This window comes from Arcicella sp. GW822-FHT02H01 (assembly GCF_058802005.1).
Genome location: NZ_JBXANT010000001.1, coordinates 980,418 through 1,095,760 on the forward strand (window position 1 = coordinate 980,418; position 115,343 = coordinate 1,095,760).

The window sequence follows — 115,343 nt, forward strand, 5'->3', positions numbered from 1 at the left end:
TCTTGCAATGAAATATCCTTAGATAGGTATTCTCCACTAAGCCATTGACCCATGCTATCACCATCAAATGAAATCAGAGCGTATTGACCAGAAGAAAATAAGTTTTTTATATTTTCAAATTCTTTTGTTACAAGTTCAAACTGTTTCTCGTTAGAGAAACGTTCTTTTTTTAAGTTTTCTTCAAAGAAAAATTCATCATCAAATTCTGTGAAATTACTTAGTTCAAATAGCTCAAATTCCTTGAAATGTTCTAAGCAGCACATCCCTAAAGTATCCTTTTGAAAAAGTTTTTTATACTCGAATATTTTATTTTGAACATTTGCTTGCTTACTTTCATGTAAAGTTGCTATACCAACAGTTGATGGAAAACTCTTAATATCATACATTCTTTTGAGAAAGCTAACCGCACTCAGCCCTTCATTTTTAGCTAACTTAGTACCTTCAAGTGTAATTGTAAAAGAATTCCATTTTGAGTTTAGATAATTGGAGTTAGTACCCTTTCCAAAAAACAACGCATTTCGTTCACCATCAAGACTACATTTACGCCCTTTTTCACCTTCTCCTTGATTAAACTGCTCAAATCGACGCAAATTTTTCATGCTGGCTAATTGCTGCTGTATATTTGAATAAGAAGTATTATAATCATCGTTCTTTATTTCTTCAAAAACCCAAAATACCTCTAAATGCTGTTCTATCTGCTGCTTAAAGTGGTTTATAAAAATATCCGTATCTACTAATTCGCTTAAATCACTCCAATCAGAAAATTTATATCCTTTTCCACATTTGTTTAAAATTTCCAAAGAGATTGAATGAAATTTATTCCTAACTTCTTTTTCTACCATCTTTCCATCATCTTTAGGATTTTCTGTTTCAACAACACATAAAAAACGATTTGGTACAGAATCTACCTCTATTTTACTTGGAAAAATAGATTGAATATTCTTTAAAGATTTTAGTCCTGTTAGAGCTAAAGTAGATAATATCCTACTCCCAGCATACAAGTCTTGTGTTTTTCTTGCTTGAGCAATAAATGATTGTACGGGGCCAATGGAGAAAAGGAAGAGGTGTTTGCTCATAATTGTTTAAGGGAATTGACAAAATCACTTTGATTGTTTGGTGTGTTTAGTCTTTTTTCGCTTGCTGTATTTAAAGTTGTTATAATGGGATAATATTTACAATTTTCATCCTTAATCACAGATACATAAATTGGTGAAGCAAATCGTTTTGAACCATCTACAAACCCCAACCAGTCGGATTTATAAGTGTGAGAAGATAGTCCTATTGCTTCCAATACTTCAAAATCAGTATCAAATGCTTTTCCTATCTGAACACTCGCAAAGTAACCAAAACTTGATAGCCCTTGAACTTCTTTTTTGGAGTTTAAAAAGTCTTTAATTTCCTCCAATGATGTAAAGGTTTTATCATCATCTATTTTGCGTATTAAAATACTACCAAAACCTCTTCTAACTCTTTTTCCTACACCACCAAATAGAAAAGTTACTTTTACAATATCTATTAAAGCTTCTTTTGTAATTTTTGTATTATTGTATTTTATTGTAAGTTTAAATATGTAATATTTGGCATCTCGCTGGATACTCTTTGAGCATTTATTTTTGTTAGGAGGTAATTTTGGCTCACAATGTATTCTACAGTAATCTTTTTTATGATGTGGAGTATTAGATATTTTTGTAATGTCCTCTTTTATAATATTAATCGGCAAAAGAATAACACTACTCCTCTTTTCTGTACTTCCAAATATCTCTCCCTCAATCTTTCTCATTTCATCAATGGGTAAATGTCCATTCATCGCTCGCCACCAAAAGCGTAAAGCTCCTTTTATTGAGGCAGGGCGGAGTTCGGGGGTTGTGCCATCTGCACCTGCTAGGAACATTGGCGTAATCACTTCACAAGTAAAGGTTATTGTTTGCATAATTAAATTTCAGATTTCATCCCTAATTTATCTTAAACGAGATGAGCTATTTTGTTAACTTAGATTTAAACAAAAAAAGCACACCTAAAAACTCTATTGCTCTTAGATATGCTTCGTCGAATTAACTATTTTTTATAACTATATTTTATTTCCAAAGTAGTATGGGTGATGACTATTTCTTTTCTCAAATAAAGATAATTAAAAATAAAGTTAAACTCAACTTCAAATACTCTTTCTATTCATGTTTTGGATTCTTTCATGTTTTGTTTGTTCTACCCTATCAACAAACTTTGCTATTGCTGCTTGGCTGAGGTTTGCTGTATCAATATTTATTGTAGCGGTAGGTGACTTAATTAAAATCATGCTTTTTTTGTATAATAAAATGCTCCTACTAATATTGCTATAAGCATAGCCCCAACTTCACCATTTCCTTGTAAAAAAAAGAATATTCCTACACAGATAGCAACTCCAATCATAAACCAGTTGTAATTCGTGTATGTTTGGCAAGAACTAATATGCTCCAACATAATACTTGTTGTTTCTTGTGAGGCTATCCCATTTGATTGCTGATAAATTCTATGACTCGTTAATACAACATTTTTATTGTCGGATTCTAATACAATTTTTTCGTTAGGGAATAGTGTCATTATCTTTATTTTCAACAAAAGTATATTCAAATATTAATATTATTTAGCGTAAAAACACCTGTTTTAAACAGTCCAACAAATTTTAGTTAAGGATTGATAATCAGAATTATACTTAATAAATAAATTTTAAACTTAAGATATGATATTAGAACACCTTCATAAATTGAATATAATGACCCTGACGTTATCCTCAACTTATGTAAGATAGTTGTTTTCAGATTTCTAGAAGGTGGGTAAATGTGTCGAGAAAACAAGTTTGTTAACCTCTCAAATTATCCAAATGCAGTGGTTTTTTTTATTGATGGAGCTAGAGTATATAGCTCAATGATTAATGAAGGGCAACCTAATGAGTATGCTATTTATTATCTGTAATGTTGAATAAATAACAAAGGTTGTATCATTATTAAAATACAACCTTTGCCTCCATTCTATTTTATGAAATATGACGAGTTTTCTGCTTCAGAATTTAGCTATTCGCTATAATGTCGTTTGTGTATGATTTTGTGGTAATCATTGCAAATGGTCGTAAATCATGGTTTTTATCTGAGCTGTTATTTGTTGGCTTTCTCTACATCTTTGTATAGATAGTTTTTCCATTTTTAACTTTTCAGAGTATTACTGCTTCCTCATTTCCTTTATCAGATAATTCCTTGCCTTTTTTCAATAAATCAAAATAGCTAAAGTTTCATTTATATTATTACTTACAATCCTAATTCGATGGATTTAATATTGAACAAGTTAATTTGTCCAATTTTAGCTTCATGTATAACAATTGTTAGTCTAGCAGGATGCTTAAATTTCATCTCACTTAATTTAAATGTCCATAGCATTATCTTTAATAAATCTTCGTCACTTATATTTTTGTGTTCTTTTATTCTTGTGATACCAGAACCAAACACAGGAACTGAAACAGATTTTTGAGCGTAAACCCGATTAACTCTATCCCAAAAATTAATCAAAAATTCTATGTATTCGGGCATTGTCAGAATTGCTTTATTATGCTCATCAAATTTAGAAAATGCAGTAAGAATGAATTCACCATGAACAAAAATTGTACTTAATTTGAATTGTACAGTTTTACCCCCAAATCTTCTATTAGCTTGATTATTAATTACATCTAATTCATCTGAATTTTCTACTATAAAATTATCAAGCTCCTGTATATTTCCTCTGAAAAATTTATTTATAAAAATACCATTAATTGATTTGTTAGAAATTATTTTGTCATCGACAATAGTATCAAAATACTCGTTAAATGAAATCGTTTTAAGACCGTCTTCAGAAAATAAATCTCCACATTTTATATTTACATTGCTCCCATCTATATCAATATCTATTTTCGTAAGCTTATTAGCTCTATCCCAAATAAATAAGTATATAATTATCAAAATAAAAAAAGATAGGTAACCAAAATATGTTAAATATTCTTTATGTTCTTCGGGTACAATATTAAAAAGTAGTATGAATGATAAAATACCAGATATTACTGAAAAATAAAGCCAGAATTTATTTAAGACACCTTTGTCAAAAAAGTTAACTTTCATTCGATTAGTTTTTATAAAAATAATCATCAGGATTAATTGTAGAATCAACTCTAAAATTAGCATTGTTTAGAGAATTGCGTATAACATCTTTGTTCATTGGAATATGTAATACAGGTACTTTTGATTTAGAATCTTTGAAAACTGGTAATTTATTCCATAAATTTTTTACAGTAGAGTTTAAATTATTTTTATTAAATGTAAGTAAGTCTTCCTTAGTATGTAAATCAGCGTAAATTACAATCACTGGTAGCAATAAAGTATTAATTCCATATTCAACTTCTTCTCGTAGCGCTCTTGAGTTCAAAGTATTCTCACTCAAAAATAGGATAATGTTTTTAGAATTTCTAAGTCTTTCTCTAAGTCGTGGTTTAAGGGTGGACTCCCAACCACTATCATCACGAACATTATAAGTTGTATCGTGTGCATTATTAAATGGAAAAGAACTATCTGAACCTTTCCATGCTTTGAGTATACTGTAATAACAAAAATCTTTAGTTGCATAAGCACCAAGAGATGATTCATTGAATGGCTCACTTACATAGAACGCACAATAATTATAAATTTTGCTCATAATTTATTTTGATTAATTGGTTATTAAATTTATGGATTGTTATGATACCATTGCTTTTAACGTTTCACGGCTTCGTGCAAGTTGATGATTTATAGAACAAAATATGCTTTTTAAATCATATAAATTAGCCTAAAAATACCTACAAATGATTAGTGAAAGGAGCCTTTTGACTGACCCAATTCAGCAACTATTGAATACAACATCTGGTAGGAGATCTATTTACTTTTTGTCTATTGAAGTAAATCTGTTAGTAAAATTTACGAAAATTAGTTCGCAAAATCTACCGTAATAGTAGCCTTCAAAATCCTCTAAGTCAATTTCAACTTTTTTAAATTTGAAAACTTGTACTTTTATTTTGTTATTAGTGTTATCCGCTGTCAATTTAATCACTCCTTTGTCACTCCATTGACCAATATGTTTTAAGTATTTTTCATTATCGTCTAAATGAATTATCCAAGTTTTAAGTTCACCATCTTCAATCATTTTTATGATGTCATTTATTAGTGAAGTTGGATTTAAGGAATTAAACTCTAATTTCATTTTGTTTAGGTATAGGATTAATAGTGAAATTATTATTTATAACACAGTTGAATAAAATGCTTGCACTAAATTCTGTTAACTGTAACAACAAAAATATACCTATAAAATCACATAATTTAGCGTAAAAATACCTGTTTTAATACCAAATAATAAGTTAAAATATATTAATTTAAAAAGTAGAGTTATATTCGAAAAATTAATATTAAACTCAAAAAAAACAATTAACACTTTAGTTAAAACCAAAAACAATAAATGCCATGACAAGACATCAAGTTTCATGTATTACAAAAAGAGGTAATCATTATAATGAACACGAAAGGATATCTCATATTGGAGGTGTCAACAATGATAGTACACGATGGAAGATTACTGAAGATGCTGCTATAGGCTATATAGAGAATAATACTTATGAGTTCTATGTAAACGTTAATGGAGTATCTGTGGATGTAATAGTCGCAGAATATCAGGGGAGAAAGTACTTGAAAACCAAAAATGATGGTTATAAGCCCAATAATTTATTGAATCTCCCTGAGTGTCCTTAAGAATAAGTTATACAATAAAAAAGCTCCTTTTAGGGAGTTTTTTTATTGTATAACTCTATAAGACTTACAAATATTTTATGTAAAATCTATTATTAATTTATAGTGTATTACTCAGCCTACTTCATTGGAAAATATTCCTTTTAATGGTTTTATCACAGTAATAATTCTTGTTTTTTTGTATATCATAGTGTAAAAACACCTGTTTTAATACGGAATAATAAGTTTTTACAGCACTTTACATTTTAGAGTATTACTTTTGTTTCTAAACTTTAAAAGACTACATTAAAATGAAAAAATCTACATTACTTTTTGCTCTATTGATTCTATTGCTCAATGCCTGCAAACAAGATGAGCCTGCTCCTAAGCCTGTTGCTAGTTTCAGCGTCACCTACAAGCCTGATGGCGTTGTTTCTTTTGATAATACATCAACAAGCGCTACTTCATATCAATGGACTTTTGGAGATGGTCAAACATCTACATTGCAGCATCCGTCTGTTAAGTATGCTTCCAATAGTACTTATAATGTAACCCTTACGGCTAAAAGCCAACACGGAGAGAATACTACTACTAAAACAGTAGATATAAGAACAATCTATGTGCCAACTACTGGCAATGTTATTTTCTGGTCAAGTTCATCATATAGTATTAAAATCTATGTGAATGGTCTATACAAAGGTACAAGTACAAAATATATAACAAATGGCGTTTCCCCTTCTTGTGGGTTAGATGGCTTTATTACCGTTAATCTACCACAAGGGGCATATAGCTTTACTGCTGAAGAAGATAGGTTGATTGGTGCTTCTAAATGGGCTGGTACTATTAATGTTGTTAATGGGAAGTGTAGTACTATGCAACTAACTAAATAGGATTATAAAATAAATAAGTAAATTTTATTTGTAAATGTAAAACTGAATTGTACATTTGCAATGCTCAATTTCTTTCAGACGGCTAAAGCCACCAAACATTTGTCGGCATTTTTTATGCCCTAATTTGTCATAAGGTACTGTTTATATAAAAAACGGTGTCGAAACTACCGTGATTGTTTGAACACAATCGTTCCCGTCTGGAGAATTGAGCAACGGCAAGTACGACACCGTTTTTTGTTGTATCCAATGCTTAAAGCACTAGCTCAATGTGTTTAAGCTCAACTTTCCAGACAAATGTCCTTAAAATCAACTCCCATTGCCAATAGCAATTCTGCTATCTGGGTTCACGACCCTGCTACCAACAAAACCATTGATGTTCAGCCACTGTTTGAACATCTAAATTTTTTCTCCAATAATCCACAGGAATACGCTGAAGAAGTGGATGAGGTTATGTATTATATGATGCAGGGGCTTAATCCTTCACTGAATGAAGAGGCAACACAAAAAGTGATTGAATTGCATTTCTTACTTAGGAAAATGCGTGATACCTATAGAGCCATGACGGTAAAAGCCTAATGTAATGAAAAAACGTTCTGAAAGTAGTTATCTACAAGGTGCAAGAACTCGTTTTATGAACCAACAAAAGGCATTTCAAGACTTTAAGAATGACCAACAAATGCTGGAAGCTCTTCAAAATGAATGTATCGTGTTACAAAGTAGAATTGATAGATATATGTTAATAAAGTTTGGATTAGTCAGACCTCTATAACTTTTTAGCCTTGCCAATTGGTAAGGCTTTTTTATTGTACTTTTTTGATAAATAGATATTTGTTAACATTAAATCGTAAAATAGTTATTTTAAAAAAGTAAGAATAAAAAGTAAGAAAGTTTTAAGCTAAATTGTATTGATTATCAACGTATTATATAACAATATTACTAATGTTACTAATCTTACCATTTTTTGAAGGCTTGAATTAATACACAACAATTATGCATCAAAAAACTGCGTTATTAAGTCAATAATGTACAAAAAGCACCTAAATGTTGCCAAAGTTGAATCTGTGTTGTTCTATTCTCTTACAAAAAAGTAAGAAAAAGTAATATTGTAAATTTTTAATAACATTTCGTTAAAAAATGAAGGGTATTGTATGCTTTTCGTTGCCCATCAATTCAGATTCGTTAAAACTTGCATTTTGCTAATTTTCCTTTAATTAGTTTTGAATCGAAACAAAAGCGTTTCAAATCTGGGCTATCATCAGGGAGGTTCGCCTTCCTGATTGATTTTTCTGCCCAACATTCATAAAAACAAAAAAGCCCTTTTTTGAAATGGAAACAGTAAGTAACAGAAAACCGATGTATATCGGTATTGCTATTGGTTTGGCGATAGGTCTTATCCTAGCTATTGTGTTGTATTTTGTGCAAGGTAGTAAAGCTGATAGAAAGCTTAGTAATGAACGTAAAAGCCTGAATGATTCATTTGACAAAAAACTAGATGAGTTACGGCAATATTTAATCAAAGACAAAGAAGAATAAGATGAGCATTTTTTCAGACATTTTCGGTGGAGCAGATTCCAATGCCCAAACTAATATCGCAGAGTTAAAGACGCAAGCTGAAATTGATATTGCAAAAATTGAAGCAAAAGCAGCAGCAGATTTGGCAGCCCAAAAGGCTAAATCTCAAAATTATGCAATCGTCGCTGTTGTTGCTATAATAGTAATTATCGTATTGGCTGTTGTTTTTACTTTTAAAGGGCGTCCTACTTATCAGTATGCTGTAGCCCCACAAAATCGTTTATATTAATTTAATCCGAAACAACTGAAAGCTCATGGAAGTAGCAACAATATTAACCAGTCTTGGCCCTATATCTGAATCAATAAGTAATATCCTTACTTCAGGTGATAAAGTACAAATTGCAAAGTATCAAGCAGAAGGGAAACAGGCGGAAATAGATTCTCTTATTGCACAAAAGCAAGCAATACTAGATGCCCAAGCAGAGCAAAATAAACTAAAAAGCAATAATACCATATACATTGTTCTTGCATTCATTGCTTTGGTTATTATTGTCCTTTTAGCATTTTTATTGACAAAAAAAGATAAAGGTTCTTCATTGCAACAACCTAATTATCAGTACCAACCTTTACAAAAACCAACCATGCCGACGAACTATGTACAATCAGCACCACCACCCAGACAATTACAGCCCATAGCCCCAAAGGCTTAGCATAGATAGATTAATATAAGAAAGAACTCAAAAAGCCCATTTTTGAACGCCATTGCAAACCGAAATAAACCCCAATAACAATGGCTTTATCTTTAGTATTAGTAAAAAACGTCCTTTATAAAGATGGACAATCTGTAGGAACAATCGTTTTTCCAGATGGTAAGGAACTGCAAGCACGTGTTCGTGTGTACCCTACCCAAAATAATTTAGTAACCATTCAGACGTATTTCCCTTTATCGGGTCTTACCCCTCGTCGTTCTGATTGGGCTGACCATCCAAAGGAATGGTTGATTGAGCAAGGAGTGCTTGCTGCCGATGTTCAATTCATTTCAACTCGTGCTCAGTTCGCAGTCGCTACTGGTGGTAGTGCTGCAGGAGGTCACTGGGGCGATGACGAACGCCATGTGGAAACACCTCAATTGTTGACAAATCCAGAATTGGGTCATAAGCCTAATTTGACGTTGCAATTCAAAATCAAGGACGATGGTAGTGTTGAAACTGCAACCTATACACCTGATTCAACGATTCAGCAACAAGATTTGATTAACAAGACTGCACAGGAAAAAGCAATTGCGGCTGCAACTGCAGAAGAGTTACAAAAGAAAAACGATACGATGTGGAAATACATCAAAATCGTTGGTGGAGCTTTAGGCGTTATCGCTTTAGGTTTTGGTGCTTATGCTTTGTGGAAAAACTATCAAAAAAACAAGCGAGCAAAGTCAAAAAAGGACAAGGATGACCTAAAAGGAAAATAGTAGATTGACTTTTTGTATCACTCATGATAGAGGCTTATTGTCTCTATCATGCTTTAAACTAAATATAAAATGGCTTATACTACTGATTCCCTTGAAGGAATAAAGGCTTATACAAAAGTGGCCGCTAACGGTAAGTATTACTTTGGTGGAACATTTGAGACTAAGAAAAACCGTGTTGCAGACGATTATTTAGGTACTTTAAAAGGTGAAATGAGTTACGAAGGTTCGACAATTATATCAGTTTCTGATGCTGATTTTGGCACTTTGTATTACTTAGCAAGCAAATTGTATCTTGTTGATGGCTTTGGAAATCGATTAGAGCTAAACGAGGACGGTGGTTGGGACGTGGTTGGGGTTATTAACCTTGATACTACCTCTACGGATGGTGAAGATAATGGATGGGGAGATACTACCGAAACAGGCACAACCAATACCACTAAAAAGACTACTGTAGGTGGTTGGTTAGGTGGCGTTACCGATGTACTGAAAGGGGCTAATGACCTATTAAAAGGTTCTAATAATGCAACTGATAGTAACAATTTCGACCCTGAAGCTGATTCGCCTAAAAACAATACCGTGCTTTATGTCATTATTGCTTTGGTCGTAATTATCATTAGCGTAATTGTTTATTTACTGACTAAGAAAAAAGCACCTTCAGTGCCTATTCCTGTACAACCTTCACAGCCTTTATCGGGCATTCATAAACCCAAACGTTTAAGCTAATGGCAATTACTCCATATAATCTGGCAAAAGGGGCTTATGTAGTCGTAAATGTGAATGGCACGTATGCGAATCCTGCTGTTCCAAGTAGAAGTACTAATAAAGTAGAAAAGGTTGTAGCTCGCTATAACAAAACTACCAAGGTTGGGCAATTGACAGGAGAATTTCTCACGGAAAAAATCAATAATGTTGATACCGTGATGGTTGAGGTATTGTTGACCAAACCCGTAAAGCCTAATTTCGTTACAACCTACTTAAAACTGTGGTTTCGTGCTACCAATTTGGATATTGCCGTTGATACGGTTAAGCCAAAGGCTCAAATCCCAAAAAAGGTTGAAACTAAAGCCGTTAAGAAGGCTGCAACTACCGTTAAAAAAACGACCACTACGACCACTACGCCTACTGTAGCACCTGCTGTTAGTAAGCAAGATTATCCTGATTATTACGATGAAGTACCATCTTCTGACAATAACTGGACGCTAATTGTTGGAGGTGTCGTCTTGATAGGTATCGGGGTTTACTTTATCGTTAAACTCATTAAAAAACGTAAAAACTTGCAAAAATCTAAGCAGTTAAACCCTGTTTTAGACAAAGCTGAAACACTATAATTATGAATGTTTTTCTTGTAGGTTTACTAAAGGATTGGCGATTCTGGGTAGTTGTTGCTTTAATCGTAGCAGGTGTATTTGTGTTTAGAGCAGGGAAGTCCAGTGGGCTAAACACGCCTCCTGAAGATGCTCCTTACGTAGAGACAAAAACAGCATCAGAGAATGCCGTTTTTGCTGAATGGGCAAAAACAACTGGTAATTCGTGGGTAGAAAAGGCAAATAGCTTTTTTAACTCTTGGACATCTTGGTTCTATTACGGAACAATGAGAGACCTGATTTTTGCGATGGCAAAAATGAGCGATAACCAGATTATTTACATCAACAATACTTATAATCGTCGGTATTTTAAAACAGGTAGTTTCCTTACGGAATTGTATGACCACAAATTATACGATTCTGCTGATTATGAATCTGTTATTGAGCGATTAATTAAAAACAAAGCAAAGTAATGGCAGGACTATTAGACCAAATTTTGGCGGGCGGAAACCCGACAATTGCTAACATTAATGCAGGGTTTGATACTGCTTCTATCGTTAAAACCTGTTTAGGGTTACTTTCAGTAGGATTGGTATTAATCATGTTCGGGTGGTTGGCTAACAAAAAGCCTTTGATTGCTCTTGGTGTTGCCTGTTTAGTTGTTCTTGCGACCTTTATTTATTTTAACAATACCGAGACAAAGTAATGAAAAAGGCTCTCTGGATACTTCTTATTCTAATCGGAGGGATAGGCTTAATTATATTAGGTCGTAGGACTTACGCTAAGTATAAAAACTTTTTAGGTAAGACAGTAGATTGGACAGGAAGGACTTTGACACGTGGCGAACGAAACAACAATTGCGGAAACATTAAGTACTCAAAAACACGCAATTGGAAAGGTAGAGTAACACAGCGAACAGATAGTGTATTTGAGCAGTTTATCCAGTTTCGCTATGGCACGGCTGCCATGATAATTCTTTTGAAGGAGTATATTGATAGTGGGTTAACTCTTAGGAAAATCATCTACAAATATGCTCCTCCAAGTGAAAACGATTCAAATGGCTATTTGAATACTGTTGCTTCAAAGGCTAGCATTGGATTGGATACAAAGCTTGTTCCCGACAAAACAACGCTTCAAGGGCTTGTATTTGCCATGACCTTTGTAGAAAATGGTAGAAGTATTACAACGGATGACTTTAACGAGGGTTATGCCCTGATTTGATATGAAGAAATTTTCAACCATTGAAATCATTGTAATTGTGGTAACGGTAACTGCAGGCTTAACAACCTTGTATATCAACTTCAATTCGATTAAAAACAAAACTTGGCTAAAATGAAAAAATGGCTCTTAATATCCTTCTTAATCCTTACCCTTGGTGGTTTGGGTTTTGCCTACTGGAAGTATTATGGCGAAGGTTCACGCCCAAAATCAGAACTAGATGCATCTTTGATTGAAAACTATACACAGGATAGCGTAGCAAAAGCTGAGATGGATGCAAGGGAGTTAAGTTACGCTAAAAAGTCTTTTACAAACCTTGCTTTAAGCATGGCAGATGGTGGATTTTTTACTACTGGTTACTTCCCTCTGACTACCCTGAAAGAACGCTCAGGGTCTAAATGGTCGAAAGCAAACCGCACTCAAAACAAAGAACGTATATCGCTACTCGTTAGTCAGTACGGTAAGATTGTGAATGAGGCTTCGGAGGTTCACCAAGTACCAAGAATTGTGATTTGGGGCTTGATGGGCATAGAGCATGATGATAGTGTTTCAGTTACTAAAGCGGCTTCTGTTGTTTCAGGAGATTTTATCGGGTTAATGCAAACCTCTGTAGTTACGGCAAATGATACTCTTCGTAGAGGTGTTTTGAACAAGCAGTTATCTAAAAAGCAAGTGGATTTTTTCAAAGCTAAAATTGGGAAAAGTATTGATACTATCTCTAAAGCAGACTTGAAAACTCCTGAGATTAACATTCATGCGGCTACGGCGTTCTTATCCGTTTTAATTCGTGATTATGGATTAGACGATTTACATAAAGTAGTATTTAGCTACAATAGAGGTGAATTTAAGCTCAAAAAACAAGGTGCTTCAGGGCTTGGAATTGATGAGTTGATTAAGAAGTATCAAAATACATCTGATGCCGTTGGAGCGGAATATATCATTCGTGCTTTGGGTGTAAATGGTTCGTTCGACATCCTTTATAATGACTTAAATATCACAGACTAACCATGAAAAAAGCCATCAAAACTATTGGCATGATAGTGCTAATTATTATGCCATGTGGCTTTTTGATTTTAGCAATTTACAAATTGTTTGTTGAGAAGGATAACAGTATAAAGCGTTGGATTTCTCAACAAATCAGCAAATTAAAGAAAAATGAATAACCTATTAATCGGCTTTCAAACCGTTAAATCAAACCCTAGCTTTTCAAATAAAGTGATGGGTCGTGCAGTAGGTTCTCAGATTTATCATAGCGAATTGATTTTTACAGGTCATGACCCTCAACGATTTTCGGCTTGGTCAGATTTCGGAACGGGATTCAGACCAAGCACAAAAGATTCAGTTGGAAACTTAAAGGACTGGCTTTTCTTTGATTTAGGAACGGCTTATTATCATTCTGCTTTCGCTTTTGCTGAATCGCAAAAGGGCAAAGGATATGATTTAAAGTCGGCAGTAAATGAAGTGCTAAGTAGAAAGAATCTTAATTCCCCTGACCGTTGGTATTGTTCTGAGGTTTGCCATGCAGCCTTGAAATATGCAGGAATGCCATTGTTGGATGTGCCATCTAATACCGTCCTTCCTCCAATGCTTTACACGATGATTCAAAGTTTTGATTATCCACTAATAACCAGATAGCCCAATGAATAGTAACCCAAAAAAGCCTTCTATTGAAGAATTACAAGCCCAACTTGCAGAGGCTCAAGCTGAAAAAGATAGGCAACTAAAAGAAGGTAAAGAAAAGGAACAGCAAGCCTTGCTTGCACGAAGAAGCGAGCTAAAAGATTCTGCTCAAAAACTCAATTTGTTTGCCATCCGTGAAGCGGAAAAAGGAGATTTATTAGCTTCAAAAGAATATGCTCAATTAGCTAATAAAGCCTTAAGTGATGCAAACAGCATTGTATTAGAAGGGGAGGAATTGCCTGAACAAAAAGCAGAGAAAGAGGACGACCTTGGCGAGTTTAGACAAGAATCAAGTTCAAAAAATGCTTGGTGGTTCGGTGCAATTACCATCGCTATTACTTATCTGTATTTAAGACTTGGAGTATTCCTAAAGGAAAAATATCCCGATGCAGGCATACACGATTGGGTTACGGTACACAAGATTTTATCGGTTGGCGTATTCTTGTTTATCATTGAATTGGTGCTTATGCTCATGGGTTCAATTCGTGATTCATTCCTTACAAGGTACGGGAACCCGAACAAATTTTTATCACTCGACATTGTCAAAGACTTTCACAATTCATCACCAAGTACACGATTATGGTTAAGGTTCTCTTACTTTGCTTTACGTTTCTTCTCAGCCTGTTTACTAGCGTCGGGCAACCTGATTTAGACAGCATTAATGCCGTCAGAAAGCGTCAGAAAGCCGTTTTTATCTCACAGTTAGGTGTTAGGGAATTGACAGGACACAACGACGGAAAACAGATAAACGCCTACCGTTCGTCGGTGGGCGAATGGTTGAATCAGATGAAACCTTTGCCTCCGTGGTGTGCAGCCTGTTCGCATTGGACGTACCTCCATGCACGCTTACAGACTAAAATAAAGTCAGCACGTGCAAGGGATTATTTTTCGGACAAATTGAAAAGCTACAACCCAAATTTACACCCTGAGCGACCTCCAAAATTTGGAGATGCTGTTGGCTATTATTTTGGTAATAATCAGATTAGGCACATTGGAATAGTCTATGAGTGGAATCCCAATCCGAAGGTTTTAACGTGTCGGATTTACGAAGGCAACACTTCGGGCAAATCTGTTACTGGTGTAGTCGTCCGTGAGGGAGATGGCGTTTACATCAAAATAAGAGCAAAGAGTTTAATTAAAAGAATTACCCCAATCAAAAACCTTTTAAAGCATCAAGTATGAACCACTTTTTTGAGACACTTACGCCCTACATTTTAGCTATGCTTACGATTATTGCCTCGTTAGGTAAGTGGTTCTACAACCTGATTGAAAGACGAATTAATGAAACACTGACTGAAATCAAGGCTTTGGAACAGCAGAATTATTCTCTTAGAGAGGAATCTCACAAGAAACAAGAAGCCATTACAAAACTTGATACAAAAATCACCATGATTGAAGATTATCAGTCAAAGGGATTCGAGCAGCTTAGGCTGCTAATTGTGGATAGAATAGATGGATTGGAAAAGCTACTTACTGAGAAAATCAAAAACACAAATAATAAATGAAAGCAATCATTTTTATCATCATGCTGGCAATCATGCCAATGGTTTTCTCGCAAGGCTATGAGCCTGTGAAGCCCAAAACTGCAAAGGTTGACAGCTTGACATTTGATGCTGAAAAGTTTAGCAAAAGTGTTGATTTAACCTTATCAGCTTATAGAAAAGATTCTACTAGCGTGGTAGCTAAGAAAGCTAAAAAGCAGAAAGATTCAGGTAAAAATGTGTTTTTACAAATTGCTGAATATGCTGCTACCATCATTACAGCTTTGACCCTTTTATTCCAAAAGAAATGACGAACCTAGACAACCCCACGATTTATGTGTATTCGCTTTCCTCTGCTATTTCTAGTAGCGTTTTGAAGGATATTGTTGAGGCATCACAAAAGCAAGCTAACGAGCATTTCAAGCCTGTTTGGGGACAAACATTTACGCTTAAAATAGTCAATTCTGTACTTGATGTTCCACCCGACGGATGGAGAATTATTGTACAGGATACCATTGATTTGGATGGAGCCAACGGTTACCATTGGATTGATGAGAAAGGCATTCCGATTGCTTTTGTAAAGGTGCAAGGCAATAACAATGTTAGTACAACCTTCTCGCACGAAGCCCTAGAGATGCTTATCAACCCTTACATTGATAAAGTTGCCAAGGCAAAAAAAATCGTTGGAGTAGAGGGCGAAAACGTTGATTATTTGGTAGAAGTAGCGGACGTTACTTATAGCGATTACGGCTATGAAATAACGGTTAGTTCTGGCAATAAGGTTAGAGTAACGGACTTTTACTATCCTGCATTTTTTTATGGCACTGGCTTTGACCAAAAGGCAAAATACTCTTACACAGGGATTGTAAAAGCACCACGTGAACTAGTTGATGGAGGCGTACTTTCTTACACTGATATCCGTGGAGAAGTTTGGAGAGCGGTAAAAGCTGAAGGGAAAGTAACCATTGCGAAAGCTTCAGATGCATTAGGCGTTCAGCCCAATACTTTGGTTTATGGCTTAATAGCCTTTGCAGTCCTGTTTTTTTTATGGCTTGGATATTTTATCATCAAAAAACGACAAAAACGACAAAAAAATGGCTACAAAAAAGACTAATGGTTGGCTTGTCTTGCTCATCCTCCTTTCCGCACTTGGAACGATAGGGACAATCATTTACTTGTTTTATTCCAAAAAGAAGCAAGCTACAAGCACGATAACAACTGCACAGCAGTCCGATTTAACCGAAGTGACAAGCAAAATTGCAAGTTTAAAATCAGAGATAGAGAAGCTAAAATTAAGTGCTTGGATTAGTCAAGAAACGGAAACATTTACAGGCATCTCTCAATATCCTAAAGATGGGGTAATCGTAGTAGAAGAAGATGAAACGAACGACGGATTGACTACATTTTACTTCAGCTACAAAAATGAGAAGTACTGGATACACTCGCAAAAAATATAAACTATGGGACGCCAAATAGAACTAACCATGATGCCATCTGGACTCGCCAATACGGTAGAATACCTCGAACAAATTGAATCAAGATTGCAACAAATTGATGGATTTGAAGCAAGAATCCAACAACTTGAATACGTACCACTACTTATTAACTCATTCATTAACAATGTTAATAATGTCGAAAAGGGTAGCACTGTAACAGGCATTACTTTTAACTATGCCTTCAACAAAGTACCTACAGCCCTAAGTATTAACAATGCTGTGGGAGTAGTTGCAGGGAACAGTGTAACCAAGGTCGTAAACTTGACAGCCAATACGACGTTCACCCTAACTGCTTCCGATGGAACGAACGCTGTTACCGCTAATACTTCGGTTAACTTCTTGAATAAAGCCTACTGGGGTACAAGTGCTAACACTGTTTTAACGAATGCTCAAGTGCTTGGGTTAGTTAACAGTACGTTAGCCACAACCAGAACCCGAACGCTTAATGTGAATGGTAATGGCGAATACATTTACTACTGCTATCCTGCTGCCTTTGGTGATGCAAGTTTTACAATTAATGGTTTAGCGAGTACGGCATGGACGAAAACGGTAATAGATGTTACAAACGCCTTTGGCATTGTTACGAGCTACTACCTCTACAGGAGCAATACTATTCAAAATGGAACAGGTATCGGTATTCAAATCAACTAACCACTAAATCAACACAATGGCAAATAATACAGGAACATTAGTTACCGCAGCAATCAGACCCTTCTCTGAGGCTGATAGATACCCTACCGCTTATGCAAATGAGATTTTAGGAGGATTAAAGGCTTGTAATACCATAACCGAAAGAAATGCTATTCCTACAGAAAGGCTTTTAAATGGCACAGTGGTTTATGTAGCAGAGACTGACCGTTTTTACAAATACGACGGCACAGCCTTTGGACAAGGCAAATTACTAACGTTAAACGACTATCCCGACGCAGATAAAACCTCTGTAAGTACTATTAATCAATACATTACTTATCCATTAGCAATGACTAATGGTAAGTACATCAATTTTGCAGGAACAGGCGAATTAGATTCTGGAATACGTTGCTATGCAACCATTATCAACGATGGCACAAAGCACTTTATCACCTCAACAATTGGTGGTAGTGCTATGAAGTTGCTGTTTTTTTATAATGCGAGCAATGTGCTGCTTTCAACACAATTCACAGGTGTTGATACAGGGAATACGCCATTTACCGATTATGAGGTTCAGTTTCCAGAGGGCTGTGCGTACTACAAAGTAAACGGCTTTGTTGCCTCTGGTGGTGTTATCTTGAAGAAACGTCAGAATATGTTCTCCTATCTTGGTAATGTTTTATCAAGCAATATTGTCCAAACGCCTACTTTTGACATATCAGGAAAGTATCCTTGGAACAATGGGAGCATTCAAATAGACGCAACTAGAAAATATGCGACCTATAACATTTTGCCAACGGACATCTTAAGGGTTAGCACCGCTGTCGGTGGTTCTGCGATGTGGGCAATTGTGTATTTAGATGCTAATAACCAAGTGGTAGGTTATGAGAATAAAGGACGTGATGGCTTTGTTGATTTTGTTAGTGATTATCAGTTGACAATCCCACTACAAGCAACCAAGATGTATTTGAGTGGACTGGTCGGCTACAACTACAGTCTAACCAAATATACAGTATTTACCAAGGCAGTTTCTACCGCACAATTAGCGGTAGAACAAGAAAGAATTACAAAGCTTGAGAATGGCTCGTCTAACCTCTTGTCAGGTAAAACATTTCTACATTTTGGAACTTCTATTCCTGAAGGTGGACGGTATCCGACGGATGGTCCTGCTAAATATGGGGGAGTAGGCATTAACATGGCCGTTGGAAGCTCTACTGCAAGGATTAGTAGAGCCGATGGCACATTTAACGCACTTGCATGGCAAAACTGGGCTTATTCTCTTCTTAGGAAACAGTCTGAGATACAAACAGACATATTCGACCAATGGAATACAGCCAAAGGTACACTATTGAACAATCCACCTGATGTATTAAGTGATGCGGAGAAGACTAAAATCATGCAATGTAGCTATGAATACAGACTGATTCCCTATCTCGATGGTACACATCCAATGCCCGATTTTTTCGTCTTTGACCACGGTCGAAACGATGGTTATAGCAACGATTTAAGCGTTATCCCTGCACAAAGAGATGATAGAAGGTATTTCATCGGAGCGATGAACTACTTGATTGACATTATCCTTCAGTACAATAAGTTCGCCAAAATTATCTTCATTGGACACTATGAAAACGACTTGTTAACACCAGTGTCTCAGGCTCAGGAAGTCTTGGCGGACTATTGGGGTTTCCCTTTGCTCAGAATGTGGGAGAAGACTGGGTTTTCTCAGCAAAAGGTAAAAGGGTCAGCATCGTTATGGACTCAAGTGCCTTGGAGCAATTATACAACAGTAGGACAAGACCTTACTCTTGACATGAATGTTCAACGAGTTTACCTTCCTGACGGGATACACCCTCATACAGAAGGAGTTGACCGTCCAGCATCAAAGTTGCTGACAAGAATTTATGCAAACTTTATCAAAGACTTAGTTTAACGGATGACACTAATTCCCAAAGGCGTGAAGGTATATGTATATGCTGACACGCAAATAAAACTCATTGAGGGTGGTGACCCTAAAGGAACTGACGTTACAGCACCTTCTAATAGATACGGCAACGTTAAAGATTATTACGGTGATATCAGACAAGACCAACAAGATTTACAGTTCCAACCTGCAAGTATAGTTGGGACAACTACGGGGCTTTCTGGAGTGTTTGAAAAGACTTTGTATTATCAGGTTTTAGTACAAAACATGGTTGATAGAAGGACTGGACACGGATGGGGAGCAGGAACTTACGAGAAGGTTGATTGGTTTGGTTGGGCATCATCTGCAGACATTACAGATTCAGAAACGGTAGGGCTTGAAAAAGCTAACAAACGAACTGACCAAGCGAGCATTGAAGATATTAAGAAAGCAAATGCTTCAGGCAATCCTAATGTTTCAGCTTCAGCACCAAAAACAGACTTAAAAACTGGAACGGCTCAGGGAGAAACAAAGAAGTCATCAAATACAATCTTGTATATCGGCATAGGTGTCGTGGTGGTAATTGGAGGTGTCGTGGGTTATTTCTATTTCAAAAAGAAAAAGAAACCAGTACAGCCAGTAGAACAAGTACCAATGCCAACAATGCTATACTAATGACTAGAATCAAGAATGCTTTTAATCTGAATGATTCCGTAAAGGCAATCATTCAGATTATTCATACGGAGCCTCCTTTTAAGGATTCTCCTTTATTCAACTCTACACTTGAAAAATGCAGAACGTTGTGGCTCTTTGTCAAAAACAATATCAACTACCGAAACGATAGTGAAGGGATTGAGGAAATCAGAACGCCTAAGCGTACATGGTTAGACCGTAAACAAGGCGTTGACTGTGAAGACTATTGTATTTTCCTATGTTCAATCCTCCTTAAAAATAATGTAAAGCCATTGCTACGAATTGTGTCATTCAATGAAAAAGACGGGTTTGCTCACATTTATGTCGTTGTAAAAGACGGTAAAGATGAGATTATTTTGGACTGTTGTATGGACGAATTTAATGCCGAAGCACCTTATCTCAACAAGATAGATATTGATGTGTTAAAGCCTAATTACAGTTTAATACCCAAAGCAGGGAATTACAAAATGCAGGTGCTTTCAGGAGTACCTGAAATGGCTATTAATGATATTTTGAGTTATGAAGGCAAAGGAGGGAAAGGCAAAGAAGTAGGCTCGGATGCAGGAATATTAACGCAATACTTCACACCTGATTGGATTATTGAACTCATGTGGAAATTAGTCGTTCACTATGGATTTATGGGAGGTAAGGTGTTAGAGCCGTCGTGTGGTACTGGTCGATTTATGTATTATGGTCGTCCTAAAATGCTCATTAATTTTTACGCTTTTGAGCGTGAAAAAGAACTAGCTCAAATGGCTCAAAAGCTAGTACCTGATGCAAACATTTACAACAACTACTTTGAAACGGCTTTTTTAGAAAAGAAAGGAGCGTTCTACCATCCTTATAAACAAAAGGATGAAAGTTGGCTACCCAAAATGGACTTAGTAATTGGCAATCCTCCCTATGGTATCTGGAAAAATCAATTTTCTGGAATGTTTAACCTGAAAGGCATCAACCAATTAGAGCAATTCTTTATGTTGCAAGGCTTAAAATTGCTAAAAAAAGACGGATTAATGTGCTACATCACAGCTTCCAATTTTGCCAGTACTTATGATAAATATTATCAGACAAAAAAAGATATGGACGAACTATGCACGCTTGTAGATGCTTACCGTTTGCCTTCAGTCTTTAAGAATACAGATGCACCCACCGATATTTTAATATTTAGACGAAAATGACACTAACCGAACAGTTACGCCAACAAATTAAGTCAAAAGTCACAAAAGTGACCGAAAGCTCATCACCTCATGTCTATCAGCGTTCAAGTACAAAAGATGGATATTCAAAATTAGAGGATGACATCATTACAATGATGTTAGCTCAAAACATTATCGTAACAACGGCTATCAATATCATTGAATCGGATGAATTATAATGAAGTCAAGCTCGCAAGAATCAGGCTAGAGACTATCAGAGGCTTGGTAATGAATCACAAAGGTGAAGATGAACGTGGACAATTCAAGGTCACTCCATATAAGCTTTTGCAATACGGGTTCATTCCTAATCAGTATCAGAAGGAATATGACGACTTGTTTCTTCAGAACGAGAAGTTAGAAGTCAGCACTGCTCCGTTAACAATGCAAGAACAACTAAGCTATTCAACGTATTTTTTCTCTAATCCAGAAAAGGTTTGTGGACAAATGGTTGAATCAAGTTCAGGCGGATTTGCAGTAAAAGTAAAAGGGAATAGAGCGGATGTGGAACGAGTGATTAATGCTACATTGAACGCCCCAAAAGAAAGTCTATCAGCAGAACAAAGAATAAGAGTTGCTTTAGCCCTTGCTAAAGCACGTGCTAGAATACGCCAACGTCAAAACTAATAACCATGTCAAATCGAAAACCACACTACCTTCATTCAAATCAACCTTTAGGAGCTTTAGGCAAAATTGCCGAAAATAGTATTGAGCAAAACACTGCCTTAGTAAAACTCCTCCTTGAAAAGCAGCAACAACAAAAACAGTATAAAGAAGGTGATACGTTGAGTTTTGATGAAATAGACAAACTTTACAATTCAGCACTATCATTTGAAGAAAAACAGGCATGGGTTTGGTTTAAACGTAGCCAAGGAATCCCGATGACAGGTTGGGAGAAATACTTCTTAAAGTCTGAGAAAAGCACGGATAAAGCAAAGGTTAGCATTAGGACGAATAAGCAAACTGTTATCAAAGACAATCACTTTCGTGATATAGCCACTGTACCAAAAGGTGTACTTGTTGGCTATCCTACGAAATTTGAAAACAAATACGATAAAGTGGTTTATCTTGTTTTTACGACGGAGCAGGGCTATAAGCAGTATATTAACAAGGCGGATGTTGATTTTGTAGGTGAAGGAGAGAACATTGAAATTGTTTACGGACAAATAAAAGCCCTGGTTAAAAGTGGTGCTTTGTTTTTTTCAAATGGATTGTATTTGCCCTATGCGTTGTTTGCATTTGGCAATATGTATGATAGAGAGCAACTGTTAAGAAATGATGCCGATTTTATCAAACAAACATTTGGAGAAGATATTTATCAAAACCATTTTGAATTAATTCAACGTAGCAAACCTAAATTCCTATCAGTACAGGTTGCTGACCCACGTGAACGCCCTATCATCTTAGCAATTAGCCCTTTGGCGAAAGATGTTGAAATGTTTGGTATCTCAGAATTGAGAGATGATTCAGGTATTGACTTACAAGCGATTGTAAAAGGCAACTCGTGGAAATCCTATTCTGGTAGTACTTACAAAGAAAAGTCTGAGCTAAAAGATTTATGGATAAAAGATGGTGTGTACAAATTGCCATTGCGTGAAGCCTTCAAATTTTGGCTTTTTGAACAGCCTGAAGATGTATTTACAGAGGTATCTGCCTATTATGTAGAAAAATACTACTTGGACAGAGATAAGTTTAGCAACAAAGTTTCTGACGAAGAAAAAGACACGATTAACAAGTATGCACCGCAATTAGGCGAGGAACTTTTTGCTAGATTTTTAAATGAAGCATTAACCTTTGAGGATATCCAAAAGTTAGACTTGATTTTTAACCGTATGTATAACGGATTTGCTGATGTGGCTTATAACAAAGTACCTATAGGCTTTGTTTGTAGTGCATTCTTTAAGCAGAGTTTATTGTCATTTTCAGAAGCTCAAAAAGAATCCATTGCATTTATGGAGGTTGCAACCGCAGGGTTGTTAGCTTATGATGTAGGTGTGGGTAAAACCATGAGTGCTATAATTACCCTTGCGAATGCTATTCAACAAGGAAAATGTAAGCGGCCATTGATTGTAGTACCCAATCAGACCTACAGAAAATGGATTAAGGAACTTTTTGGCTATGAAAACAAAAAGACTGGAGAGAAAGGCTATGGCGTATTATCAGGCACAGGCATTACTTTAAACGACTTCTATAATTTAGGGAAAGAAGTTACAACCTTAGTTGTGGAGAAAGGTCGACAACCTTATTTTGAAGCGGATGGAAAGTCTCTTAACACATTATTGCCTGAAAAATCTATTTCAATAGTTACTTACGAAGGATTTAAAATGTTAGGGATTTCAAAAGAAAGAGACGAAGCATTTCAAGAAATGTATAGCATTCTTCAACAAAATGACAGGAAGTTCAAATCTTCTCGTGACGAAGCAAAATACCAAGAATCACTAGAAGAAGCACTCAGCAAAGTAAATAAAGGTGCTATTGTTGATTTTAGCACATTGGGCATAGATTATCTTGTCATTGATGAAGCTCATGCCTGCAAAAACATTTTTGAAGCAGTGAAGTCTGATGAGGAAGGGAAAGTAAGGTATCAGCTAGGCTCTGCTAGTTCTGAATTAGGAATTAAAGCCTTTTTCTTTTGCAATTCTATCATCCGTAAATATGGAGGGAATGTATTGTTATTAACTGCAACTCCATTCACAAATTCTCCGATTGAAATATATGCTATGCTTTCATTGGTTGGTTACAAAACAATGAAGGACATGAACCTGAATAACTTAAATACGTTCATGTGCAACTTTGTAAAACAGTCGCTAGAGTATGTAAACAAAGTGGATGGCTCGATAGCAATGGACTATGTGGTAAAGGCTTATACTAACAGACAAGTACTTCAAAAACTTATATACAGTCATATTATTTATAAGACTGGAGAGGATGCAGGAGTAAAACGACCTGTAAAAATAAATTTACCAAGATTAAAAAAAGTAGAGAGTGATGGCAGGGTAGTTTCTCTAAAAAGAGAGGAACAGATTTTAACCTATTTGCAGCCTAATCTGATTCAGATTGATAATCAAAAGCAAATAGAAGCATCATTAACTTTTGTTACAAATGCCATCGGGCAAAAGAACTCGAATGTGAGTTTAGGCGACATTGGACGTTTATTGAATCAAAATTTAGACAATGCCCTTTCTCCATATTTGGCTGAAAAGGAAATGCCTGACCATGTTTCTTTTGTAGAAAACTCTCCTAAAGTTGATTATGTTGTCCAGTGTATTCGTTCGGTGAAAAAATGGCATGATGAGCGTAAGGAGGAATGTAGTGGTCAAGTAATATATTGTAACAGAGCTAAAGAATACTTCCCATTGATTCAACGCTACTTAAACTCAGAAGTGGGCTTTAAGACCGAAGTGAAATTTGAAGGAGCAAGCTTTAATGAGGTTGAAATAATCAATTCAAGTGTTTCTGTTAATCGTAAAGAACGAATTAAAGAAGCCTTCCTAGCTGGAGCGGTCAAAGTTTTGATTGGCACATCATCCATCCGTGAGGGCATTGATTTGCAAAAGCGTGCCACTTGTCTCTATATCCTAACACCTGACTGGAATCCTACCGACATGAAACAGATTGAAGGTCGTGTATGGAGACAAGGTAATGATTATGGATATGTTAGAATCGTAATGCCACTACTCCAAGATTCAATGGACATTTTTGTTTTTCAAAAATTGGAGGAGAAAACATCAAGGGTTAATGATATTTGGTATAAGGCAGGCAGAGGGAATGTACTTGACCAAGAGGCTCTTGACCTCGAAGAAATCAAGTTGGCTTTGTTTTCAAAAATAGATGTTCTAGTGAAGTTGAAATTAGAACTCTTAAACAAAGACTTAAACAGGAAACTAACTGTAAATAAGTATTCGCAGGAAGCACTTGATACATTTAAAGCTCGCTATAGCAATTATATCGCTACACGTCAGAACGTAATAAATGCCTTAACCTCTGCAAAAGGTAATTTCCCAGCTTTTGTAGAATTTTATCAAAGAGAGGCTAATAACGAGAAATACAGTGCTGAAAATAGGAAGAAGTCGAACGACTTATTTGAAAAAACAAATGAGATGTTAGATGAACTTTCAACATTCCTCATTGCGACGAATCAAGATGATAAAGAGTTATTAAAATTGTGCAGGAAGTTGCAGAATTACCTTATCCTGATAAATAAGCCTTATCCAAATTTTAATTATACAGTAGATAACTTGAAAATGCTTATTTCATTTGTCCGCAAGACTGAACGAGTGATGCTTACCCCTCGTGGTTATTCGCCTGCAGATGCTAACAGATTGATAGAAGAGCTGATTGAAGAACGGAAAGGCTACAACGAAAGGCGAGCCTATTTAGCAACTGATGAAGGTAAAGAAGAAGTTAGGAAAGACATTGAGCTATCTAAAGAAAAGTATGCCGTGCAGGGTAAAATGCCTTATCAGCGTGCAGAGGAATTTGCTCAATTGAACTACCTCTTAGCTTATGATTCCAACAACAAAGCGAGTGAGCCACCAGTACAGGCGAACGAAAAAGAGTTATCACAACAACAACGTATTAGAGTAGCCTTAGCCCTTGCCAAAGCACGTGCAAGAATGAGAGCTAGAAACCAATAATCCAAATACCATGAAAGATTCAAAAACATTTGTAGAGTTATATCCAAAATTTGGGAATGATTCTCGCCTAACTAAAGACGAACTAGGTGCAATTGCCCTTGTTTACGACCTCACTGACGGCTTAAAAGACTTTGATGCTAATTTGTTTGCAGAGCCTGCACTCAAGTTTGAATATGAACTTGCGTTGAAGGCAATGTTTAGGTTATCAGGTATCGAAGAAAAACCTAAAGAAGAGAAAGTAAAGCCTAAAGCTAAAAAAGCCAAAGCTGAGAAGAAAGAGAAGGTTGATAAACCAGAAGCAAAAAAAGAGGGAAAGGGGAAAGCCTCTAAAGAAAAACCACAAGAAGAATTTAAGGGCAAATTTGTCCGTAAAGAATCGGATGAACACAAATTTGTTCGTAGATTCTTAGGAATCAGAAAACACCCTGAAATGAATCTGGTGATAAACGCCTACAAGGAACTTAATAAATCAGTGATAGACGGAACACTGAAAAAGGAAGGAGCTAGATACCCTGAATTGATATACGCCATGCAAGAATCGTATTACAATGTGATAATGCGTAAAGCAAATAGCCTTGAACTTTCTGACAATTTACTGCAAGAAGCTGAAAACATTTTTAATGGTGAAAGACGATACGACACTGTTAAGTATTTGTCAGAATACACAGGTTGGACGGGTAAAGAAAAGACTGAAAAGCAAGTAGAATTGTTTTTGAAAAAGGTTGAGAACGCACTAAAAGAGGCTAAAAAAAGTGATCCTTATTTTGATGAGCTTTCGCAAGTGAAAAACACACTTTCAAAAGCAAGTGCAGGACAAGTCATTATGCCTAAATCAGTCGGATTAGCAGGGATTCCAAAAGGATTCAAAATCGTAAAATAATGATTTCAAACAAAATACTCATCATGATTGCAATACTCACCACAATCGTTGGTGGGTATTTTGTTTTTGCCTTTTTCCGAAAACGCAAGAACTTAGCCACTTGGTCGAAGATTGTCAATCCGTCAGTAATTAGAATAGATTCAGGAGGGGATGGCAACTTTCAGGCAAGTAGAAACAATGAAAAAGGCATCCATGAAGGCGTTGATTTAACAGTTACGGAAAATCAACCTGTTTACGCACCATTCGACGGAGAAATAGTTAGGAAGGCAATCCCTTATGCTAATGATAGCAGGTATTCAGGACTATTGTTAGCAGGGAACTTTGGGCAGGAAGTAAAGATTTTCTATATCAAACCGCTCAAAATTGGAGAAAAAGTAGTTCGTGGAGAGTTAATAGGAACAGCTCAAAACATTACTTTAAAGTACAATAGTTCTGTGACGAATCATATTCATGTAGAGTATAGACAAGATGGTATTTTAACCGACCCAACAAACCTTTTAACAGCATGAATTATCTTAAAATATCCGTTTGGCTTTATGCGAACTGGAAATACATTGTAATAGGATTAGGCATTTTGATACTATTATATAGCTTATCAAGAAAAAGTAACAAAGAAAGTAAGCAAAAAAGTAAGAAGAAACGTATCTGATTTTTAGACACTTATAGAAATGTTACTAATATTACCAAAAAAGCACAGTTTTAAAACTGTGCTTTTTATATTAAACTATCTCTTTAAGTATTTTTTGAAGAGTTAAAAAGTCCTCTGAAATTGTAGCTCTCTCTAACTTTGAATCCGTTTCTGCATATTCGCTCAGAAGGTAACCCTTAAACATTTTTTCAAGTGACTCATTCATAGTTTGTAGATTCATTTCAGATTGTAGATTAATTTTTAACATTAATTGTGGTTTTGTGTAGTTTTGCATATAAATTATTGAGTATATTCCTAACGGCGTTATTAGGTGCTATAATTTAGGAAAATTATCCTTAATTTCATTATTTACCATTACACCCAATGATTTCAAATATATCATAGTCGTTTCAAGTGATTTATGGCGAAGTTGTTGACGAATAAAGTCAATAGGAATTTTTGCATTATGGGCATCTATAGCAGCAGTATGACGCCAACTATATAAAGTATGCTCCATCATGTTTAATCGCTTTAGATATGCCTTAAATCGATTATAAAAATGGTTTTCTGGATAGAATGTTGAAGTCCCTTCTGGTGAAGATGGATAATGAAAAACGAATCTTTCACTTGGATAATCTCTAATACAAAATTCTTTCAAGATTTTCTCAAAATGTTCTGGGATTACTACATATTCTGAGATGTTATTTTTTGCTAATAATTCATCAATATAAATTTTATCATCCATGATGTCTTTTACTTTAAGAAATCGAACCTCATTTGGTCGTATCATAGCATAATAAACAAAACAGATAAACAAGTACAACTCTCTATCTTCTTTTTTAATAGTATCAATCAAAATCGCTTTTTCTGATAGAGAGAATGCAATATTCTTACCGATTGACACTTTTAATTTACCAATTTTCGAAGCAGGATTCACCTTGATAATACTTCTTTTCTTTAGTTCATTAAGAAGACCATTTAAAAGCCGAACTTGATTATTGGCTGTTTTATTTGCATTACCTCTTATCAACAATAGATAGTCACGAAAGCTATAAACATAACTCTGGTTAACTTCCCCTTCTGAATCATAAATAAAATCAGAAAGTGTTAAATCTAAATTCTCATGAAGTTGCCAGTCAGTAACCAATGTCTTACAGGAGTTATATGTTCTTGAGGTATTCTTCCCTTTAATCTTACCCCGTTCTTCTACATTTTTTGAAAAGATATTTTCTGCCTCTACTTTTTTTATTTTAACGGCAAAATCCAACGCATCAATTAGTTTAGATTTTAGGGTTATTCCTGTTATCTGACTTTTAGTGTGTTTTTTTGAAACAAAAACATGACCTCTAACCAAAGCTTCATTAATTAGCTTAATTCTTTCAATAGCCCATTCATTTCTGCTTTTGGTATCTTTCAAGGAAGAAGGTATCCATACTATTTTTTCTTGAAGTGTATTACTATCAGGATTATAAGCAGAGAACTTTATATACCATCTTTTTGATGATTTCTTATTTTTTTTGGGGAATAATTCAGCTAGAATATAGTTTGAACTTTCTTGCATAATTTCAGGTGAAAGATTTATAAGTTTTAAAATGTCAGTGTATTTTCTATCAATTTTTCTATCAACTTCATAAAAAACGCCCTTAGATTGCTCTAAAGGCGGTAAAGTGGAGAGTATGGGATTCGAACCCATGACCTCTACGCTGCCAGCGTAGCGCTCTAGCCAACTGAGCTAACCCCCCAAAGAATACTTTGCAAAAGTATCCAATAAGAATTTACGATACAAAGAGGATAGGCAATTTTATTAAAAATTGTACCTTATGCCAAAACCTCCTTGTGGATGTGTATAAAAGAAAGCAGGAACCAGTTCTATATAAAGCCCTAATTCAGCAAACATCGTTAGTGGGGAATCTGGAATGCCATATTCTACACCTGCTTCTCCGACGCCTCCAATACCTGTATTAGGAATTTGTTTATTGTTCAAGGTATAAGAACGAGAAGTAATTTGTCCACCAAAACCATAATAGCTTCTCAGTCCAGTATTACCCAGTTCTTGATGCCAAAGATAAAGCCCACTGAATGATACACCTGCTCCATCAAAAGCACCATCTCTGTACGGGCTTCTTAATCCCCAAAGTGCTCCATAAACACCTGCGTTCAACTCTATCGCATTTCTATCATTATTTAAATAATGACGAATCGTTAAACCCGACGGGTCTCCTAGCTTTCCACCTATTGCCCACGTTTTGTATTGTGAGAAGCCTGTGAAACTTACTAAAATCAAGAAAAAGGCTAAAGCATGTTTTTTCATAAGAAATAAGTTTATGATTTATAAGCTTTTAAAAGACCCATCAAATGAGCATTCTCGTCGGTAGTACCTACTGAAATTCTTAAAGAATTATCACATAATTTTACTTTAGAACGGTCGCGGACAATCGTCTTTTGTTCAATTAAGTAATCAAAAACAGCTTTTGCATCTTGGAATTTCACTAATAAGAAATTGGCATCAGATGGAAAAATCTTTTCGACAATGGGTAACTCAGTTAATGAATCTGCTAATAGCTTACGGTTATGATTTAGCGTATTAACGGAATTTGTTACGAAATCAGTATTAGCAATATTCTCTATTAATAATTTTTGTGTAAGTCCGTTAATATTATAAGGATATTTTATCTTGTTCAACAGTTTTATTAGCTCTTCATTCGCAAAAGCCATCCCTAAACGCAACGATGCCAGCCCCCATGCTTTCGAGAAAGTTTGTAGCACCATTACATTCGGAAAATTATCCAACTCAGGAATAAACGAAGGTTCATCCGCAAAATCATTATAAGCCTCGTCTATGATTACTAAGCCATGTTCGAAATTATCAATAATCGTTAAAATAGCTTCACGATTAATGATATTACCCGTCGGGTTATTCGGGGAACAAATAAAAATTAATTTCGTCTTCGGATTAATTGCTTCAATGATGGCATCAACATCCAATTGATAATCTTCTGTTAAATCAATCTTTTGAATCTGTACATTATTCACAGAAGCACTCACTTCATACATTCCATAGGTTGGTGGCAGTATGATGATGTTATCTTCTTTTGGCTCGCAAGTCAATCTAATAATCAAATCAATCGGTTCGTCAGAACCATTACCAAGGAATATTTGTGAAGGACAACAGCCTTTGATGGGTGCTAATTTTTCTTTAATAGCAGACTGATAAGGGTCTGGGTATCTATTCCAATTTTCGGGCGTAGCCGAGCCTATTGGATTTTCGTTGGCATCTAAAAAAATCCCTTCTTTACCTGTATATTCATCACGAGCAGAAGAGTAAGGAGCAAGACTAAGAATATGTTTACGAACGATACTTTGTAAGTTAAAAGTCATAGTTAAAATAATTTACATTCTAATTTTTACCGCATTGGCGTGAGCATCCAAAGATTCTGCCTCAGCCATTTCAATAATTGTTTTTCCGAGGTTTTTAATGCCTGCTTGCGTAATATGCTGTACCGTGATTTTCTTCACGAAGCTATCCAGACTTACGCCTGAATATGCTTTTGCATAACCGTTGGTTGGCAAGGTATGGTTTGTGCCAGAAGCATAGTCTCCTGCAGATTCAGGGGTATAATTTCCTAAGAAAATAGACCCTGCCTGATAGATACTTTCAGATACTTCTTCGGCATTGGCTACCGATAAGATTAAGTGTTCGGCAGCATATTCATTCAACAATGAAAGGGCAATCTCTTGGTTTTCTACCAAAATAGCCTGACTGTTTTCAAGGGCTTTTGAAGCAAATGCTGCTCTTGACAACTCAGCTAATTGTTTTGTTAGCTCATTATTTACTTCGTTAATGATATTTTCAGAGGTTGAAACCAACAATACCTGTGAATCTATCCCATGTTCTGCTTGTGAGAGTAAATCAGCCGCTACAAAGGCTGGATTAGCCGTATCATCAGCATAGACTGCTACTTCTGATGGGCCAGCAGGCATGTCAATAGCAATGCCTTCTTTGTTTACCAACATTTTGGCAGCAGTAACATATTGATTACCCGGACCAAATATCTTATACACTTTTGGGACTGACTCTGTTCCGTAGGCCATGGCAGCAATGGCTTGCGCCCCTCCTATTCTATAAATTTTAGTAATGCCACAAAGCGAGGCGGCGTACAAAATAGCTGGATGGTTGGATGGTGTACATAATACCACTTCTCTACATCCTGCAATTTGTGCAGGAATACCCAACATCAATACCGTTGAAAACAACGGGGCTGTACCTCCAGGAATATATACCCCAACTTTATCTATGCCTACTGTTTTTCGCCAACAAGTAACGCCCTCAATCGTTTCAATCTTTTCAGGAACCGTTTTTTGTGCCTCATGAAATTTATGGATATTACGATAAGCCTGATGGATGGCTTGCTTTAAATCGTCGGAAAGTAAATCAGCAGCCTTTTCAATTTCCTCTGAAGGCATTTCTATGGATGCTAGGCTTACTTTGTCGAAAGTCAAAGCAAAATCACGAAGAGCAATGTCGCCTTCGGTTTTCACTCGATATAAAATAGGGGCTACTCGTTGCTCAATCACAGCTATATCCTGTGTTGGGCGCGTAAGTAAGGCTTGATAATCAGACTCTTTGGGATATTTTATAATTTTCATGGAAACTAATAAATCATTTTTTCAATCGGCATTACTAAAATACCTTCTGCACCTGCTTCACGGAGTTTTTCGATATTTTGCCAAAAGTCATTTTCGTTAATTACTGAACTCATCGCCGACCAACCTGCTTGTGCCAATGGAATAATAGATGGCGACTGCATACCTGGTAATAATTTACTGATGGCTTCGATGTTCTCGTTTTTGGTATTCAACACAACATACTTGTTATTTTTTGCTCTTTGAACAGCGTCAATTCTAAATAATATCTGATTCAGGATGTCTTGTTTCTCTGCTGAAAGTGTTGGGCAACCAATCATGATGGCTTCTGAGCGGAATATTACTTCTACTTCTTTCAATCCATTGCTCAACAATGTACCTCCCGATGAAACAATATCACAAACTGCATGTGCTAAACCAATGCTTGGAGCAATTTCTACTGACCCTGATATTTCATGTATATGCGAAGTAACACCATGTTCTTTAAGATAACTTCCTAAAATAATTGGATACGAAGTTGCAATATCTTTGCCTTCTAAATCATCAATGCCTTTGTATTCATCTCCTCTTGGAATAGCAATTGATAAACGGCATTTAGAAAAACCTAATAGTTTTACTTCCGAAACATTTTTATTGCTTTCTACATGAACGTTTTGTCCAACAATACCGATATCAGCTACGCCATCTTCCACATAGCCGGGAATATCGTCATCACGAAGAAACAAAAATTCTGCTGGGAAGTTTGAAGAAGTTGCTTTTAACTTTCCTGCTCCATTATCAAACTTGATTCCGCATTCTTTGAAAAGATTGAGGGAATCCTCACTTAAGCGTCCAGATTTCTGAACGGCAATTCTTAAATTTTGAGTCACTTGTCAGTTATTTATAGTCCACAATGCTAACTTTTCCTAAAAATTATTAATACTGATTGTTTTTGATTTAGGTAAATTGTTAACGGACTGCAAAATTACGGAATCCAGTTTAGCTTTTGACGGCTTTTCTGTAAATTGTCAATAAATCATTCATATTTCTTACTCAACAAGTCTAATAATGAAAAAACTTATCTTGTGGCTATTGCTAATTCCTGTTTTTAGCTACGCTCAAAAATCAGATTCGCCATATCCCTTTACCATTGCTCAAGACAGTGCCTATATTCGTGAAAATTATCAAAAAATGGAATTTATGGTTCAAATGCGTGATGGAATCAAACTTTTTACCCAAGTTTATGCCCCAAAAGACCAAAGTAAAAAGTACCCAATTTTGATGCAGAGAACCCCCTATACTTGTTCCCCTTACGGTACTGATAAATACAAAAAAAGAATTGGTCCAAATCCATTCATGTTAAGAAGTAATTATATCGTTGTGTATCAAGATGTAAGAGGACGTTGGGCTTCAGAAGGCAAATTCGTAGAAATGACCCCGCAAGTTGATATAAAGAAAGGTAAAACAGACATCGACGAGTCGTCAGACACGTATGATACAATCGAATGGCTTATCAAAAATATCAGTAATAATAATGGTAAAGTAGGACAATGGGGTATTTCTTATCCAGGCTTTTTTACTTCTGCTGGGGCTATTTCAGAACATCCAGCCCTCAAGGCGTCTTCACCACAAGCCCCTATGGCAGACCTTTGGCGTGATGATGCTTTCCATAACGGAGCATTTATGATAGCTGCCAATTTTGGTTTTTATAATTTCTTTCAAGAACAAACTAAACCTACTACCACTCGCCCACCTGTATATTTTGAGACGAACAATCCTGATGGATATGATTTTTATCTGAATGAGGTAAAAACGACAAAAAATTCAGAAGATGGTTTCTATAAAGGACGCAATGTATATTATCATGATAACTTTGACCATCCCGACTATGACGAGCATTGGAAGAAAAGAAATATTTTACCCCATTTAAAGGGCATCAAACACGCAGTAATGGTTGTGGGGGGCTGGTATGACGAACAAGATTTATATGGTACCTTCAATACCTATAAGGCTATTGAAAAGCAAAACCCTACTATCAAAAATATTTTTGTAGTAGGTCCTTGGGTACATGGCGGTTGGGCTGGTTCATCTGGACAAACACTTGCTGATGTAGATTTTGGTTCAAAGGTATCACCTTATTACCAAGAAAACATTGAGGCTAAGTTTTTTCATCACTATTTGATTGATGATTCAAAACCGCTTGATTTGCCAGAAGCTACTCTTTTTGAAACGGGTACTAACAAATGGCGTTCGTTTGATACCTATCCTGCTAAAGGGACACAAGAGAAACTGTTGTATTTCCACCCTAATGGCAAATTATCATTTACTGCTCCAACTGTAGAAAAATCATCATCGACTTATCTTTCAGATCCAAATCATCCTGTACCTTTTTCGGCTAACATAAATGATGGTTTTTCTGCTGATTACATGGTGGAAGACCAACGTTTCGCTTATGCTCGACCAGACGTGCTATCATTTTCAACCAATGTCCTTGAAAAAGACATTACACTTTCTGGACAAATTGAGGCGATGCTTAAAGTATCTACTACGGGGACTGATGCCGACTGGGTCGTAAAAGTAATTGATGTGTACCCAACAGACGCACCAGAAAATCCGAAAAAACCAAATGTAGTATATGGAAACTACCAACAATTAGTACGTTCTGAAATTATTAGAGGGAAATACCGTGATAATATTTCTAAACCGAAGCCTTTTGTACCCAATCAAGTAACCAATGTGAAGGTAGAGTTGCAAGACGTATTACATACTTTTAAAAAGGGACATAAAATAATGGTGCAAATCCAAAGCTCATGTTTTCCTTGGTCTGATAGAAACCCTCAGAAGTTCATGGATATTTTTAAAGCTGTACCGAGCGACTACCAGAATGCTACCCAAAAAGTATATCATCAGAAAGCGGCAGCTAGTTATTTAAAGGTGGGAGTATTGGAGTAAATAAAAATGTTCTTTAAGTGTAAATACTTACCTAAAAAATCCGTAGTATTGAGAAATGCTATGGATTTTTTTATTGGAATGGTTTAAAAACAAAAAAAGCAGACTTACAAAGACTGCTTTTTTGAATTACACTTCATCAACAAACTAAAAACCAAATAAAACTACTTGATATCTTGTAGTCAATCTGATAATTTGAGAATAAAGGTAACAATAAAATTGTGCTTTGACAAAAATTTATCCTCAAAATATATCAAATAATTGGCTGTAGGAGAAGGATTCGAACCTCCACGGTGTGATTAGGTAAAGTACAAAGTCTGGTGGTCAACCCCAGTCCATCTTGCGATGGGCATTACACTTACTTTATTTCATGTTCACCACCCCCGAGACAGGAGGGTACGTCTGCCAAATTTCATCACCCTACAGTGTGGTTGTCATTGTGTTTCTTTCAACTTGACAATGCAAAGTTATGTACCTTTTTAATGTTTTACAAATTTTACATAAAAAAAACTTAAAATTTACATTCTATTCAATTATTGCAGTGATTTATTTAAAATTTGTTAATAATTTCTTTTTGAAAGTGTTGTTTTTTATGAAATTTTAAATTTTATTTGAGTTTAAATACTTAAGCTATGGAAAAGAATGTCGAAATCGACGAAACTGATTTAAAAATATTAGGTCTTTTGATGCAAGACGCCACCATGCCTTATACAGAAATTGGCAAAAAAATCAATGTTTCTGGTGGAACCGTCCATGTAAGGATGGGGAAAATGGAACAGGCTGGTATCGTAAAGGGCTCACAATTGGTGATTGACCATACCAAATTAGGGTGGGACATTGCCGCTTTTCTGGGTATTTATTTAGATAAAAGTTCGTTATATGCAGAAGTAGCCGAACAATTGATTAAAATACCAGAGGTAGTAAGTATAAACTACACAACGGGTATTTATTCTATTTTTGCAAAAATTGTTTGTAGAGATACTGTACACCTCAGAGAGGTATTGCATGATAAAATCCAAAAAGTACAGGGTATACAACGAACAGAAACCTTTATTTCTTTAGAGGAAAGCATCAATCGTTCAGTCCCTTTTAGCTACAAAGGATAGGTATTAAGCATAAATAATCAAAGATTTATAAAAGCCTTTTTAGGAAAATTCTGAAGAGGCGAACTTTTCTTCGATTTTTTGGCTTATTTTTGTAGGATAATTACTACCTACAGCAATGGCAAAAGAAGAAATTGATATATTAGAGGAGGTAACCTCCTCCGAATACAAGTATGGTTTTGAAAGTCACTTCGAAACAGACGAAGTGCCAGCAGGTTTGAGCGAAGACGTAATCAGATTGATTTCAGTAAAGAAAAATGAACCAGAATGGATGCTTAATTTGAGGCTAAGTGCTTACCGTACTTGGTTAACAATGGAAGAACCGAAATGGTCTAACGTGCATTATACTCCTGTTGACTATCAGTCAATTAAATATTATTCGGCTCCAAAGCAAGCTAAAGTATTGGAATCTTTAGATGATATTGATCCAGAATTGCGTGCTACTTTTGAAAAATTAGGAATTTCATTAAACGAACAAAAGCGTTTATCGAATGTTGCAGTAGATGCCGTAATCGACTCGGTTTCAGTAGCTACTACTTTTAAAGCCGATTTAGCGAAAAGAGGCATCATTTTCTGCTCGATGTCGGAAGCAATTCAAGACCACCCTGAATTAATCAAAAAATACTTAGGTTCTGTAGTGCCAGTAAAAGATAATTTCTTTTCTGCCTTAAATGCTGCTGTATTTACGGATGGTTCATTCTGTTATATTCCTAAAGGTGTTCGTTGCCCAATGGAGCTTTCTACGTATTTTCGTATTAATGCTGCTGGTACTGGGCAGTTCGAACGTACTTTAATTGTGGCAGATGCAGGGTCGTATGTTAGTTACCTAGAAGGTTGTACTGCACCACAACGTGACGAAAATCAATTACACGCAGCGGTAGTTGAAATTTTTGCCCATGAAAATGCAGAAGTAAAATACTCTACGGTACAAAACTGGTATCCTGGTGATAAAGAAGGTAAAGGAGGGATTTATAACTTTGTAACCAAACGCGGTATTTGCGATGGTGCAAATTCTAAGATTTCTTGGACACAAGTAGAAACAGGTTCGGCTATTACATGGAAATATCCTTCTGTTATTTTAAAAGGGGATAATTCTATTGGGGAGTTTTATTCAGTAGCGGTTACCAATAATATGCAACAAGCGGATACTGGTACAAAAATGATTCACATTGGTAAAAATACCAAATCAAGAATTGTATCAAAAGGTATTTCGGCTGGTAAATCACATAACTCTTATCGTGGATTAGTAGAAGTAATGAAACGTGCAGATAATGCTCGTAACTTCTCTCAGTGTGACTCCCTATTGATGGGCGACCGTTGTGGAGCGCATACTTTCCCATATATTGAAGTAAAGAACAAAACGGCTACCGTAGAACACGAAGCGACTACTTCTAAAATTGGTGAAGACCAATTGTTCTATTGTAATCAACGTGGTATTTCTACTGAAGCTGCCGTAGCCTTAATTGTAAACGGTTATGCGAAAGAAGTATTAAACCAACTACCAATGGAATTTGCGGTAGAAGCTCAAAAGCTTTTAGCCGTTTCTTTAGAGGGTTCAGTTGGATAGTGTGTTGAAGAACTAAGAATGTTTATATAACATCGATAATACTAAAGCTACTGCATCAGCAGTGGCTTTTTTTTATGCCTTTACTGCTTTAATATTGCTTGGTAAAATACTCGTACAATAACGGGTAACTACAGGAGTTGCTCCTACAAGTAATTTCTTATATTGGCATGAGTATTAAAATTCAATATTTTAATACCCGAAATATTACGCGAAAACAATAAGATATTACCTAATTAAACATGAAAAAAAAATATAATTATTCTCTTACAATTATGTTATATTTGCTGTTCTCATTTATGGGATATATAGCTAATACACAGTCACTTAATATCAAAAATGATGTATTTTGGAATACCAAAGACGGACTGCCTATCAACAGTCAAGGAGGAGGCATATTTAAGTTTACAGACCCCCTCACCAAAGAAAAAAAATATTACTGGTATGGTGTTCATTACAAAGAAGCTGATACTTACCGTAAAAACCCATCTGTTACACTCCCTTCTGCTACATTTGAATCTGTAACCTGTTATAGTTCTACAGACTTGGTCAATTGGACTTTTGAGAGTGATGTGCTGACCCGAGATGAGTTAAAAAAGAAAGATGGTGAACGTAGAACATGGGTTGGTCGTTTAGGGGTAGCTTATATTCAAGAGTTACATCAATATGCGATGTTTGTTCAGCATGGCAGTGAGGTATTGATTACTGTTTGTGATACGCCAACGGGACAATTTACTTGGCATCAACAAATAAATATGAAGGAGATGATTGGCACATCAAACACGGGTGACCAAACAGTATTTACAGATGAAGACACTGGAAAATCTTATCTTATTTATTCTTATGGCAAGGGCAGAAACAAGATATATGTTTCTGAAATTGGCATTAAGGAGGGAATGGTTAACTTATTGGATTGTAAGGAAGTCTTTCAGGGAGAAAACCGTGAAGGGAATTGTATGTTTAAGTATAAAGGGAAGTATTACCTCAATGCTTCTAATATATATGGTTGGGATGCCTCATTGGCTTACTACTTAGTAGCTGATGACATCAGAGGGCCTTATGAGACTAAAAAAGGGATGTTGGTAATGAATGGGTCTTCCGATGATTATGCACATGTTACACAAACAGGTTTTTTCTATACCATCAAAGGTACTAAACAAGAAACTGTAGTTTACTGTGGCGATAGATGGGCCAATTTCGCAGGAAATGGTTTGGGGTATAACCAATGGTTTCCGCTTTCATTTGATGGAACTGTACCTCATTTTAATTCGCTTAGTTCGTGGAATCTAAATGCTACGACAGGTGAATGGAATGTGGCTACTGACAACAACTATGCAAAAAATGGTAGTTTTGAAGCAGACCGGAAAACTATTCCATCGCTCGTCAAACCAGTACAATTGCAATTAACAGGTTGGAATACTTCAGATATAGCAGGTAATAAAATTAGCCTTGACACTACTAGCTCACCAATTTTGAACCATAATAATAGCGAAAACGAAAGGAAAGTTGTTATTGGAGAGAAAAGCCTTGCTATCAGTGATAAGATAAATTTCAAGCGAAAGATATATCAGGTAATAACCTCCTCTCCTTTTGTAAAATTAGAAAAAGGTAGTTATACCTTAATCGCCAAGGTAAAGAATAGCAGTAGCTTTGATAAACTTGAAATATATGCTACTAGCAATGACAAAACTTTTAAGGTTACCTTTAAAGAAGAAAATACAAGCTGGAAAACGATTAAGATTGAAAACATAGTCATCAAAAATGGGAAGATAGAAATTGGCTTTGAGGCTGAAGGTGCTGCCAATGCTTTTTGTTATGTTGATGATATATTGTTGTTGAAGAACTAACAAACTTTTATTTCTTTAAAAACGATACAATCCAGAATAAAACATAGCTGATCTAAAAGAGAGAAGTTTAGAAGTTTAACAAAATAGCCTCATAGAGGCGATATATTGGTAGCCCAATTGATAAAAGCAGTAGCCTTCGAAGCCCCATCGGGGCGAAATATTTCGCCCCGATGGGGCTTCGAAGGGGTCTTAGCAAGCTGATCTTCCTACCGATATAGTGTTCCTAACGGAACTATAATTAGTATATATAAATCAAAAGAAGCGGTCAAAAACTAATTTTTGACCGCTTCTTTATGAAAAAGTTCGGGATAATTTATGTTTATTTACCTTTAGGCTTTTCATCTTTTGTAGCATTTTCTTTACTAAAGATAGTTGCTAATTTCTTGCTTAAGGCTTCACCTCTCAGGTTTTTAGCAATGATTTTACCATTAGGGTCTAACAGTAAGTTTTGTGGAATAGCCTGAATACCATATAATTTAGCTACTTCATTGTTCCAAAATTGTAAGTCGGAAACCTGAGTCCAAGTTAATTTATCATCATGGATAGCCTTCAACCATTTTTCTTTCGCATTTGGTTGGTCTAAAGAAACCCCGATAATATGGAAACCTTGGTCTTTGAACTCGTTGAATACTTTTACCACATTTGGATTTTCTCTTCTACACGGTCCACACCAGCTAGCCCAAAAGTCGATTAAAAGATATTTACCTCTTAGCGAAGATAATTTTACAGGTACACCCAATGTATCATTCTGCGTAAAATCTAAAGCTTCTCTTCCGATACCCGTAAGTTTAGCTGTCGTAATTTTTTCTTTAAATTCAACCCCAGCTGGTGACGCCTTTAAAGTAGCAGGCAATAAATTAAAAAGAGGTTCTACTTTTTCTACAATGATTTCGTATCCTGCAAAAGTCTTTAATGAATAAAGCGCTACTGGCGAATTTGGATTTTTCTTGATATAGCTACCATATACGTTTTCTCTTTGTATTTCATCCAATGAATCAATAGAAGCCTCTACCCTATCCATCGCCGCTTTTTCTTTATTTTTTGAATACTCTGAGTATTTTTTATAAAGTGCCTCTAGCTTACTTTCATAAGGTTTTGAAGCAAGATTCAATTTTTCAAACTCGATATGCGATTTTGAACCTTTCACGCTAACATTTGAAAACGAATCTACACTTGCTACAGTAATAATACCCGGCTCCAGGAAAATAGCTGCTGTATTTCTTTGAGCAAATTTAGCTTTTTTGTTCGCTGTATTTTTTGCGGTGAATTGTACCCTAGTAGGGTCTGTCAGAGACAATTTGAACGAATAGGCCCCTTTAGCAACCAACGAACTATCTGTTACTCTTTTGCCATTTGTGGCATAAGTAGCATATACGATATCGATGGTATCTTTAACATTTTTAATGGTACCTTTTACTTGAATAGTAGGTTTTGCAGGGCTTTGTGCATTTGTTAATAAAGGCAATGCACATAAAACTGTGAAAAATAGTTTTTTCATGAAGAGGAATTTTAGTTTAAATTATTGATGAACGTATAACGCCATTAAGAAATTATATTGAACAAATATAATAGGTATAACGTATTAACACTACAGATTTAGTAGTTAAATCATTTTTTACCACTTATATCCTTCATTCTTAGGCAGGGACTTAAGTCCTACTGATTAACCACATCTTTTAAAAAGTTGAAATGGAAATGTTATTATTGATCAAATTAGCTTAAATGTACATAAATAGTCTTTAAAACCAAGTGTTGAAGCTCTTAATCTCTAGCGAGGGACTTAAGTTCCTGCTTAGCGATAAATCATGGTGAACTGAACCTTTTTAAAAGACCTCCACTACTTGTTCGTCCTTCGCTTTTTCTTCCAAATACACCAATATTCCTTCTACATTGACATGCCCCATCGCTCTGTAAATATTCATGTATTGTCGTACTTGGGTTTTATGTGATTCAGATTTTGAGCCTGTTTTATAATCCAAAATCACGATTTTATCTTTTAGTCTCACCACTCTATCAGGACGAAGAGGCTTGCCTTTCGGCATTAATATTTCCCTTTCATTCTTGATAGACTCTTCGGCTACCTCAAAAAGTGGCTTGATATTGGGCAAACCCATGATATTTTCCAAGGTTCGCTTTAGTCCTTCTATCTCGGAAGCAATTATCAATCCCTCTCTAAGAATTTCTTGTAGGGCATAATCAGTATCATGATACGTTTTTATTTTGGCAAAGGCAGCATGCACTTTATTACCATAATCTTTACTTTTCTCGAAGGTTTCCAAGTCAAAAAGACGTTCAGCACTTTGTCGTAGTCTCACTTTATTGCTCCGTTCAAAACTGGTGATTGCACTGATTTCAATCAACTCTTCCTTTTTCTCTTTAGTAGCTTTTATCAGCTTATGTGTTCCTTGATAAACAACCTCAAAATGATTCTCTCCTTCTTCAATAAACGGACAGTTGACAAATTGATATAGCTGATTTCCGACTGTTTTACTAAAATCCTTCACATTTTTCTTTACAATCAAATACAGCCTATCAGTAGGGCGTGTCAATCCTACATACAGCATATTCAAGCTTTCTAAAAAGGTCTTTTCTTTTTCGGCTTTGTATTGACCAACTACAAAAGTTTGTTCTAACGCTTTGGATATCCTCAGCGGGGCATTCTTTAAAGTTTTTTCTATAGAACCACTAAGAACAATCAATTCATTTTCCTCTGGCAAATCTGCCCAAATCTGTGTTCTCAAGTTAGTATCAGTACTCCAATTACAATAAGGAATGATTACGACTGGAAATTCTAATCCTTTAGATTTGTGGATACTCATTACAGTCACGGCCGCTTGTCCTTCTGGTGTAGAAATAGAAAGCGTTTCCTTTTTTATTTCCCAAAACTGTAAAAAATCAGTAAGGTGCGTACTCTTTTTAGTCTGAAACTCCAGAATAACATCCAAGAACCTAAAGAGAAAATCTAAGGCTTTATGATGTTCAAAAAGGAAGAAAGTATTGATGATTTTCTCAGCAATTTCATACAAAGCCATTTGTTGTAAAGCAAAAGACTCTAATGAATATCCTTGTGTTTCAATCAATTGATAAAACAAAGCAATATCTCCTGATTCGATAGACTGTTTAATAATCTGATTATCATCAGTATCAGGAATTTTGTTCAACACTACCCGATAGAACAAATAAATCGCCTCGTATTTAGATAAAGTATTATCAGGATTTTGAATTACTTTCATCAAAGAAACGACTAAATTAACCGCCTCTGAAGCATTTAGATTGAGTGAATCTGAGGAAATTACATCAATATTAGCATCTTTCAAGGCATTGGCGATAATCCTGCCGTGCTTATTTTTCCTACATAATACAGCAATGTCTGCGTAGTTATATCCTGCCCCTCGTGCCTCCTCAATCAATGCCATAATACGCTCGAACATCAATTCATCTTCATGCTCTCCTTGCATAAAATCAATCTCTACATGCCCGCCTGTTTTGGGATTTACTGGCACTTGCTGTGCAAAGAATTCATCATAGACCATCGGTAAGGATGGTGCAATGCTTTCATTTTCGGGAGATGCTTTAATGAAGTTAAATAAGTCGTTATTAAATGTAATTACTTCTTGAGTACTTCTATAATTGGTACTTAGGTTTTCGGGTTTAAGGTATGGACGGATACTGGCGTATCTTTCTACCAAAAAATCGTTGTCTTCATTTCCTATTATCAATCTTTCCAGATTGTCTTTATGCAAATGCACAATCAATTCCATTTCTCCTCCTCTAAAACGATAAATAGATTGCTTGGCATCGCCTACGGCTAAATTGAAATGCCCATTGGCCAAAGAGTTTTCAACCAAAGGCAAGAAATTATGCCATTGTAGTGTAGAAGTATCCTGAAATTCATCAATCAGGATGTGGTTATATTTTTCGCCCAATCGCTCATAAACAAACGGGATGGGTTCTTTCATCACAATCTCAAAAATTTTCCTATTAAACTCTGAAATGTGAATTTGCCCACTTTCGCTCTGAATAGAGGCAATCTCTTTTTTTAGCTGACTGAGTAAAGCTAGTTTTTTAGTCTGTTTAAGAATCTCTTTAAAAAGAACATATTTTGCTCTTTCAGTTTCTTGAATTGTAAAAACGCTACTTAGGTAAATTCCTAACTCATCGGCAATTCCATCAATAATGACTTTAATACCAGTTTTTTGAGATTTTGAATACCAAAGGTTTTCGTCAATTGCCTTTTTCACATAAGAGTTAGCCGTAGTAAAAACATCGCTTTCTAATTTCTTAAAAAAAATCCCTACGCCTGACCTGCTCTGATAAAAATCCACGATATCTAAACCCGCAGATGCAATACTTTCTAAGGCTATCTGAGCAATGGTTTTAATCTTAGTTTCAAGGTGTTCACAGAAAGCTTTTAGCTGTTCTTCTATCAGTAAAAAATCTTCCGCTTCTAAATCTGCTATTTTGTCGATAGCATCTTGGTGTTGATCAGACAAAAGATTTTTGCCAAAAATAGACAATTCATCCGCCAAGCCATTCCAAGATTTGCCTTCATCTGCTTTTTCCAAGGCAAAGCTTCGGATAGACAACGTAATCTGCTCGAAATGTTCGGTATTTACTTTTTGTAATAATTGCTCCACAGCCGCATCAAGCAATACTTCAGAATCGAGGCTTACTTCGAAGTTGAAGGGAAAATCCAATTCTTCTGTAAAAGCTGATACTATTTTTTGAACAAAGGAATCTATCGTAGAAACAGAAAAATTAGCATATTCATGGATGATATGCTTGAAAGTCTTTGAAGCCCTGAGTCGTAATTCATCCTCATCAATATCTATTCCTTCTTGTTGTAATTCATCTAAAATTTGGTTAAAAATTCCATTTGAATCTTCTTGATCTTGTGGGTCGTCGCTCGAAAATTGATGAAGATATTTTAAGATTCTCTCTTTCATCTCACCCGCAGCTTTATTGGTAAAAGTAACTGCCAGAATATGATTGAAATAAAAAGGAGAAGTAGTTCTAAGAGCTAATTTGATGTACTCCTTTGCCAAAGTATAGGTTTTTCCCGAACCAGCAGAAGAGGAATATATTTTAAATTTAGGGCTTTGCATGAGATATTGTATTCGTCGAGACACAAGAAGCTAGATTTTAGACACAAGATGTTAACAATAAGAGTAAAAGTATTTGTCAATTTTGAACTCAAAACTTCTTAACTTATTTCTATTTCAAAAATCTTGTTTCTAGTGTCTTATGTCTATTTTCTAATCACTATCTTGCAAATTACGAAAAGAACTTAAATTTGTTGAATATTATCTCCCCTCATCATGCAACAAACATTTATTACAAACGATGCCATAATCTTCGGATTATTATTGGGTATCATTTATTTTACCTTTTATACCTCATCCCTCGAAAATCGTTTTTGGAAACGTTTCTATACATTCTTTCCCAGTATTTTGGTTTGTTATTTTGTCCCAGGCTTACTAAATGCCTTTAATATTGTTGATGGTGAACACTCTAAGTTATACGATGTAGCCTCAAAATATTTACTCCCAGCCTGTTTGTTGTATTTCACTATTAGTATTGATTTTGATGCCTTGAAACAATTGGGTGGAAAAGCTATTATTGTTTTTTTAGCAGGAGCTTTAGGTGTAATGATTGGCGGTCCAGCCTCGCTTTGGATAGTAAAAATGATTAGTCCCGAAACAGTAGCAGGTGAAACGTGGAGAGGCTTAGCCACGATAGCAGGAAGTTGGATTGGTGGAAGTGCTAACCAAACGGCATTGAGAGAAGTATTTAACCCACCTGCCGAAATATTCTCTCAGGCTATTGCCATTGATGTACTTACAGCCGAGCTTTGGTTAGCGTTATTGCTATATGGTGTGGGACACGCCACTAAAATAGACAAATGGTTTCGTGCAGATACACGTGCTGTAGATGATGTAAGAATAAAAATTGAAAAGAGAGCCAAAGAAAACGCCAAAAATCCGACGGTACAAGATATACTGTTAATACTATTTATCGGCTTTGGAGCTACCGCGATGGCTCATGCTTGTGCGGATATAATAGTCCCTTTTATAGAAAACAATTATCCTAATCTTAAAAAATTCAGCCTTACTTCGTCTTCATTTTGGGTTATTTCTTTAGTGACAATCTTTGGTTTAATACTCTCGCAAACTAAAGCAAGGCAAATTGAGGATGTAGGAGCCTCTAAATTTGGGTCGATATTCTTATTTATTTTAATAGCTACTATTGGCATGAAAATGAACATCTTTGCAGCCTTAGAAAAACCACAGCTTTTTCTAGTAGGCATTATCTGGATGTTGTTTCATGCTAGCTTCACGTTGATTGCTGCTTACATTACCAAAGCACCTTACTTTTTTACAGCTGTTGGCTCACAAGCTAATGTTGGTGGGGCAGCTTCTGCTTCGGTAGTGGCAGCAGCTTTTCACCCTTCTTTGGCATCAGTAGGTGTCTTACTCGCTATTCTAGGTTATGCGCTAGGTACTTATTGTGGTTATTTAACGGGATTAATGATGCAGTGGGTGGTTTCTTAGTTGTGAGTTGTGAGTTTTGAGTGAGGAGTTTTTAAATATTGAGTAATGAGCAATCTTTCCCCTAAAATACTATAGTCAACACTCAACTCAAGACTCATAACTCACCATTCTCAACTCAAAACGCTACAGCACTTTTTTTAGCCTACTCAACGACTGTGGGGTAATGTTGAGATAAGAGGCAATAATATGTTGAGGAATCTTCTTTTCAACGGCTGGGAATTCAATAAGTAGTTTTTTATAGCGCAATGTGGCGTCATCGAGCATAAAAGAACGTACTCTATTTCTTTCATCACAAAAATATATTTGGTTGATAATTCTACCTGCACGCTCCCAACCATGGAATTTTTCAAAAAGCCATGTTAGCCGTTCATAAGTAATGTATAATAACTTACAATCTTCTAGGGCGTCTAGATAGTCTGTCGAAGGTTGTTGTAATGCAAAACTCACTTGCTCTGTAAAGATAGTTCCATCAAAGGCGAAATTGAAGGTTCTATTGTGTTCACCAGCAACTTTAGTATAAGCCCTGAGCGTTCCCTGTAAAATGAAATATATTTCATTACAAACATCTCCTTCTTTAAGCAGGATGTCTCCTTTCTTGCAAGTTTTGTATTGTACTTTACTCAAAAATGATTTTACTTCCCTTTCAGAGAGTACCACAAACTTATTGAGGTATTCCACGAGAGGGAAAATTTCAGGAGTAATTTTCATGGCGGTTTAAGTTTTAATGACTTTTTTGATTTATTTAGATAAAAAATACTTAAACAAGTTTTATTCTTATCTCTTTTCTAATTAGTTATTATCTTTTTCAAAGTTAAGGACGTAATTTTGTAAAATGTATAAGCAAAACCTGTATTACGGCGAGTAAGTTATACAGCATCATGAAATAAATCAATACCGTAAAATAAATAACGTGAAAAACATTCGTAACTTTTGTATTATTGCCCATATAGATCACGGAAAGAGTACACTCGCTGATAGATTAATTGAATTTACAAATACTGTACAAAAACGGGATATGCAAGCTCAATTACTGGATGATATGGACTTGGAGCGTGAGCGTGGTATCACGATCAAATCGCATGCAATACAAATGAATTTCCCTTATAAAGGAGAGGAATATGTATTTAATTTGATTGATACACCTGGTCATGTGGATTTTTCTTATGAAGTTTCACGATCAATTGCCGCTTGTGAGGGTGCTTTGCTTATTGTGGATGCTGCCCAAGGAATTGAAGCTCAGACTATCTCGAATCTTTTCTTAGCACTAGGGCATGACTTAGAGATTATTCCTGTATTAAATAAAATTGACTTGCCAGGAGCAATGCCTGAGGAAGTAAAAGACCAAATTGTAGATTTATTAGGCTGTGACCGAGATTCAATCATCCATGCTTCTGGTAAAGAAGGTATTGGTATCGAAGATATTTTGGTTGCTGTAGTCGAAAGAATCCCTGCTCCAAAAGGTGACCCTGCCGCTGAACTCCAAGCGTTAATCTTCGACTCTGAATTTAATTCATACCGTGGTATTGAAGTAATGTTTAGAGTATTCAATGGTGAAATCAAAAAAGGTGATAAGGTAAAATTCATTGCTACAGGCAAAGAATATTTTGCAGATGAAATTGGTACTTTGCGTTTAGAAAAAGAGCCAAGACTATCTATCAAGGCTGGAGACGTAGGATATTTGATTTCTGGTATCAAAGAAGCTAAAGAAGTAAAAGTAGGTGATACGATTACGCACCGTGACCGTCCTTGTAAAGAATCTATTCATGGTTTTGAAGAAGTAAAACCAATGGTTTTTGCAGGTATTTATCCTGTTGAGACTACTGAATTTGAAGATTTGCGTGATGCAATGGGCAAACTTCAATTGAACGATGCTTCCTTAGTATGGGAACCAGAAACATCAATGGCCTTAGGTTTTGGTTTCCGTTGTGGTTTCTTAGGAATGCTACACATGGAGATTGTCCAAGAACGTTTAGAGCGTGAATTTAACATGACTGTAATTACCACTGTTCCTTCGGTGAAATTCAATGTTAAATTAACAAATGGAGAAGAACTATGGGTATCAGCGCCATCTGAACTACCTGAGCCAAATTTGATTGACCACGTTGAAGAGCCAATCATTAAAGCACAAATCATTACTAAATCTGATTATGTAGGTGGCATCATGAAATTGTGTTTGGATAAACGAGGAGTTCTTTCAAATCAAATTTACCTTACTTCCGACCGTGTAGAATTGCAATTCGACTTACCACTTTCAGAAGTTGTATTCGATTTCTTTGATAAATTAAAGACTATTTCGCGTGGCTATGCTTCTTTGGATTATGAATACAAAGGCTATCAAGAAGGCGAAATGGTGAAGTTAGACGTGATGTTAAATGGTGAAAAAGTGGATGCACTTTCTGCCATCGTACACCGCGACAAAGCTTATGAATGGGGAAAACGTCTATGTGAAAAATTGCGTGAATTGTTACCAAGACAACAATTTGACATTGCTATTCAAGCGGCTATCGGGCAAAAAATCATTGCTCGTGAAACGGTGAAGGCATTGAGAAAAGACGTAACTGCCAAATGTTATGGTGGTGATATTTCTCGTAAAAGAAAATTATTAGAGAAACAGAAAAAAGGTAAAAAACGTATGCGTCAAGTAGGAAACGTAGAAATTCCACAAGAAGCATTTATGGCTGTTTTGAAATTAGATTAATCTTATTGATTAACTATTATCCGTTATCTGTTAATTGTTATCAGTAATAAGCTGACAATTAATGGATAACGGATTCTTTATTTTAGTCCCACTTAATATAATTCCTAATTAGTAACTTTACTGTCCTACACCATTCCTAACTCACTAAATCACAATTCACTAAATCACAACTAATTTTCACAACTCAACCATCATCATCATTAACTTTTCTAACTCTTTTGTCGCTGACCCATAATCTGAATTATATTTATTCAGTATCAGTGAGAAGCACATTAATTCACCATTCTTCGCTGTAAAATATCCAGCATAAGCTCTTACGCCTTCAATTGAACCACTCTTTGCCCTAACATTGCCAATAGCTTTTGATTTTTTTCCTAAATGAGCTACCGTTCCTGATTCGCCGACCACAGGAATAGATTCATAAAATGATTTAAATGATTTTTCAGTGTACATTGCTTTCAAAATATCTGTCATGTTGGCAGGAGTAAGACTGTTTGTAGGCGATAGGCCGCTCCCATCTTTTACATTAAACCCCGCTAAATTTAGCCCTCTGTTTTGCCAAATTTGTTTCAACCCTTTTACAGCATCTTTCGTAGTGTTACCAAATGAATAAGATACCGAGAAGGTTTTCAAAAAAGCCTCCGCATATAAATTAATACTTTGGTAATTACACGCTTTCGCTAGCTCTTTAAGTGCTGGTGACGAGTAACTGGCAATATTCATCGTTTGAAATGACTTCTGAAAAGTAATTCTCTTTTTACTTACTTCCAAGGATGACAGCGGACTTTCATACACCTTGATGCCTAATTCCTCCAATTTTTTCTGTAAGAAATATGCTGCAAACAAGGGCGGGTCAGGAATAGAGCCTTTTACTGAAAAGGTATCTCCTGCTGGTACATAGCCTTGCATCACTAAAATATCTTGATAAGGCGTACTGTATATATTTACTTGATCTCCCGTATGAGGCTTATCTGTTTGTACCCTATTGATTTTCTGATAATATGGTAGGTCTGGATTGGTTTTAACCAAAGAAGCCTCTGCTAGATAAGTACTTGGTTTGAAAGTAGCATAAAATAAGTTTTCATTGATATTTAATCCATAAGCCCCAGCACCATAATAATTACCTATATCTCCCCAAATCCACGTATCGGGTAATACATTTTCTTCAAACAAACCACCATCAGCAAATACCCTTCCTCTAATTTCCTTAATTCCTAAAGCCTTGATTTTTTGTGCCCATGTCACAAACAAAACCTTATAGTCCATTTGTTTGTCTATTCGTCCACTTCCGAAAGAAGGGTCACCAGCACCTTTGATGATAATGTTACCAACTAATATAGAATCTGTAATTTGTCCGCTATAATCTAGCTTAGTAGTATAGGTATAATCTTCCCCTAAGGTTGATAATGCGGTAGCAGACGTAATTAGTTTTAATGTGGAGGCTGGAGCAAGACTTTTCTGGGAATTATATTCTACTAAAACTTTATTATTTGTTACTGATTTGATGCATACTCCTACCATCCCATTAGCCATAAACGGCGTAGTGGCTAACCCATTAATATATTGTTGAAATCGTTCTTGAGAAGGAGTATTTTCAAGCGAATCAGGTTTATTTGATAAAGTCAGGATATGCAAAATACTTAACAAAAATAGCTTCATAGAGTATTGTAAGGATTATTGATGAATATTGATACCTAACAAAGATAAAGAAAATGAGCTAATAAGCTAATAATTTGTATCCTGAGTAGCGTGATTAAAACGCGATAGCATTTACGCTTATTATTAGCCTATAATAAGCGTAAAAATAATTTTGTTATTCAATAATCTTTTCGTTATGTTTATAATACAAAATAACATAGCAGCTATATGTTATTTATTTTCTAACACTTATAAATTACAAAGCAATGTATTTACTCATTAAACAGACAGGAATAGTCTAAATCTATCGCAAGTAAACTCCTATTTCACTTGCCTGTTTCCCTCAATTGATACCTCCTTTCGTAGGTAAAATTTTAGCGCTTATTTTATATACGCATCATTAACTTTTTTATTTTACAGACTTTGAATGCAAGCGCCCGATATAAAAACAGGGTGTAATAGAAAACTTAACGAGTAATAAATCAAATACAAAAAACGATATGCACTACTACTTAAAAGCTTTACAAAGCTATGCTACTTTCAACGGTAGAGCTAGGAGAAGCGAATATTGGAATTTTATATTTGTCAACTTAATTTTTTCATTTATAGCTATCATAGCAGACCATATTTTTCGGATTGCGATGCCCTTAATTGGTTATGGTCCTATTACTTTTTTGTATTCATTAGCTGTATTTTGTCCCGCTTTAGGAGTATTGGTTAGAAGACTTCACGATGTCGGAAAAAGTGGATGGTTTGGCTTAATCATATTTATACCATTGGTAGGGTTAGTGTGGTTGTTTGTACTGTTAGTATCAGAAGGCAACGCTGGCGAAAATGAATATGGTACAAACCCTAAAGAAGAAGTAGAACAGTATAAAGATTTATAATGCATTACAAAATTTTACTATAACCCATGGAGCCCAGAGACCATCATAAAACGGGGCGGAATCGAAAAGCCAAACGAGTAGAAAAAACACAAAATCTATACTATTCAAATGAATTATTATTTACAAGTTTTACAAAACTATGCTACATTTAGCGGCAGAGCCAGAAGAAGTGAATACTGGTATTTTGTCTTATTTAACTTTATTTTTTCTGTTTTAGCTGTTATGATAGGTATTGCTGTTGGGGCATCAATTGGAGCAGCTGGATTTGTTGCTATTTATCTGATTTATTTAATTTATCAGATAGCGATACTTATTCCAAGCTTGGCTGTTATAGTTAGACGATTACACGATGTGGGTAAAAGTGGATGGTACTTTTTTATTTCTCTTATCCCGCTCGTAGGCATAGTATGGTTAATCGTACTGTTAGTAACAGAAGGAGAACCTTACGATAATCAATATGGCGCTAATCCAAAGGAATTAGCTGATGAATTAATTTATTAATAGACCGATATATTATCAATGCTATTTTGATAAAATTACCCAAACCCAAAAAGCTAAGAATTTCAAACATAAGTCATTCTGAATTTTAAAATAGAAAGTGGTCGAAATTAATTTTTCGACCACTTTTTTATTCATTTATAGTTCCGTTAGGAACGGAATATCGGTAGAAATAGCCTATTAACCTCCCAAGCCCCATCGGGCGAGATATTTCTCCCCGATGGGGCTTGGAGGGAAATGTTATTTAGTAACTACTGATATTTCGCCTCTATGAGGCTATTTTGATTTTAATCCTATAAAATTCTTACTTTAAGAAAAACAAGGATGACTTATGTTTATTTCATACTTCCTTTATTACCTCCACGAAAGCATTATAAAAAAAGGCTTATAAAATTGTCGTTAAACAATTTTATAAGCCTTTTTACTATACTAAAATATTACTATTTCTTCTTTTTCTTAGGGTCAGTTTGTTGAGTTTTTTGTGTTTCCTCAACAGCCTTCATTTGCTTAGAAATGTATTCTGAGAAACGAGATTTCTTCACACCGCCTGCAGCAATTTTCTTACGATTTTCTTCTAAAACTGCTTTGATTTTATCTTCATCTACAAACTTACGAATACCAATTTGTTGTCCGATAGTTACTAAGTTGGAAACAAAATAATAGAAGCTCATACCAGCTGGTAAAGAGTTCATTACGAACATGAATATCACTGGCGTAACATAAGCCATTTTCTTCATGTCAATCGGTTGTCCTGTTTGGTCTGGCGTATTTTGGTTGTTATAATAACCATAAGCAATACTTGAGAGTGTCATCAATAAGGTAAACAAACTGATGTGGTTACCATACAATGGAATACTGAACGGTAAAGTAGCGATAGAGTCGAAAGTAGAAAGGTCATTTGCCCATAAGAACGATTGCTGACGCAAGTTAATCAAGTTCGGGAACAACATAAATACCGCCATCAATACTGGCATAGTGGCTAAAACGGGAACACAACCACTCAGTGGGCTTACGCCTACTTCGCCATACAATTTCATTTGTGCTTGCTGTTGTGCCGCTGCATCATCCCCTACTTTCTCTTTGATAGCATTCAATTCTGGCTGTAAAATTCTCATTTTAGCCATGCTTACATACGACTTATAAGTAAGTGGTAATAATGCAAATTTGATGATTAATACTAACGCAATAATTAATAAACCGTAATTACTGAATACTGTTTCTAACACATTAAAAAGCGGAACGAATACATAACGTGTAATTGGCAAGAAAATATCATAACTCAATTTTACGTTTTTCCCAAAGCCTGGTGCTACGTTTTTGATGATATTATAATCGTTAGGACCAAAATACCATTGATAATTTCCTTTGCCTGATTTTAAGTCGGCCAAATCCAAATCCATGTTAGCTCTCAATGTCTTGATATTAACAGAATCAGTTTCGTTAGCAGTAGCAACAATCTGTGCTTTTTGGATAGGTGCATTTTTTGTAATAAAGCCCGACAAGAAGTATTTTTTCTTGAATGAAACCCATTTCAAAGGCTTATCTAGCGATTCTTCTTTTGAACCCGTTGGTGTTTCTGCTAGTTGATCAAAATCTTCATCTTCGTTCAATAAGTAATTGACAGTAGCTTTACGGTTTTCTGTTAAATCTTTTTCGGTTGGACGAACATTTTCAATCCAGTTTAATTTAGCCGATTCGTTTTTCAACAAACCATCCAAACCTTGTAGCTTCACATCTTGGTCTAACAAAAAGCCTTCTCCTGCTAATGTATAAGTCTGTTCGATGCTTTGTCCGTTGGCTAAGTTTAAAGTAAAGCTAACTTTTTGCGATTGTCCTTCTGCAACCACTCCACCTTTAGAAGCAGTAGTAAAGTACAATTTATTCAAATCAACATTTCCTTTTGTAGTTGGAAGGTCAAAAGTTACTTTATCAAAAGCCTCATCAAAAATCACAAGAGGTTCTTTTTTCTGGCTAGCAAATGAATTGTAAGTCTCGTAATTCTTTAATAATACTTGTTTTACCTTACCACCTAAAGTAGTGAACACTACTTTAATGTCTTTATTTTCTAAAACAAGTTCTTGTGCAGTACCTATGGCAGCCGATGCGAAATCGCCAGCGGCAGCTTTTAAAGCAACTGAATCCACCGTTGCAACTTTATGTACAGTGGCAGTTTGGGCTACTTTAGCTTTCTCAGGTGCTTTTTCAGGTTCAACCTTAGGGGCTAGGAAAAACTGGTATCCCAGCAACATCGCCATTATCAACAACAGCCCCGTTACTTGATTTTTGTCCATCATTATTTTAGTAAATTTGTCTTTTTTCGAGTTTTGTGCGGTTATACACTCATCGGTTATCTTTAATTGTTGTCGGTTTTATTCTCTAAGTATCTATTTTCCTAAAAAACCTGAACGAAATGTAAAAACTTTCTATCAAATAAAACCGCCAAAGCTTTTGACTTTAGCGGTGCAAAATTACGACTTATCTTTTATTAAATCATTTTAAATGATAAAAGGTTACTTAGAACTTGCTTTCATCAAAGGAATAGCATTCTTCAAAGCAGCTTTTACAAAGTGAACAAATAATGGAGCAGGGTTTGCTACATTCGATTTGTACTCTGGGTGAAACTGTACACCGATAAAGAATGGGTGGTCTTTTAGTTCAACAATTTCTACTAAACCAGAATCTGGATTAATACCTGTTGGCACCATTCCTGCATTTTTAAAGCGTTCTAAATAGGCATTATTGAATTCATAACGGTGACGGTGACGCTCCTGAATGTTCAATTTACCATATACATGGTGTGCTAAAGAACCTTTTTCTAATTTACAAGAGTATGCACCCAAACGCATCGTTCCACCTTTATTAGTAATAGATTTTTGTTCTTCCATCAAATCAATTACTGGATATGGTGTTTCTTTGTTCATTTCAGATGAGTGAGCATCCTCTAAACCAACTACGTTTCTAGCATATTCAATTACAGCACATTGCATACCCAAACAAATACCAAAGAAAGGGATTTTGTTTTCACGAGCATATTTTACAGCGTTGATTTTACCTTCGATACCTCTTTCGCCAAAGCCTGGGGCTACTAAAATACCATCAAGGCTTTCTAGTTTTTTGCGATAATCACCTTCCACTAAGTTTTCAGAAGAAATCCAAATTACATTTACCTTCGTTTCATTGACAGCACCTGCATGAATCAATCCTTCTGAAATAGATTTATAAGAGTCTTTCAGTTCAACATATTTACCAACCAAACCGATTGTAACTTGTTCTGTTGGATTTTTAAGTTTGCCTAAGAAATTCTTCCATTGTTCTAAGTCAGCGTCTTTGTCATTATAAATATCTAATTTATATAAAGCACGTTGATCTAGTTTCTCTTTACGCATCAACAAAGGCACATCATAAATCGTTTCTGCATCCATCGCTTCGATTACATCATTTGGCGAAACGTTACAGAAAAGAGCGATTTTACGACGCATTTCCTGTGGAATTGGGTGTTCTGTACGACAAACAATAATATCTGGCTGAATACCATATTCAGACAAAGCACGCACTGAGTGTTGCGTTGGCTTAGTTTTCAATTCACCCGCAGCAGCGATATAAGGCACTAAGGTTAGGTGAATGAAAAGCGTATTTTTCTCTCCTAAATCCCATTTTAACTGACGAGCAGCCTCGATAAAAGGTAGAGATTCGATATCACCCACACAACCTCCTAATTCAGTAATGACAATATCGTACTGTCCAGTAGCACCCAACAAAAGAATATTTTGTTTGATTTCGTCAGTGATATGCGGAACTACTTGAACAGTTTTTCCTAAATAATCACCACGACGTTCTTTTGTAATTACATTAAAATAAACTCTACCAGTGGTAATGTTATTTCCCTGTGAAGTAGGCACGCCCAAAAAACGCTCATAATGACCCAAATCAAGATCCGTTTCCGCTCCGTCGTTGGTTACATAACACTCACCATGCTCATAAGGGTTTAACGTTCCCGGATCAATATTGATATATGGATCCAATTTTTGGATAGTTACTGATAGCCCTCTAGCCTGTAATAATTTAGCTAATGATGAAGCAATAATTCCTTTTCCTAAAGATGAAGTTACACCGCCCGTAACGAAAATATATTTTGCGGTTTTAGGTTGCCCTTTACCTGACATTGTAATAAAATTGAAGTTTGAATTTTTCTAAGAGGATGTGTACAAAAATTGTACAGAGGAAGAATGGAGTTCCGCAACCCTTAGTTACGGGATACAAAGTTAGAGAATTTTCAGCGAAGTATTTCGTCTTTTTTTGAATAAAGACTTAACTCTTTTCTTAAACACCACAACAACACATTGATTTACAGCAAATTACATTTACAAATATTTAAGAATTAAAATTAAAGCTTAACAAAAAGGCAATTTGGATAATGTAATTCACAGATGAGGTGACCATTATCAATAAAGCACTGCCATTTGATTTTTATCCTAACATTAATTATCTTCTTAACAAAATCCTAAAGGCTTTATCTCTACTAATTCAGCAGTCTTTTGTACTTTTGTGAGTATAACCAGAAATTATTACTTAAAAATAACAAAAGCAATTATGTTAAAATCTGTTCCTTTCGACCAAACCCATGCTTTTTCTTTACTGACAAAGCACAAATCTGAAATTGATGCTACTTCTATAAAAGAACTCTTCGCAAATGATGCCGAACGATTTGATAAATTCTCAATTCGTTTTGAAGACATTCTTGTGGATTATTCTAAAAACATACTCAACGAAAAAACAAAAGCTATCTTAGTGGCTTTGGCCAATGAATGTGAATTGGACGATGCTATCGAAAGAATGTTTACTGGCGATACGATTAACCAAACTGAAAAGCGTGCTGTGTTGCACGTTGCCCTAAGAAACCGCTCTAATGCTCCTATTGGTGTAGATGGCAAGGAAATCATGCCTGATGTAAATGCTGTTTTAGAGAAAATGAAAGGGTTTTCTGAGAAAGTAATTTCTGGAGCTTGGAAAGGATATGCTGGCGAAGCCATCACTGATATAGTAAATATTGGCATCGGAGGTTCAGATTTAGGCCCAGTAATGGTTACAGAAGCTTTAAAGCCTTATAAAAATCATTTGAATTTACATTTTGTTTCTAACGTAGACGGTACGCATATCGCCGAAGTGTTGAAAAAAGTAAATCCAGCTACTACCCTTTTCTTGATTGCTTCTAAGACATTTACTACGCAAGAAACCATGGCGAATGCTCATTCGGCTCGTAACTGGTTCTTGGCAAATGGTGGTTCGATTGAAGATGTTGCCAAACATTTTGTGGCAATTTCTACCAATGAAAAATCAGTAGTAGAATTTGGCATTGATGCTGATAATATGTTTGGTTTCTGGGATTGGGTTGGTGGTCGTTACTCATTATGGTCGGCTATTGGCTTATCAATCGTTTTATCAATCGGATTTGAAAATTTTGTTGAATTATTAGAGGGTGCGCATGCCATGGACAAGCACTTCCGCACAGCAGATTTCAGCGAAAACATTCCAGTGCTTTTAGCTTTATTAGGCATTTGGTATAATAATTTCTTTGGAGCAGATACCCAAGCAATCCTTCCTTATGACCAATACATGCACCGTTTTGCAGCTTATTTCCAACAGGGAGATATGGAGTCGAATGGTAAATATGTAGGTCGTGATGGCAAAGAGGTTTCATATCAAACAGGTCCAATTATCTGGGGAGAACCAGGCACAAATGGTCAACATGCCTTTTATCAATTGATTCACCAAGGCACAAAATTAGTCCCTTGCGACTTTTTAGCACCAGCCGTTTCTCATAACCAAATTGGTAACCATCATACATTATTATTATCAAACTTCTTTGCACAAACAGAAGCTTTGATGAATGGCAAAACATTAGACGAAGTAGTGACTGAATTTAAGAAAGCAGGAAAATCTGATGAAGAAATTGCTGAATTAGCACCCTTTAAAGTATTCAAAGGAAATCGCCCGACAAACTCTATTTTGTTCAAACAACTAACGCCACGTACATTAGGTAGTTTGGTAGCGATGTATGAGCATAAAATATTTGTACAAGGTATCATCTGGAATATCTACAGCTTTGACCAATGGGGTGTAGAATTAGGCAAGCAATTGGCTAATAAAATTTTGCCTGAGCTTACGAGCGAGGAAACTATTACTTCACACGATTCTTCAACCAATGCATTGATTAATGCTTATAAGGCTTGGAGATAGTTTGAAAGAATAAAAAAATCCCGTATGATATTAAGACAAATCACACGGGATTTTTTATGGATTCTAATTTACCTCCCTAACACATAACTAACTGGCAAAGTAAACTTACTTCTTACAGCTTTTCCACGTTGTTTTCCAGGTTTCCATTTTCCACTTGAAAGTTGGAGGACTCTTACCGCTTCGTCATCGCAACTAGCGCCAATTCCTTTCAAAACGTTAAAGTCACACAAAGTACCATCTTCACACACGATAAACTGTACAAAAACTTTACCCTGCGTATTACTTTTTTGTGCATCAACAGGGTATCTTAAATTTTTCTGAAGATGTTTTGCAAAACTAGGAAAACCACCTTCAAACTCTGCAACTACTTCAGGATTGGTATATTCAAAAGTTTGTCCCCCTGCAAATAAAACACCTTTTACACATTTTCCTTTTTCAAAATTTTCTTCATAGACGGTTTCATTATTTTTATCTTTTCCAACCCATTTTCCTTCTTTAAATCCGTCTTTAATCAAACCTGTATGAAAAATAGAGCCATCATATTCTTTTGAAAATAATTGACATATACCTTCTCCATTTTTTAAGAGTTGATTACCCAAGGTATCCCAAACAGCTATAAACCTTTCATTATCCTGTTTTTCAACTTTATTCACAATTGAGGCTATCTGACCATTTGCAAACCATTTTATTTTTTGTGTAGCCTTTACATTACCGTCATTAATCGTTTTGGTAAATATTGATACTCTTCCATTAGGATAATATGAATAGCTTTCATCTTCAAAATTAGCGTAAGCTATTTGCCCATTTTCAAAATAACTCTGGCTTACATTAGGGAAGTTTGAATTATTCATTGCAGTTACCCTATAAACTTTCAACTTGTCTGACTCTTTCTCATATATTTCTGGAGTATGCTTATCTGAACTATCAATCTTAAGCTTGGCTATATCATAAAATTGAAGCTTTTTCCCTTCATAGACGTAATATTCCACATTGCCTTGAATCTTTCCTGTGAGAGAGTCAACTGGATATCTCATCACATACTCAGGCTTGTTATCGCCAATATTGGGTTTCTTATCCTGATCATAGTACCCTATTAAATAACCTTCGTTATAAACAAGATTAGATCTATCAAAAAAAGGTATTTGAACTGTTATACCTTTCTTACCTTTTAACCTATCTACAATATTTTTAGGATTAATTAACTTTGCAACTCTTAGGGCTTCAGCATCACACTCTTCTGAAAGGTTCTGTACAATCTCGTACTTCTCGGGTAAATTATTATTCCCTAAAACAATACGAACGGCAACGTGACCCGTAACATTATCTACACGTGCTTTAAAAGGGATTTGAACATTTACTTCAATAAATTTTTGAATTGGGTCTATTTCACCAGATGGGCTTTGAGCAAGTGTGCTAAAAAAGAAGAAGTTAAGAATAAAAATTATTAGTGTGTTTTTCATTTTGAGGTTGTTTGTATGGATTTGGCTGAACAATTTCTCAAAAATAATAATATTCTTAGAACATTATAAGCTAATCAATTAAAAACGGCATTGATGAATAATAAATTCATCAATGCCGTTCTAAAGCTTACTGTAATTTGGTGATTATCTCTTCAAAAGTGAGTTTTTCTTGCTCGCCTGTAATCATATTTTTCAGTGTCAATTTTCCTGTTTCCATTTCTTCTGAACCGATGATACAGACATAAGAGATTCGCTTTTTATCGGCGTAATCTAGTTGCTTTTTGATTTTAGTAACATCTGGATAAACCTCTGCATTAATACCTGCTAGTCGAGCTTTTTGTAATAATGGCAAAGCATAATTCAATTCATTTACTCCAAAATGGCACAATAATAATTTAGTAGTTACTGAATTATTATCAGGGAATAAATTCAATTCTTCTAATACATCGTAAATTCTATCTACGCCAAAAGAAATACCAACGCCTGATAGCCCTTCGACCCCAAAAGTACCTGTTAGGTTATCATAGCGACCTCCGCCTGATATAGAACCCATTTGTACATCCAATGCTTTTACTTCAAAAATTGCCCCTGTATAATATGATAATCCACGGGCAAGGGTAATATCTAGTTCAATGTTTTCTTCCGATTGTCCGAAAGATTTTAATAAATCCCAGACTGCACGTAATTCTTCTATTCCTTTTTTACCCGTTTCAGAATCTTGGAGTAATTCTAAAAGCTTAATAAATTTCTCTTGATTTGTCCCTGAAATTTCAAAAACTGGGTCTAATTTGGCTAAAGCATCTTGACTAAAGCCTTTTTCGGCTAATTCTTCTAAAACTTTTTCTTTGCCTATTTTATCTAATTTATCAATGGCTACAGCCAACGCTCCTTCTTGTCCTGCGGCACCAATAGCTTCCGAAAGGCCAGTAAGTACTTTACGGTTATTGATTTTTAAGGAAAAATTGATTCCGAGGCTTTTGAATACCTGATGAATCATTAAAACGATTTCAGCTTCACAAACCAAAGAATCTGTTCCTACAACATCGGCATCACACTGATAAAATTCACGATAGCGTCCTCTTTGCGGGCGGTCGCCTCGCCAAACGGGTTGAATCTGGTAACGTTTGAATGGCATTGCCAATTCATTGCGATTCATTACTACAAAACGTGCAAAAGGAACTGTTAAATCATACTTTAGGCCTTTTTCAGAAATCTTTAACGTTAATTTCTTAGCGCCTTCATCTAATTCTTTTTGTGTAATTTTTTCAGAAAAATTTCCTGAATTTAATATTTTAAATAATAATTGATCTCCTTCCTCACCATACTTTCCCATTAATGAAGAAAGATTTTCCATAGCGGGCGTTTCGATAGGCTGAAAACCAAATTGTTGAAAAACGGCTTTAATAGTATCAAAAATATAATTACGTCGAACCATTTTCTCTGGCCCAAAATCTCGCGTACCTTTTACTAAACTTGGTTTCATAGCATAAAAATTGGGTTATTAAACCCAAGAACGTGAAAATTGACAGGATTATCCTGAACGGCAAAATTACAAAACCCACGAAGTATTTGGAAACTTCGTGGGTTTTATTTCTTCTTGGATTGGAGGACTGGATGACTGTAAGACTTTAGGACACTAGATTTTAGACTCTAGATTTTACAATTTTGGACTCAAGACACTAGATTTTGCACTCTGGATTTTAGGCATAAAGCTTAAAGCTCACCGCTTACAGCATATTAATTGCCTATATGTTTGTTTAAAAAATATATTCTTCCTAATTTTGCACCTCAATTTAAAACTCTGTTCGCAATGGCTGTTACAAGACTAAAAAGAAAAGACAGAAGAAACAAGGCTATAGCCACTAACAAAATCAATGCGATTAAGCATTTGACTCAAACTCCAGAAATTAAATTGGTAGATATTGAGGCAATCAAAGCTGAGTTTGCTGCGAAGGCTGCGAAGTAATTTGTACAATTTCTTCTAAGAGATCTAAACCTCGTCAATACTGACGGGGTTTTCTTTTTTTACTCCTTTTTATCTTCTTTGTTACCTTTAGCTTTTTTATCTTCTTTACCACGCAATACTTCTCCTAGATGATTCAACTTCTTAATTTGTTTCGTCATCTCTTTTTCTTGGCGACTAAAACGCTTGTTCATATCCATTAATACCCTGAAACGGATAGCTTGTCCTAGAAAGACTAATCCTATGCTTGTAATGATTAAGCCGTAAAGACTCCAAATAAACCATCTAAAAAAAACAACATTAGGTTCTGCTCTGATGGTTGAAGCAGTGCCTACCACAGAAATTCCAAAACTAAAAAGAAGCAAGCCAATAATAGCACACAAAATAAATTTGGTGCGTAAGGGCATTCTTTTTACTAATTTTTGACCGGGTGCTTTTTTAGGAATATCAGGTTTCATATTGGGTTGGGTATTTTTTTAATAGAAAATCATTGCCAACTGCTCCCTATCAAGGTTTCAATCGTTTGAAATTCATCTTTTAAGTTATCAGGAATCGTATGTTTTGAGTAAGTAAAGCCGTGCTCTTGCCACAAAATTATTGTATAATTATCTGTCTGATATACTCCCTTAGTGCTATTTCTTAAAATGGCTACTTTGTCAGAAGGAAGTTTCTTTTCAACAGTCATCATAAAATAAGCCTTTGTTTTCATCATCAAGACTTTCTTCTTGCCTACAGTTTTTGTCACAACACTAGCTCTGGTATCAATACTTTTCAGGGCAGTTTGTGGCAAAAAAATATCATTATTTCTTTCAATATAAAAATTACTTCCGTTAGCTCGCATTGTCCAGCCTTTAAGCAATTGGTTTTTAACAAGTTGAATTTTCTTATCTTTCAAGATTACATTCAAGTCTAGCCCTGTTTGTTTAGCTTTTTCTGCATTGGCTACATCCATAATAAGCACAAATCCACACAGAAAAGCTAATTTTATCCAATTTCTTTGAGTAATTTTCATAAATAAAGTATTAATTCGCAAGATATTCTTGAATATTGCATTATTGAGTAAATCTCAATCAAAATTTATGCTAGCATAAGCAGAATATCGTATTTTACGCAAATTAAAATTAAAATAAACATAAACTATAATTCAATGACGATCAACAAGAAATTTATTTTGGGTTTAAGCCTTAGTTTGGCTGCTTATTCAATGAATTCTGCCAATGCACAAGATTTCCGTTTTACTCAAAAAAATCCAGATAAACCAGAAGCAACAGAATTCTGGGATCCAGAAGTAAGAGTAGTTACGCCCGGAGCTGTTCCATCTGATGCGATAGTTTTATTTGATGGAAAAAATTTAGATAGTTGGGAATCTGCGAAAGATGGTTCTGCAGCCAAATGGGATGTAAAAGATGGAATATTCACAGTAGCAAAAGGGACGGGTGGTATTTCAACAAAAAAACACTTTGGAGATTGCCAATTACACATCGAATGGCGTTCACCTATCGAGCCTGAAACCTTGAAAAGTCAACAAAAAGGGAACAGTGGCGTTTTTTTGAATGGTATTTATGAAGTTCAAGTGTTGAATTCGTATCAAAACCGTACTTATAGAAATGGTCAAGCAGGTTCAATTTACAAACAAACACCTCCGTTAGTAAATGCTACCTCTAAAATGGGTGATTGGAATGTTTATGACATTATCTATACTGCTCCTCGCTTTACAGCTAATGGTGGTATTGAAACGCCTGCTTATGTAACAGTGATTCACAACGGAGTGATTGTACAAAACCATACTAAAATTCAAGGTGCAACAAATTATATCGGACAGCCAACTAATCCTGTTCATGAAAAAGGCCCTATTTCTTTACAAGACCACGGTAATTTAGTAAGTTTCCGCAATATCTGGATTAGAGAAATATAGTATTCAATGCTTCTTAGCTTTTGTTAATCAGAAATTGGGAATGATTTTTTACCTTTGTGTGAACAATCATTCCTTTTTTTATTTTATCACATATATTCATTCAAAACGAAGGTTAAACCGTTTTAAGATTAATTATGAAATCAATTATTAGCTGGACACTCAGAAACATTCCACGTAAATACCTGCAATTAGTTTCTCACTTAGTGATGAAAATCTACGCCATCTTTTTAAGAGGCACTAGAGTAACATGTCCAGTTTGTAAATCTAAGTTTTCAAAATTTGTACCCTATGGGCGTTTAGAACCCAGAGATAATGCTTTATGTCCGAACTGTCTGGCTTTAGAACGCCACCGTTTGATGTACATGTATTTACAGCAAAAGACTAATTTCTTTACTGAGAAATTAAAGGTATTACACGTTGCTCCTGAGTATTGTTTCATTGATCGTTTCGAAAAAATGAAAAACTTGGACTATATCACTGCTGATATTGAATCGCCATTGGCAAAAGTAAAAATGGATTTACACCATATTCCCTTTGCCGATAATACTTTTGATGTAGTATTCTGTAATCACGTACTTGAACACGTGAATGATGATATTCAATGTATGCGCGAGATGAGAAGAGTATTAAAGCCTACGGGTTGGGCAATCATGCAATCGCCCCAAGATTGGAGTTTAGCAACTACCTTTGAAGACAAAACGATTACCGACCCTAAAGAACGTGAACGTTTGTTTAAACAAGACGACCATTTCAGAATTTATGGAAGAGATTATAACAAACGCTTGGAACAAGGTGGTTGGAAGGTAACCGAAGATAAATTTGGCGTTAATATGCCACCAGACCAAATCAAACGTTTTGCCTTGCCTAAAGATGAAATTATTTACCTGTGCCAGAAATAACACTCTTTTTATATGAAATACTTACCCATCAACAACTCGCTTTTCGTTGAAAATCGTGAACGTTTAGCACAACTTTTAAAACCTAAATCTATTGCTATTTTAAATTCCAACGACCCAATGCCTACCAATGCAGACGGAACGATGGGATTTCAACAAAATTCTGATTTATTCTATCTTTCAGGTATCGACCAAGAAGAATCTATTCTTTTATTGTTTCCAGATAGCCCAAATCCTGCTCACAAAGAGATATTATTCTTAAGAGAAACTTCTGAACTGATTGCCATCTGGGAAGGCTATAAATATACTAAAGAGCATGCTCGTGAGGTTTCGGGAATAAAAAGTATTTACTGGATAAGCCAATTTGATGCTGTGTTAACAACCTTGGTTTTTGAAGCTGAGCATCTCTACCTGAATTCAAACGAACATATTCGTAACCATTCTGCTGTTCAGACACGTGATGCCAAATTTATATTGTGGGCTAAAGAGCATTTCCCTTTGCATAAATTTGAACGACTAGCTCCGTTGATGCACCAATTAAGGGTTATTAAAAATTCCATTGAAATTGAACAGTTGAGCGAAGCCATGCGTATTACAGAGTTAGGATTCAGAAGACTTCTGAATTTTGTAAAACCTAACGTTACTGAATATGAAATTGAAGCTGAACTATTACACGAATTTGTAAGAAATCGTTCTAAAGGTTTTGCTTATCAGCCTATTATCGCTTCTGGGGCTAATGCTTGTATTTTGCATTATATTGAAAACAGTCGCCCTTGTCTTGATGGGGATGTCATTCTATTGGACGTAGCGGCGGAATACGGAAATTATAATGCTGATTTAACAAGAACAATTCCTGTAAATGGTAAATTTACGCCTCGTCAGCGTCAAGTGTATGATGCGGTGTTGCGTGCATTCAAATATGCAAAATCTATTTTAGTAGTAGGCAATTTGTGGGATGAATATCAGCAAGCTGTTGAGAAATTCATTGAAGAAGAATTAATAGGCTTAGGCTTGTTTACGCGTGAAGACGTAGAAAAACAAAATCCAGAGTCACCATTATTCAAAAAATATTTCATGCACGGTGTTTCACACCATTTAGGACTTGATGTTCATGATGTGTGGAACAAATATCGTCGTTTTGAAGCTGGAATGGTCTTTACAATAGAGCCTGGCATCTATATTCGTGAAGAAGGATTAGGGATTCGTTTGGAAAACAATATCCTGATTACTGAAGATGGAAACATTGATTTAATGGCAAACATTCCGATTGAAGCTGATGAAATTGAGGCTTTGATGAGTAAGCTTTGAGCAAATAGCTTTGAGTAGTGAGCTATGAGATTTGCTAAAAGCAGATAGCTTTTAGCAAATAGTTTTGAGCTGCAAGATTTAAGAAATGAGAATTGGTTGAGATGAGTTCTGACTGTGATTTGAGAAGTAATGCTACTCAAAATTCACTCAATCACAACTCACTCAATCACTACTAAATAAATATGAGAATACTATACGATCATCAGGCATTTACGGGACAAAGATATGGAGGGGTGGCGCGCTATTTTCATGATTTGATGGAGTCGCTAGTGGACATGGGAGTTGGTGTAAAACTATCTTTGCCTTTTTCAAACAATGAATATTTAAAAAATAGTTCTGTTCGTCGACCAAATGAATTTAAGCATATTTTTGGTTTTATGCCAACCAATATGCTAGTGTCGAGAACAAACCGTTTGAATAGTATTGTTCAACTACAAAAAGGTAAATTTGACGTTTTTCATCCTACTTTCTTTCATAATTATTACTTAAATCATCTCAAGAAAAAACCTTTTGTACTTACCTACCACGACTGTATTAAAGAGCGATTTAATTTGAATCACATCGATAATGCTAGTCATGCTCAGAAACAAGAACTACTGAATAAGGCCGCAAAAATCATTGCTATTTCTGAAAATACTAAAGCGGATTTACTAGAGTTTTATCAGATAAAACCCGAAAAAATTGAAGTAATTTACCATTCTTCTTCTTTCAGAAATCATCAATTACCAGAAGGTTTTCAAGTAAAAACGCCTGAGAAATACTTACTTTACGTAGGTGCACGCAATGATTATAAAAACTTTACTGGCTTCGTAACATCTATCGCTTCTGTATTACACCAACATCCCGATATACAGTTACTTTGTGCAGGCGGAGGTGATTTTAACAAAACAGAAAATGAATTAATTGATAGCTTACACTTACAAGCACAAGTAAAGCATTTTAATTTTCAGAGCGACGATACGCTATTTTATTTATATCAAAATGCCATCGCTTTTGTGTATCCCTCATTATACGAAGGTTTCGGAATTCCAATCCTTGAAGCTTTTGCTTGTGGTTGTCCAGTAGTGTTAAGCAATACTTCATGCTTTCCTGAGGTAGCTCAAGACGCCGCTTTATACTTCAATCCTAGTGATAAAGAAGATATTGCCGATAAAATCACAGCAATTATCGAGAATGAATCTCTTAGGAAAAGTCTAGTTCAAAAGGGGTTTATTCGTCAACAAAACTTCTCGGCAGAAAAAACCGCGACCCAAACACTAAATGTTTACAAAAGCGTTTTGTAATACTTACTTATTAACTTATGAGTTTTCAAAAAACTGTTTTAATCTTTGAACCTGATGCTAGCGGGCATCATCCAGGCTATTTATATCATTTGCTTTTACATTTTTTGACTGAGCAATATGATTTTCAGTTAGCGGTTTTGGTGAATCCAGATTTTTTTGAAAAACATCCGACCATCATTCAAAAGACTACATCCGCCAATATCAAATGGATAAGTACCTCAGAACAGACTTTTAACAATTGGCAAAAGGCTAAAAGTAATGTTATCAAACGAGCCAAATTGGAATGGGCTATTTGTTGTGAGTATGCAAAAGAACTACAAGCTAAATCCATCTTTATGATGTATTTCGACCATTTTCAGTTAGCTTGTTTTACAGAACCAACTCCTCCTTGTCCTATTTCAGGAATATTCTTTCGCCCAACATTGGTTAATTATCCTGTCTATTCTATCAAAGAAAAAATTAATTATTGGCGAAAATATTTACTACTCAGAGCCATTACTCATCGTAAATTTTTAAATACGTTATTTTGTTTAGACCCTTTTGCTGTCGAATTTATTCAAAACAATTGGCAAACGTATAAAGTGAAATTTTTACCAGACCCCGTACAGATTTATCCAAGTACCCAACCTGTAAATATCTTAAAAGAAGAATTAGGAATCCCTCCCGAGAAAACGGTATTCTTAATTTTTGGTCATTTAGATGATAGAAAAGGCATATCAAAGGTAATGGATACTCTGACCCAACTTTCGGATGAAAAAGCCAAAAATGTTTGTTTATTGGTTGTAGGTCCTTGGGATATTAATGAGAAATTGGTTTTTGAAGAAAAGCTTGCTAAACTAGCACTCAAGAAAATGGTGCAGGTGGTGACTCACAACGATTTTGTGGCAGATGAAAATATTCAATCTTTTTTTGAAGTAGCAGATTATGTATTGGCTCTCTACCAAAAACATATTGGCATGAGTGCCATTATGGTAAGAGCGGCTAGTGCTCAGAAGCCTTTAATTACTTACAATTACGGCTTAATGGGCAAAATTACCGCTGAAAAACACTTAGGGTTGATTATAGATGAAACGATTGAAGATGACCTTTTAACAAAGTTAGAAACACTTCTGGCGACTAAGCAAATCATAGGTAATCGTCAACAAATGAAAGAATTTGCAAATTTGAACCAAGCCAAAAATTATGCAAAGACTATTCTTGATAGTTTTTAAAAAGCTTTTAAACTTATTATAGACATAGCGCTTCTAAATCCTCTCGATTACCCAGAAAAACGTTAAAGTCAACCGTACCTTTTACGCCCTCGCACCAACCACGCTGATTGTGTTGCCAAAACCATAGATTTGAATTATACCCTTTTAAGGTTTCTCTTGAATAATCAGCAATCCAAAGCGGATAATCATCAAAGTTGCCTTTGATAAACTTCTTATAAAAGTTGGGGTTCGTATAAATAATTGGTTTTTTGTGATAATGATTTTCTACAATATCTAACCAAGTTTGAATTTCACTGATAATTTGCTTGTCGGGCTTCAAAGAATTTTGTTCAATATCCAACACAGGGGCTAAATCTCCCTCCTCCAAATCTACTGAATTAATAAAGTTTTTCGCCTGACCCACTGGTTCACGCCAAGTAATGAAAAAATGATAAGCCCCTCTTTTTAAACCACTCTTTTTTACGTGTTCCCAGTTTCTTTCAAATTGACGGTCGGCATGGCTCATTCCTTCTGTTGCTTTTAGAAAACAGAAGCCAAGCTTTAAATCCTCATCCGAGAATTTCATTTTCTTTACTTCCTTCCAATTCACCACGCCATTATGGTGCGACACATCAATGCCATGAATTTTGTAGCGTAAAGGCACTGTAATGCCTAATTTAGAGACTTTCGTCCATTCGTTAGGATTAGGGCGAAGATTGATATAGATAACAAAAGACAAAAAGAGCAATAGTATAGAAATAAGGACAATCCTGACAAATCGAGGGAGTAATCGGAAGCGCTTTTTGAGTAGTTTTAAAGAATTCATATTACAAAAATACAAAAAGGCAAGAAAGATATTTCATCTTCTTGCCTTTTCTATGCAATGAATTACAAAATCATTGTCGATTATTTGTTTGGCTGAGGCGTTGTTCTCAAATAAGGCTTAACAATCGTAAAACCTTTAGGGAATTTTGCCGCTGCATCTTCAGTTTTTACTGCTGGTGTAATGATAACATCTTCACCATCTTTCCAGTCTGCTGGAGTAGCTACTTGGTAATTAGCTGTCAATTGAAGTGAATCAATTACTCTTAACAATTCTTGGAAATTACGTCCTGTAGAAGCAGGATACGTCAATGTCAACTTGATTTTTTTATCTGGCCCAATGATAAATACCGAACGAACTGTCGCTTTTTCAGAAGCATTTGGGTGAATCATATCATATAACGTAGCAACGTTACGGTCTGAATCAGCAATGATAGGGAAATTCACTTTCACACCATTTACTTCTTCAATATCTGGTACCCATTTATTATGTGAGGCTAAATCATCTACTGACACAGCTATTACTTTAACTCCTTTTTTCTCGAATTCACCTTTTAATAATGCTGTTTTTCCTAATTCAGTTGTACAAACTGGTGTAAAGTCAGCAGGGTGGCTAAAAAGTAAAGCCCATGAGTCACCAATCCATTCATGAAAATTAATTGTTCCTTGAGTTGTTTCCGCTGTAAAGTCGGGTGCAATATCTCCTAATCTTAATGACATAGTTTTATTCAATTTAAAGTTTTTAAATACTTACTCTATTGGAATACAAGATTAATAAAAAAAAGGTTTCAAGATACAGGTTAATTGATATTTTTTATGATTGTTTTATATGCTTTAGGCAGTAGGCTTTAGGCGCTAAGCTTTCGGATGTCTGATTTCTGCGAAAAATTAATCTGCGAAAATCAGCGTATTAAATCTCCATAAATCAGCGGGTAAAAAGTTGTAAGCTAACTTATATAACTTAATTTTACCCGCAGATTTCGCTGATTGGATACGCTGATTTGCGCTGATTTTTATAATTTTTGTGCTTGCTTAAAGCTTATTGCTTACAGCCTAAACTGGCTTCTCAATAATAAAATTATGATTTGTATAAATACAAATATCAGCTGCAATTGTTAAGCCTTCACGAACGATTTCTTCTGCACTTAAATGAGCCGCATGCTTACGCATTGCCAAAGCAGCCGAAAGTGCATAATTACTACCAGAACCAATGGCAGCAATGCCATTCTCAGGTTCTAATACATCGCCAGTACCCGAAATAATCAAAGTTTCTTCTTTATTGGCAACTATCATCATGGCTTCTAGTTTGCGCAAATAGCGGTCAGTACGCCAATCTTTCGCTAATTCTATACTAGCACGCTTCATATTGCCACCATAAGCATTTAGCTTTTCTTCAAAACGCTCTAGCAATGTAAAAGCATCTGCCGTTGAACCTGCAAAACCTGTTACAATTTTTCCATCCAACATTTTTCTGATTTTGCGCACATGATTTTTGGCAACGGTATTTCCCATTGTCGCTTGTCCGTCTGCACCAATTGCTACTTCGCCATTATGCACCACCGCCAGAACGGTTGTAGATCTAATTTTTTCCATTGTAGGTAATTATGTTATAAGGTCTTAGAAACAAGCCCTCCTTTCTTACTATCGATTTCAACCGTAAATTTATTACTTTTACCTTTAACAATCCAACGTACTTTTACAGTACCCATTCCCGGAATGCTCGGAACCGATATCGTCTGTGGATTATTTAGCTGTTCTTTCGTAAGATTAGTATCTTCATTTTCAACAATCATTCCAGCTACAACAGTCGCATCTTTTAATGTAATAAAATCAGGACGCTCGATTTTATACTTTACATCATGTGCCGAGTGTGTTGGAATTACTTTCTCATTCACAATGGTAGCCGTTACTTCTGTTAAACCGCCAGCCAAAGCCTTTTGTTTAATTTCTAACACATCTAGTTTCGGCATTTGCGAAGCATGTAAAATGGTAAATGCCATATTTCTGTGAGCATCTTCTTCCAATAAGAAACCTGGGTGTGCCCTAATATAGTTTTTCTTTGAACCACCAATTTCAATATCACCATACTGTGGATGCTTGAAAGGTTTCCAAGCTACATAGGCATCTCCAAATAGCATCAAGCGACTAAATTCTTCAAATTCATTATTTTGAAAACGTCCTTCCTCACCTACTTTATTGAACAATTTATAAGACGTCATCAATTCAGTTGAGAACGTAAAAATACCTCTTCCTAAAGCAAACCAATCAATCTCGCCACCATATACCGTATATAAATCTTTATAAATCACAAAGTATTTATACCCTGGATTCATTTTTTCGCCAATCTTTCCGAAATAATCATATACTGATGCATCCTGAGTGGTATAAAAGGGAGCATCTTCTTCAGCACCAGGCCCACGCAAAAACATCCCTCCATTGTTATGATAGCTTTGTGCCCCTGCAATGTTTGGATGACTCATAACAAAGTTTTTGATACTTTGCGTTTCTGGTAAAGTACCCGGATAGAACAATGCCCCACGTTGAACATAATCAGGCTGCCAGTTCCAAGCCCAATCGCGGTTAGGGTCATAATATCCTAATACATCTTCGTTAATCAACCCATCTCCGTCGTTATCAATGCCTTCGTATCCTAGCATTTCATAATCGCCTTTTTCATCTGCTTTTATAGGAACCATTCTTTGCGGATTTTCAGGGTCTATTTTCCAACGACCCGTCGCCGAACGTCTTCTCATCATTACAATGTTTCCGTCGCCGTCTAAATCATCATATTTATCCTCATCGGCTTGTCCGTCGCCATCATCATCCATCGCCATCATTCCCGAACGTGGTGAATTGGCATTATTAGGATTTTTCAAGAAATCTTCACGGGCATCAGGATTAATAGTCGGCGTAATATAGAATACTTTGTCTTGTAATAGCTGTTTGATAAATGCTACATTCGCAAAATTTTCAACCAAATACCAAGCCGTGTACATCGCCACTTCGGTACCTTGAATTTCGTTCGAGTGAATATTACCATCAATATAAAAACCCGGTTTACGGTTTACATTGCCAGTTTTAGTATCACTGATTGTTAGCACCCACATGTCTCTACCTTGAAAAGACTTCCCCATCGACTCTACTTTTACTAAATCTGGATATGCCTTGGCTAAATCCTGACAAAACTTAGTAATCATGGCGTAATCGTTGTAATGATTCCAAGCCATTTTTACTTTTGGGTTCGCTGGCGAGCCAATCGCTCTTAAACCAGTTAGGTCGTCATTTTGATTTTTTTCTTGTGAAAAAGCACTAAATGAGCAGGTTAAAAGGACTAAAAAGATATATTTTTTCATTGGATTTTATTCAAATTAATATTTAACATCTATCAGTATTAATATCCAGTTGGTTATTTTAAACTAACATTTATAGTTTTTACGCCTGTGGTTGGGCAACCAGCCTCTATACCTACTGAGCCATTGCCACTGATTAACCAAGAATACTCTTGGGTTTCACCTGCTCCTAAAGCACTTCTTAGGTTTATTTTCTTTCCTGAAACTATCGCCTGATTTCCTGTTAGTTTCAATTCAGTTTTTACTTTTTGCACCCAACGAACTTTGTCGCCAATTTCTGCATAAGTCGGTAATAAACCTGTATTGATTACTTTAATAGTCACCCTAGTTAGCCCTGTTGAAACAGCCTCAGCATTTACATCTACAATTTGTATTTCTGGCATTTGCATTGCCAAAGCCGTTACAAACTTTACATGCTTATTAGCAGATTCTGTCAGGAAATTTACAGGCGGATTCAGCTTTGCATAAGGAGCAATCCCACCTACTTCAACATTTTTGTTGGCAAAGTCAGGATGTTTTACCGACTGCCAATTCACAAATACGTTCGCTAATTTTTGTGAGTCTGCCCATTTTAAATATTTCACGTCCTCATTGTCCGAAGTTTTGCTAGTAGTCGCTACTTCTTTCTTAGTGCTATCTTTAGGTGCTTGTACCTTAGGAGCCCACCATCCTGGACTTGTGAAACTGAATCTACCTACGTGGAAATAAGCAGTTTGTGACAAGTTCCCTTTGGTTTGTGGTAAAACGGGAGCATCTTTCAAGCCCGTTTGAGTATTATATAGTTTAGCAATTTGCTCGCCTACAGTAGCATCTTTTTCTAATATTCCAGTAATAATTCTTTTAGCCGTTTTGCTTCTGTCAAATTTTGGAGCTTCTGTTAAGTTATTAGCAGGGCCAAAAGTTAATACAGCAAAAACATTAGTGGCTTTATACAAGAAACTCAACAACGCTTTGGTTTCTGATTCTGAAGCAGCAAAATCACCAGCACCAGCCGTAAAAATTGGATAGTCGTAGGTCATATTTTTATCAATATTTACCCCTCCTACGCCATCTTCATTAAAAGTACCGTCTTTGTCATTATCCGTGCCTTCTGTTAGTAATAAATACTTTCCTTTTTCTCCTTTGGCTGGGTCGGCTTTTATCAATACCCTTGGGTCTTCTTTACTTACAATAAAAGTCCCTGTTGGGTCTTCTACACGAATCTGAGTGATAATACCATCGCCATTCAAATCTTCGAAAGGGTCTTCATTCAAATAACCGTCTCTGTCATCGTCTGTTGGCGTATCATTCCCTCCTCTTTCAAATTTGGTTTTCGCAAAAAATTGCTCTTGAGCATCAGGGTTTACACTTGGAATAAAGTAAAATGTTTTTGAATCCAATAATTTTGCAATTGAGTCTCCGCTTGCACTGGCTAGTTTTTCGGCCATTTGTATGGCTAGTTCTGTCCCTGCCAAGTGTGTTCCATCTACGCCTGCAATAATGGCTATTGCTGGTTTAGCAGTGGTATTTCCTTTGCCAATGGTTAAAGCCCAGATGTCACGATTACCTTTGCTTTTACCGATTGATTGAATAGTAATACTGGAAGAAAACTTTGAACTTAATGCTTTGAGTCTTGAAGAAAGCTGTGTGTGGTTTTGGTAAGTATTTTGGGCCATAGTCCATAATGAAACCGACAATAAACCCGATAAGAGAAATAGTTTTTTCATATTTAGTTATGAAGTTTGTTTGAAATGTAATTTAATGCAAAATACTTCTTTGTATTGACTTTTGCTATTTCCTAAAACTAGATTAGATATATAGCCCTACTTTGCTGGTATAAGGATAAAAACAGCAGATGAAGCAATAGTGAAAAAATGGAAATGTTATAAAACAAAACAGGTATCACATTAGCTGCGATACCTGTAAACACTCTACTATTATCCAATTTAATATTTTAAATGACTACGGGTTCATTTCTTGGTGTAAACAAATGCATTATTCCCCATGCTAATAGGTATGCACAGCCACACATGATAAAAATGATATTATAACCAGCAGTGATATTTCCTTGCGCCTTATATGTATCAAGTAATTGTCCTACTATCAATGGGAATAAAATTCCCCCTACTGACCCTGCCATTCCCCCTAAACCAACAACTGAACTTACTGCTTTTTTAGGAAACATATCAGATGCCGTCGTAAAAATGTTTGCACTCCAAGCTTGGTGAGCTGCTGCTGCTAAACTAATTAACACTACAGCCTGCCAAATGTTTGAACAATATTGTGCAAAAACAATAGGAATTACTGCAATGGCAAAGCTCAACATGGCTGCTTTACGTGCTTTGAATACTGGCCAGCCCTTCTTGATTAAATATCCTGAGATATAACCTCCACCAATACTTCCGATGGTAGTTGCTGTATATACAACGATAAGTTCTAAACTTGGTTTCTTTAAATCTAAATTAAATGTTTCTGAGAAATAAGATGGCAACCAGTAAAGGAAAAACCACCAGATTGGGTCAGTAAGCATTTTTCCAAAGATAAATCCCCATGTCTGACGAATACCTAACAGAGTAATCCATTTTACAGGTTTTTCATGAGAAGTATCTGGTTCATTATCAGACTGAATGAACAATAGTTCTTCTTTTGAAAGTTTTTTCTGTCTAACTGGGATTTCATAGCCAATCCACCAGAAAATTAACCAAATAAAACCTACGCCACCAGTAACAATAAATGCTACTTCCCACCCAAAACTTGCTAATATAAAAGGAACCATTATTGGTGCTACTACTGCCCCAATATTTGCCCCAGAGTTAAAAATCCCTGTCGCTAAAGCTCTTTCTTTTTTAGGGAACCATTCTGCTACACTCTTAATAGCCGCAGGAAAGTTTCCACCTTCTCCTAACCCTAATAAAGAGCGAAACATTCCAAAACCGATGGTACTTCCAGCAAAAGCAGTTAATACACCTGCTGTACTCCACCAAGCTACTGCAATAGCATATCCTAATTTCGTGCCAATCTTATCGATAACTCCGCCAAAAATCATTAATCCCACTGCATAAGCAGCCTGAAATGCCATTACCAAATTACTGTAATCACTTTCAGTCCAATTAAATTCTTTTTCTAATGTCGGCTTTAATAACGCAATTACTTGTCTATCAAGGTAACTGATTGTAGTGGCAAAAAAAAGCAATGCTACTACTCTCCAACGATACTTCCCTAGGGTGTTTTCCATGAATGTTAAAAAAATTGAGGTAAGCTAATTTAGTAAATTTTTATTTTTTTGATTTTAAGCCTTCAACATATTTCATCAAAGATTCAACAGTATGAGTCAATTCGTCAAATTTTGCACTAGTCAATAAACTAGCTGGAAATAATTGCGAACCCATCCCAACGGCTGTAACACCTGCTGAAAACCACTGTTTTAAACTATCTTCAGTAGGTTCTACCCCGCCTGTTACCATTACTTTTACATTCGGCATTGGGCCTTTCATTGATTTTACAAAACCAGGACCCACTACATTCCCCGGAAAAATCTTGACAATTTCAGCGCCTAATTGTGTGGCTGCGTAAATCTCATTTAAAGTAGCTGCTCCAGGAAACCAAGCAATATCATTTGCCTGACAAAATGCACCAACTTCTGGCGTAATGACTGGTTGTACGACAAAATCAGCCCCTGCATCAATAAAAACTTTGGCTTGTTCAACCGTAAAAATTGTTCCAATCCCTAATGCCATTTCTGGGCAGTTTTCACGAATAAATGGATAAATCGCCTTAAAAACGTCTAAAGCCTTTGTTCCACGATTAGTAAACTCAAAAGCGCGCATCCCACCATCGTAACATGCTTTGATTACATTTTGAGTTAACTCAATTTCTTCATGATAAAATACTGGCACCACTGGGAAATCGGAAAGTAATTGATTTAATATTTTGGGTTGAAAAAAAGCCATGCTTGTTTATAATTTTTAAGATTTTTTGGACTAATTGATTCTTGAAATATGTTTAAAACTAGTCAAACACTAAAACTTACTCAACATCATTTAAAATTCATATTTTTTCTATGAAAACTGATTTTCAGTTGCTTTAGTACACTCTTCAATATCTTCTACCATGCTCGACGAACCAATGTATAAAGGCGAGCGTTGGTGAAGGTTTTGAGGCTGTATTTCTAAAATTCTTTGCTTTCCATCAGATGCTTTTCCTCCTGCTTGTTCAATAATAAAAGCCAAGGGTAAACATTCATAAAGTAACCTTAATTTTCCGTCAGGGTTATGACGTGTTGGGGGGTACAAATATACTCCACCTTTTAAAAGATTTCTATGAAAATCTCCAACTAATGAGCCTATGTACCTGCCTGAATATCTTTTTTGTTTACATTCAATCAAATACTCTTGAATACATTCTGGAAAGTCATAGAAATTCCCTTCATTACAAGAAAAAATAGTACCGCTTTGGTTTACTTGCATCTGTGGGTGAGATAAGAAATACTCGCCCAAAGAATTATCATAAGTAAAGCCATTTACACCCTTGCCTGTAGTATATACTAAGATGGTTGAAGAACCATATAAAATATACCCAGCAGCTACTTGTTCATCACCTCTTTGGATACAATCCTTCATGGAAGGGACTGAACCAATAGGCGTTTTTCTACGAAAAATTGAAAAAATTGTACCAATTGACACGTTAGAATCAATATTTGATGAACCATCCAGCGGGTCAATAGCGATAACATACTTCGCATGATTATTTCCCGTCAGGATAATTTCAGGTTCTTCCTCAGAAATGATGGCACAAACTTCTCCTCCATTCTTAAGCGCTCGTAAAAAACGAATATCAGCAATGACATCCAGTTTTTGCTGAGCTTCACCTTGTACATTTTGTGAACCTAACAGCCCTGTTACATCAGCCAATCCGGCACGATTGATTTCACGATTCAGAATTTTACTTGCCAAAGCAATATCTCTCAATAACTGCGACAATTCCCCCGAAGCAAATTGAAATGCTTCTTGATTCCGCATAATGAACCGATCTAAAGTAATACCAACAGGTAAAGCTAAGTTTTCATTTTTCATAAAAGCCAATATTAATTGTTAAACAAATAGGTTATATCAAGAGATGCAAGCTTGTTATGATAAACAACACTCGACAACTTAATAACTAAAGATAATTTTCAAGAATCAGCTTTACTGCTTCTACTTTTTGTTGAGTAGCATCGCCATACTCTTGGAGTTTCCCATAAGCAGCAGCAGCAGCAAAATTAATTACTTCTTGAGGCTCATGTTTTTGGGATAAGCCATAGATTAATCCACCCATAAAACAATCTCCACTTCCTATTTTATCTACTACAGCATCAGCAAAAAATACGGGTGATTGATATTGATTTCCCTCTGTGAAAAGAGTAGTATAATACTCAATGCCTGTTTTTTGATGATCAAATCTATACGTATTGGCTACAAATTTGCACTTAGGAAATTTCGCCTGAATAGCTTCAGAAGTTGCTTTTCCATGTGCAGGGTAATCGTAATCAGCTTGCTTTTCTAGGCTTGTTAATAACAATGGGTCAATATCTATCCCCAATAGGGTATTCGCTGCCCAAAGATTGCCCATAATTACATCACAATATTGTGCTAATTCAGGCATTATTTCTGTTGGCTTTTTGCCATATTTCCATAGTTTTGAACGGTAATTCAAATCTACAGAAATAGTAATATTCATCTCTGAAGCTACTTTTAATACTTCTAAGCAAACATCTGCTGCATCTTGATTAAGGGCTGGACTAATGGCACTAAAATGAAACCAAGAGACATCCTTTAATACTTCTTTCCAATCTACCTGACCCACTTTTAATACTGAAAATGACGAGTACGCTCTGTCATAAATTACGCCAGCATTTTTCAAGTCAGCTCCTTGTGGCAAATAGTACGTCCCGATTCTTTCTCCAGACGTATTAATGACCGAAGTATCAATTCCTTTATCTGCTATATATTTTTTTATATCGTTTGCTAAAGAATTTTCAGGTAGTGCTGTGAAATAACTAGTATTAATTCCCCAGTTAGCTATAGCAGTAGCGACATTCAATTCTGCCCCACCTACAAACACAGGCATTGAAGCATTTTGTATCCAAACTCCATCAGCTTTTGGTGAAAGACGCAATAACAATTCTCCGAAACAACAAACTTTATTCATGATTTATCAGCTATGAGCTTTAAGCAATGAGATATGAGATTTTCTATGATACAAAAGCTCATTGCTTAAAGCTTACTTCTATTTAAAATTTAAAATAATCCTTGGCATTATTGTAACAGATATTTTGAACCATCTTCCCGATCCATTCTATATCGTTTGGTAATTCGCCATTTTCAATCTCGTTCCCTAATAAATTACAAAGAATTCTACGGAAATATTCATGACGTGGGAATGACAAGAAACTTCTTGAATCTGTTAGCATTCCTACAAAGCGACTCAATAAGCCCATGTTCGACAAAGCGTTCATTTGTCTTTCCATGCCATCTTTTTGGTCTAGGAACCACCAACCTGACCCAAACTGAATCTTACCTGCTACAGAACCATCATTGAAGTTACCAATCATGGTTGCCATCAATTCATTATCACGTGGATTAAGGTTGTAAATAATAGTTTGTGCCAATTGGTCATATTCATCTAAACGACCTAAAAACTTAGACAAAGAAGCTGCCTGAGAAAAATCTCCGATTGAATCCCAACCAGTATCTGGCCCTAACAAACGCATTGCTCTTGAATTATTATTTCTCAACGCTCCCAAGTGGAACTGTTGTGTCCAACCTAATCCATGATAAATTACGCCTAAACTGTGTAAAATTGCCGATTTGAACAATAAAGCCTCCTCAGCACTAATACTTTGTCCAGCTATTGTTTTCTGGAAAACTTTATTAGCATCTTCTTCGGTGAAATCTACTGCATAAATTTGCTCTAACCCATGGTCGGCTAATCTGCCACCCATTGAAGCAAAGAATTCTGCACGCGTTTTTAATGCCGAAACTAAAGCCGAAAATGTACTGATTTCTACATTAACCAATGTTCCTAATTTTTCAATAAATGAAGCATAATTAGGATTATCAATTAAAATAAATCTATCTGGACGGAACGTCGGTAATACTTTAGTATCCAGTGTTCCTTCAGTTTTAATCGCTTGGTGATATTCTAATGAATCTAAAGGGTCGTCTGTAGTACAGGCAACTTTTACATTCATTTTTGACAACAATCCTCTTACTGCATATTCAGGTGATTGTAGTTTTTCAGAACATTCATCAAAAATTTTACGTGCCGAAGCTGGATTTAAAATTTCGTGAACGTCAAAATATCGCTGTAATTCAAGGTGAGTCCAGTGATACAATGGGTTTCTCATTGTATAAGGTACTGTCTCAGCCCATTTTTCAAACTTCTCATAGTCAGACTTATCGCCCGTGCAATAGCTTTCGTTGATACCATTCGCACGCATCGCACGCCATTTGTAATGGTCACCATACAACCAGATTTGTGTTAAATTGCCAAAGCTCTTGTTGCTCGCAATTTGGTCTGGTGGTAAGTGATTATGGTAATCAATAATTGGCATCTCTTTAGCAAACTCATGGTATAGTTTACTAGCAGTTGCAGTTTGTAAAAGGAAATCCTCGTCTAAGAATGTTTTCGTGTACAGCATTTTGTTAAAAATTTTAAATTGGTATTGAGAATTCAAATAAGCGAGGATTGATATTAAAAGATATTGAAAATCAATCCTCGATACTCAATTTTCAATCCTATAAAGATACTCCACGTTTCCAAGGAATAAAATCATCTTGTCCATTTCTAACGGCACAAACTTCAATTTCTCCACTAGCTACTTTAATCGCATAGTTTAAAATACGTTTTCCCGCTTCTTCTATCGTTTCGTCACCTTCGATAATTGTACCCGTGTTGATATCGATAATGTCCGACATCTTTTCATACAATTTCGTATTTGTTGCAATTTTAACTACAGGCGCAATAGGATTTCCTGTTGGTGTACCTAAGCCCGTAGTGAATAAAACAAGATTAGCACCCGATGCTACCTCGGCAGTTGTCGACTCAACATCATTACCTGGTGTACATAAAAGATTTAAACCTGCTTTTTTTACTGGTTCTGGATAATCTAATACCGCAGTTACTGGCGAAGTACCTCCTTTTTTGGCTGCTCCAGCAGACTTGATAGCATCTGTAATTAAACCATCTTTGATATTCCCTGGTGAAGGATTCATATCAAAACCTGAGCCTACAGCCTTAGCACGATCGTTATAAGTATTTACCAAATAGCTGAACAATTTAGCATCTTCTGGGTTCAAACAACGGTCTGTTAACTCTTGCTCAACACCACATAATTCTGGGAATTCCGCTAAAATGACAGAGCCTCCTAAGCCTATTAATAAATCAGAAGTATAACCAATAGCAGGGTTTGCTGAAATACCAGAGAAACCATCTGACCCTCCACATTCTAACCCAATACACAATTTACTTAATGGTGCTGGCTGACGTGAATTTTGATTTGCCTGAATTAAACCTACAAAAGTTTGTTTCAAAGCCAAAGCCATCAAGTCAGATTCAGTACCTATATTTTGTTGTTCTAAAATATATAATGGTTTCTTGAAGTCAGCATCACGCTTTGCAATTTCTTCTTGTAAGATACTAGCTTGTGCATTTTGGCATCCTAAACTCAATACAGTTGCCCCTGCACAGTTGGGATGTGTAATATAACCTGCTAATAATCCACAAAGTGCTTGAGCATCCTGACGAGTACCTCCGCAACCACCATCATGTAATAAGAACTTTACGCCATCTACATTTGGGAAAAGTTTTTGTTTTGCATCTTTCTCTCCTTGTGCTTGTAAATCAGCTTGCAAAATTTCTTCAACTGTTTTGCCTGCTTTGTATAATGCTATCAAATCATGTGTTTGATTTTGGTAATCATGCGTACGAGCATAGCCCAAGTCGTCTACCAATGCTTCACGAAGTACTTCAATGTTACGATTCTCACAAAATACCAATGGAATTACTAACCAATAATTAGCCGTACCAACGCTACCATCTGGGCGGTGATATCCATTGAATGTTTTACCTTCAAAAGCCGCTAACGAAGGTGCTTGCCATGCAGCGTGGTTTTCGCGTAATTCAAAAGAATCTACAGCATGCTTCACATTGAAAATATTGATACTACCACCTTTTAGAATTGGTGATTGAGCCTTACCTACTAGTACATTATACATTCTAATTTCGGCTCCTACTTCAAAATCCTCAGTAGCAAATTTGTGTTTCGCTGCAATATCTTCCGTCAGGGTATAAGTCTGGCCATCCAATTCCACAGTTTGACCTTTCGATAAATCTGTTAAAGCGACAATCACATTGTCGTTAGGATGAATTTTTAAAACGTTTCTTTTCACGATGAATATTTGATGATTGGTTAAAGTACTAATTCTTTGAGTTCACACAGAATATTTTGAACTTAAAAGTAAGACTAAGCCTTACTATACTCAACCAATTCACCTTTATTAAGGTATGTTTTTAAAGAAGCATTCATTGTTTTTTCAATCATTTGATTTAAAAACGCTGTAACGCTTTCAGCAAAGCCTGTAATATTTGTTAAATCTGTTTCCCAGAGGTTTTTATCACTCAAAACTGATATTACCAACTCATCGCTTGACAATTTAGCCCATTTCACAAAGAAATAATCAGCCTTATCGTCTTGAATTTGGTAATATTCGTCCTCATGAATACCATAATATTTACCGTTTTCCTCTTTGACAGCCTTCATAAACAATAAATACGCCGCAAAGCCAAAAGCAATATATTCAGGAACACATTGATAGATTTTGTGATAGTTCAACAACGTTGGAATATTTCGCATTTTCATTTTAGACGTATATTGTACCGTAATACTCAACCACTGATGGTCTAGATTAGGATTACGAAAACGATCTATCACTTGCATGCCAAAGCGTTGAGCTACTTTTTCATCTACTTTATAAGGAATGCCCAAGCCTATTTCTGCCAACATCAAATTATTGACAAAAGCAGACATTACTTCATCTTGCATGGCTTCTTTTACTGTTTTGAAGCCTGCTAAAAATGCTAAACCACAACTAAGTGTATGGGTACCGTTGAGTAAACGCAATTTTAATTCACGGTACAAGTCAATGTTGGGCTCAATAATTACGCCTTCGTCTGCTTGATGAAACGACAGGATATTTTTAACTTTTTGATTTCCTTCAATAGCCCACAAACGATACACTTCTGATACGATTAATAAATCATCTTTATAACCTAATTCTGCTTCGATATTTGCCTTTACAGCCGCGCTTGGTTTCCCTGGCACAATTCTATCTACTAATGAATTACAGAAGGTTACTGATGATTCTAACCAATCAATAAATTCAGACTCTAAAGCATTGCGATGTGCAAGCTCGAAAATAATGCCTTCTAGTTTTTTCCCATTATCAGGTATCAATTCCGTCGGAACAATCACCATTCCGTGTTCTTTGCTTCCTTCAAAAGCTTTGAACCTAGCATAAAGAAAGGCTAATACTTTTCCTGGGAATGAGATTGGAGGAGACTGTTTAATATCATCTTGCACCAATTGAATACCTACTTCTGTGGTATTAGAAGTAATTATCTGTAACGCTGGATTTTTAGCACATTCCAAAATAGCATCCCATTCAGTCTTAGCTGATAATACACGACTAATGGCTGATGAAATAGTATTCTTTTCAAAAACATTTCCTTGCTGAATGCCTCTTTCACAAATAGTATAAAGGTTATCTTGACGGTCAAAAGCTTCGGCATCGCCTCCGTCGGTTGACTTTACCACTACAATTCTACCATTAAAAATTCCTTGCTGATTAGCTTTATTAATAAAGTAATCTGGCAAGCCTCTTAACAGTACGCCCGTTCCAAACTGTAATACCTTTTCAGGTAAATTAAACAAAGATTCAGGAAGTGCTACATTGCCTTTACTGAGGTTTATTTGATTTTGAGAAGTATTCATTATGTTAGAAATCTTTAATAGAGAAAAGTAGTTGGGTAGCAAACTTTACAACCCAACCATTTTATGTATATTAATAATGCTTGATTCTTTTTTGAGACTTTAGGACTAAAAGATTTTAGACTAAAAGACATTAGACGCTAGACTTTTGTTTCTTTGACTTAAAGATTTATGACTTTAGGACTAGATGACATTAGACTATCGACTTTTGCTTCTTTGACTTAAAGGTTTAAGACTTTAGACTAAAAGACATTGGACGCTAGACTTTTGTTCTTTTGGCTTAAATGATTTAGGACTTTTGACTAAAGAATGAATGGGTTCTAGTATTAGAAAAACAATCACTAATTCACCATTCACTAAATCACTAACTATCTAAAAATCACTAACTATCTATACAAAGTCTGCGCGCATGGGTGAAAAGACATCTATTAATTCACCTGCTTCTAAACAGACTGCTCCGTGCAGTATATCTGATGGTACAAAGTAAACATCGCCTGTTTTTAATACCTTTTTGTCTTCGCCGATGGTTATCTCAAAAGCACCTGCTGAAACATAGCTAATCTGTAAATGGGGATGTGAGTGAATCGCTCCTACGCCTCCTTGTTCAAAAGCTACTTTTACCAACATAATGTCATCATTGTATGACATTACTTTTCTTTTGATTCCTCCGCCGAGTTCTTCCCAAGCTACCTGTTCATCAGACACCAAGGTTAATTCTTTTACTGATAGCATATTACTTTTACTGATAGCATATTATTTTTTATTACTGTAAATGTTTTTAGATACTTTTTTCCCAAACTCTACTTCTTTCTTAGCTTTTGAAACATCAGTATTTAATAACTTAACCCCTTGCGTTCGCTCTCCAGTAATTTTTAATAGTACCTCAGCATTTTCATAGCGAATATCGTCAAGAGTTACGTTTTTACTGTTCTGTACCTGCATGGTCGTTTTATCTTTTGTTATCAAAGTAATATTTTTTAACAAAATATTTTCTGCTTCAATACAAAGTAACCCTGTATTTGCTTGAAATACTGCATTTTCAATTAAAATATTTTTAACGCTCATCTCTGGTAAACCTCTTACTTTTATGGCTGTTTCGGCACCCAAACAATTAATATTTCTTACATAAAAATCTTTGAATTGTGGCGTAGCTTCTGTCAAAGGCTTGGCTTCCATCTGTGGTAATTCATCAGAATCTCCATTCAAAGAAACAGGGTCTTTACCTGCATAATACATATCGAATAATACTGCTTCGCCCGCTATATCTGTCATTTGTACATTGTTGACATATATTTTTTCAACAACTCCGCCTCTACCTCTTGCTGTTTTAAAGCGTAAGCCTACGTCTGTACCCAGAAATGTACAATTAGATACATACATATTTTTCACCCCTCCAGACATCTCTGAGCCAATTACAAATCCTCCATGTGCATGATATACTTTACAGTCTTTAATGATAAAGTTTTCAGTGGGTACACCTCTTTTTCTGCCTTGTTCATCTCTGCCCGATTTAATCGTAATACCGTCATCTCCCGTATCAAAAGTACAATTTTCCATGATACCATTTCTACAAGATTCCAAGTCTACACCATCGCTATTTTGAGCATACCAATAGTTTTTAACATCCACATTTCTCATCGTAATATGGTCGCTAAGTAATGGATGGAGCGTCCAAGCAGGCGAATTTTGAAAATGTAATCCCTCTAATAAGATAAATTTACAACGTGTTAAACTCACCATATTAGGTCTTAAAAAGCCTTTAATTACCTCATAATCTTTGGCTGTTTTTCCGTTAGACAATTTACTTCCTCCTTCCAACACAGCACCTTGCTTTGACTGTTCATTAGGATACCATGTATTTTTAGCGTCATCTAAAACACCCCCAGATTTCACTAATTTACTCCATTGAGCATCTGTTTGCTTACTTTTTTTGATGGCTCTCCATGCATCTCCTCCACCATCTATTACACCATCGCCTGTTAAAGCAATATCTATTAAATCAACCCCTGAAATTGGTGCTTGACAACGGTAGGCTTCTTCTCCCTCCCACGTTGTTGCAATAATCGGATAGTCGTTTATATTTCTACTAAATTGTACTACTGCACCCTTGGCAATGTGTAAATTCACGTTTGATTTTAACACAACTGGGCCTGTCAACCACAAGCCACTTGGAATTAAAACTGTACCTCCGCCCGACTCTGCACAAATTGTAATTGCGTGATTAATGGCTTCAGTATTTAAAGTAATTCCATTTGATTTTGCACCATAACGGATAATATTAAACGTATCCTTTTTAAATACGGGCGTATAGTACTTTGGCAATTCAAATTCGTACTTCTCTTGAAACTCCGATTTCTTTAAAAAACTCTTTAATTCAACTCCCGATTCAAGTATTCCTTCAGCTACTAAACTTGCCATTACGGATGCACCGTATTTTGAAAAATGGGTATCATCAGTTACTCCTTTTGGAAACTTACCATAGAATCCTGCAGAGTAATGCATGAATAATTTCTTTGAACCTTCTATTCCGTGTTGTTCAATGGTTGCTTTACTTTTGGCATGAAGGTCAATCAATGGCACACCTAATTCTTTTGCTACAGCTTTTACAGCAGCAGGATACTCTCCATGCTGGTCTACAAACTGTCCGTTTGTATCAAACTTCCTACGCATCACTGGCGTAATCAAAATAGGATTAGCACCTTTTGCTCTAGTTTCATTGACAAATTTGATAAGATTATTTTTGTATGTGGTTTGTGGCGCCGCATAACGAGTACTATCAGCAATCTTTTGGTCATTATGCCCAAACTGAATCAATACCCAATCTCCTTTTTTTAATTGTTTTGTTACAGCCTCCCAACGTTTTTCGTTGATAAAGCTTTTGGTACTTCTACCATTTACTGCATGATTTTGTACTTGGACTGTCTCAGTTAAATAATTATGTAATATCATTCCCCAACCAGTTTCAGGACTATCAACTGGAGGTTTATCAGCACAGGTGGAATCCCCAATGAGGAAAACCGTCATTTTTTCGTCTGTACTTTTAAAAGCCGTAAGAACAACACATAATATGAGACAAAGTATTTTTTTCATTGTAAATAGAGATTGTGAGTGAAAGTTGTGAATTGTGAATAATGAGTTTTGAGTTATTCTCCTTTGAGACTTAAAACCCTGATATATAACACTTTAATTCCCACACTAACGTTATTTGTTTTACATAGACTACTTAAGTAAACTTTCATGACTTAATGCCATGGTATTTTATCTCTATCATATAATTTAAGCAAGGCTTTCATTTATCGTAAACAACTGATAATTAGAAATTTGAACCCCTAATCACCATTTACTAATCGCTACTTAAATTATATGATAGAGATAGAAAATATTATCGTAAAGACGGAATCTCTACAAAATCCATATCAGTAAATAATTGGTTTTCACCTGCCATTGCCCAAATGAATGAGTAGTTAGCTGTACCACAACCCGAGTGAACAGACCAAGGTGGTGAAATAATCGCTTGGTGGTTTGATACAAACAAATGACGAGTCTCTTGTGGTTGACCCATCAAATGTAGTACTGCTTGGTTCTGAGGGATATCGAAATAACAATATACTTCCATTCTACGGTCATGCGTATGCGCAGGCATTGTATTCCAAACACTACCATTTGCTAACACTGTAAGTCCCATTACCAATTGACAGCTACGAATACCATCCAAATGAATGTATTTATAAATCGTTCTTTCATTTGAAGTTTGGTTACTTCCCAAATTTACTGGTGAAGCTTCTTCTTTTTTCATCAAACGAGTAGGATACGACTGGTGTGCTGGTGATGAAATCAAAAAGTATTGTGCTGGATTAGCCGCATCGATACTTTCGAAAAATGCCGTTTTAACACCTTTTCCTAAATACAAACAGTCTAATTTATTAATCAAGAATACTTCGCCATCAGCGGTGATTTTACCATCGCCCCCAACATTGATAATACCCAGTTCTCTTCTTTCTAAAAAATAATCACTTTTCAGCGCATCATAGTTTGGCAAAGCAACTACAGCATTTACAGGCATCACTCCGCCTGTAATTACTCTATCATAATGTGTGTAAGTTAGATTTACTTGGTTAGCCTCGAACAATTTTTCGATTAAAAAATTAGCTCTTAAGCTTTCCGTATTCATACTAGCCACTTCTTTGGGGCTACTTTCGTATCTACTTTCCATGTTATTAAATCTTATTAATTGAATAATATAATTGTAAAAGATGCTTATCTTCCCATCCAGCCACCATCTACTACAACGATAGTTCCGTTTACATAAGCACCAGCTTCAGAAGCCAAGAATACTACTGGACCCATGAAGTCTGTTGGTTCTCCCCAACGTCCTGCTGGAATACGGTCTAGGATAGATTTACTTCTTTCTGGGTCAGCTCTTAAAGCAGCAGTATTATCTGTAGCGATATAACCCGGAGCAATAGCATTTACATTTACACCTTTTGAAGCCCACTCGTTAGCCAAAGCTTTAACAACGCTACCGATTGCTCCTTTTGAAGCCGCATAGCTTGGTACGTTGATACCGCCTTGGAAACTTAATAAAGAAGCCGTGAAAATAATTTTACCAGAACCTCTCGCTACCATATCTCTACCGAACTCACGTGCTAAGATAAATTGAGCATCCAAATTGATTGATAAAACTTTATCCCAATATTCATCAGAGTGTTCTGCTGCTGGATTTCTCAAAATCATTCCCGCATTATTAATCAAAATATCAACTTGTGGATGTTTAGCCTTCACTTCATTAATAAAAGCATAAAGGGTAGTTCTATCACTTAAATCTACATTGTAACCAGTGAAATTTCTGCCAAAACTTCTCACTCCTTTTTCAATTTCACTATTTTCTGGTTCAAGGGTAAGGGCTGCACAAATGATGTCTGCTCCTGCTTCGGCCAATGCCAATGCCATTCCCATTCCAATACCTCTGTCACAACCAGTAACTAAAGCCACTTTACCTTCTAAACTAAATAATGATGATAAACTCATAAGTTTTATTTTTTTAATTATTCCAAGATTTAAACTATTTGGCTAGAAAAACTATCCACCAAACCCAGAACAAACGTATGCTTTAAAAGTACAGCGTTCAAGTAAATATTTGAATATTTTTATGCAAACGTTATCGGGAACGTTCTCATTAATAATCTTTTTTATACTTATTTAATACAATTTGAGATTTTTAATAGATTTTAGTAGTCTGCCCTATTTTTTAGCCATAAAAAAATTATACTTTTGTAATTGTACAAATCAAAGAACAAAACATTGGAACTGATTACTATCAAAGATATTGCTAAGGCATTAAATTTATCTACTTCTACCGTCTCTAGGGCTTTGAGAGGAAGCTATGAAATTAATCCTGATACTAAAAAAATGGTCATTGAATATGCTGAGAAGTATAATTATAGACCAAATCCAATTGCATTGAGTTTGAAAGAAAACAAAAGCAGGTCGATTGGAGTAATTGTTCCTGAAATTGATAACCCTTTTTTCTCACAAGTAATCAATGGGATTGAAGCCATTTCGTATAACAGAGGTTACCATGTCGTTATTTTTCAGAGCCATGAGTCTTTTGAAAGAGAAAACATCAACCTCAAACACATCGCTTCACGCAGGGTAGATGGATTATTAATTTCATTAGCTGGCGAAACCAATGATGTTTCACAGTTAAAAGAACTTAATGAAAAAGGAATGCCTATTGTATTATTCGACAGAGTGTCTGATGAAATCAATACGCATAAAGTAATCTCAGATAATTTTGAAGGAGCTTTCACTGCTACCGAACACCTTATCCGTGGAGGAAGAAGGCGGATAGCGCATATTTCTGGCTCGCCTTATTTATCGATTACTAAAGAAAGAGTAAGAGGTTATATCGCAGCATTGAACAAATATGAAATTCCTGTAGATGACGCGCTGATTAAGTATTCTAATTACTCTTTAGAAAACATAGAAATATTCATTGATGAGCTTTTATCCGAAAAGCATCCTCCAGATGGCATATTAACAGTAAGCGACAGACTAGCCTTGGGTTGTTTGGCTACATTGAAAAAGAAAAATATTACCATCCCCGAACAAATAGCCATGGTTGGTTTTACAAACCTCAAGGCTGCCTCTATGTTAGAGCCAGCCTTGACGACAGTAGTGCAACCATCCTTAGAAATGGGTCAGCGTTCGGCTGAGTTATTGCTAGATTTAATCGAGCGAAAACCCTCAAGTATTCCTCAAACTTACCAGACCTTCAAACTATACACAGAATTAATTATTAGAGATTCGTCTGTTGCGAAGGTATAGCTGTTGGGTATCAGCTATCGGTCATCAGCTGTCGGATTTGGATTTGGCTATCAGTCATCGGGTATCGGTCATCAGGTATCAGATTTCGGATTAAATTTTAGAAACTTAGGTCTCTGATTTCAGCTATTATTATGTTCCCTTGAATTAGTTTTTTTGTAACTTAGTAAGTCTATATTAATCCGAAATCCGAAATCCGAAATCCGAAATCCGAAATCCGAAATCCGAAATCCGAAATCCGAAATCCGAAATCCGAAATCCGAAATCCGAAATCCGAAATCCGAAATCCGAAATCCGAAATCCGAAATCCGAAATCCGAAATCCGAAATCCGAAATCCGAAATCCGAAATCCGAAATCCGAAATCCGAAATCCGAAATCCGAAATCCGAAATCCGAAATCCGAAATCCGAAATCCGAAATCCGAAATCCGAAATCCGAAATCCGAAATCCGAAATCCAAAATCCAAAATCCAAAATCCAAAATCCAAAATCCGAAAGCCAAAATCAGAAAGCCGAAAGCCAAAATCCGAAAGCCGAAAGCCAAAATCCGAAAGCCGAAAGCCGAAAGCCAAAATCCGAAAGCCGAAAGCCGAAAGCTTACACGCTTAACATTGCTTTAATCACTCTTGAGCTTGGGTCTAACCAAGATTCAAAGACATTCGGTAATTCATCAAAAGGAGCCTCATGCGTAAGCCATGCTTGTGTCTGAATATTTCCTTCTTCCATGTTTTTAATAATCATTTTGAAATCAGCAGGAAGAGAATTTCTACTAGCAAAAAGTGTCATTTCTCTACGATGGAAATCTGGATCAAAAAATGTAACATCTCCTTGAAATAACCCCACAAAAATCAATTTCCCACCAAAAGCTAAATAAGAAAAGGCTTTCATCATAGACTGTGAATTGCCCGTTGCATCAAAAATGACCGTTGGCAAAGCACCCTTTAATATCGTTTTTAAATCATCTGCCGTATATCCTTCTTTTGCTAGTACTGATACATCTGTATCAAACAATTGCTTAGCAAAATCAAGTCTTTGTTGGTTAAAATCCATCACTACAATCTTAGCTTGATGTAATTTAGCAAACTGGATTACTGATAAACCAATCGGTCCTGCACCAATGACTAACACAATATCATTGCTAGTGACATTGGCTCTCTGCACAGCATGAGCGCCGATACCCAACGTTTCTACTAGTGCTAATTGTTCATAACCTAACACTTTTGAACGGTGTAGTTTATGCGCAGGAATCTTTAGAAACTCACACATTCCTCCATCCGTATGTACGCCCATTACTTTCAGGTTTTCACAACAATTAGGCTTTTCATTTAAACACGCCTGACAAGTACCGCAATTCAAGTAAGGCTCAACAGAAACCTTATCACCAATTGCCAATTGTTCAGTATCAACATTTTGTCCTAATGCAACCACTTCAGCACCCAACTCATGACCAAGTACTCGTGGATACGAAAAAAATGGTTGTTTTCCTCTGAAAGCATGATAGTCTGTACCGCAAATACCAATTTTATGAATTTTGATAAGTGCCTCATTATCTGCCAACTTATCATCTATGTCCCTTGAGATTAACTGAAACTCACCAGGTTGATTTAGAATAATTGTTTTCACTAATTTTTATATTTTTAATTATGCTTGATTATAAATCATATACCTAAACTGCATACAATATCACCTTAATCTGTAAACAGATTAATACCAACCCACGCTTTTTCTTAACCTAATTAACTTTGGCTCTTAACTTCTGACCCTTTCCAACCGAAATAAAACACGACGAAAAAACACACCAATGGTACAGAATATGCCACTTGGATACTCATCATATCAGAAATTCTACCCATAATTAACGGGAAAATAGCCCCCCCAACGATAGACATAATGACTAATGATGATCCTATTTTCGTTTCCTTGCCTAATGATTTAATACTTAATGAGAAAATAGTTGGGAACATAATTGACATAAAGAACTCGACGCCAATTAAAGCGTATACCGATAACATTCCGCCGTAGATTACTACTACTATTAAAAGCACAACATTGATTAAAGCATACAATGCCAAAAGGATATTAGGGCTGATATAACGCATCAGAAAAGTACCGATGAATCGACCAATCATAAAACAAAACAAGGCAGCTCCTAGTAGACGCGAAGCCGTTATTTCATCGATATTAGCAGTCTTACCTAAATAGCGAATAAAAAAACTAGATACGCAAACCTGCGCCCCAACATAAAAAAACTGAGCTGCTATTCCCCAAACTAAATGTTTGTGACGCATAATAGATTGGCTTCCTGTTGGCAATTCAATGTCGTGCCCTGCTTCTGTAATTTCTGGTAGCTTGCTTTTATATAATAAAACCGCTACAACTAATACTACAATACCTATTATTAGATAAGGGATTTTTACTGTTGCGGCTTCGCCGTCTAGAAAAGCACTCATTTGTTCAGCCGTCATTGAAGCTGTTTCAGTGTTGGTTAACGTTTTTCCAGATAAAATAAATTGCCCTCCTAATATCGGAGCAATCGTGGCAGCTAACCCATTAAATGACTGTGCAAGGTTTAATCTTTGTGATGCTCCTTCTGGTTCGCCAAGGACTGTCATGTACGGATTCGCTGCGGTTTCTAAAAAAGTCAAGCCACTTGCTATCACAAACAGGGCTGTTAAGAAAAAAGTGAAAACACGCGTATTAGCGGCGGGAATAAATAAAAATGCCCCTATTGCGAATAAAAGTAAACCAGCAATAATACCCGTTTTATACCCAAACTTCTTCATTACCATACCCGCAGGGATGGCCATAATAAAATATGCAATAAAAAAAGAACCATCAATTAATGAAGATTGAAAATCTGTAAGCTGACAAGCTTTCTTAAGGTGTGGAATTAATATTGGATTTAAGTTATGTGCAAATCCCCAAAGGAAAAACAAAGTAGTCAATAAAATAAAAGGTACTAAATATCTGTTTTTCATAAAAAATATGTTAATAGTTTAAGATTAATACATACATAATCGCATTAACAAGTAGAAAAAATCATAAACTACTCTCTTTTTTCAATAATAATTTGATAATACAAAGAAAAAACATTTACAAACATATAGCATTCACGTTATTATCAAAGATTTATGGTATTTTAGCATAAATGTTTAGCTTACAGCTAAAATAAATATGTCATAAGCTCATTATGGCACAGAAACGAACGTTATTTAAAACTTCAACAATATTATTAGAAGTGTTTAAACAATTAAAAGCCTTACAGAATAAGACTCTTCGCTCAAAATTTAAAACAAAAAAGCTTATAGCTTAATTATCTATGGGGTAAAGCTTATAGCTCAAATTAAAAGATATGTTTTCATTTTTTAAAAAATCACCAGATACTCCTAAAATAGTAGATTTTTCATTTATTGGTACAGATATTCATTCGCATCTTATACCGGGCATTGATGATGGATGTTCTAGTATTGAACACTCTATTGCTTGTATCCAAAAATTAAAGGAATTAGGATTTTCTAAAATTATAACTACGCCACACATCATGGCAGAAGTATATCCTAATACGCCTGAAATCATCAACGAAGGTTTGACTATCTTAAAAGCAGCCTTGGTGGAAGCGGGAATAGAAATTGAGATAGAAGTAGGAGCTGAATACAAAATTGATGAACAATTTTCAACATTATTAGCAAATAATAATTTATTAACTTTCGGAGATAAGTATGTATTGGTGGAGTTCTCTTTTGTAGCTGCCCCAATTAACTTAGAAACTATTATTTTCAACTTAAGAACAAAAGGATATCGCCCAATTATTGCTCATCCAGAGCGATACTTATACTTAAGTGAAAACCTTGCTAAGTTTGAAGAATTGAAAGCATTAGGATGCCATTTACAATTGAACCTGATGTCATTGGTCAATCAATACGGGCCTAAAGCTAATGAAATAGCCAATAAATTGTTGGACATGAATCTCTATGAGTTTATGGGGACTGATTTACACAGACCTGACGATGTAAGAATTCTGAACAAATTATTACAATCTAAAACTATTCTTAGTAAACTCTCTAAATTAAGGCATCTTAATGAGAAAGTTTAGTGGTTGTTTGAACCATTAAGCATCCAGAATTTTAAAATCAAAAAAGCAGTCAGGAATTAATTTCTGACTGCTTTTTTGATTAATGTTTTGAGCTATTGATGAATATTAATAAGCCATATCTTCGCCTCTGAACATATTATAGACTGTCATAATCACGATTTTAAAATCTAGCCAAGGAGTCCAGTTTTCAATATACCAAATATCAAAAACAACTCTTTTACGCATCAAGCTAAAGTCTTTGGTTTCTCCTCTTAATCCATTCACCTGCGCCCAACCAGTTACACCAGGTTTTACCCAGTTACGGAGAGCATAATTATTAATAAGGGCTTGGCTTTCTATATTATGTTGTAAAGCATGCGGGCGTGGTCCTACGACCGACATTGACCCTCCGATTACATTTAAAAATTGTGGTAACTCATCTAAATTGGTTTTACGTAATATTCTTCCAATTTTTGTAATTCTAGGGTCGTTTTCAGTAGTTTGCTGAAACTTACCATCTACCACTACTTTACTTTCAATAAACATTGTTCTGAATTTCAAACATCGTATGATTTCTTTATTCTTACCCCATCTTTCCTGAATAAAGAAAATATTTCCTTTTGATTCTAGGCGTATAAGCAACGCAATAATTGGGAAAAGCCAAGAAAAAATCAACACACATAATAGTAGACTGAAAAAGAGGTCTATTATTCTTTTAATGAGCCTCCAATGTAATTGATTCAAAGGTTCATCCCTTACTGTAATCATCGGGAAGTTGCCGAACATTCCCATTTTAAATTTATTAGAACTAAATTTAAAATAATCAGGGATGATTCTAGTCCTAACAGCATTTCTTTCGCCTGCTGAAATGATTTTATCTAATTGTTGCTTATTAAACTGTGGCATTGCTACCACAATTTCATCTATCTGATTATCTATGATAATTTTATCTACTTCATCAAAATTTCCTTTGTATAACCCGTTTAAGTATACGGATTTGGTTTCATCAATAAAACCGATAGGATTATAGCCAAATTGAGTGTTGTTCTTTACAAAATCAAAAAAGGAAACGCCCATTTCTGAACTACCGACAATCAAAAGATTACGTGTATTCCTTCCTTTTCTTCTCAGGAACTCAAAAGATTTTTTTAAGAGGTATTTCTTGATAGAAAGAAAAACGAAAAGCATTGCACAATACTCTAGTACAAATCTACGCGCATTATCTCTATCGTTTAGGAAGAATAAAAACAGAATCAATACCAATGCTTGAATAGCAATAACAGGAACTAGCAACAAAAACTCGTCAATAAATTTGAGTGTACGAAAGTCATCATAAACATGGATTATTTTACTAGAAAAATACCAAACTATTACTAAAAGCACGAAAACCTCTCTATCATGAATAGAATTATTACGATTACTGACTACTGAAGTCAAGTAAAAAGAAAGCATTAACACTAAAATATCAGTAAGCAATCGTAAATAATAATTTTCTCTTCCAAAGTAGTCTTTCATCATAAATTTATGTTTAATGTGCTATTGACCGAATTACCTTGCTACAAATTTACAATCTATGTTGGATAGTCACAAAAAAATCTATTAAACGGTATATTTATAATAGCTCTGTAAGAACTAATTATTAATAAATAGCATTGTCCTTTATTTTCCAGTTCAACCCTATTTTTTAACCCATTGAATATTAACTAATTAAGCAAATGTATTTCTTCGATATTAAATTTACGTTAGAACTACCTATTCACAAAATAAACAATACAATAAATTAAAATATTACAATAATTTTTATAAAAATAAAAGGCACAGTAATTATTGATAATTACCATACCTTAATAAATGATATGCAATATGGGGTGATATTAATAAGCCATATCTTCGCCTTTAATCACATTATAGACTGTCATGAAGATGATTTTGAAATCTAAGCCTAGCGACCAATTTTCAATATACCATATATCATATTTTACTCTTTGCTCCATTTGTTCCAGCGTCTTTGTTTCTCCTCTGTAGCCATTTACTTGCGCCCAGCCAGTGATACCTGGTTTAATCCAGTGCCTAACTAAGTAACTATCTACTTCATCCTTCGTACGTATATTATGTTCATGTGCATGAGGTCTAGGCCCTACAATTGACATATCGCCTAATAATACGTTGATGAACTGTGGCAATTCATCCAAACTCGATGACCTTAAAAACTGACCTAATTTTGTAATTCTTGGGTCGTTCATCTGTGCTTGGTTAAATGTTCCATTTTCAGTTACATCTTTACTTTCGGGTCTCATCGACCTAAACTTGAAACACTTGAACTTTTTATTATTCTTTCCCCATCTATACTGTCTAAAAAATACTGGTCCTTTAGAGTCAAGTTTTATCAGAACAGCAATGATTGGAAACAGCCAAGAAAAAATGAAAATAAACACTAGTAACGAGAATGCGATATCAAATACTCTTTTTACTAATCTCCAATGATATTCTTGCAATGGCTCGCTCCTAAACGTAATTAGTGGGTAATTACCAAAAAATTTGAATTGCAATCTACTTGGATAATACGTAATATAGCTTGGTACAATTTTGGTTCTGATGGCTCTTTTTTCAGATACCATAAAAACTTCTTGCATTAAACTATTACTAATTTCATCCGTAGTAATAATGATTTCGTCAATTTTATAATTTTCGTTCATTGACAAGAACTTCCTTAGGTCTCCTAAATAAGTATTTCCACCAATATCATTTACTTCTTCTTCTTTGGCTATAATCCCAATTACTCTAAAGCCATAATGAGGGTTCTCTTGAATTTGAGTAATTAAGTTGGCCGTAATTTCATTATAACCAACAAATACCACATTTTTGATATTCCCTCCTTTTTGCCGATAATAAAATAGGATTCTTTTAATAATATAATTCTTGATAATTAATACAATTAACAAAATCACAATATAGGCAAAGATAAATCTTCTAGTATATTCATGACGGTTCAGTATAAACAAAACTTGTCCTGCTATTACAGACTGTACTAATACATTCTGAAAAATTAATAGTAGTTCACCTATATATCTTTCAGTTCTAAAGTCATCATAGGTATTTGAAATTTTAGTAGAAAAATACCAACCTATTACAAGTAATAATAATAGAATACTATCACTTTTTTCTAATTCAGGTTTTGTGATAAATGAAGAAAAAACAAAAACACATATAATAGAAATAATATCAGACAACAACCTGAAATAGTTTACTTTACTTATACTTTGAGGCATAATAGTTTATATTTTTTGGGGGATGTTAGCGAATTATGAACGTCAACTGGTAATAATAAAATCACAATTAAAAATACCGTTTTAAAAAACAATTAAATATTGGAATATTTACAAACAAGTAACCTTCTACATACCGTTTAATAAATAGGTGAATCTTTTAGGATAAATTTAACTCAAATATTGTAATTTTGTGATATGATTAACATTTCATTTATTCTTTACGTATCTTAACCTCCTTACATTATGAGCAATGAATCTAAATACACACTTCAAATATGGGGAAGAATTACATTAATTATCCTTTTGGCAGCACTGACTTATTTTATTAATTTTTAAAGAATTGATAAAAGTTCTTAGAAAAAAAGCCATCAATCATTCATTTATGATTGGTGGCTTTTTCATATCAATTCTCTATAAAAGAATAACTAACTTTTGCCTAAATACGCTAGTTATATTTGTCAAAATTTAAGCTCACCCTATACTTCACTATTCCTTCAACAAGGAATCTAAATATTAAAAGCATCTTGCTCTTATAAAATAAGTAAGCAAAAGCCTCCTTATTGCATCAAGCTTATTTCTTCCTTACTTAAGCGCAATTGTTTTTCTATACGTCAATTAACTTTGCTCTATGCTATTTACATAAAGTGTTCGTATATTTTTTGAGCAGCATATTTTCGTAAAATCCATATTGATAAACAATTCTATATTCATCGTATTATCAAATACGTTAGCGATTCTACCAGTAATATAATAAAATTTAAGACTTCGTTTAGGACAAAGAAGTCTTAAATTCTGCTTAATTATTTTGTAAATAATTTAATATCAGACTGCATCATGTCTTTTACTAAAGCTGGCAAATCATATTTAGGTACCCATCCTAATTTAGTTTTTGATTTAGTTGGGTCGCCAATCAACAATTCTACTTCAGTTGGTCTGAAATAACGAGCATCAACGTTTACAACAACTTTACCTATTTCAACTTGATACAATGGATTTGAGCAAGCTACGATTGTACCGATTTCGTCTACTCCTTCTCCAGAGAACTCAACTTCGATACCTAATTCAGCAAATGCCATTCTGACAAACTCTCTAACTCTTGTTGTGATACCAGTAGCAATTACATAGTCTTCAGGAACATCTTGTTGTAAGATTAACCACATTGCTTCAACATAATCTTTCGCATGACCCCAGTCACGTTGAGCATCCAAGTTTCCAAGATATAATTTTTCTTGTTGTCCTAATGCAATTTGAGATACCGCTCTAGTAATTTTTCTTGTAACAAATGTTTCACCTCTTAACGGAGATTCGTGGTTGAATAAAATACCATTTACTGCAAACATATTGTATGCTTCACGGTAGTTAACAGTAATCCAGAAACCGTACATCTTAGCAACAGCATAAGGAGAACGTGGATAGAAAGGAGTTGTTTCAGATTGAGGTACTTCTTGTACTAAACCATATAATTCTGAAGTAGAAGCCTGATAGATTTTAGTTTTTTCTATTAATCCCAATAAACGAACCGCTTCAAGAATTCTTAATGTACCGATACCATCTACTTGAGCAGTATATTCTGGTTCATCAAAACTAACTTTTACGTGCGACATTGCACCTAAATTGTATATTTCGTCTGGTTGTACTTCTTGAATAATTCTGATAATGTTAGTTGAATCTGACAAATCGCCATAGTGCATGATAAATTTAACACCGTCTTCGTGTAAATCTTCATACAAATGATCGATACGTGCAGTATTGATCAATGAACTACGACGTTTGATACCGTGTACTTCATATCCTTTTGATAATAGTAGTTCTGCCAAATAGGCTCCATCTTGTCCAGTTATACCAGTAATAAGGGCTTTTTTCATAATCGTTGTGTTAATGCTACTGATAAATTTATCAGTGTTAGTAATAAATAAAATTTAAAGTATTTTTAAGATATATGTTGAGTGTTGTTGCATCTTACAACAACCATAATTTATACAATCTATAATCTTAGTTTTGCATGGTTATCCAAGAAATCATGATAGGCTAAACCGATTCCTTCTTTCAATTCTATGGTATGTCTCCAGCCTTTACCATTCAATTTAGAAACATCCATCAATTTTCTTGGTGTGCCATCTGGTTTAGTGCTATCCCAAACGATTTCACCTTCAAAGCCTACGATGTCTTTTACCGTATTAGCCAACTCTTTAATAGTCACATCTATTCCTGTACCCACATTTATTAACTCTGGCTCAGAATAATTCTCCATTAAATATACGCAGGCTGCTGCTAAATCATCAGCATATAAAAATTCTCTCATAGGAGAACCCGAACCCCATAAAATTACTTGCTCAACGCCGTTTTCCTTCGCTTCGTAAAACTTACGAATCATGGCAGGCAATACATGAGAGTTTTGTAAATCATAGTTATCATTCGGTCCATACAAATTAGTAGGCATTACTGAAATAAAATCACATCCATATTGAGCACGATAAGCTTCGCACATTTTAATACCCGCAATTTTAGCAATGGCATAAGGCTCATTGGTTTGCTCTAAAAGACCAGTAAGTAAATATTCTTCTTTAAGTGGCTGAGGAGCAAGTTTAGGATAAATACACGAAGACCCTAAAAACATTAACTTCTTTACTTTGCTAACAAAGGCACTATGAATGATATTATTTTGAATCGCTAAGTTTTCATACAAGAAATCTGCACGATAAGTATTATTGGCAACGATACCTCCTACTTTAGCAGCCGCTAAAAAAACATAATCAGGTTTTTCTACTTCAAAAAATTCAGCTACTTTTTGTTGGTCTCTCAGGTCTAACTCTTTAGACGTTTTTAATACAAAATTTTCATAACCTTCATTTTGTAATTTTCTTAGAATAGCAGAACCCACCATTCCTCGATGACCTGCTATATATATTTTGGAGTCTTTTTCCATTTATTGAATACCAATATGTTGTTAAAAAATTATATAGTACGTATTTTTTCTTTAATAAGAAGCGATATAAAAAGAGAATTTGTAACAAAATACCTTTTAAAAAGCCTTTTAGGATCTTGTGATAAACGATGTAACCATTCAAGGCTGTAATCTTGCATCCATTTAGGAGCCCTTGGTTGTATTCCTGCAAAAACAGGGAATGCCCCTCCTACTCCAACCATGACAGCTTGTATTTTACCTTTCATGCTATACATCCACTTTTCTTGCTTAGGGCAACCTAGTGCTACCAAAACAAGTCCTGCACCACTATCATTGATAGTATTAATATCAGTTGCTACTTCTGCCTCTGATAATACTCTGAATGGTGGTGAAATCGCACCGACAATTGCTAAATTAGGATATTTTTCTTTTGCTACTTTTTGTATTTTATCAAGCACTTCATCTGTTGAACCATACAAAAATACTTTAATATTATTCAATTCTGCTTCTTTCAAAAGAGACGGTGTTAAATCCATACCTGCCACTCTCTCTTGATCTATTCCATTAATCAATTTTAAGCCTACACACAGCGGTTTACCGTCCGCAGTAACAATGTCTGCTGAATTAACGATATTTGCAAACTCCTTAGAATTATACGCTTCAATACACATGTGAACATTGGCTACACATACATAAGAGGAGTATCTTTTTTTAGCCAAAGAGATGATATCAGCAACAATCTGCTGATAGCTACCTAAGGTGATATTAATGCTAATAAGTTTTTGTTGAGCCATAACTCTTTTCCGATTTACTTAGGTTTTATTAGGGTTGATGAGCACTATGTCCTAGTACAGTAAGTCTTTGTAATAAAAATTTATCATTTCCCTTTATATAACTCATCTAGTTTTTGAATATACACTTCAGGGTTATAATTAGTGAAAATATTTTTTTGCGCTTCATTAGACATATTTCTGAGCTGGATGCGGTCATTTGCTAAACTCTTTATAGCCTGCATAATTTCTTCAGGAGATTCTTTTGCTACTACAAAGCCTGATTTTTTATCATCAACTGTAAATTTCATTGAACCATCGTCTGTCACAATAGGAACAAGTCCAAAAGACATTGCTTCTAATAACGCCATTGGCAGACCTTCGCCAAACAAGGAAGGAAGGATAAAAACATCACATTTTTTTAGAAGGTCTATCTTGCCAGCACCTTTTACTACGCCATTATAAATAAATTTATCACCTAAAATAGTAGTCATTTCACCAATAAAAATATCAGCCTCTGGTCCTTTTCCTGCACAACTAAATTCAACAGCAATCCCTTCATTCTTGAGTAGTTTAAAGGCATCTACAATTTGCTCTATTCCTTTACTTATGGTTATTCTCCCCATAAACAATACCTTTAAAGGGGCAGTATTATTAATGACTTTTTGAAAACTTTGAGCTTCCCCTAAATCTACACAATTGGGCAGAACAAATACATTTTTAGCTTTAAATTTTGCTTCAACAACTTGTTTTTCTAATTCACTCAGTACAATTTTACTCTCGTTTCCATTTAACACGTATTCTAAATAACGTTTAATCCATTGAGGAGGATTTTCTTTCATTAAAAATTCACCTCCGTGTAAATGTATTATCAGTTTAACGTTAAATAATCTAGTTACAAAAATAAAAGGAGTATCACGAATAATAGAAGGTTTGCTTAGGGCATAATTAAAGTGAACGATATTTGCTTTACCCGTAAGCAGTTGTATAAAAAGTGTCACTAATGCTTTTAGAATACGTAAGCCCCACCCTAAGCCTCTTGTTTCATTATCGCGTTTACCAAGTTCTAAATGAAAGTATTTGTAGGCCTTGTTGTTATCAATAATAAATTTAGCGACTGAAGAAACGCCACTAACATTTAAATTGGGATCTAAGCTTGGAGCTGTAATGATAACACTCATAGTTAATTTACTAATTTATAAAATGATAAATTTGAGATAATAGATAAAGTTATTTTATTAGCTTTTAAAGAATCGCGTATAGGCATCTACCATACCTTTTTCGCTAAATCTTGATTGAATATAGCTTCTTATATCAATAGGATTGTAGGCAGTATTCATCATTTGTTCCCAAACCTCTGCAATACTTTCGTAATCTGGCGAACATAATAGTCCATTTTTACCCGATACAATCATTTCGTTGGCACCTCCAATATCTGTTAATGCACAAGGTAAACCTGTTGACATTGCTTCTAAGGCTGCGATGGAGAACGTCTCGATACTATAAGAAGTCAATGAAAAGAAGTCTGCACACCAATAAAAAGGACGAACATCTCTTTGAATTCCAGCCATTCGAACATAAGGTTGGAGTTGCAATTCCTCAATGGTATTCTCAATAATTTTTCTACATTGCCCATCTCCCACTAACAAAAGGTAAAGTTTCTCTGCATTCTCTTTCGTATTGATTATATGTAATGCTTTTAAAGCCGCTACATGATTTTTTTCGGGTCTGAAAGCGGCAGTTTGTACTACAACTTTTGCCTCTAAAGGTATGTCATATTTCAATCTTGTTTCTTCTCTTATTGCTTGAGAAGGACAGTTAGTCCAAAAATCAACATCTACTCCATTATGGATTGTGGTAAATATGTTGCCAGCTACCCCAAATCTATCTATTGTGTACTCACGTTGATTTTCTGAAACAGGAATAACATGAGTGTCCTTATCAATCATTTTAAAATACATTCTTGCCAATCTATCGTCTTTCTTAGTATGATATACAGTAGAATGGTAAGAAATTAATTTTCTAAAAGTTGAACCTATCAATAAGCTAGCTAATTGAAGGAAGAAAAAAGGGAATAAACCTAAGCAAAATACAATATCAGGTTTTATTTCTTTCAATAAGCCTCTAAGTTCAACGATAGGTGAAACATCAAATTTTGATTTACGCGAGTACACCTTTACAGGAATACCACTTTCTACTTGATTAAGTAACGGATTATTATCGCTCAAAACAGCCAAAACAATATCAAATTGTTCTTTATCCAAGCGATTAATTAACGATACCAAAAACTTCTCTGCTCCACCAACTACAAGCCCTGGCGCTAAAAAAAGTATTTTTTTCTTCATCTGAATTTAATTAATATCTTAAAATGATTCTCAACTATAGAGGTTATGCATCACTTTTAAATTAGCCTCTGCATAATTTGCCCATACAGTATCGTCTGTTGATTGATTTATATGATTAAAATCTTTTAAACCTTTATTGATACTTTCTAATAGCTTTTCGGGGCTCATATCATCTGAGACAATACCATTCTTCCCTTCATCTACGTATTCTGGCAATCCTCCTACAGGAGTTACTACTACTGGGCATCCTAGTGCATGGGCTGTCATTACTACACCACTTTGTGTGGCATCTAAATAAGGACAAACTACTAACAAGGAACGTCGTACTATATCTACAATCTCTTCATTGCTTAAATGCTTCTCTCTGACAATCAGATTAGGCATATTATCAGGTACTACCTTTGTCAAATCAAATCCAATAATCTGTTTGCCTGCAATGATAAATTTTACTGAATCATCTTTAAACTTTTGAATAGCATTAATAAACAAGTTAATACCCTTATATGGAGATATTCTACCGATAAACGAGACGTATTCCTTTTTGATTTCCGAATCTTTTTTGATAAAATTCTGATAAACACTATAAGGCAAAAACTTAATCGTATAAACTTTCTTTCCTACTAATATGCCTTTCAAGATATTGGCGCTGTATTCCGACATACATAAATACTTTGAAGTCAGTTTATACAATATCTTAGAGAAAACTACTTTTTTAATATCCTTTTCACCACTGTGTGGTTTAGGGTCATGGACATTCAAGATTAAGCTTTTCTTTTTCAATAGGAAAAAAGGAAGCATTCCTATTTGTCTCATTGAAAAGTCGTCTAAATGAACAAAATCTGCATGTAATTTATATAAACCTGCTATTGATTTGGTAGCTCGGAAGACCGAGTTTCCATCTAAACTTTTAGGAGAAGCAAAATTGAGAAATTGACATGACTTACAATTTTTCAAGTATGTTAAAATATATTCTATATCCCATTTCTTTACAACTGACTCTACAGGAATAACAAGAGGGTATTCTGTCAAATCTGCATCAATATCAAATATATTCGCTTTAAGCGCATGGGGTGTTATTTCAATATATACATGAAAATCAAAATCCTTACTGGCTACTTGAATATATTCTAAGGCTGCATCTAAATAGTAAACCTGTGTGTAATAGATAATTTTTTTCTTCATAAAAGTTATATTTCATTATACATAAAGCTACTCATCGTAGGGCTATCATCTATAATATCTCAGGCATCTAAAAAGAGGTTAACAAAATTTTATTTAAACAAGACCAATATTAAAATATCTATCATCGGTTAGAAGAAGCTATCGAAATCTTGTATCAACTGAAACTTTGTTATTTATACTGTAACTCAACTATTTTAAATTTGATAATATCCGTATTAGGTATTTCTCTTACCTACACAAATTCAATCTTTATCAAATTTAGGTAAATTCTAAAAAAAATACAAATATCAAAGTTATTATTTAATCAACATTAAAGACAAACATTCCGTTTATCCTTAACAATAAGGTATAAAACAAAGCCATTTTTGATTAATTCGCAATAAAATACTGAAATTAAAGATTATTTCAATTAATATTTAAAATATCCTATTCTTAGAATTATTTTATTATTAACATAAGCAATTATCAATAATTCATGTAGTTTTTGTATATTTCTTATTTCGAATAAAGACTAGTTTTTTAAAATGAATTATATCTTTTTTTATCAAAAACTTGACAAACCAGCATTTCACTAATTCACTTTCCTTTTTTTTATTGGCAGGAGTCTGTTCTACCCTTACTGTTTGCTTGTAATTCAGCAATCAAAAATAGACTAGATGCTAAAATTATGCTAACCATTTCAGACATTGCATCGCAACAATACCTATAGAAAGTTGGCTAGGATTTAGCATAGAAAAATACCAAGATGGATGTGTACTGACACTAAAAACTGAAACAATAATTAGTTTTTTATCGGAAGTGGTTAGAGGTAATATTTCACTACGCTATTCTATTTTAACGTTTCTCTTAGAGACGATACGCGTACTAAGCTAATGCTTTTATACAAACCTTCAGACTATCTCTCCAATAAGGAATCTCAATTCCTAATGCTTGCTTAATTTTAGTTTTATCCATCACAGAGAAAGCTGGTCTTTTGGCCTTAGTTGGATATTCACTCGTTTTTAACGGCTTAACTTTTACAGATACTTCTCCTAACTCAAAAATTGCTTGTGCAAAATCATACCATGAAATCGCTCCTTCATTGCTATAATTGTATAACCCGTAATCTTTGCTTTTAGAAGTAATGATGTGAAGAATACACGCAGCCAAATCTACACCATATGTTGGCGTACCCACTTGGTCAACAATGATACCTAGCTCAGGTCTTTCTTTTCCTAATCGAAGCATCGTCTTTACAAAATTATTAGCAAATTCTGAATACAACCAGCTAGTGCGGAGGATAAAAAACTCAGACATTTTGTCGATAATATCCTGTTCTCCCTCCAATTTCGTTAAGCCATACATACCAATCGGCGTAGCTTCATCTTCTTCAGATAAAGCTTTTGGAAGATTGCCTTCAAAAACAAAATCCGTTGAAACATGAATCAATGTACTTCCATGAGCCACACAAGCATCTGCTAGGTTAGCAGCACCCGTTTTATTGATTTTTCTAGCTAAATCTACGTCGTCTTCTGCTTTATCTACAGCCGTATAAGCCGCACAGTTAACAACGTATGAAGGTTTGTGCTTGATAAATAGGTTCTCTAAAAGTTCCACATCCAAAATATTACCTTCAATTTCATCTAAATAGATAATTCCTTCAATATTTTGGTTTTCAGCTACTTTATTGATGCATTGTCCCAACTGGCCAATACCTCCAAATATAATAATACTCATATCAGAATCTTTTAATATAATTTAAGTACACCTAATTCAAGCGTTGTAGGTCTTTATTCTTAGCATTAATAAGACAATCTTATCAATACCATTTCATACAGTAAGATTAAGCCTGTGCTAAATATTCTTCAAGGGTAGGAAGAATCATATCTTTGTCAGATACATTTGGATTTTCTATGGGCCACTCTATTTTAAGAGCTGGATCATTCCAAAGAATTCCTCCTTCGGAAGCTTTATTATATCCTGCTGTGCATTTATAAGCAAAAATACTATCCTCCAAAGCCAAGAATCCGTGTGCAAACCCTACAGGGATATACACCATTTTATTAGACTGTGCATCAAGTTCAAAAAACTCCCATTGTTTGAAAGTTGGTGAATCAGGACGTAAATCTACGGCCACATCAAGTACCTTACCTGTGATTGCTCTAACAAGCTTACCTTGTGCATAATCTCCCTTTTGAAAATGCAAGCCTCTTAAAACTCCTTTATAAGAAAATGATTGATTATCCTGAACGAAATTGGTTGGCAAACCTTTTTCGCCCCAAGTAATACTATTGAAAGGCTCAAAAAATAGGCCTCGTGCATCCCCAAAAATACTTGGTTCAATGATTAAAACATCTTTAAGCACTGCATTAGATACTTTCATAATACATATTTATGTGCTGTGGGCACTGATAATTTTCAGAAAAAATAATATTTAAAATACAGTTAAGCACTAACCTAACAACCCGAGCAAATATTTTCCATATCCACTTTTTACCAGCGGTTCAGCTATTTTCTTGAGTTGCACCTCATCAATAAATCCCATTCTGTAAGCTACCTCTTCAATACAACCTACTTTTAGTCCCTGTCGCTCTTCAATTACTTGAACAAACTGTCCCGCTTGCATCAATGATACAAATGTCCCTGTATCCAGCCATGCCGTCCCTCTGTTCAACACACCAACTTTCAGCTTTCCTTGCTTCAAGTATTCTTTGTTGACATCCGTAATCTCATATTCCCCTCTTGGTGAAGGAGCTATATTCTTGGCAATCTCTACCACTGAATTGTCATAAAAATATAAACCTGGTACTGCATAATTTGATTTAGGAGTCACTGGCTTCTCTTCAATAGAAAGCACATTGAAATCATCATCAAACTCTACTACCCCATATCTCTCTGGGTCATGTACCTGATAAGCATATACTACTCCACCTTCTGGGTCATTGTTGGCTTGCAATAATTTACTCAGTCCACTACCATAGAAAATATTATCACCTAATACCAAGGCTACTTTATCATCACCAATAAACTCTTCTCCAATCACAAAAGCCTGTGCTAATCCATTAGGAAGGGGTTGTTCTGCATATTCAAATCTACAGCCTATCTGTGAGCCATCTCCTAACAATTTCTTGAAATGGGGTAAATCATGGGGAGTAGAAATAATCAATATTTCTTTGATGCCCGCCAACATCAAAATAGAAAGCGGGTAATAAATCATCGGTTTATCGTAAACAGGCATTAACTGTTTACTAACGGCTAGGGTAAGAGGGTGCAAACGTGTACCAGAACCGCCTGCCAAAATAATTCCTTTCATATCTTTCTTATAGCTTTAGGCTGTAGGCGATAGGCTACAGGCAATGGTATCATCATAAAATACTTATTGCTTATAGCCTATTGCTTAAAGCAATTTAAGAGTACATTTTTTTATAATATTCTTGATAATTCCCCGAGGTAACATTATCAAGCCATTCTTGGTTATCCAAGAACCATGTTACGGTTTTATCAAGTCCTTCTTCAAATTGTAAAGAGGGTTCCCAACCCAGTTCTTTCATGATTTTGGTAGCATCGATGGCATATCTTAAATCATGACCTGCACGGTCGGTTACATAAGTAATTAGTTTTTCTGAAGTACCTTCTGGTCTGCCTAGTTTGCTATCCATGGTTTTACAAACCAACTTTACGATGTCGATATTCTTCCATTCGTTAAAACCTCCAATATTATAGGTTTCACCTAGTACTCCATTATGGAAAACAGTATCGATAGCTCTTGCATGATCCACCACAAACAACCAGTCTCTTACATTCTCACCTTTACCATAAACTGGCAATGGTTTATTGTTCAAGATGTTGTGAATCATGAGGGGTAATAGTTTCTCAGGAAAATGGTTTGGTCCATAGTTGTTAGAGCAATTGGTGATGACTACTGGTAATTTATAGGTATTACCATAAGCTCTTACAAAGTGGTCAGAAGAAGCCTTTGAAGCTGAATAAGGTGAACGTGGGTCATAAGGAGTGGTTTCTGTAAAGAAGTCTTCTGGATTATGTAATTCTCCATACACTTCATCGGTAGAAACATGATAAAAACGTTTTCCTTCGTATCCAGTTGCTTTCCAAGCGTTTTTAGCAGCATTCAATAAGTTGCAAGTACCCACTACATTGGTCATTACAAAAGCCATTGGTTCTGCAATAGACCTATCCACATGTGATTCTGCCGCTAAGTGAATCACTCCATCAAATTGATATTTGTCAAAGAGTTGATTGATAAAGTCTGCATCAACAATGTCTCCTTTTTCAAAGATATAATTAGGCTTGTCTTCTATATCTTTCAAATTCTCAAGGTTGCCAGCATAAGTTAATTTGTCAAGGTTGACAATGGTATAATCAGCATAGTTATTAACAAATAACCGAACCACATGAGAACCAATAAACCCTGCCCCACCTGTTATTAAAAGCGTTTTTTTCATAATCTATTATAATTTTTAATACTCTAAAGGCTTTTCTTGATTTTATATACGATGATTAATTCCATCATCGCTTATCCTTCCTTTCTTTATTGTTAGCTAGATTTCACAAATAATAATCCTTTTTTTGCAGAAAAAGCTAAAATATATAAGCAAGAAAAAGAAGCGCCTAAAAAACCCAATAAGCGATTTGTATAATGGTATGTTATTTTCAAACGATTCAGAATCGATAATTGTCGATTTTCCTTAACCTCAAGTAAAAACCAATTTGCTAATGAAACATTATCAAGTGAATGGGTGATTCCATGCTTTTTAAAAAATGAATCAACCCAAGCTAAATAATTCAGTTTGGCTTCTAGTTTTCTATGTAATACAGAAAGATTACTCGTTAAAGATGATATATTTATTCCGCTATATCTCCAGTATACGTATGCTCCTTCTACAGTATAAATTCCACTTTTTCTTGCAAATTTTATCCAAGTAGCGTCATCTGCACACCAAGCTAAATCAAAATTAGCCAAACCATCCTCTTGTTCAAAAAGAGTACGTTTAAATACATATTCTACTACAAAACTTTGGATGTTACCTCTAATTTTATCGGCATAAAATTCAGCACTTGTGAGTACAGGCGGGAATGCTTTAGCGTGTCCGAAATTCTCTATTTCTACGCCATCTTGATTAATTACCTTGACAGGAAAATGTACTAATTCGATTGCTGGGTTATTATCAATATATTTATAAAAAGTTTCTACACAATTCAAGCCCAACAAATCATCATCTGAAAAGAGCCATATCCACGTTTCTTCTTTTACCAACTCGATGCATCTATTCCAATGACTTACTAAATCTTTACCTCCTAAATTTTCCTCGAATTTTTTATAATTAATATTCAGTGAAGTGGTAAAATCAGCAATGATATCCCACAATTTCTCAGGGCTGTTATCATCTCCAATGTATACCGTGAAGTTTTTATTTGTTTGTTGATTAAGAGATTCTAAGGTTGCTCTTAGAAAGTTGTGTTTATACGCTGGTATAACAATAGCTAAAGTATTTTCATTTGGTATGTCTGTCATATTCTTTGTAATCTATTTAATATAAATTTATCTACAGAACTATTCAATTTTCCAATTGAATATACATAGGCAATCCTGTTTTTTCTATCGTTATACCCACTAGGTTGGAATTAATTCTTTTGATTGAAAATCATCTTTTTTTCTATCTGCATATTTAAAATACTCTAATCCTTTTATGTTTATTCCTATAATAGCCATAAAGAATTTAAATGTTCCTAAATCACCTGTTCCAAATATAAATAATAGAAAGCTTAAGAACATTCCTAAGGTGAGTATGGCAAGTCTCTTTGCAAAACTACTTTTAGCAAACAGGTAATTACGTATTAAATATAAGATAAGCGCTATTGAAAAGATTAGTTGAGTAACCATTCCCACAATGCCTTGTTCAATCAAAAGTTTATAGAGGTAACTTTCAAATCCAGCAAAAGATGAGTCACTGGCTCTTTCTTCTACTTTTCCTTTAAATCCCAAATTTTCTTCAATGTATGAAAAACCATTTCCTGTTATAGGGCTTTTATTGAAAATTAATACCGATGAAGCTAGCTGATAATTTCTAAGTTCTACAGAACTTCCTTCAAGTTTAGAGCCTTTACTAGAAAAGGTATCAAAAGAACTAGTTACAAAATCATTAACTTGAGGGATGAAAGTAATTGTTAAATTCATTACAAAAATTGTAATAAAAGCAATTTGTATTTTCTTACCCAAGCCTAATCCCCATATAAAATAGACCGCAGCTCCTCCTAAGAATGCAAAGAAAGGAGTCCTTGAGTTAACCATAAACAAATTGATTATCAAAATGAATATGATAGCAATAAAGTGGTTCTTATTTGTTTTCTTGAAAGATAGGTTACCTAGCAAGAAAATATTCATAAGGATGGCTATTGTTAATAGGAAACCGTAGTAAATCGGGTGCCATGTAAAAGAGGTAATCCTATATCGCCCATCGTGGCCAGACGTATATACTTCAGCATAGTCAACAGAGCCAAAAGCATGACTGACAAATGCTGAGTAGAAATTGTTCCCTGTTACATAGTTAAACAATCCATATACACCAAAGGCAAGGAAAAAGAATAAGATGATTCTGTAAATTTTTATAAAATCATTGATGTCTCTTACTAACATAAACGTTAGTATCATTACCATAAAATTATCAAAGAAATACCCCAAACTCCTGTTTAAAATCTTAACAAGATTAAGGTTAAGTCTTGAGTCAAATAAAGCAATTATCAAAAATCCTATGAGTATTAACGATGTGCTAGACTTTAATGGGAAGTATTTTAATTTTACCCAAAATTTGTTTTTTACTAATTGTATTAAAAATAAAAAAAAAATAAAAAATCTAGATGAAGTAGTAGGGTATGCTTGAAACATTACAAAATTATCAGGGATAAATAGTATAGCAAACATAAACCATGCTAATCTATCCGCACTTTCAGCTTTGTACATGCGAAATACAATGAAAAACGCAAATAACTGTATAAGCAATCCCTCCATTTTTGTATAATTTAACTATTCTATATTAATCTAAATAAAACCAAATAAGATTGAACAAATGCAAAAAATTATTTTAACTCTTTTTAAAAAATTTACCTACAAAAGCAATTATGTATTGTTTATCACTTTTAGTAAATAAAAATTGGTAAATAACGATTAAAGCAATTATTGCAAAAATAGATTCTTTTATAACGATAAGTAAAAATACGTTACTTATTGTCTGCATCGAAAATATTACTCTTACTGCTATTCCAATAGCACCTATTATAGAAATAGGATATAAGAATGATTGAGTAAAAATCTTAAATGAATCGTACTTCAATTTAGTTGGATAATAATAAATATAATAATAAGCTGTTTGAAATACCACATAACAGGTATATGAAATTATCACCCCGCCCATTCCAAAGCTATCCATTAAAAACCAAGCGAGTGTCAATGAAAATATCGTTGAAAACGCCGACATATATATAATCGTCCGTAATGAATTACTCACTAATACCAAACTTGACAAGGCTGAGTTGTGCAATCCTAACAATGAAAACACCCATAAGTTAAGCCATGGCACTAAATAGGCATTTTTCTCTCCGACATACAAAATAATAAGTTCTTTGGAAGAAAGCGTAAATCCGAAAACAATTAAGCCTAGAAAAATGGTAATATACCTAGTACCATCCATGGCAATTTTCATCTCACTTTCTTTATCACCGGACTCTCTCACTTTTGTAGCGTGTGGTAAAATAACCCCCACAAAACTAGAACCTAGTATTAAAATAAGGTTTGCAATACCCTCTACTACCCGATAATCACTTACGCTAGTTAAGCCCAACTTAATACCTAAAAATACAGGTCTTAAGTAGTTGGCAGAAAATTGGAATATACCAAAAGAGAAAATACTCAAACAATAAGGCAATACTTCTGCCATAGCTTGTTTATAATATTTTGGTAAAAAGGATATTCCTAAATCTAATTTATTGATTCTGCTAGCATAAAAAGGAATATTTATAACAGAACACAATGTATTAAGCGCAAAAAATGTAATAATGTTAAGCTTTAAATAAATAGTAAGGAATAATACTACTAACTGAGCAACTTTCGTTAACAATAATATTCTTTGTTGCCAACCTACTAAATCATTAGAACGTAATAATTGCTCCATTACATTTCCTCCCCAAACAGGAAAAGACGTGATAATAAGGATATAAATTAATTGCTTAAAAATTTCATCATCTGCAGCGCTTAAATGAAATATTTGAGATGAAAACACGCTCAAACCAACTAGCACTAAGGCATTCACAAAAGCGATTACAAGATAAAATAATAAACTCGATTGGAATAATTTTCTTAGTCCATCATAATCATTCTTGACAAGGTAGGAAGAAAAAAACTTTACATTTCCTGATGAAAACCCCATATCTAGGATTTTTAAATAGATATTTACTGAAATAGCTATTCCTATCAAGCCATATTTTTCTTTACCAAAATAGGTCAACAAAAGTGGTACTGAAAAAAAACCGTAAGCAGCATTTGTAACATTACAAATAAGACTCCATGCCACCCCACTAAAAATATTTTTTATATTACTCATTGTGCAAAGTTTTATTACTACTTACTAGCCCTCTAGTATCTCTTTATACCTATTAACTCCCATCCCGATAGTGTCTTTTAACAGTTGTTCTAAAGAGGCATTTAATTGGGTCAAATCAGCTTGCTTGAAAAAATTAATTCTTTCTAATAAAGTATTTGCATCACTAAAATGATCGTCCATACCAACAAATTCTTCATTTTCAGAAGGTAGAAATCTAAAACAAATCAAGTCATAATATAATGCTTCATAATATGCTGTAGAATTATTAACAATAGAAAAATCATATCCTTTGTTCTCAAACAATTCAACTAGGGATTCCTTACCATCTATTACAGTAATACTACTTCCTTCACATAATCCTTCATAAAACGTCTTATCTAACGATAGATGTAATTTAAGCTCAAATTGTACGTTAGGTTCAATAGCAAGGAAGTCTTTCAGGACTTTTACAATGTCAATATTGGTATCCTCATAAATTTTCCTGCCTAATAATACAACACATCTCTGAAAGGTATTTTTTAGTCTAATCGGTTTTTTATCATACTTTGGATTGCCCGCTATTTCGATAATATTCTCTGGTACTTTATGCGTTATTTTCAAATCATGCTTAGATGTTTCTCCCCAAACCAGAAGTTTCTGAGCAGTAATACATTCAGCATTAATAATATCTAATGGGATAAATTTTTTATAATTCACAAAGAAACTATGAGAAAGGGATACCGTTGGGCACTGAGCAATATTAAAAAATTGAGTAATTAAGCTCTCAAATGTATAAGCACTGTTGAATGAAACATAAGTTTTATGTGAATAATCAAAACCTTCAAATTGTTTTTTTAATGATTCTTGGCTATTCTTATAAGATACTATTTTACTTGCCAGAAAAAAGATAGCACTAAGATTTTCTTTGCCGATACCCACTTTAAACAAAGTAAAAAAAATAGCTTTTAATATTCTGAAAGGCTTGAATGTTTTATTCCTTGGCAGCTTTCCTAACAATACGGCTTCATATTTTTCGATACCCTGAAACGTCTGTGCTATTTGATGACTATAATCACTCCTATCAACAGAATATAAACATACAAATCTGTTATTTTCCATAGCTTTTCTTAGATTGGTAAAATCAATTTCAGAACTGAAATTATATAATACCTCTCTAAATATGCCTGAGTTACTTTGTTTAAAAGCAATTCTTGCTATGTCATGAGCCAAAACTTTGCTAAAGTCGATGCCATCATTAAAAAAATTAAGTTTTTGTTTTAAAATCTGATAATATTTATAATTCTTATCATCCAGCATAGTTCTCTATAGTTTTCAATTCATCAATTTAAACCAAATGTAACTTGTAGCCATTCGGTGAATAATCATACTCTTTTTCTTCTCTCTTTGAAATTGGCTTCGCAGGGATTCCGCCGACTACTGTATAAGGTGGAACATCCTTTGTAACAACTGCACCCGCAGCAACTACTGCTCCTTCTCCAATTGTTACACCCGGTAAGACAATACATCTTGAGCCAAGCCAAGCGAATTTTTTTATAGTTACTTTTCCACCTACTGCCTTAAAATGCAAATCATTATAATCATGGTGTAAAGACCAAATCATCACTTCTGTACCAAAACATACATTTTCACCGATTTCTAACCCCATTCTTGCATCTAATATACATCTATGACCTAGGGCAGTTCCTTCTCCAATAGTAAGTCCTTTAAGATTTCTATATTCATTTCCTCCATAAACAGCTGTAGACTTGGGAATAGTAGCTCCCATATAATTCAGCGTAGCAATCCTTATTCTTTGAGATGGAAAAGAGGAAATAATTCTATTTAAGAAAAACCATTCTAAAGAATCCTTCCAAAGATATAAAGCTTGCTTAACGCTTGAAGGAATTAAATTTTTAATTTTTTTCATAATAAAATCCAAATACTTAAAATGGAAGTTTGGCAAATACTATCTCGGCTGTACTATTTTTATTTAAACGACGTGTATCTGTTGTATAGGTAATGTAATAGCTATCTTCGTATTTGAAAATAGATGGATAATGGCAACCAAATTCATTTTTAATTAAAACTTTAATTTCATTGCCACATATATTGCTGTTTTTTCCATATCTCATTTCAAGTACAGTTCTAACATTGAACTTTCCAAAATTCTCGGTAGTATTCCAAACAGACAAATAACCATCTCTAATTTTAATAAAATTCATTTTAGAAGATAATGTATTAAAAGAACAGCTATCATTAAGTGAATATGGAGCACTAAACGAATTTCCTCCATCAGTACTTTTTGTCAATAACATTCCTCCTAAATTATTTCTGCCAAGCATCAAAACCTCATTAGTACCATTAAACAAGAACGCTCCTTCTACAGATTGTTTGTTATATTTTGCAGTGATGGTCGAAGCATTTGGTGTTCCTACAAATTCAAATGATTTACCAGCATCCCTAGTTCTCATGATAATAGTTGTGCCTTCATCTGTTTGCCAATTTTCAGTAAATCTGCCTAACGTTAAACCGATGAATGTTCCTTCGCTAGTATACACAGGCTCAGATGTTGCAAACATGAATTCTGTACTCAATTTGTAACTATTATTAAATGCACTATTTATTTGTCCTTTTACATTAGACAAATCAAAATCGCCTACTTCTTTAGAATTACTATGACCTATTTTACACACTTGAGGGTCCGTAAAAGTCGCCGTTTCTGGAGAAAAGTCTCTGTAATAATATTTTTGAATTTGATTA

The 115,343-nt window shown here is 35.1% G+C and carries 104 protein-coding genes, 1 tRNA gene and 1 pseudogene (2 of these 106 cut by a window edge); 48 read left to right on the forward strand and 58 right to left on the reverse strand.

The annotated features are described in order from the left end of the window. From cas10 to AC1RNE_RS04235, 6 genes are all read right to left on the reverse strand, one after another. Positions 1-1,076, reverse strand: partial view of a type III-B CRISPR-associated protein Cas10/Cmr2 gene (cas10, locus tag AC1RNE_RS04210; protein WP_492799782.1) — the 5' portion only. The gene continues 739 nt to the left of window position 1, outside the view; the window shows 1,076 of its 1,815 coding nt (coding positions 1-1,076); it begins with the start codon at positions 1,074-1,076; the stop codon falls past the left edge of the window. Then, positions 1,073-1,930: a type III-B CRISPR module RAMP protein Cmr1 gene (gene cmr1, locus AC1RNE_RS04215; protein ID WP_492799783.1), complete on the reverse strand. Its 858-nt coding sequence runs from the start codon at positions 1,928-1,930 to the stop codon at positions 1,073-1,075. Before cmr1 ends, cas10 begins: the two co-directional genes overlap by 4 nt. A 359-nt stretch (positions 1,931-2,289) precedes the next feature. Then, complete coding sequence (locus tag AC1RNE_RS04220; protein ID WP_492799784.1) at positions 2,290-2,577, reverse strand: hypothetical protein; 288 nt, start codon at positions 2,575-2,577, stop codon at positions 2,290-2,292. A gap of 701 nt (positions 2,578-3,278) precedes the next feature. Continuing rightward, positions 3,279-4,121 (reverse strand): macro domain-containing protein, encoded by an 843-nt coding sequence (locus AC1RNE_RS04225; protein ID WP_492799785.1) that lies wholly within the window; start codon positions 4,119-4,121, stop codon positions 3,279-3,281. Between the two features lie 4 nt (positions 4,122-4,125). Further along, complete coding sequence (locus AC1RNE_RS04230; protein ID WP_492799786.1) at positions 4,126-4,692, reverse strand: TIR domain-containing protein; 567 nt, start codon at positions 4,690-4,692, stop codon at positions 4,126-4,128. Between the two features lie 219 nt (positions 4,693-4,911). Then, positions 4,912-5,232 (reverse strand): hypothetical protein, encoded by a 321-nt coding sequence (locus AC1RNE_RS04235; RefSeq protein ID WP_492799787.1) that lies wholly within the window; start codon positions 5,230-5,232, stop codon positions 4,912-4,914. A gap of 257 nt (positions 5,233-5,489) precedes the next feature. Here AC1RNE_RS04235 and AC1RNE_RS04240 point away from each other — a divergent pair, with 257 nt between their 5' ends. The 31 genes from AC1RNE_RS04240 (at position 5,490) to AC1RNE_RS04390 (ending at position 27,238) form a co-directional block, all read left to right on the forward strand. Next, the gene (locus AC1RNE_RS04240; protein WP_492799788.1) at positions 5,490-5,774 is read left to right on the forward strand and encodes a DUF3892 domain-containing protein; all 285 of its coding nucleotides are present in this window, start codon (positions 5,490-5,492) and stop codon (positions 5,772-5,774) included. A 287-nt stretch (positions 5,775-6,061) separates the two neighbouring features. Beyond that, complete coding sequence (locus tag AC1RNE_RS04245; RefSeq protein ID WP_492799789.1) at positions 6,062-6,640, forward strand: PKD domain-containing protein; 579 nt, start codon at positions 6,062-6,064, stop codon at positions 6,638-6,640. A 294-nt stretch (positions 6,641-6,934) separates the two neighbouring features. After that, positions 6,935-7,216, forward strand: a complete 282-nt coding sequence (locus tag AC1RNE_RS04250) for a hypothetical protein (protein WP_492799790.1) — start codon at positions 6,935-6,937, stop codon at positions 7,214-7,216. Between the two features lie 4 nt (positions 7,217-7,220). Then, positions 7,221-7,409, forward strand: coding sequence for a hypothetical protein (locus tag AC1RNE_RS04255; protein ID WP_492799791.1), 189 nt, complete (start codon positions 7,221-7,223; stop codon positions 7,407-7,409). Positions 7,410-7,966: 557 nt separating this feature from the next. After that, on the forward strand, positions 7,967-8,173 hold the full coding sequence (locus AC1RNE_RS04260) for a hypothetical protein (RefSeq protein ID WP_492799792.1): 207 nt from the start codon (positions 7,967-7,969) through the stop codon (positions 8,171-8,173). A 1-nt stretch (position 8,174) separates the two neighbouring features. Then, positions 8,175-8,441, forward strand: a complete 267-nt coding sequence (locus AC1RNE_RS04265; RefSeq protein WP_492799793.1) for a hypothetical protein — start codon at positions 8,175-8,177, stop codon at positions 8,439-8,441. A gap of 25 nt (positions 8,442-8,466) precedes the next feature. Then, complete coding sequence (locus AC1RNE_RS04270) at positions 8,467-8,862, forward strand: hypothetical protein (protein ID WP_492799794.1); 396 nt, start codon at positions 8,467-8,469, stop codon at positions 8,860-8,862. A gap of 80 nt (positions 8,863-8,942) precedes the next feature. After that, the gene (locus AC1RNE_RS04275) at positions 8,943-9,617 is read left to right on the forward strand and encodes a hypothetical protein (RefSeq protein ID WP_492799795.1); all 675 of its coding nucleotides are present in this window, start codon (positions 8,943-8,945) and stop codon (positions 9,615-9,617) included. 69 nt (positions 9,618-9,686) lie between these two features. Continuing rightward, complete coding sequence (locus tag AC1RNE_RS04280; protein ID WP_492799796.1) at positions 9,687-10,340, forward strand: hypothetical protein; 654 nt, start codon at positions 9,687-9,689, stop codon at positions 10,338-10,340. Then, complete coding sequence (locus AC1RNE_RS04285) at positions 10,340-10,945, forward strand: hypothetical protein (protein WP_492799798.1); 606 nt, start codon at positions 10,340-10,342, stop codon at positions 10,943-10,945. The genes AC1RNE_RS04280 and AC1RNE_RS04285 overlap by 1 nt, the downstream gene beginning before the upstream one ends. 2 nt (positions 10,946-10,947) lie before the next feature. Continuing rightward, positions 10,948-11,394, forward strand: coding sequence for a hypothetical protein (locus tag AC1RNE_RS04290; RefSeq protein WP_492799799.1), 447 nt, complete (start codon positions 10,948-10,950; stop codon positions 11,392-11,394). Further along, positions 11,394-11,627, forward strand: coding sequence for a hypothetical protein (locus tag AC1RNE_RS04295; protein WP_492799800.1), 234 nt, complete (start codon positions 11,394-11,396; stop codon positions 11,625-11,627). The genes AC1RNE_RS04290 and AC1RNE_RS04295 overlap by 1 nt, the downstream gene beginning before the upstream one ends. Beyond that, a complete protein-coding gene (locus tag AC1RNE_RS04300; protein ID WP_492799801.1) occupies positions 11,627-12,142 on the forward strand; it encodes a hypothetical protein in 516 nt (171 codons plus the stop codon). Before AC1RNE_RS04295 ends, AC1RNE_RS04300 begins: the two co-directional genes overlap by 1 nt. Before the next feature lie 111 nt (positions 12,143-12,253). Beyond that, positions 12,254-13,144 (forward strand): transglycosylase SLT domain-containing protein, encoded by an 891-nt coding sequence (locus tag AC1RNE_RS04305; protein ID WP_492799802.1) that lies wholly within the window; start codon positions 12,254-12,256, stop codon positions 13,142-13,144. 2 nt (positions 13,145-13,146) lie between these two features. After that, entirely contained in the window at positions 13,147-13,302 is a 156-nt protein-coding gene (locus tag AC1RNE_RS04310) for a hypothetical protein (RefSeq protein WP_492799803.1), read from the forward strand. Then, entirely contained in the window at positions 13,295-13,774 is a 480-nt protein-coding gene (locus tag AC1RNE_RS04315) for a hypothetical protein (protein WP_492799804.1), read from the forward strand. Before AC1RNE_RS04310 ends, AC1RNE_RS04315 begins: the two co-directional genes overlap by 8 nt. A gap of 4 nt (positions 13,775-13,778) precedes the next feature. Next, positions 13,779-14,471, forward strand: a complete 693-nt coding sequence (locus tag AC1RNE_RS04320) for a hypothetical protein (protein WP_492799805.1) — start codon at positions 13,779-13,781, stop codon at positions 14,469-14,471. Beyond that, complete coding sequence (locus tag AC1RNE_RS04325) at positions 14,399-15,001, forward strand: hypothetical protein (RefSeq protein WP_492799806.1); 603 nt, start codon at positions 14,399-14,401, stop codon at positions 14,999-15,001. Before AC1RNE_RS04320 ends, AC1RNE_RS04325 begins: the two co-directional genes overlap by 73 nt. Further along, a complete protein-coding gene (locus AC1RNE_RS04330; protein ID WP_492799807.1) occupies positions 14,998-15,324 on the forward strand; it encodes a hypothetical protein in 327 nt (108 codons plus the stop codon). The genes AC1RNE_RS04325 and AC1RNE_RS04330 overlap by 4 nt, the downstream gene beginning before the upstream one ends. Further along, positions 15,321-15,611, forward strand: a complete 291-nt coding sequence (locus AC1RNE_RS04335; RefSeq protein ID WP_492799808.1) for a hypothetical protein — start codon at positions 15,321-15,323, stop codon at positions 15,609-15,611. The genes AC1RNE_RS04330 and AC1RNE_RS04335 overlap by 4 nt, the downstream gene beginning before the upstream one ends. After that, positions 15,608-16,414 carry a hypothetical protein gene (locus AC1RNE_RS04340; RefSeq protein ID WP_492799809.1) on the forward strand — a complete coding sequence of 269 codons (807 nt, stop codon included), beginning with the start codon at positions 15,608-15,610 and terminating at the stop codon, positions 16,412-16,414. Before AC1RNE_RS04335 ends, AC1RNE_RS04340 begins: the two co-directional genes overlap by 4 nt. Then, positions 16,395-16,757: a hypothetical protein gene (locus AC1RNE_RS04345; RefSeq protein WP_492799810.1), complete on the forward strand. Its 363-nt coding sequence runs from the start codon at positions 16,395-16,397 to the stop codon at positions 16,755-16,757. The genes AC1RNE_RS04340 and AC1RNE_RS04345 overlap by 20 nt, the downstream gene beginning before the upstream one ends. 3 nt (positions 16,758-16,760) lie before the next feature. Beyond that, entirely contained in the window at positions 16,761-17,447 is a 687-nt protein-coding gene (locus AC1RNE_RS04350) for a hypothetical protein (protein ID WP_492799811.1), read from the forward strand. A gap of 16 nt (positions 17,448-17,463) precedes the next feature. Next, positions 17,464-19,356: a hypothetical protein gene (locus tag AC1RNE_RS04355; RefSeq protein ID WP_492799812.1), complete on the forward strand. Its 1,893-nt coding sequence runs from the start codon at positions 17,464-17,466 to the stop codon at positions 19,354-19,356. A gap of 3 nt (positions 19,357-19,359) precedes the next feature. Next, positions 19,360-20,001: an LPXTG cell wall anchor domain-containing protein gene (locus tag AC1RNE_RS04360; protein ID WP_492799813.1), complete on the forward strand. Its 642-nt coding sequence runs from the start codon at positions 19,360-19,362 to the stop codon at positions 19,999-20,001. Further along, complete coding sequence (locus AC1RNE_RS04365; RefSeq protein WP_492799814.1) at positions 20,001-21,197, forward strand: Eco57I restriction-modification methylase domain-containing protein; 1,197 nt, start codon at positions 20,001-20,003, stop codon at positions 21,195-21,197. Before AC1RNE_RS04360 ends, AC1RNE_RS04365 begins: the two co-directional genes overlap by 1 nt. Beyond that, positions 21,194-21,394 (forward strand): hypothetical protein, encoded by a 201-nt coding sequence (locus tag AC1RNE_RS04370; RefSeq protein ID WP_492799815.1) that lies wholly within the window; start codon positions 21,194-21,196, stop codon positions 21,392-21,394. Before AC1RNE_RS04365 ends, AC1RNE_RS04370 begins: the two co-directional genes overlap by 4 nt. Beyond that, entirely contained in the window at positions 21,384-21,839 is a 456-nt protein-coding gene (locus AC1RNE_RS04375) for a hypothetical protein (RefSeq protein WP_492799816.1), read from the forward strand. Before AC1RNE_RS04370 ends, AC1RNE_RS04375 begins: the two co-directional genes overlap by 11 nt. Positions 21,840-21,844: 5 nt before the next feature. Beyond that, on the forward strand, positions 21,845-25,849 hold the full coding sequence (locus AC1RNE_RS04380) for an SNF2-related protein (RefSeq protein WP_492799817.1): 4,005 nt from the start codon (positions 21,845-21,847) through the stop codon (positions 25,847-25,849). A 10-nt stretch (positions 25,850-25,859) separates the two neighbouring features. Further along, positions 25,860-26,729 (forward strand): hypothetical protein, encoded by an 870-nt coding sequence (locus AC1RNE_RS04385; protein WP_492799818.1) that lies wholly within the window; start codon positions 25,860-25,862, stop codon positions 26,727-26,729. Positions 26,730-26,752: 23 nt separating this feature from the next. Continuing rightward, complete coding sequence (locus tag AC1RNE_RS04390; RefSeq protein ID WP_492799819.1) at positions 26,753-27,238, forward strand: M23 family metallopeptidase; 486 nt, start codon at positions 26,753-26,755, stop codon at positions 27,236-27,238. A gap of 453 nt (positions 27,239-27,691) precedes the next feature. Here AC1RNE_RS04390 and AC1RNE_RS04395 read toward each other — a convergent pair whose 3' ends face one another. The 6 genes from AC1RNE_RS04395 to hisG form a co-directional block, all read right to left on the reverse strand. Continuing rightward, entirely contained in the window at positions 27,692-29,050 is a 1,359-nt protein-coding gene (locus AC1RNE_RS04395; RefSeq protein WP_492799820.1) for a tyrosine-type recombinase/integrase, read from the reverse strand. After that, a tRNA-Ala gene (locus tag AC1RNE_RS04400) sits at positions 29,026-29,099 on the reverse strand. Before AC1RNE_RS04400 ends, AC1RNE_RS04395 begins: the two co-directional genes overlap by 25 nt. A gap of 62 nt (positions 29,100-29,161) precedes the next feature. Further along, on the reverse strand, positions 29,162-29,668 hold the full coding sequence (locus AC1RNE_RS04405; RefSeq protein WP_492799821.1) for a hypothetical protein: 507 nt from the start codon (positions 29,666-29,668) through the stop codon (positions 29,162-29,164). Positions 29,669-29,679: 11 nt separating this feature from the next. Further along, on the reverse strand, positions 29,680-30,735 hold the full coding sequence (gene hisC / locus AC1RNE_RS04410; protein ID WP_492799822.1) for a histidinol-phosphate transaminase: 1,056 nt from the start codon (positions 30,733-30,735) through the stop codon (positions 29,680-29,682). A 12-nt stretch (positions 30,736-30,747) separates the two neighbouring features. Continuing rightward, a complete protein-coding gene (hisD, locus tag AC1RNE_RS04415) occupies positions 30,748-32,004 on the reverse strand; it encodes a histidinol dehydrogenase (protein ID WP_492799823.1) in 1,257 nt (418 codons plus the stop codon). A 5-nt stretch (positions 32,005-32,009) separates the two neighbouring features. After that, a complete protein-coding gene (gene hisG / locus AC1RNE_RS04420; RefSeq protein ID WP_492799824.1) occupies positions 32,010-32,870 on the reverse strand; it encodes an ATP phosphoribosyltransferase in 861 nt (286 codons plus the stop codon). Positions 32,871-33,048: 178 nt separating this feature from the next. Between hisG and AC1RNE_RS04425 the strand changes: the two genes are divergently transcribed. From AC1RNE_RS04425 to AC1RNE_RS04440, 4 genes are all read left to right on the forward strand, one after another. After that, the gene (locus AC1RNE_RS04425; protein ID WP_492799825.1) at positions 33,049-34,932 is read left to right on the forward strand and encodes a CocE/NonD family hydrolase; all 1,884 of its coding nucleotides are present in this window, start codon (positions 33,049-33,051) and stop codon (positions 34,930-34,932) included. Positions 34,933-35,561: 629 nt separating this feature from the next. Then, positions 35,562-36,035: an Lrp/AsnC ligand binding domain-containing protein gene (locus AC1RNE_RS04430; protein ID WP_184133370.1), complete on the forward strand. Its 474-nt coding sequence runs from the start codon at positions 35,562-35,564 to the stop codon at positions 36,033-36,035. Positions 36,036-36,150: 115 nt separating this feature from the next. Then, positions 36,151-37,599, forward strand: a complete 1,449-nt coding sequence (gene sufB / locus AC1RNE_RS04435; RefSeq protein ID WP_492799826.1) for a Fe-S cluster assembly protein SufB — start codon at positions 36,151-36,153, stop codon at positions 37,597-37,599. A gap of 239 nt (positions 37,600-37,838) precedes the next feature. Continuing rightward, on the forward strand, positions 37,839-39,443 hold the full coding sequence (locus tag AC1RNE_RS04440; protein WP_492799827.1) for a family 43 glycosylhydrolase: 1,605 nt from the start codon (positions 37,839-37,841) through the stop codon (positions 39,441-39,443). 319 nt (positions 39,444-39,762) lie between these two features. Here AC1RNE_RS04440 and AC1RNE_RS04445 read toward each other — a convergent pair whose 3' ends face one another. Together AC1RNE_RS04445 and AC1RNE_RS04450 are read right to left on the reverse strand one after the other, a co-directional pair. Continuing rightward, a complete protein-coding gene (locus AC1RNE_RS04445; protein WP_492799828.1) occupies positions 39,763-40,941 on the reverse strand; it encodes a redoxin domain-containing protein in 1,179 nt (392 codons plus the stop codon). A 325-nt stretch (positions 40,942-41,266) separates the two neighbouring features. Beyond that, positions 41,267-44,548, reverse strand: coding sequence for a UvrD-helicase domain-containing protein (locus AC1RNE_RS04450; protein ID WP_492799829.1), 3,282 nt, complete (start codon positions 44,546-44,548; stop codon positions 41,267-41,269). Between the two features lie 213 nt (positions 44,549-44,761). Between AC1RNE_RS04450 and AC1RNE_RS04455 the strand changes: the two genes are divergently transcribed. Continuing rightward, complete coding sequence (locus tag AC1RNE_RS04455) at positions 44,762-45,994, forward strand: DUF819 family protein (RefSeq protein ID WP_492799830.1); 1,233 nt, start codon at positions 44,762-44,764, stop codon at positions 45,992-45,994. 123 nt (positions 45,995-46,117) lie between these two features. Here the strand turns inward: AC1RNE_RS04455 and AC1RNE_RS04460 are convergent, their stop codons facing one another. Continuing rightward, on the reverse strand, positions 46,118-46,702 hold the full coding sequence (locus tag AC1RNE_RS04460; protein WP_492799831.1) for a Crp/Fnr family transcriptional regulator: 585 nt from the start codon (positions 46,700-46,702) through the stop codon (positions 46,118-46,120). A gap of 202 nt (positions 46,703-46,904) precedes the next feature. Here AC1RNE_RS04460 and lepA point away from each other — a divergent pair, with 202 nt between their 5' ends. Next, the gene (lepA, locus tag AC1RNE_RS04465; protein ID WP_323253194.1) at positions 46,905-48,692 is read left to right on the forward strand and encodes a translation elongation factor 4; all 1,788 of its coding nucleotides are present in this window, start codon (positions 46,905-46,907) and stop codon (positions 48,690-48,692) included. Positions 48,693-48,869: 177 nt separating this feature from the next. On the opposite strand, the gene dacB is transcribed toward lepA, so the two are convergent. Further along, positions 48,870-50,351: a D-alanyl-D-alanine carboxypeptidase/D-alanyl-D-alanine endopeptidase gene (gene dacB, locus AC1RNE_RS04470; protein ID WP_492799832.1), complete on the reverse strand. Its 1,482-nt coding sequence runs from the start codon at positions 50,349-50,351 to the stop codon at positions 48,870-48,872. Positions 50,352-50,830: 479 nt separating this feature from the next. Here dacB and AC1RNE_RS04475 point away from each other — a divergent pair, with 479 nt between their 5' ends. Both AC1RNE_RS04475 and AC1RNE_RS04480 read left to right on the forward strand, forming a co-directional pair. Beyond that, complete coding sequence (locus tag AC1RNE_RS04475; RefSeq protein WP_492799833.1) at positions 50,831-51,217, forward strand: DUF805 domain-containing protein; 387 nt, start codon at positions 50,831-50,833, stop codon at positions 51,215-51,217. A 108-nt stretch (positions 51,218-51,325) separates the two neighbouring features. Then, positions 51,326-51,718 carry a DUF805 domain-containing protein gene (locus AC1RNE_RS04480; protein WP_492799834.1) on the forward strand — a complete coding sequence of 131 codons (393 nt, stop codon included), beginning with the start codon at positions 51,326-51,328 and terminating at the stop codon, positions 51,716-51,718. Between the two features lie 437 nt (positions 51,719-52,155). Here AC1RNE_RS04480 and yidC read toward each other — a convergent pair whose 3' ends face one another. Together yidC and pyrG are read right to left on the reverse strand one after the other, a co-directional pair. Then, positions 52,156-54,009, reverse strand: a complete 1,854-nt coding sequence (gene yidC / locus AC1RNE_RS04485) for a membrane protein insertase YidC (protein WP_492799835.1) — start codon at positions 54,007-54,009, stop codon at positions 52,156-52,158. Between the two features lie 216 nt (positions 54,010-54,225). Next, positions 54,226-55,878 (reverse strand): CTP synthase, encoded by a 1,653-nt coding sequence (pyrG, locus tag AC1RNE_RS04490; protein WP_492799836.1) that lies wholly within the window; start codon positions 55,876-55,878, stop codon positions 54,226-54,228. Positions 55,879-56,305: 427 nt separating this feature from the next. Here pyrG and pgi point away from each other — a divergent pair, with 427 nt between their 5' ends. Beyond that, a complete protein-coding gene (pgi, locus tag AC1RNE_RS04495) occupies positions 56,306-57,952 on the forward strand; it encodes a glucose-6-phosphate isomerase (RefSeq protein WP_492799837.1) in 1,647 nt (548 codons plus the stop codon). Between the two features lie 68 nt (positions 57,953-58,020). Here pgi and AC1RNE_RS04500 read toward each other — a convergent pair whose 3' ends face one another. Together AC1RNE_RS04500 and hisS are read right to left on the reverse strand one after the other, a co-directional pair. Further along, positions 58,021-59,412, reverse strand: a complete 1,392-nt coding sequence (locus AC1RNE_RS04500) for an energy transducer TonB (RefSeq protein ID WP_492799838.1) — start codon at positions 59,410-59,412, stop codon at positions 58,021-58,023. A gap of 127 nt (positions 59,413-59,539) precedes the next feature. Continuing rightward, positions 59,540-60,895: a histidine--tRNA ligase gene (gene hisS, locus AC1RNE_RS04505; RefSeq protein WP_492799839.1), complete on the reverse strand. Its 1,356-nt coding sequence runs from the start codon at positions 60,893-60,895 to the stop codon at positions 59,540-59,542. Between the two features lie 327 nt (positions 60,896-61,222). On the opposite strand from hisS, the gene AC1RNE_RS04510 reads away from it, so the two are divergent. Next, positions 61,223-61,378 (forward strand): hypothetical protein, encoded by a 156-nt coding sequence (locus tag AC1RNE_RS04510; protein ID WP_309918619.1) that lies wholly within the window; start codon positions 61,223-61,225, stop codon positions 61,376-61,378. 59 nt (positions 61,379-61,437) lie between these two features. Here the strand turns inward: AC1RNE_RS04510 and AC1RNE_RS04515 are convergent, their stop codons facing one another. Together AC1RNE_RS04515 and AC1RNE_RS04520 are read right to left on the reverse strand one after the other, a co-directional pair. Further along, the gene (locus tag AC1RNE_RS04515; protein ID WP_492799840.1) at positions 61,438-61,833 is read right to left on the reverse strand and encodes a hypothetical protein; all 396 of its coding nucleotides are present in this window, start codon (positions 61,831-61,833) and stop codon (positions 61,438-61,440) included. 29 nt (positions 61,834-61,862) lie between these two features. Then, entirely contained in the window at positions 61,863-62,387 is a 525-nt protein-coding gene (locus AC1RNE_RS04520; RefSeq protein WP_492799841.1) for a hypothetical protein, read from the reverse strand. 135 nt (positions 62,388-62,522) lie between these two features. Here AC1RNE_RS04520 and AC1RNE_RS04525 point away from each other — a divergent pair, with 135 nt between their 5' ends. The 5 genes from AC1RNE_RS04525 to AC1RNE_RS04545 all read left to right on the forward strand — a co-directional run bounded on the left by AC1RNE_RS04525 (position 62,523) and on the right by AC1RNE_RS04545 (position 67,988). Next, positions 62,523-63,290: a 3-keto-disaccharide hydrolase gene (locus tag AC1RNE_RS04525; protein WP_492799842.1), complete on the forward strand. Its 768-nt coding sequence runs from the start codon at positions 62,523-62,525 to the stop codon at positions 63,288-63,290. Positions 63,291-63,424: 134 nt separating this feature from the next. Further along, a complete protein-coding gene (locus AC1RNE_RS04530; protein ID WP_492799843.1) occupies positions 63,425-64,189 on the forward strand; it encodes a class I SAM-dependent methyltransferase in 765 nt (254 codons plus the stop codon). A gap of 12 nt (positions 64,190-64,201) precedes the next feature. Further along, positions 64,202-65,494 carry an aminopeptidase P N-terminal domain-containing protein gene (locus tag AC1RNE_RS04535; protein WP_492799844.1) on the forward strand — a complete coding sequence of 431 codons (1,293 nt, stop codon included), beginning with the start codon at positions 64,202-64,204 and terminating at the stop codon, positions 65,492-65,494. Positions 65,495-65,676: 182 nt separating this feature from the next. Then, entirely contained in the window at positions 65,677-66,777 is a 1,101-nt protein-coding gene (locus tag AC1RNE_RS04540; protein ID WP_492799845.1) for a glycosyltransferase family 4 protein, read from the forward strand. Positions 66,778-66,794: 17 nt separating this feature from the next. Further along, complete coding sequence (locus tag AC1RNE_RS04545) at positions 66,795-67,988, forward strand: glycosyltransferase (protein WP_492799846.1); 1,194 nt, start codon at positions 66,795-66,797, stop codon at positions 67,986-67,988. A 16-nt stretch (positions 67,989-68,004) separates the two neighbouring features. On the opposite strand, the gene AC1RNE_RS04550 is transcribed toward AC1RNE_RS04545, so the two are convergent. From AC1RNE_RS04550 to AC1RNE_RS04625, 16 genes are all read right to left on the reverse strand, one after another. Beyond that, positions 68,005-68,706: a glycoside hydrolase family 25 protein gene (locus AC1RNE_RS04550; protein ID WP_492799847.1), complete on the reverse strand. Its 702-nt coding sequence runs from the start codon at positions 68,704-68,706 to the stop codon at positions 68,005-68,007. 167 nt (positions 68,707-68,873) lie between these two features. Beyond that, on the reverse strand, positions 68,874-69,509 hold the full coding sequence (locus AC1RNE_RS04555; RefSeq protein ID WP_492799848.1) for a peroxiredoxin: 636 nt from the start codon (positions 69,507-69,509) through the stop codon (positions 68,874-68,876). Positions 69,510-69,842: 333 nt separating this feature from the next. Continuing rightward, entirely contained in the window at positions 69,843-70,382 is a 540-nt protein-coding gene (gene hslV / locus AC1RNE_RS04560; RefSeq protein WP_323248371.1) for an ATP-dependent protease subunit HslV, read from the reverse strand. 14 nt (positions 70,383-70,396) lie between these two features. Then, complete coding sequence (locus AC1RNE_RS04565) at positions 70,397-72,142, reverse strand: M14 family metallopeptidase (protein ID WP_492799849.1); 1,746 nt, start codon at positions 72,140-72,142, stop codon at positions 70,397-70,399. A 53-nt stretch (positions 72,143-72,195) separates the two neighbouring features. Beyond that, positions 72,196-73,845, reverse strand: coding sequence for a M14 family metallopeptidase (locus AC1RNE_RS04570; protein WP_492799850.1), 1,650 nt, complete (start codon positions 73,843-73,845; stop codon positions 72,196-72,198). A 227-nt stretch (positions 73,846-74,072) separates the two neighbouring features. Beyond that, positions 74,073-75,353 (reverse strand): MFS transporter, encoded by a 1,281-nt coding sequence (locus tag AC1RNE_RS04575; RefSeq protein ID WP_492799851.1) that lies wholly within the window; start codon positions 75,351-75,353, stop codon positions 74,073-74,075. 40 nt (positions 75,354-75,393) lie between these two features. Next, positions 75,394-76,068 (reverse strand): bifunctional 4-hydroxy-2-oxoglutarate aldolase/2-dehydro-3-deoxy-phosphogluconate aldolase, encoded by a 675-nt coding sequence (locus AC1RNE_RS04580; RefSeq protein ID WP_492799852.1) that lies wholly within the window; start codon positions 76,066-76,068, stop codon positions 75,394-75,396. A gap of 108 nt (positions 76,069-76,176) precedes the next feature. Then, positions 76,177-77,190, reverse strand: a complete 1,014-nt coding sequence (gene fbp, locus AC1RNE_RS04585; RefSeq protein ID WP_492799853.1) for a class 1 fructose-bisphosphatase — start codon at positions 77,188-77,190, stop codon at positions 76,177-76,179. Positions 77,191-77,275: 85 nt separating this feature from the next. After that, positions 77,276-78,304, reverse strand: a complete 1,029-nt coding sequence (locus AC1RNE_RS04590; RefSeq protein ID WP_492799854.1) for a PfkB family carbohydrate kinase — start codon at positions 78,302-78,304, stop codon at positions 77,276-77,278. Between the two features lie 82 nt (positions 78,305-78,386). Beyond that, positions 78,387-79,796, reverse strand: a complete 1,410-nt coding sequence (uxaC, locus tag AC1RNE_RS04595; RefSeq protein WP_492799855.1) for a glucuronate isomerase — start codon at positions 79,794-79,796, stop codon at positions 78,387-78,389. A gap of 97 nt (positions 79,797-79,893) precedes the next feature. Then, complete coding sequence (locus AC1RNE_RS04600; protein WP_492799856.1) at positions 79,894-81,546, reverse strand: UxaA family hydrolase; 1,653 nt, start codon at positions 81,544-81,546, stop codon at positions 79,894-79,896. A gap of 74 nt (positions 81,547-81,620) precedes the next feature. Then, positions 81,621-83,147 (reverse strand): tagaturonate reductase, encoded by a 1,527-nt coding sequence (locus AC1RNE_RS04605; RefSeq protein ID WP_492799857.1) that lies wholly within the window; start codon positions 83,145-83,147, stop codon positions 81,621-81,623. A 387-nt stretch (positions 83,148-83,534) separates the two neighbouring features. Next, positions 83,535-83,876 carry a cupin domain-containing protein gene (locus AC1RNE_RS04610; RefSeq protein ID WP_492799858.1) on the reverse strand — a complete coding sequence of 114 codons (342 nt, stop codon included), beginning with the start codon at positions 83,874-83,876 and terminating at the stop codon, positions 83,535-83,537. A gap of 21 nt (positions 83,877-83,897) precedes the next feature. Then, a complete protein-coding gene (locus tag AC1RNE_RS04615; RefSeq protein ID WP_492799859.1) occupies positions 83,898-86,234 on the reverse strand; it encodes a glycosyl hydrolase family 28 protein in 2,337 nt (778 codons plus the stop codon). Between the two features lie 292 nt (positions 86,235-86,526). Further along, positions 86,527-87,357, reverse strand: a complete 831-nt coding sequence (gene kduI, locus AC1RNE_RS04620) for a 5-dehydro-4-deoxy-D-glucuronate isomerase (RefSeq protein WP_492799860.1) — start codon at positions 87,355-87,357, stop codon at positions 86,527-86,529. A 44-nt stretch (positions 87,358-87,401) separates the two neighbouring features. Further along, a complete protein-coding gene (locus AC1RNE_RS04625; protein ID WP_492799861.1) occupies positions 87,402-88,172 on the reverse strand; it encodes an SDR family oxidoreductase in 771 nt (256 codons plus the stop codon). A 273-nt stretch (positions 88,173-88,445) separates the two neighbouring features. On the opposite strand from AC1RNE_RS04625, the gene AC1RNE_RS04630 reads away from it, so the two are divergent. Further along, positions 88,446-89,471 carry a LacI family DNA-binding transcriptional regulator gene (locus AC1RNE_RS04630; protein WP_492799862.1) on the forward strand — a complete coding sequence of 342 codons (1,026 nt, stop codon included), beginning with the start codon at positions 88,446-88,448 and terminating at the stop codon, positions 89,469-89,471. Between the two features lie 593 nt (positions 89,472-90,064). On the opposite strand, the gene AC1RNE_RS04635 is transcribed toward AC1RNE_RS04630, so the two are convergent. Continuing rightward, a complete protein-coding gene (locus tag AC1RNE_RS04635; protein ID WP_492799863.1) occupies positions 90,065-91,090 on the reverse strand; it encodes a zinc-binding alcohol dehydrogenase family protein in 1,026 nt (341 codons plus the stop codon). Positions 91,091-91,203: 113 nt separating this feature from the next. Continuing rightward, positions 91,204-92,445, reverse strand: a complete 1,242-nt coding sequence (gene fucP / locus AC1RNE_RS04640; RefSeq protein WP_492799864.1) for an L-fucose:H+ symporter permease — start codon at positions 92,443-92,445, stop codon at positions 91,204-91,206. Between the two features lie 374 nt (positions 92,446-92,819). On the opposite strand from fucP, the gene AC1RNE_RS04645 reads away from it, so the two are divergent. Next, positions 92,820-93,560: a tyrosine-protein phosphatase gene (locus AC1RNE_RS04645; RefSeq protein WP_492799865.1), complete on the forward strand. Its 741-nt coding sequence runs from the start codon at positions 92,820-92,822 to the stop codon at positions 93,558-93,560. Positions 93,561-93,665: 105 nt separating this feature from the next. Here the strand turns inward: AC1RNE_RS04645 and AC1RNE_RS04650 are convergent, their stop codons facing one another. The 18 genes and pseudogenes from AC1RNE_RS04650 to AC1RNE_RS04735 form a co-directional block, all read right to left on the reverse strand. Further along, positions 93,666-95,057, reverse strand: coding sequence for an undecaprenyl-phosphate glucose phosphotransferase (locus AC1RNE_RS04650; protein WP_492799866.1), 1,392 nt, complete (start codon positions 95,055-95,057; stop codon positions 93,666-93,668). A gap of 356 nt (positions 95,058-95,413) precedes the next feature. Beyond that, positions 95,414-96,808 (reverse strand): undecaprenyl-phosphate glucose phosphotransferase, encoded by a 1,395-nt coding sequence (locus AC1RNE_RS04655; protein ID WP_492799867.1) that lies wholly within the window; start codon positions 96,806-96,808, stop codon positions 95,414-95,416. Between the two features lie 800 nt (positions 96,809-97,608). Next, positions 97,609-98,673: a GDP-mannose 4,6-dehydratase gene (gene gmd / locus AC1RNE_RS04660; RefSeq protein ID WP_492799868.1), complete on the reverse strand. Its 1,065-nt coding sequence runs from the start codon at positions 98,671-98,673 to the stop codon at positions 97,609-97,611. 119 nt (positions 98,674-98,792) lie between these two features. Further along, entirely contained in the window at positions 98,793-99,734 is a 942-nt protein-coding gene (gene fcl, locus AC1RNE_RS04665) for a GDP-L-fucose synthase (RefSeq protein WP_492799869.1), read from the reverse strand. Positions 99,735-99,763: 29 nt separating this feature from the next. Then, positions 99,764-100,507, reverse strand: a complete 744-nt coding sequence (locus AC1RNE_RS04670; RefSeq protein WP_492799870.1) for a WecB/TagA/CpsF family glycosyltransferase — start codon at positions 100,505-100,507, stop codon at positions 99,764-99,766. A gap of 83 nt (positions 100,508-100,590) precedes the next feature. Next, positions 100,591-101,664: a glycosyltransferase family 4 protein gene (locus tag AC1RNE_RS04675; protein WP_492799871.1), complete on the reverse strand. Its 1,074-nt coding sequence runs from the start codon at positions 101,662-101,664 to the stop codon at positions 100,591-100,593. Positions 101,665-101,721: 57 nt separating this feature from the next. Further along, on the reverse strand, positions 101,722-102,828 hold the full coding sequence (locus AC1RNE_RS04680) for a glycosyltransferase (protein WP_492799872.1): 1,107 nt from the start codon (positions 102,826-102,828) through the stop codon (positions 101,722-101,724). Positions 102,829-102,858: 30 nt separating this feature from the next. Beyond that, positions 102,859-104,010, reverse strand: a complete 1,152-nt coding sequence (locus tag AC1RNE_RS04685; protein ID WP_492799873.1) for a glycosyltransferase family 4 protein — start codon at positions 104,008-104,010, stop codon at positions 102,859-102,861. 864 nt (positions 104,011-104,874) lie between these two features. Continuing rightward, complete coding sequence (gene rfbD, locus AC1RNE_RS04690; protein WP_492799874.1) at positions 104,875-105,726, reverse strand: dTDP-4-dehydrorhamnose reductase; 852 nt, start codon at positions 105,724-105,726, stop codon at positions 104,875-104,877. A gap of 106 nt (positions 105,727-105,832) precedes the next feature. After that, the gene (gene rfbC / locus AC1RNE_RS04695; protein ID WP_492799875.1) at positions 105,833-106,372 is read right to left on the reverse strand and encodes a dTDP-4-dehydrorhamnose 3,5-epimerase; all 540 of its coding nucleotides are present in this window, start codon (positions 106,370-106,372) and stop codon (positions 105,833-105,835) included. A gap of 69 nt (positions 106,373-106,441) precedes the next feature. Then, positions 106,442-107,302: a glucose-1-phosphate thymidylyltransferase RfbA gene (gene rfbA, locus AC1RNE_RS04700; protein WP_492799876.1), complete on the reverse strand. Its 861-nt coding sequence runs from the start codon at positions 107,300-107,302 to the stop codon at positions 106,442-106,444. Positions 107,303-107,396: 94 nt separating this feature from the next. After that, positions 107,397-108,452 (reverse strand): dTDP-glucose 4,6-dehydratase, encoded by a 1,056-nt coding sequence (gene rfbB, locus AC1RNE_RS04705; protein WP_492799415.1) that lies wholly within the window; start codon positions 108,450-108,452, stop codon positions 107,397-107,399. A gap of 92 nt (positions 108,453-108,544) precedes the next feature. Further along, positions 108,545-109,522 (reverse strand): glycosyltransferase, encoded by a 978-nt coding sequence (locus AC1RNE_RS04710; protein ID WP_492799877.1) that lies wholly within the window; start codon positions 109,520-109,522, stop codon positions 108,545-108,547. Positions 109,523-109,621: 99 nt separating this feature from the next. Continuing rightward, entirely contained in the window at positions 109,622-110,968 is a 1,347-nt protein-coding gene (locus tag AC1RNE_RS04715; protein ID WP_492799878.1) for an O-antigen ligase family protein, read from the reverse strand. 121 nt (positions 110,969-111,089) lie between these two features. Next, positions 111,090-112,604, reverse strand: coding sequence for a lipopolysaccharide biosynthesis protein (locus AC1RNE_RS04720; protein WP_492799879.1), 1,515 nt, complete (start codon positions 112,602-112,604; stop codon positions 111,090-111,092). 24 nt (positions 112,605-112,628) lie between these two features. After that, entirely contained in the window at positions 112,629-113,900 is a 1,272-nt protein-coding gene (locus AC1RNE_RS04725; protein ID WP_492799880.1) for a hypothetical protein, read from the reverse strand. A gap of 28 nt (positions 113,901-113,928) precedes the next feature. Further along, positions 113,929-114,138, reverse strand: a pseudogene (locus AC1RNE_RS04730) (acyltransferase); the annotation flags it as partial. 388 nt (positions 114,139-114,526) lie between these two features. Then, on the reverse strand, positions 114,527-115,343 hold the 3' portion of the coding sequence (locus AC1RNE_RS04735; protein WP_492799881.1) for an exo-alpha-sialidase. 446 nt of this gene lie beyond the right edge of the window; the window shows 817 of its 1,263 coding nt (coding positions 447-1,263); its start codon lies beyond the right edge, outside the window; it ends in the stop codon at positions 114,527-114,529.

Bases quoted from the DNA above. Each gene is read 5' to 3' on its own strand.
- AC1RNE_RS04545 (WP_492799846.1), top strand. From the start codon at position 66,795: ATGAGTTTTCAAAAAACTGTTTTAATCTTTGAACCTGATGCTAGCGGG.
- AC1RNE_RS04460 (WP_492799831.1), bottom strand. From the start codon at position 46,702: ATGAAAATTACTCCTGAAATTTTCCCTCTCGTGGAATACCTCAATAAG.
- AC1RNE_RS04570 (WP_492799850.1), bottom strand. From the start codon at position 73,845: ATGAAAAAACTATTTCTCTTATCGGGTTTATTGTCGGTTTCATTATGG.
- AC1RNE_RS04645 (WP_492799865.1), top strand. From the start codon at position 92,820: ATGTTTTCATTTTTTAAAAAATCACCAGATACTCCTAAAATAGTAGAT.
- AC1RNE_RS04715 (WP_492799878.1), bottom strand. From the start codon at position 110,968: ATGTACAAAGCTGAAAGTGCGGATAGATTAGCATGGTTTATGTTTGCT.
- rfbD (WP_492799874.1), bottom strand. From the start codon at position 105,726: ATGAGTATTATTATATTTGGAGGTATTGGCCAGTTGGGACAATGCATC.
- kduI (WP_492799860.1), bottom strand. From the start codon at position 87,357: ATGGAAAGTAGATACGAAAGTAGCCCCAAAGAAGTGGCTAGTATGAAT.
- AC1RNE_RS04220 (WP_492799784.1), bottom strand. From the start codon at position 2,577: ATGACACTATTCCCTAACGAAAAAATTGTATTAGAATCCGACAATAAA.
- AC1RNE_RS04225 (WP_492799785.1), bottom strand. From the start codon at position 4,121: ATGAAAGTTAACTTTTTTGACAAAGGTGTCTTAAATAAATTCTGGCTT.
- AC1RNE_RS04535 (WP_492799844.1), top strand. From the start codon at position 64,202: ATGAAATACTTACCCATCAACAACTCGCTTTTCGTTGAAAATCGTGAA.
- gmd (WP_492799868.1), bottom strand. From the start codon at position 98,673: ATGAAAAAAGCCCTTATTACTGGTATAACTGGACAAGATGGAGCCTAT.
- AC1RNE_RS04445 (WP_492799828.1), bottom strand. From the start codon at position 40,941: ATGAAAAAACTATTTTTCACAGTTTTATGTGCATTGCCTTTATTAACA.
- AC1RNE_RS04480 (WP_492799834.1), top strand. From the start codon at position 51,326: ATGAATTATTATTTACAAGTTTTACAAAACTATGCTACATTTAGCGGC.
- AC1RNE_RS04330 (WP_492799807.1), top strand. From the start codon at position 14,998: ATGAACCACTTTTTTGAGACACTTACGCCCTACATTTTAGCTATGCTT.
- AC1RNE_RS04685 (WP_492799873.1), bottom strand. From the start codon at position 104,010: ATGAAGAAAAAAATTATCTATTACACACAGGTTTACTATTTAGATGCA.
- rfbC (WP_492799875.1), bottom strand. From the start codon at position 106,372: ATGAAAGTATCTAATGCAGTGCTTAAAGATGTTTTAATCATTGAACCA.
- AC1RNE_RS04260 (WP_492799792.1), top strand. From the start codon at position 7,967: ATGGAAACAGTAAGTAACAGAAAACCGATGTATATCGGTATTGCTATT.
- AC1RNE_RS04670 (WP_492799870.1), bottom strand. From the start codon at position 100,507: ATGGCTCAACAAAAACTTATTAGCATTAATATCACCTTAGGTAGCTAT.
- AC1RNE_RS04500 (WP_492799838.1), bottom strand. From the start codon at position 59,412: ATGAAAAACACACTAATAATTTTTATTCTTAACTTCTTCTTTTTTAGC.
- AC1RNE_RS04440 (WP_492799827.1), top strand. From the start codon at position 37,839: ATGAAAAAAAAATATAATTATTCTCTTACAATTATGTTATATTTGCTG.
- pyrG (WP_492799836.1), bottom strand. From the start codon at position 55,878: ATGTCAGGTAAAGGGCAACCTAAAACCGCAAAATATATTTTCGTTACG.
- sufB (WP_492799826.1), top strand. From the start codon at position 36,151: ATGGCAAAAGAAGAAATTGATATATTAGAGGAGGTAACCTCCTCCGAA.
- pgi (WP_492799837.1), top strand. From the start codon at position 56,306: ATGTTAAAATCTGTTCCTTTCGACCAAACCCATGCTTTTTCTTTACTG.
- hisS (WP_492799839.1), bottom strand. From the start codon at position 60,895: ATGAAACCAAGTTTAGTAAAAGGTACGCGAGATTTTGGGCCAGAGAAA.
- AC1RNE_RS04475 (WP_492799833.1), top strand. From the start codon at position 50,831: ATGCACTACTACTTAAAAGCTTTACAAAGCTATGCTACTTTCAACGGT.
- AC1RNE_RS04575 (WP_492799851.1), bottom strand. From the start codon at position 75,353: ATGGAAAACACCCTAGGGAAGTATCGTTGGAGAGTAGTAGCATTGCTT.
- AC1RNE_RS04365 (WP_492799814.1), top strand. From the start codon at position 20,001: ATGACTAGAATCAAGAATGCTTTTAATCTGAATGATTCCGTAAAGGCA.
- AC1RNE_RS04275 (WP_492799795.1), top strand. From the start codon at position 8,943: ATGGCTTTATCTTTAGTATTAGTAAAAAACGTCCTTTATAAAGATGGA.
- AC1RNE_RS04355 (WP_492799812.1), top strand. From the start codon at position 17,464: ATGGCAAATAATACAGGAACATTAGTTACCGCAGCAATCAGACCCTTC.
- AC1RNE_RS04725 (WP_492799880.1), bottom strand. From the start codon at position 113,900: ATGCTGGATGATAAGAATTATAAATATTATCAGATTTTAAAACAAAAA.
- AC1RNE_RS04360 (WP_492799813.1), top strand. From the start codon at position 19,360: ATGACACTAATTCCCAAAGGCGTGAAGGTATATGTATATGCTGACACG.
- AC1RNE_RS04525 (WP_492799842.1), top strand. From the start codon at position 62,523: ATGACGATCAACAAGAAATTTATTTTGGGTTTAAGCCTTAGTTTGGCT.
- AC1RNE_RS04350 (WP_492799811.1), top strand. From the start codon at position 16,761: ATGGGACGCCAAATAGAACTAACCATGATGCCATCTGGACTCGCCAAT.
- AC1RNE_RS04300 (WP_492799801.1), top strand. From the start codon at position 11,627: ATGAAAAAGGCTCTCTGGATACTTCTTATTCTAATCGGAGGGATAGGC.
- rfbB (WP_492799415.1), bottom strand. From the start codon at position 108,452: ATGAAAAAAACGCTTTTAATAACAGGTGGGGCAGGGTTTATTGGTTCT.
- hisD (WP_492799823.1), bottom strand. From the start codon at position 32,004: ATGAAAATTATAAAATATCCCAAAGAGTCTGATTATCAAGCCTTACTT.
- AC1RNE_RS04240 (WP_492799788.1), top strand. From the start codon at position 5,490: ATGACAAGACATCAAGTTTCATGTATTACAAAAAGAGGTAATCATTAT.
- AC1RNE_RS04395 (WP_492799820.1), bottom strand. From the start codon at position 29,050: ATGGGTTCGAATCCCATACTCTCCACTTTACCGCCTTTAGAGCAATCT.
- AC1RNE_RS04310 (WP_492799803.1), top strand. From the start codon at position 13,147: ATGAAAAAAGCCATCAAAACTATTGGCATGATAGTGCTAATTATTATG.
- AC1RNE_RS04250 (WP_492799790.1), top strand. From the start codon at position 6,935: ATGTCCTTAAAATCAACTCCCATTGCCAATAGCAATTCTGCTATCTGG.
- AC1RNE_RS04605 (WP_492799857.1), bottom strand. From the start codon at position 83,147: ATGAATACTTCTCAAAATCAAATAAACCTCAGTAAAGGCAATGTAGCA.
- AC1RNE_RS04280 (WP_492799796.1), top strand. From the start codon at position 9,687: ATGGCTTATACTACTGATTCCCTTGAAGGAATAAAGGCTTATACAAAA.
- yidC (WP_492799835.1), bottom strand. From the start codon at position 54,009: ATGATGGACAAAAATCAAGTAACGGGGCTGTTGTTGATAATGGCGATG.
- AC1RNE_RS04285 (WP_492799798.1), top strand. From the start codon at position 10,340: ATGGCAATTACTCCATATAATCTGGCAAAAGGGGCTTATGTAGTCGTA.
- AC1RNE_RS04320 (WP_492799805.1), top strand. From the start codon at position 13,779: ATGAATAGTAACCCAAAAAAGCCTTCTATTGAAGAATTACAAGCCCAA.
- AC1RNE_RS04335 (WP_492799808.1), top strand. From the start codon at position 15,321: ATGAAAGCAATCATTTTTATCATCATGCTGGCAATCATGCCAATGGTT.
- AC1RNE_RS04590 (WP_492799854.1), bottom strand. From the start codon at position 78,304: ATGAATAAAGTTTGTTGTTTCGGAGAATTGTTATTGCGTCTTTCACCA.
- AC1RNE_RS04325 (WP_492799806.1), top strand. From the start codon at position 14,399: ATGGTTAAGGTTCTCTTACTTTGCTTTACGTTTCTTCTCAGCCTGTTT.
- AC1RNE_RS04245 (WP_492799789.1), top strand. From the start codon at position 6,062: ATGAAAAAATCTACATTACTTTTTGCTCTATTGATTCTATTGCTCAAT.
- AC1RNE_RS04430 (WP_184133370.1), top strand. From the start codon at position 35,562: ATGGAAAAGAATGTCGAAATCGACGAAACTGATTTAAAAATATTAGGT.
- AC1RNE_RS04380 (WP_492799817.1), top strand. From the start codon at position 21,845: ATGTCAAATCGAAAACCACACTACCTTCATTCAAATCAACCTTTAGGA.
- AC1RNE_RS04375 (WP_492799816.1), top strand. From the start codon at position 21,384: ATGAATTATAATGAAGTCAAGCTCGCAAGAATCAGGCTAGAGACTATC.
- AC1RNE_RS04625 (WP_492799861.1), bottom strand. From the start codon at position 88,172: ATGAGTTTATCATCATTATTTAGTTTAGAAGGTAAAGTGGCTTTAGTT.
- AC1RNE_RS04425 (WP_492799825.1), top strand. From the start codon at position 33,049: ATGAAAAAACTTATCTTGTGGCTATTGCTAATTCCTGTTTTTAGCTAC.
- AC1RNE_RS04565 (WP_492799849.1), bottom strand. From the start codon at position 72,142: ATGAAAAAATATATCTTTTTAGTCCTTTTAACCTGCTCATTTAGTGCT.
- AC1RNE_RS04230 (WP_492799786.1), bottom strand. From the start codon at position 4,692: ATGAGCAAAATTTATAATTATTGTGCGTTCTATGTAAGTGAGCCATTC.
- dacB (WP_492799832.1), bottom strand. From the start codon at position 50,351: ATGAAGCTATTTTTGTTAAGTATTTTGCATATCCTGACTTTATCAAAT.
- AC1RNE_RS04510 (WP_309918619.1), top strand. From the start codon at position 61,223: ATGGCTGTTACAAGACTAAAAAGAAAAGACAGAAGAAACAAGGCTATA.
- AC1RNE_RS04295 (WP_492799800.1), top strand. From the start codon at position 11,394: ATGGCAGGACTATTAGACCAAATTTTGGCGGGCGGAAACCCGACAATT.
- AC1RNE_RS04340 (WP_492799809.1), top strand. From the start codon at position 15,608: ATGACGAACCTAGACAACCCCACGATTTATGTGTATTCGCTTTCCTCT.
- AC1RNE_RS04235 (WP_492799787.1), bottom strand. From the start codon at position 5,232: ATGAAATTAGAGTTTAATTCCTTAAATCCAACTTCACTAATAAATGAC.
- AC1RNE_RS04265 (WP_492799793.1), top strand. From the start codon at position 8,175: ATGAGCATTTTTTCAGACATTTTCGGTGGAGCAGATTCCAATGCCCAA.
- AC1RNE_RS04305 (WP_492799802.1), top strand. From the start codon at position 12,254: ATGAAAAAATGGCTCTTAATATCCTTCTTAATCCTTACCCTTGGTGGT.
- AC1RNE_RS04530 (WP_492799843.1), top strand. From the start codon at position 63,425: ATGAAATCAATTATTAGCTGGACACTCAGAAACATTCCACGTAAATAC.
- AC1RNE_RS04710 (WP_492799877.1), bottom strand. From the start codon at position 109,522: ATGACAGACATACCAAATGAAAATACTTTAGCTATTGTTATACCAGCG.
- AC1RNE_RS04610 (WP_492799858.1), bottom strand. From the start codon at position 83,876: ATGCTATCAGTAAAAGAATTAACCTTGGTGTCTGATGAACAGGTAGCT.
- AC1RNE_RS04370 (WP_492799815.1), top strand. From the start codon at position 21,194: ATGACACTAACCGAACAGTTACGCCAACAAATTAAGTCAAAAGTCACA.
- AC1RNE_RS04520 (WP_492799841.1), bottom strand. From the start codon at position 62,387: ATGAAAATTACTCAAAGAAATTGGATAAAATTAGCTTTTCTGTGTGGA.
- AC1RNE_RS04540 (WP_492799845.1), top strand. From the start codon at position 65,677: ATGAGAATACTATACGATCATCAGGCATTTACGGGACAAAGATATGGA.
- hslV (WP_323248371.1), bottom strand. From the start codon at position 70,382: ATGGAAAAAATTAGATCTACAACCGTTCTGGCGGTGGTGCATAATGGC.
- AC1RNE_RS04290 (WP_492799799.1), top strand. From the start codon at position 10,948: ATGAATGTTTTTCTTGTAGGTTTACTAAAGGATTGGCGATTCTGGGTA.
- AC1RNE_RS04385 (WP_492799818.1), top strand. From the start codon at position 25,860: ATGAAAGATTCAAAAACATTTGTAGAGTTATATCCAAAATTTGGGAAT.
- rfbA (WP_492799876.1), bottom strand. From the start codon at position 107,302: ATGAAAGGAATTATTTTGGCAGGCGGTTCTGGTACACGTTTGCACCCT.
- AC1RNE_RS04390 (WP_492799819.1), top strand. From the start codon at position 26,753: ATGATTGCAATACTCACCACAATCGTTGGTGGGTATTTTGTTTTTGCC.
- AC1RNE_RS04650 (WP_492799866.1), bottom strand. From the start codon at position 95,057: ATGATGAAAGACTACTTTGGAAGAGAAAATTATTATTTACGATTGCTT.
- AC1RNE_RS04345 (WP_492799810.1), top strand. From the start codon at position 16,395: ATGGCTACAAAAAAGACTAATGGTTGGCTTGTCTTGCTCATCCTCCTT.
- AC1RNE_RS04455 (WP_492799830.1), top strand. From the start codon at position 44,762: ATGCAACAAACATTTATTACAAACGATGCCATAATCTTCGGATTATTA.
- AC1RNE_RS04450 (WP_492799829.1), bottom strand. From the start codon at position 44,548: ATGCAAAGCCCTAAATTTAAAATATATTCCTCTTCTGCTGGTTCGGGA.
- AC1RNE_RS04720 (WP_492799879.1), bottom strand. From the start codon at position 112,604: ATGAGTAATATAAAAAATATTTTTAGTGGGGTGGCATGGAGTCTTATT.
- fucP (WP_492799864.1), bottom strand. From the start codon at position 92,445: ATGAAAAACAGATATTTAGTACCTTTTATTTTATTGACTACTTTGTTT.
- AC1RNE_RS04405 (WP_492799821.1), bottom strand. From the start codon at position 29,668: ATGAAAAAACATGCTTTAGCCTTTTTCTTGATTTTAGTAAGTTTCACA.
- AC1RNE_RS04555 (WP_492799848.1), bottom strand. From the start codon at position 69,509: ATGTCATTAAGATTAGGAGATATTGCACCCGACTTTACAGCGGAAACA.
- uxaC (WP_492799855.1), bottom strand. From the start codon at position 79,796: ATGCTGTACACGAAAACATTCTTAGACGAGGATTTCCTTTTACAAACT.
- fcl (WP_492799869.1), bottom strand. From the start codon at position 99,734: ATGGAAAAAGACTCCAAAATATATATAGCAGGTCATCGAGGAATGGTG.
- AC1RNE_RS04675 (WP_492799871.1), bottom strand. From the start codon at position 101,664: ATGAGTGTTATCATTACAGCTCCAAGCTTAGATCCCAATTTAAATGTT.
- AC1RNE_RS04255 (WP_492799791.1), top strand. From the start codon at position 7,221: ATGAAAAAACGTTCTGAAAGTAGTTATCTACAAGGTGCAAGAACTCGT.
- AC1RNE_RS04655 (WP_492799867.1), bottom strand. From the start codon at position 96,808: ATGCCTCAAAGTATAAGTAAAGTAAACTATTTCAGGTTGTTGTCTGAT.
- AC1RNE_RS04615 (WP_492799859.1), bottom strand. From the start codon at position 86,234: ATGAAAAAAATACTTTGTCTCATATTATGTGTTGTTCTTACGGCTTTT.
- cmr1 (WP_492799783.1), bottom strand. From the start codon at position 1,930: ATGCAAACAATAACCTTTACTTGTGAAGTGATTACGCCAATGTTCCTA.
- AC1RNE_RS04515 (WP_492799840.1), bottom strand. From the start codon at position 61,833: ATGAAACCTGATATTCCTAAAAAAGCACCCGGTCAAAAATTAGTAAAA.
- AC1RNE_RS04270 (WP_492799794.1), top strand. From the start codon at position 8,467: ATGGAAGTAGCAACAATATTAACCAGTCTTGGCCCTATATCTGAATCA.
- AC1RNE_RS04680 (WP_492799872.1), bottom strand. From the start codon at position 102,828: ATGAAGAAAAAAATACTTTTTTTAGCGCCAGGGCTTGTAGTTGGTGGA.
- hisC (WP_492799822.1), bottom strand. From the start codon at position 30,735: ATGACTTTTAACTTACAAAGTATCGTTCGTAAACATATTCTTAGTCTT.
- fbp (WP_492799853.1), bottom strand. From the start codon at position 77,190: ATGAAAAATGAAAACTTAGCTTTACCTGTTGGTATTACTTTAGATCGG.
- AC1RNE_RS04580 (WP_492799852.1), bottom strand. From the start codon at position 76,068: ATGGCTTTTTTTCAACCCAAAATATTAAATCAATTACTTTCCGATTTC.
- AC1RNE_RS04315 (WP_492799804.1), top strand. From the start codon at position 13,295: ATGAATAACCTATTAATCGGCTTTCAAACCGTTAAATCAAACCCTAGC.